This is a genomic window from Lentzea sp. NPDC051838 (genome assembly GCF_040681245.1).
In the GTDB taxonomy this organism is placed as follows: Bacteria; Actinomycetota; Actinomycetes; order Mycobacteriales; family Pseudonocardiaceae; genus Lentzea.
In genome coordinates this window covers 1-115,343 of sequence record NZ_JBFAYI010000013.1, presented here as the reverse complement: position 1 = coordinate 115,343, position 115,343 = coordinate 1, and the positions used below count along the sequence as shown (strand labels likewise).

Here is a 115,343-nt window from a genome sequence, read left to right as displayed (position 1 = left end):
CGCCCCGGTCCTCGAAGAGCTTCGCCAGCACGCGGTGCGTGATGGTGGCGCCGACCTGGGACTTGATGTCGTCACCGACGATCGGCACACCGGCCGCGCGGAACTTCTCCGCCCACTCCGGGTCCGACGCGATGAAGACCGGCAGCGCGTTGACGAACGCCACACCGGCGTCGATGGCGCACTGGGCGTAGAAGCGGTCCGCTTCCTCGGAGCCCACCGGCAGGTACGAGACGAGCACGTCGGCCTCGGCCTCGCGCAACGCGGCGACCACGTCGACCGGCTCGAAGTCGGACTCCTCGATGGTCTCCCGGTAGAACCGGCCGAGACCGTCGTAGGTGTGCCCGCGCTGCACGACGACGCCCAGCGGCGGCACGTCCGCGATCTTGATCGTGTTGTTCTCGCTGGCCACGCTCGCCTCGGCGAGGTCGACGCCGACCTTCTTCGCGTCGACGTCGAACGCTGCGACGAACTCGACATCGCGCACGTGGTAGTCACCGAACTGCACGTGCATCAGGCCGGGCACGCGGGTGTTCGGATCGGCGTCCGCGTAGTAGTGGACGCCCTGCACCAGCGACGCCGCGCAGTTGCCAACCCCGACGATGGCCACTCGAACGGTGCGGCGGTTTCCGCCCATTGCCGAGTCCTCCTTGATCAACGGTGAGTACTACTCGTCCTGCTCGGACTGTTCGTGCGCGATGAGCTCGTTGAGCCACCGCACCTCGCGCTCCGTGCTTTCCAGGCCCTGCCTGTGCAGCTCACGGGTGTAGCGGTCGATCTGCTCACTCGTGCGCGTGAGCCGCTCGCGGAGTCCTTCCCTGCGTTCCTCGACACACCGCCGGCGGCCTTCCAGGATGCGCATCCTGACGTCGGCCGGCGTGCGTGAGAAGAACGCCAGGTGAACCCCGAACGAGTCGTCGTCCCAGGTCTGCGGACCCGCGTTGGCGAGGAGATCGGCGAACCGTTCCTTACCTTCCGGTGTCAGCTTGTAAACCTTGCGTGCCCTGCGTCCCCAAGAAAGGGCCGACTCCTCCGGCCCCTCCTCCACGATCAGGCCCGCACGTTGGAGTCGCCGCAGTGTTGGGTACAGCGATCCGTAGGAGAACGCGCGAAACGCTCCGAGCAGGTCGTGCAAGCGCTTGCGCAGCTCGTAGCCGTGCATGGGCGCCTCGTGCAGCAGGCCGAGCAGCGCGAACTCGAACACGAGTCACCTCCTCGCACCTGCACCGATAGGTGAGGCGATTATATCGCCGCGATACATCGATGGCCCCTCTCAACTGTGGGATGTGGCACACCGTCATATCGCGTCGGACTTCGCTGCCCTGAACGGCCCATCATCGGAAAGCGGTCGGCACGTACTCTGGTCACGTGTTGACCCAACGGCAGGTGGTGGACTACTCGCTGCAGCGACGTGCGCTGCTGGCGGAGGTCTACTCTGGCCGCACGGGCACCATGGAGGTCTGCGACGCGTCCCCGTACCTGCTGCGAGCTGCGAAGTTCCACGGTACGCAGACGGAAGTGCCTTGCCCTGTGTGCCGCAAGGAACCCCTCACGAACGTGTCTTGGGTCTACGGTGACGAGCTCAAGCACGCGACAGGCTCAGCGCGGACAGCTGAAGAACTCGTGAAGATGGCAACCCTCTTCGACGAGTTCACCGTGTACGTCGTTGAAGTTTGTCGCACATGCAGTTGGAACCACCTGGTGCAGTCATACGTCCTGGGGAAGCGTGGGCTGGAAAAGCCACGCAGGAGGACTGCGGCGGAATGACCCACGGGTGAGACTGCTCCGAATGAAGTACGACCACCGAACCGCGTGCTGAAGTACGCCGGTCTGGGAGGCCTTTTCACGTGAACGACCAGCATGATGACCGGCAGCGCGGAGGCGAGCCGCAATGGCCGACCGGGGACGACCCGGACGGCGGCGGCACGAGGCGCGATGTCCCGAATCAGCCACGACCGGGCACCCCGCCCGGCGGTTTCGCACGCCCTCCCCAGGGTGGCACGCCACCCGGTGGTTTCCCACAGCAGCAGCCACCACGCCGCCCGAACGGACCAGGCGGTCCGCAGGGTGGAGCGCCTGGTGCGCCGGGTGGGCCCCAGGGCGGTCCAGGCCGTCCGCAGGGTGGCCCCGGTGGACCTGGCGGGCGTCCCCCGACGCCTCCCGGTGGCATGCCGATGCAGCCGCCTCCCGGTGGCCGTCGCCCCGGTGGACCCGGCGGCCCGCAGGGTGGCCCCGGCCGTCCCGGTGTACCCCCGCGCAACCCCGGCGAGGAGCGGACCACGCAGCTGCCGCCGGTGAACCGGCCGACGCAGCGCGAGCCCGAGCTGATCACGCACCGCGAGCCCGAGGACGAGTTCCTCATGGCCGGCGGCATCGACGATGACGACGAGTACTACGACGACGAGCCGGAGCTCACCGAAGAGGAGGAGCGTCGTCTGCGCAAGAAGAAGATCTGGAAGCGCGTGCGGATCGGTGCGTTCGTCGCGATCGGTCTGATGATCCTCGGTCCGGTGGTGGCGGTCGCGATCGCGTACCCGCTGCTCGACTGGCCGAAGCCCGAGGAGATCGCGGCCACCCAGAACAAGACGATCACGCTGCAGTACGCCGACGGTCAGGAGATGACCAAGATCACGTCGCCCGGTGAGAACCGGACGATGCTGACCTACGACGAGATCCCCGAGACCGTCAAGCACGCGGTGCTGGCCGCCGAGGACGCGGACTTCTACGAGAACCCCGGCTTCGACGCCAAGGCCATCCTGCGCGCCGCCTGGTTCCAGGTCACGAGCGGTTCCGGTGGTGGTTCCGGTCTGACCCAGCAGTACATCAAGAAGGCGACCGGCAACGAGGACCCGACGCTCTCGCGCAAGTTCACGGAGGTCGTCAAGGCCTTCAAGATGAGCAACGAGTCGGACCACAACACGATCCTCACCGCGTACCTCAACACGGTGTACTTCGGCCGCGGCGCGAACGGCTTCAAGGCCGCGGCGCAGGTGTACTACAAGAAGGAGATGAAGGACCTCACTCCTTCCGAGGCGGCGCTGATCGCGGCCATGATCCAGACGCCCTCCTGGTCCGAGGACAAGGAGCACTCGCAGAAGCAGTGGAAGTACGTCATGGGCCAGATGCTGCAGAAGCACTGGATCGACCAGGCGTACTACGACGCCGAGCAGTGGCCGCAGCCGAAGTCGTTCGCCGAGACGCAGCCGAAGTCTCTCGAAGGCCCGCGCGGCCTGATCGTCGACCAGGTCCAGGAGGCCCTCGAGGCCGAGAAGACCGGTGTCTCGTTCGAGCAGGCGCAGAAGACCGGCGTCACCATCCAGACGACGATCGACCAGAAGATGCAGGGCGCGGCCGAGGAGGCCGTGGACGAGATCATGATCAAGGGTGCGCAGCCGGAGGCGTTGAAGACGTCCCTGACCGCCATCGATCCCTCGACGGGCGCTGTCCGCGCCTACTGGGGTGGTCGTGACGGGCGCGGCTCCTTCGACTACGCGAAGGGCACGCTCCAGGAACCCGGTTCGTCGTTCAAGCCGTTCGACCTGGTCGCGGCACTGCAGAACGGCAAGGGCCTCGGCACCGTGTACGACGGCTCGTCGCCCCGCAAGTTCCCCGGTGTCTCGGTGCCGATCCGCAACTCCGGTAACGACAACTCCTGTGGCAAGGAGTGTCCGGTCCGCACGGCGATGATCAAGTCGTTGAACACCGTGTTCTACGACATGGTCGTGAACGACATCGGCGTCCCGAAGACCGTGAAGGCCGCGCATCAGGCGGGCATCCCGGACGAGGTCAACATCGGCAACGGCCCGAAGAAGCTGCTGGTCGGTGAGGACGGCGGTACCCCGAACGGTGGTATCGCCCTCGGTGGTGACCAGGCGGTGGTCCGCCCGTTCGACATGGCCTCGGCGTACGCGACGTTCGCCGCACGCGGTGTCTACCGCGCGCCGTTCTTCATCCTGAAGATCACCGGCCCCGACGGTGGCGTGCTCTACCAGCACGCGGACCAGCCGATCTCGGCGTTCGACCCGGACCAGACGAAGAGCCAGGACATCGCCGACAACGTCACCGACGTGCTGAAGGAGATCCCCAAGGCCTCCGCTGGGACCACGTGCGCGGGCGGCCGCGAGTGCGCCGGCAAGACCGGTACGCACGAACTGGCCGAGAGCGCCGGTCAGGGTGTGGGCCTCAACTCGAAGGCGTGGATGGTGGGCTACACGCCGTCCATCTCGGCGTCCGTGTGGGTCGGCCGCAACGAGGGCAACCTGCCCATCCGCGACAAGACCGGCGCCAACATCTTCGGTTCCGGTGTGCCGGGCAGGATCTGGGCGACCTTCATGAACAAGGCGCTGGCCGGCAGCCAGATGGAGAAGTTCCCGAAGGCCAAGCCGCTCAACCAGTACAACCCGCCGTCGAAGTCGGTGGCGCCGTCGTCGAGCCAGCCGACCAACACGCCGGACCGCCCGACCGGTCCGACCGGTCCGACCGGCCCCACCAAGCCGTCGAACCCGGACGACCCGTGCACCGGCTTCCTGTGCCCCGACCCGCCGACGTCGAACACCAAGCCGACGAAGACGACGACGCCCAACCCGGGACCAGGAGACATCCGAAATCCCGGCGGCGGGTAGTACCCGTCCACAGCTGAAGGGCCTGGTGCACTCCGCACCAGGCCCTTTGCTTTGGTCCGGGGATGTTGACCACGGCGAAACGGTCTTGGCCGTAACATCCGCGACGTGCCCAGCAGCCCTGCCGAGCTTCCCGCCGAGGACACCGACTCGCTCACGCACGAGGAGCGGGTGGCGCCCACCTGGACCGAGTCGCTCGCCCGCACCCTGAGCAGACCTTTCGGCGGTCCGCTCGGCGAACACGCGCAGGTCGGCAGGCACTGGTTCTGGACGGCGCTGCGGGTGGTGCTGCTGCTCGCCGTGCTGACGCTGCTGGCCGGGTGGGTGCAGAAGTCGCCGTGCATCCAGCAGTACGTCGACGACAAGGGCCAGGTCCAGCTCGACTGGCGGGGCAGCAAGCAGTTCACCGCGCTCTGCTACTCCGACACCGTGCCGCTCTACACCGCGGAACGGCTCGACCAGCGCGGCTCCTTCCCGTACATCACGTCGTGGAAGGACGACGAGGGCAAGCCGACCGAGCACGTCCGGTACATGGAGTACCCGGTCATCACCGGTGTGTTCATGTGGCTCAACGCGCGGGTGGCGCAGGGGCTGGTGGCGCTCGTTCCCGGCCTGCCGATGACGGTGATCGTGTTCTTCAACGTCACGGCGTTCTGGCTGGCGGTGGCGTGGCTGGTGACGGTGTTCTCCGTCGCGCGCATAGCCCGCAGACGAATGTGGGACGCCGCTCTGGTCGCGGTGTCGCCGCTGGTCATCGTCCACGCGTTCACGAACTTCGACACGATCGCGACGGCGTTCGCCACGGCCGGTCTGCTGGCGTGGGCGCGGAAGAAGCCCGCGCTCGCCGGTGTGCTGATAGGCCTCGGTGGTGCGGCGAAGCTCTACCCGTTGTTCCTGCTCGGGCCGTTGCTGTTGCTGTGCTGGCGTTCTGACCGGTTGAAGGCGGGCCTCACCACCACCGCGTCGGCCATCGGGGCGTGGGCGCTCGTCAACGCGCCGATCGCGTTGAACCCGGCCTCCGCTGTGGGTTGGAAGGAGTTCTTCCGCCTCAACACCGAGCGCAACGCCGACCCGGACACGATCTACAACGTGCTGGTGCAGTGGACCGGGTGGCAGGGCTTCGACCCCGGACTGGCGCAGGGGCAGGCGCCGACCGTGCTCAACACCGTGAGCTCGGTGCTGTTCATCGCCTGTTGTGCCGGCATCGGCTACGTGGCGCTGACCGCACCGACCCGGCCGCGGCTCGCGCAGCTCGGGTTCCTCGTCGTGGCGGCGTTCCTGGTGACGAACAAGGTGTGGAGCCCGCAGTACTCGTTGTGGCTGGTGCCGCTGGCGGTGCTCGCGTTGCCGCGCTGGAAGCTGCTGCTGGCGTGGATGACGATCGACGCGCTGGTGTGGGTGCCGCGGATGTACTTCTACCTCGGCACCGACAACAAGGGTCTGCCGATCGACTGGTTCCTCGGCGCGGTGCTGCTGCGGGACGCGGCCGTCATCGGGCTGTGCGTGGTGATCCTGAAGGAGATCTACCGGCCGGAGCGCGACGTCGTGCGGATCTCCGGCGACTTCGACCCGTTGGCCGGTGTCATGGAGGAGAGTCCGGACCGGCGGATCGTCAGGCCCTCACGACACGAGCCGGCGCATCGAATGCACGATCGTCCTCTGTCACGTCACGAGACCTGAGGAACACCACGAACAGCGCGACCAGCAACGCGGCCCGGCCCCACACGCCGATCATGACGGCCTGCGCCGACCAGCTGTCGTAGATCCCGGCGGGCTGCCCGAACTCGATCGCCCAGAACCAGCGGAAGATCCCGATGCCCATGAACAGGTCGACCACGTAGTACGAGAGCGCCCACATCAGCGGCACCCGGATCAGCACGAGGAACGGCACCAGCCAGATCGTGTACTGCGGCGAGTGGACCTTGTGCAGCAGCATGAAGCCGCACAGCATCGCGCCGGAGACCTGGATCCACGGGTAGGTGCCCTCACGCCGGAACCGCAGCCAGCCGTAGCCCGCCGCGATCACGAACGAGAGCACGATCAGGATCGGTGAGAGCACGCCGACCAGCGACTGCATCGGGTCGTCGCCCATGAACGGCCGCAGGCCCCAGTACCAGATCGAGTTCGTCGTGATGTCGACCCGGCGCAGCTGCTGGAACTCGAACGAGGCGAGCCAGCCCTCGTAGCCCGCGACCGCGAACGGCAGGTTGACCAGCACGACCGTGACGATCGAGGCCAGCGCGACCCTCACCGCACCCGCGATGTCGACCTTCTTGCCGGCGGGCATCTCCTGGCCGCGCCAGCCACCCGTGGCGACGAAGAGCATCAGCGGCAGCACGAAGGCCGCCGGGTAGACCTTGAACGCGAACCCGAGACCGAGCAGGACCGACGCGACCGTCGCCCGTTCGACCAGCGGCCGGTTCCAGCGGTGCACCACGTAGACCGCGGCCACCGAGCACAGCGCGACCGGCAGGTCCCAGTTGTGGAACGCGTACAGGATCAGCGGTGGCCCGATCGCCCACAGCAGGGCGCGCCAGCGGGCCAGTTTGCCCAGCAGCCAGCCGGTGAGCAGGCCGAACGGCATCAGCAGCAGCGAGGAGTAGAGCAGGTACTCGGCGTCGTTGTGGGCGAAGATCGCGCCCGCCCAGATGAGCAGGCCCGACAGCACCGGGTACTCGACGGAGCCGCCGACGAGGATGCCCTTGTCGTTGATGCCGCCGTCGACGTACGGGAAGACGTGCCGGTCGATGTCGCGCCCGATCCAGAGGTGCTGGATGTCGGAGTAGCAGACCTCTTCCTTGTTGCGCTCGTCGTAGTCGGGCTGCGTGCGGCCCCACTGGTCGAACGCCGGACCGGTGCAGCGGTCCTTGTTGATGAAGCCCAGCAGCAGCGTGAGCCCGCACAGCAGCACGAGGACGACCGCGGCGGGGCGGCCGAAGTGGGTCACGAACCGCCCGCGCTCAGGCGGCGCGCTCACCACCTCGTGCACCGCGTCACCGGCCGGCGCGGTCGCGGAGGAACGCGATGTCGTCGGCCTGGCCCTCGTCGGGCGTCTCGACCACGACGGGGCAGCCGGCGGTGGCGACGACGGCTACCAGCTGGTCGGCGTCGATGGTGCCGGTCTTGATGTTGTCGTGCCGGTCGCGCGAGGAGCCGAACTCGTCGCGCGAGCTGTTGAGGTGCACGAGGTCGATGCGGCCGGTGATCGCCTTGACCCGCTCGACGATGCCGACGAGGTCCTCACCCGCGGCGAACGCGTGGCAGGTGTCGAGGCAGAAGCCCTGGCCGAACTCGCCGACCGCGTCCCAGAGGCGCTTGAGGTTGTCGAACGAGCGGGCCATGGCGCCGTCGCCGCCCGCGGTGTTCTCGATCAGGATCGGGACCGCGAAGCCGCCCTCGGCGACCTGGCGCTCGAAGAACTTGCGCCAGTTCGCGAAGCCGTCGGCCGGGTCCTCGCCCTTGGTGACGTGCCCGCCGTGCACGATCAGGCCCTTCGCGCCCACGGTCGCGGCGGCCTCGGCGTGCTGCAGCACGTTCTTGCGGCTCGGAATCCGGATCTTGTTGTTCAGCGACGCGATGTTGATCATGTACGGCGCGTGGATGAACACGTCCAGATCGGAGGCGAGCAGCGCTTCCGTCTGCGGATGAGGTTTGGGCTTCTTCCAACCCTGGGGATCCGACAGGAAGAACTGGACGACCTCGGCGCCGCGTTCGGCGGCGGCACCGACCGGGTCGTCGTCGCGAACATGTGCCCCGATGCGCATGAGCAGGAGGGTAGTCGGAGGCCATAACGCGACCGCAGCGGCCGCCGATAGGAGTAATTGCGAAAACTGGGGGTGGCCCGCGTCACGAGCAGGACATACGGTCGTTACTACTAGAGAGTAGGAAAGGGGTTGGCATGCGACTGCTGAGCGTCACCGCCGCGACGCTTCTGGCGTTGGCCTCCGCCACCGTGGGCATGACTCCGGCCACGGCAGCGGATCCCATCGTCGTGGGCAGTTGCGCCACATCGGTGCAGGGCGCGCCAGGCACCCCCGTCTCGCTCAGTCCCGCGGCCGTCACCCAGCCCATCACCGACCTGATCAGGGCGATCCCGCTGCTCGGGCCGCCGCTCGCGGACCCGTTCAAGCAGGCGTTCGCGCAGGGCAAACCGATTCCGATCGGCGCGGTCCAGGCCGGTACGCAGACCATCTCCGGCGCCACGATCGCCAACGCCGTGGTGGCCGAGCTCTACAAGATCCCGCTGCTCGGGCCGATCATCGGGACCCTCGACAAGACCGTGCGGTCCGCGCTGACCAGCGGCTGCCAGGTCGTCGTGACGGGCGTGAACCAGGTCGCCGCTCCCGTCCAGGACGGTGCCAAGGCCGTCGCGGACGCGTCGCAGCAGGCCGTCCAGCTGCCCGGTCAGCCGAAGCCGCCAGTGGGTCAGCCACAGCCGCAGCCGGGCACTCAGCCGGGTCAGCCCGGTGTGAATCCGGGCACACCTGGCGCCACGCCGGGCGCGCCCAGCAACCGCGACTTCTCGCTCTACTCGCTCGGCGGGAACTTCGGCCGCGTGCCGCTGTTCACCTACGGCTCGCTGCCGTTCGCGATGCCCGGCCTCTACTCGCCGTCGCCCGGCGTGCGCTACGGCTCGCAGGTTCCCCGTGCCTCCAACGGAAACGGCGTGGACGGCGACGAGGTGCTGGCCGCCGGTCGCGCCACGGCACTGCCCAGGCTCGGCGGTCCCGGCGGCGTCGGCGTCCCGGTGCTGGTCGCGGTGCTGATGCTGGCCTGCGTGACGGGCGCGCTGGTGCGGACCTGGGTGCTTCGGCGCACCCCTGCGTAGTCGCCGGACGCGCTCTGTTAACCTTTTTCAGTTGCTGACGCGACGACCCTCCTGCCACGGAAAGCCCGTGGCCGCGAGTCCACAGGAGGTGAGTGGTCCTCATGCGTCATTACGAAGTGATGGTCATCCTCGACCCCAGCCTTGACGAGCGCACGATCGCGCCGTCTCTCGACACGTTCCTCAACGTCATCCGCACCACGGGCGGCAACGTTGAGAAGGTCGAGGTGTGGGGCAAGCGCCGGCTGAGCTTTGAGATCAACAAGAACACCGAGGGTATCTACGCGGTGCTCGACCTGACCTCGACTCCCGACGCGGTGAAGGAACTGGACCGCCAGCTCGGTCTGCAGGAGACGGTGCTCCGGACGAAGGTCCTGCGCCGCGAGCCCGCCAAGTCGGCCGTCAAGGCCTGACGAACCTCGATTAGGGGAGCTCCCAAGCCATGGCTGGTGAGACGACGATCACGGTGGTCGGAAACCTGACCGCTGACCCTGAACTCCGCTTCACCCAGAGCGGTGCCGCGGTGGCCTCCTTCACGGTGGCCTCCACGCCCCGCACCTTCGACCGCCAGTCCGGCGAGTGGAAGGACGGCGAAGCGCTGTTCCTGCGGTGCAACGTGTGGCGGCAGGTCGCCGAGAACGTGGCCGAGTCGCTCACCCGCGGTTCGCGAGTGCTCGTCACCGGACGACTGCGCCAGCGTTCCTTCGAGACGAAGGAAGGCGAGAAGCGCACGGTGGTGGAGCTGGAGGTCGACGAGATCGGCCCCTCTCTGCGCTACGCGACCGCGAAGGTCAACAAGGTGAGCCGTGGAGACGGCGGCGGTGGCGGCGGCTTCGGCGGCGGCGGCGGTCAGCAGTCTCGCGGCGGTGGCGGTGGCGCTCCGGCAGACGACCCGTGGGGTTCCGCCCCGCCGGCCGGCTCCGGCGGCTTTGCCGACGAGCCCCCCTTCTAGACCGAACTGCACCGGTCACCCAGTACTTCATTCACTGCGTATCCAGGAGTTAGAGACACATGGCCAAGCCGCCTGTGCGCAAGCCCAAGAAGAAGGTCTGCGCCTTCTGCAAGGACAAGAGCGCGTCCCTGATCGACTACAAGGACACGACGCTCCTCCGCAAGTTCATCTCCGACCGCGGCAAGATCCGTGCCCGCCGCGTCACCGGCAACTGCTCGCAGCACCAGCGCGACGTCGCTGTGGCCGTGAAGAACGCCCGTGAGATGGCCCTGCTGCCCTACACCTCGACCGCCCGCTAAGAGAAGGGAACATTCGCGATGAAGCTCATCCTCACCGCTGACGTTTCCGGCCTTGGCGCGCCCGGCGACATCGTCGAGGTCAAGGACGGCTACGGCCGCAACTACCTGCTCCCGCGCGGCTTCGCGATCGTCGCGACCCGCGGTGCGCAGAAGCAGATCCAGGTCATCCAGCGTGCGCAGGACACCCGCCGCGTGCGCGACCTGGACCACGCCAAGGAGCTCAAGGCCAAGCTCGAGGGCCTGGGCGGCGTGACGCTGACCGCGAAGGCCGCGGCCGGCTCCAACAAGCTGTTCGGCTCGATCACGACCGGCGACGTCGCCGCGGCCGTGAAGAAGGCCACCGGCGGTCTTGTCCTGGACAAGCGCGCCATCGAGCTGCCGGGTCACATCAAGACCACGGGCAAGCACTCGATCACGGTTCGCCTCCACCCCGAGGTGACCATCGCTCTCCCGCTGGTCGTTACCGCCGGCGAGTAGTAGCGAAGCTCCCCCGCGTTCGGTTAGCCCGACGCGAGTGCAGCTCGCAACTCGAACCGCGTGACGTGACCTCCTCGGGGGCACTTCACGCTGGTTGCGATTGCTGAAGCGCCGCCCTCCCGGAATGCTCCAGGAGGGTGGCGCTTTCGCTCGTTCGGACCAGCGCCCGCCCTGTCCACGTCCTGTGGATAAACAGTGCGTTCAGGCGCCTCGCGACACGCCGAAGAGGGTGTTTTTCGCGACACGCCGAGGGTGTGGCGCACAACTTTTTCCACAACTTGTTCACAGCCTCTGAGCTGCGGTTACTTCTGTCACCCCACCGGTTGTCAACAGGTTGTCCCCAGCGCTCCCACCCCTGTGAGCAACCATCCACAGGTTGTCCCCCAGTTGTCCACAGGACGATCCACACGCTGGTTTGCTTGCTCCGGACGGGTCCCTCTAGCGTCGCGTCACGGGCGATGACCATCGCACAGCGTGGCCGCCCGAAATTGTCGGTGCAGCGCTGTACAACTAGGGGAACGCACCGGCTCTCGACTCTTCGCAGGGGTGATTTGGCAGTGGCGCTGGTGGACGACCGGGGTATGGCGGAACCCGGATTCGAGCGTCAGCCGCCACAGGACCTCGCCGCCGAGCAGTCCGTGCTGGGCGGCATGCTGCTGTCCAAGGACGCCATCGCGGACGTCATCGAGGCGCTCGCGCCGAACGACTTCTACCGCCCGGCGCACCAGGCGATCTACGACTGCATCCTCGACCTCTACGGCCGCGGTGAGCCCGCCGACCCGATCACCATCTCCGCCGAGCTCGAACGGCGCGGCGAGCTGCTGCGCGTGGGTGGCGCGCCGTACCTGCACACGTTGATCGCGACGGTGCCGACGGCAGCGAACGCCGGCTACTACGCCGAGATCGTGGCCGAGAAGGCCGTGCTGCGGAGGCTGGTCGAGGCCGGCACGCGCATCGTGCAGCTCGGGTACAACGGTGCCGAGGGCGCGGACGTCGACGAGGTGGTCGACCGCGCGCAGGCGGCGATCTACGAGGTCACCGACCGCCGCACCACAGAGGACTACGTGGCGCTGGAGGACCTGCTCCAGCCGACGATGGACGAGATCGACGCGATCGCGTCGCGCGGCGGCATCTCGCAGGGCATCCCGACGGGCTTCGCCGACCTCGACGAGCTGACGAACGGCCTGCACGGCGGCCAGATGATCATCGTCGCCGCCCGCCCCGGTGTCGGCAAGGCGCTCGCCCTCGACACCCCGCTGCCCACCCCGTCCGGCTGGACCACGATGGGTTCGGTCGCGCCGGGCGACTTCCTGATCGGCGCCGACGGCCGCCCGACTCGCGTGGTCGCCGCGACCGAGGTGATGACGGGCCGCCCGTGCTTCGAGGTCGAGTTCTCCGACGGCGCGGTGATCGTGGCCGACGCGGAGCACCAGTGGCTCACGGAGTCGTGCAGCGAGACCGGTGGCTTCTGGGCCATCCGCACGACGGCGCAGCTGTTCCAGAAGATCGGCCTGTGCCGCGTGTTCGTGCGCATGTCGGCCGCCTGGGAGCTGCCCGCCGCCTCGTTGCCGCTCTCGCCCACCGCGCTCGGCAAGTTCCTGTCCGGCCTGGGCGACCTGGAGCTGACGGACGAAGAGCTGCGCGTGGCCAAGGACCTCGACGTGGCGGACGACCCGCACATCCCCGCCGCGTACCTGCGGGCCTCGCGCAAGCAGCGCGAGGAACTGCTCGCGGCGCTGCAGATCGACGGCAGGTTCGCGCGCCTGCGTCGTGACGTCGACGAGCTGATCGCCGGCCTGGGCCGCCACGACCAGGTGGAGATCGTCGCGGTGCGCCCGGTCGCGTCCGTGCCGGTGCGGTGCGTGGAGGTCGACAACCACGACCACCTGTACCTCGCGGGCGAGACGATGATCCCGACCCACAACTCGACGCTGGGCCTCGACTTCGCCAGGTCCGCGTCCATCAAACACGGCCTGACCAGCGCCATCTTCAGTCTGGAAATGAGCCGCACCGAGATCGTGATGCGCATGCTCTCCGCCGAGGCCCGCATCCGCCTCGGCGACATGCGCGGTGGCCGCATGAGCGACGACGACTGGACCCGCCTCGCCCGCCGGATGAGCGAGATCAGCGAGGCGCCGCTGTTCGTCGACGACAGCCCGAACCTCACGATGATGGAGATCCGCGCCAAGGCCCGTCGCCTCAAGCAGCGGCACGACCTGCGGCTGGTGGTCGTCGACTACCTCCAGCTGATGAGCTCCGGCAAGAAGTCCGAGTCCCGCCAGCAGGAAGTCTCGGAGTTCTCGCGAAACCTGAAGCTGATCGCCAAGGAGCTCCACGTCCCGGTCATCGCGATCTCCCAGCTGAACCGCGGCCCGGAACAGCGCACCGACAAGAAGCCGATGCTGTCCGACCTCCGTGAGTCCGGCTCGCTCGAGCAGGACGCCGACATGGTCATCATGATCAACCGTCCGGACGCCTGGGAACGCGACGACCCCCGCGCGGGCGAGGCCGACCTGATCATCGCCAAGCACCGTGCCGGCCCGACCGCCACCATCACCGTGGCGCACCAGCTGCACTACAGCCGCTTCACGGACCTGGCCCAGGCCTGATCCGGAACGTCTGAGCGGTGGTCGCGGACGTGCGCGGCCGCGACCTGCGAGGCTGAACGCGTGATGCGTGCAGGCGTCGTGGTCACCGCGCAGCCGGGTGTGGAAGACCTCGCTGTGCGGGCCGAAGAGCTTGGCCTGCACAGCTTCTGGGTTTACGACACCCCGATGGTCCACGGCGATCCGTTCGTCGCCCTTGCGCTGTGCGCGAAGGCCACCCGCCGGATCAAGCTCGGCATCGGCGTGACCTCTCCTGGGCTGCGCTCGGCACCCGCCACCGCGAGCGCGTTGACCAGCTTGAACGCGCTGGCACCTGGCCGGATCATCTGCGGTGTCGGCACCGGGAACACCGCCCGGCGCACCCTGGGCCTGCGGCCGAACTCGGTCGCCACGCTCGAGAAGTTCGTCGAAGCGCTGCAGGACCTGTGTGCCGGGCGTTCGACCGAGTACAGGGGTCGCGACATCCGGTTCCTGCACACCGGGTCGTACGTGAACACCGCGGACCCGATCGAGTTCGTCGTGGCCGCGCTCGGTCCGAAAGCCGCCGCTGTCGCCGGCCGTCGCGGCACCGGTCTGATCTCGTTCGGCTTGCTGGACCCGAACGCCTGGCAGGCGCTCCACCAAGGCGGCGACTCCTACCTGGTCACCGCGCTGCACGTGCTCGACGACGGCTCGGATCCCCACGGCGACGCGGCCAGGGACGCGACCGGCCATCTCGTCCTGTCGTTGCTGGCTTTCGCCGCCGACGAGCCCGCCTTCGCCGACCGACTGGGGCCGGAGGAACGAGAGGTGGTGCAGCGGTTCCTCGACCGGCGTGGCACCACCGCGACCTCGCCGGACCGGTACACCAAGATCTATCCCGGCTACCTCGGCCGCATCGCACCGCAGGACCGGGACCTGGTCGTGCCCTCGCTGATGAACGCGCTCGCGCTCGTCGGCACCCGCGACGACCTCCGCGCCCGCATCGCCACGCTGGAACAGGCCGGGGTGGGCGAGCTCCTCGTTCAACCGGTGGTCGATCCGCACGTCGAAATGGCCCGGTTCGCCACACTGCTCGCATGCGACTGACCGTTCTCGGCACCTGCGGCGCCTATCCGGAACCGGGCAGGGCCTGCAGCGGTTTCGCCGTCGAAGACCAGGGATACCGGGTGGCCCTCGATCTCGGCTACGGCACGCTGCCTCGGCTGCTCGACCTCTGGCCGGAGGGCCCGGATGCTGTGGTGATCACCCACGAGCACCCCGATCACTGCGCTGACCTGCACGGTTTGTTCCGCATGCGGTGCTACGGGAAGGGCGCCAGGCTGCCGTTGTACTGCCCGCCGGGTGTGCTCGACCGGCTGCAGGGTCTCGAACCCGAGGTGCCGCTGGGGAAGGTCTTCGACGTGCACGCGCTGCCGGGTGAGTGGGAGGTCGGCCCGTTCCGGCTGACCGGTCTCGACCTGCCGCACTTCGTCCCGAACGCGGGTGTGCGCCTGGAGTCGAAACGCGTTCTCGCCTACACCGGGGACACGGGTCCGTCCGAAGCGCTGGCGACGCTGGGCCGGGACGCGGATCTCTTCATCGTCGAGGCGACCGACCGGCCGGGAGACACCTCGGGCCTGTTGATGACGTCCGAAGCGGCTGGTTCGTGGGCGCGGGAAGCCGGTGCGCGGCGCCTGATGCTGACCCACTTCTGGCCGGGCAACGACCGCTTCGCCGCGGTGGCCGCGGCTCGCGAGCAGTTCTCCGGAGAGATCTTCGCCGCGTCCGAGGGTGATGTTCACGTATTCGGCTGACGCTCTTCGGCGCGGCAATGCTGGTCAACAGGCGTGACCTCGGATAAACACGATTCGTGCTGCACGACCCAGTCACGGGCCTGCCCGGCCACGCACTGCTGCTCGACCGCCTGGAGCAGTCGCTGATCCGCGCCAGGACCCGAGGCACTCTCGTCACGCTCGTCCTGATCACCGCGCCGGACTCGCTGCTCGACGCTGCTCGCGTCCTGCGGGCCGGCTTGCGGCCGGACTTCACGGTCGCCCGGTATCGCGACACGGTGCTGGCCGTTCTCGCCGAGCACGACTTCGGCGACGGGTCCCCGATCTCGGCGCTGATCAGGCAGCTGGTCGGGGATGTTCCGCAGATCCACTGGGTGACGAGCGACGGCGACACCGAGCCGGACGACATCCTCTCCACCGCCGAACAGCACTGAGCCCCGGCGACACCGTCGTGTCGCCGGGGCTCAGCTTCTTACCGGAGGAGGGTGTTACAACTTTCGGGTGTTACAGCGAGCCGGTCAGCGTCTGGAAGACGTTGGCCGGGTCGATCATGGCGAGCGCCGGGGCGTTCACCGGGAGCTGCGGGAGGGCACGCTCACCAGCGGCCGGAACCAGGCCCTGGGTCGGGTTCAGGTTGACACCCGAGAGCGAGGCCGGGCCGTCGAGCGGCAGCGCGGGCAGCGAACGCTCGGTCGGCAGCGCGGGCAGCTGCACCGGAACCGGCAGGGCCGGCGCGGTGAAGGGCAGCGACGGCACGGACGGCAGCGAACGCTCGGCAGCCGGAACGCCGGCGGGGAGCAGACCCTTCGCGGCCTCCAGCACCTGGCCCAGGGGCAGGCCCTGGACGTTCGGCGTGATGCCGGCGGTGCCACCGTTCAGCGGGACGTTCGAGCGCTCGGTCGGCAGCGAGGGCAGCTCACCGACGGCGGGCAGCTGCGGGGTGGGCAGCTGGCCGGCCATGGCCTGCAGGCCTTCCGGGCTGGGCAGCGCGTTCACCGGCAGCTTGTCGATGCCGTGGAACGCCGGAACCTCGTCCGCCTTCATCAGGCTGTCGACGCCCTTGGGGAGCTCGAGGCCCTTGAGCTGGGTGGCACGCAGCGTGCCGCCCTGCTGCTCGCCGGTCTCCTGCACGTCCTCGTTGGCACCGGCGGTGGTCGCCTGGCCGAGAACCTCGATCGGCACGTAGATGACGGCAGCCGCGGCCTCGACCGGGACAGTCATCTCGCGGGCGGTCAGCGGGCCGCTGCCGTCCGTCTCCATGAGGCCGCCGGCCTTGGTGAACGACGTCTCGTCGGTCGCCGTGGAGGCGTTGCCCGCAGCCGCGACCGCGTCCGCGAACACCGCGGCAGCGGCGTTGGCGGGGACGTGGATCAGGTTGCCGGACACCGAAGCGTCCTGCGCCTGCGACTGGCTGTCGCCACCGGCCACCACGTTGGTGTCGCTGACGGCGTCGGAGTTGGTGATGCCCGCCGCGGCAACGGTGTTGCCGGGGAGCAGCGGCGACACGGCCGGCTGCGCGCCGATCAGGTTGCCGGACACCGAGCCCTTGTTGCCGCTGCTGGCGACGTCGCCGCCGGCCACGGAGTCGAGGTCGTTCGTGGTGAACGAGTCGACGTTGCTGCCGCCGCCGACCGACCAGCCGAGCACCTGCGTGCCGGTGGCGACCGGAGCCGAGACGACGTTGCCCGCGATGGAGCCCGCGTCACCGTTGGTGTGAGCGTCGCCGCCCGCGGCCATGTCGGTGGCGTTGTCACCGGTGGTCTTGTTGTTGCCGACCAGGGTGGCACCGTCGGCGAAGACCTGGGCCGGCGTCGAGGTCGGAGCCTGGACGATGTTGCCGGAGACCGAGCTCTTCTTGCCCCACGCCTTGGGGTCGTCGCCCGCCTTGACCGAGGTGTCGTTGGACGACTCGGAGGTGGTGTTGCCGACGAGGCCCGCGGTGACCGCGAAGACCTGCGGCGCGACGGCGGTGGGCGCGGTGACGATGTTGCTCGACACCGTGCCGTTGTCGTCGACCGTGTTCGGCTGACCGCTGGAGCGAACCTCCTTGGTCTCGTCCGCCGAGCCGGAGGCCTGGCCGCCGAGCGCGCCGGCGATGCCGTAGACCTCGGCCGGAGCCGCGACGGGCGCCTGCACCAGGTTGCCGGCGACGACCGAGTCGTTGCCGATGGTGCCCTGGTAGCCCGAGGTGGTCGACTTGACGTCGTTCTCGCAGGTACCGGCGGCCTGGCCACCGAGGGTGCCACCGATGCCGCACGCGTCCACGGCCGAGGCCGGGGCAGCGTCGACGAGGTTGCCGGACAGAACCGACTTCTCACCCGTGGTGAAGACCGGGCCACCGGCGTTCGAGGTCGCCTGGTTCGAGTGGTCGGTCAGCGCGTTGCCGACGAGCGAGCCGGCGTTGCCACCAGCGGCGACGGGCAGCGAGATCGGCGCACCGGCGATGTTGCCGGAAGCCGTGGAGCTGTGACCGCTGGTGTTCTTCTGGCCACCGGCGTTCGAGTCGTTCGTCGTGGCGCTCGTCGCGGACGAGTTGCCACCCACGGCGGCGGAGTTGTCGTCCACCGTGATCGGGCCGGCGAGCGCGGGCTCGACGATGTTGCCGGCGAGCGTGGCGGGGTCGCCGTTGGTGATCGTCTTGCCACCGGCGTAGGCGGCACCGGACTGCGTCGAGTCGGTGGAGGCGTTGCCCGCACCGGCGGCCGCGTTGCCGTTGACCTCGGCCAGCGGGGCCAGCGGGATCGGCACGGCGTTGCCGGAGATCGAGCTGGCCTTGCCGCTCGTCGTGGTGTCGCCCTCGGAGGAGGCGAACGTGTCGGCGACCGAGTTGGCCTCGGCGATGCCCGCCGCGCCCACGCCGTTGCCGGTGATCTGAACCGGGGTCGCACCCTGCTCGGCAACCACGTTGCCGGAGATGGCGCCCTTGTCACCGTTGGTGGTGATGTCGCCGCCGGTGGTGGACACCTGCTCGGCGGTCGTGTTGGTGGTGGCGTTGCCACCCGCCGCGATGGCGTTACCGGTCAGCTGGACCGGCAGCACGTGGTTGACGGCGACGACGTTGCCGGCCAGAGCCTGGCCCGCGCCGTCCGTGACGATGGTGCCGTCGCGGTGCGTGCTCTGCTGGCAGTCGCCGGTCGCCTCGGTGTTCGCGAGGACCGCGATCGCGTTGCCGCAGATGTTGATCGGAACGTCAACGTGCGCCTGGACCGTGTTGCCGCGCACCAACCCCTGGAGGGCGGTGCCCTGCAGGCGCTCGCCTGCCTGGCGGATCAGCGGGTTCGCGACGGGCGAGGCCGTGCGGGTGGGCACCGCGCTGGTGACGCGGTCCGTGCTGATCGTGCGGTCAACCTTGGGGACCGTGATGTCCTTGACCGGCGTGGCCAGCTTGTTCTGGTCAGCCTTCAGCGGGACAGCGGCCGCGACGTCGACAGCGGGGGGCGCTGCGTCCGGGTCGACGTTCTCCTGGGCAGAAGCGATGCCCGTACCGAGCATCAGCAAACCACCAGTGACAAACGCGGTCTGAAGTCCGCGCTTTGCCCAGGTCTGCATTGGGTCTCCTTTTTGAAAGTCCCCTGGATTCAGGGGGGTTCACGGGGGTGGGGTCGAAGCGCGCAGGGAAAGGCGCGCCATCACCGGGGGAGTCGCACGCGGTGATCGACCTGTAGGAGCGCAAGAAAAAAGCGCGACGGTCGACCTACCGGACAGCCGGGGGGAGAGGGCTGCCGCGGACCGCGCGCTGAAATCAGTCTGGGTTGATACCGGGCTGCTTGCCCGGCGTCACGGTGACCTCGTCGGTGGACGGCAGCAGAGCGCGCGTCACCGAGGTGCCGTGGGCGTTGTCAGACGCAGCGAGAGCAGCGATGGTGCCGCCCTTCGCAGAGCCAGAACCGTCGTTGCACGAAGAGCACTGCACCGGCGCGGGGGCCGGGACGGGCAGCTTCGGGAACGGGGTGCTGGGCAGGGACGGGAGCTGCTGGGAGGGCACAACGAAGTCGTTGTGCTGCAACAGTTCCGTCCACAAAGCACCGGACGGGCCGGTGTACTGCGGTGCCGCCGGGGCAGGTTCGCCCTCGGCGACGGCCGGAGTCTCCGGGAAGACCACGTCCAGGGACCGCGCGGTGGCGGGAGCCTGGGTCTGGCCGATCCTGGAGACCTGCGGCAGGATCTGCTCGGCGATCTGCTCGACCGCCTTGGAGACCTGCACGTCCGGCAGAGCCGCACGAGCCTTCTGCTGCTCGGTGCGAAGCGTTTCGTCGAGCTTGTCGACGGCCTTGGCAGCGGGGACGACGACTGGCAGCTTCTCGTCCGCGTGGACGATCTTGCTGACGACGTCGAACTGCTGCACGTCCTCCGCCGCGTTCGCGGACGACGTGGTGAGCGCCCAGGCGACGGCCGTGCCCGCGATCGCCCCACCGACGGCGAGCAGCGCTCGGGTGGCGAACCGGCGGATGCCGTTCGCTCCCGTCTTCGCTCGCATGTCAGCGGACAACGCAGGAAACCTCGCTACTCGGTGGCGCTCAAGGGATTCGCCGACGATCAAGTGATCAAGTCGACGTCGGCGACTCTGCCAGTCCCACTGCCCCGAATGCACGCTCAGAGCGCTCGGTTAACTACATCGTGTGAACGACGACGCGTAACGCCGGTCCAAGATCAAACTCGTTTCAGCACCCGAGCCGCACCCGCCGCCGCGGTCGACGCCAGCACCCAGCCCACGGCGACCAAAGTCCCCGAGATCCACTGGGAAGCGCCCGTGAACTGCCACTTCCCGTCGTGACCGAAGTCGATGATGGGCAGCAGCAGGTCGAGCGACAGGAGCCAGGCGTTCCACACCGGGTCCTCGTCCTTGTTGAGCTTGACCATCGGGTGCCAGTGGAACCAGAGCGCGCCGCCCAGCCAGAACACGCCGAGCCAGCAGATCGCGAGCCACGGGCGGTAGCCGTAGCCGACCGTCCACCGCTGCACCGCGCCCCAGACCCGGCCCGCGCGACCGAGCTCGGAGTAGCGCCGCCGTTGCTTCTCCAGCTGGACCTTCTGCGCGAGCTCCTCCTCGCCTCCCTGCTGGTAGACGGCGGCGAGCTGCTCGTACGGTCCGGGTGCGAAGTCCGGCTGCACCTTGAGCAGCCACTTCAGCCGGGTCTCCACCGGCACGTCCGGGTCCGCGGTGATGCCGGCGAACTCGAAGTCGTCGACGGCCACGCCACCCTCGGCGTCCCACAAGCCGGGGCCGTCGGTGACCGAGACGGCCTTGAGCCTGCTCAGCACGACCTTGCCCTTGGGTTGCTGGCCTTCGGGGATGTGCAGGCGGAACTGGTGCACGGTGAGGCCGTAGGCGTTGAGCGCGATGTCCGCCGCGGTCGAGCCGAGGTGCGAGTCGCTGAACGTCGCCATCTTGCCGACCTCGCCCAGCCGCAGCCGCACGCCGCCGACCGCGGTGAACCCGCGGCTGCACAGCAGGTCCTTGCCGATCGTGATGGCGCGGGCGTCGAGCGACGGCTTCTGCGTGCCGTTGGGGCGCAGGCGCGGCAACGTCAGCTCGGCGCCGGACATGTCGAGGGTGGAGCCGATGTTCGCGTTCTGCAGGCGGATCGAACCCTTGGCCCTCAGCTCGCGCAGGAAGAGCGTGCCGCCTATCTCCAGGCGGTCGGCGAACAGGACGTCGATGCCCGGCCCGTGCAACGACACCCCGGACATGCTGGCGCTGCCCATGATGTGCGCGTTCGACAGCCGCACCTGGCCGTAGGTCTGCAACGGTGGTGTGCGCGTGCCGCCGTTGTTCGCGGCGCTGCGGGCCTCGACATCGCCTTTGACCTGCAGGCCGTCGGCGTGAATCGCCACCGGGATGCGGTTGGTGACGTCACCGGCGAGCTCCTCGGCGACCTCGCGTGGTCCGATCACCGCGCCCGAGAGTCGCAGGTAGCCGCCGACGCTCGCGTTCGGCAGCCGGACCGTGCCGGTGGAGGTGAAGCCGTTGTCGAGCTCGACGTTGCCCTCGACCTTGATGCGGTCGGCCACGAGCGTCGCCGCTTCGTCGGCCAGGCCGTGCGGCAGGACGAGCACCTGGTTGTCGACGCGGTGGGTGGAGTGCAGGCGGGCGCCGGTGAACTCGAGGTTGCCGCCGACCCGTGCGCCGTCGAGCAGCACCCGGCCGTCCGCGGTGAACCGGCCGCCCTCGGCGTTGCAGAAGACGTTGCCCGCGACGACTATCCCGGACGCCTCCAGCGCGTCCCGGCCCGTGTTGATCAGCCGCGCGCCGCCCAGGTGGACGCTGCCGCCGATCGCCGCGCCTCGGAGTCGCACCTCGCCGTTGGCCCGCATCGCGATGGCCTGGACGGATCCGCTGACCCGCAGCCGCGCGCCGAGGAACGCGTGCTCGCTGTTGGAACGGAGAACCGATCCGGCGAGTCGCAGCGTGCCGTCGACCGCCGCGTCGGTGAGGTCGACGATGCCGGTGCAGGTGAAGCCGGCTTCGAGGACCAGATCGCTGAAGACCCTGAGGTTGCGGCCCTGGAAGCCGGGGACGCGGGTTCCTCTGAGCCTGAGGCCGATCAGCCGGGCCATCCGGAGGTCGAGCGACTCCTCGAACGTGCAGTGGGTGAGGTCGATGACACGCGTGACTCTGGTGCCCTCGAGCTCGAACTTGCCGGTGACCCGCGCGTTTCGCAGCCGCAGTGCGGGCAATCCCTTGCGCGGCACGCGGTACATACCGGTCAGCAACCCGGTGAGCACCTCGCCGCGCACGCTCTGCCCGGTCAGGTCGATCTCGGTGCCGCCCGCGTAGGCCCCGGCGACCTGGCGTTCGACGTCGGTCAAGTCTTCCGGCTTGATCACTCTCGTCCTCCCCTGACGAACGGATCATCCCTATCAGGTTCCGGGTTTGCCAGGGTCCGAACAGTTAACGTGAGGCCTGTGAGCGCAAACGAGACGGAGATCAGCGGTCGCGTTCCTCTGCTGCTGCGAGTCAGTGCGGCGCTGAGCTGGCGGTTCGTGGTTGTGGTGGCCGCGTTGTACGTGGTCGCGTACGTGCTGGGCTTCCTCGCCTCGATCGTGATCCCCGTCGCAATCGCGCTGCTGCTCGCCGCACTGCTGTCCCCCGGCGTGACGAAGCTCGTCGAGTGGCGGGTGCCGCGCGGCGTGGCCACGGCGCTGATGATGATCATCGGCATCGGCGCGCTCGGCGGCGTCCTGACGTTCGTGATCAGCGAGTTCTCCCGCGGCCTGCCCGAACTGCAGACGCAGGTGTCGGCGTCGCTGGACACCATTCAGAAGTGGTTGAAGGACGGGCCCGCCCACCTGTCGGACGCGCAGCTGCAGAACTACCTCAACGAGATCGTGAAGACGATCAAGGAGAACCAGGCGGAGATCACGTCCGGTGCGCTGACGACCGCGGCGACCCTCGGCGAGGTGCTGACCGGGCTGCTGCTCGCGCTGTTCACCCTGATCTTCTTCTTGCACGACGGAGACGGCATCTGGCGGTTCGTGACCCGCGCGGTGCCTCGTGACGTGCGCGCACGTGTGGACGTGGCCGGGCGTCGCGGGTTCGGCTCTCTCGTTTCTTATGTGCGCGCGACGACAGCGGTCGCGATCGTCGACGCCGTGGGTGTCGGCATCGGGTTGGCGATCATCGGCGTGCCTCTTGTGGTGCCGTTGTCCGCGTTGGTGTTCCTCGGCGCGTTCATCCCCATCGTCGGTGCGGTGTTCACGGGCTCCGTGGCCGTCTTGATCGCGCTGGTGACCAACGGGCCGATCGCCGCTCTCGTGGTGTTGGCCGTGCTCATCGGCGTGATGCAGCTGGAGTCGCACGTGCTGCAGCCGTTGTTGTTGGGTCGCGCGGTGAAGCTGCACCCGTTGGCGGTCGTGATCGCGATCGCCGGTGGGTTGGTCGTGGGTGGGATCGCGGGGGCTCTGCTGGCGGTGCCGTTGCTGGCGGTGCTGAACTCCGGGATCCGGTCGCTGGTGTCGGACGCCGACGCCGAGGAGGACCCGTCGCAGGTCGACGTGCTGGATCCGCAGGACACGGCGCCGAAGGACGACAAGAGCGAGCGGGTCAAAGAGCTCTAGGCCATCGAGACCAGGTTGCGGCCGTACGCCTTCGCTGCCAACAGTGCCGCGTCGGCCGCCACCAGCAGGTCCGGCAGCTCGTAGCCGAACCTCGTCGTGGTCGCGACCCCGATCGACACGGTGAGGCCGCGCAACTCGTGCGGTTTGCCGTCGGTGGCCATGGTCGGCACCCGCAACGCCGCTACCGCCTTGCGGACGCGTTCGGCGACCGACTCCGCTTCGTTGGGTGAAGCTTCGGGGAGCAGCACCACGAACTCCTCACCACCGAACCGGCCGACGAGATCGCCACGACGAACGGTGCCGCGCAGCAGCAAGGAGATGGCGGCGAGGGCGGCGTCTCCGGCGAGGTGGCCTACCTCGTCGTTGACCTTCTTGAAGTGGTCGAGGTCGAGCAGCATCACGGCCATCGGGCGGGTGCGGCCGGAGCCCTTGGTGAGTTCGTAGCGGGCGCGGCTGTCCCAGTGCACGGCGTTGGCGAGGCCCGTCTTGGCGTCGCGCTGGGCCGAGCGACGCCACTGCGGGAGTTGGGCGGCGCGTTCCAGCAGCGCGAGGGGTGGGCCGGCGATCAGGGCGTGGATGGCGTTCGACTCGGCCACGCAGCCCATCAGGCCGCCGATGGAGACCGCGACGATGCCGAGGACCGCGTCGATCGGTTCGCCGACGTTCTCCTCGAAGGTGGCGGTGGGGCGGCGCAGTTTCAGGCCGGCCGCGATCAAAGCGGCTCGCAGGGTGAGGAGGACTACGGCGCCGAAGACCATGACCGGGAGGCTGGCGTGCGGGTTGGACCAGCCGAGCAGGTAGCGGGTGGCGAACACCGCGAGCGAAGTGGCGCTCAGGGTGAACAGCCAGCGGTGCGTCTCCGGGCGCTGGGCCAGCAGGCAGTGCAGGGCCGGGCCGAACAGGAGGAGCACCAGGAGGTTCGGGGGCAGGGCGAGGATGCCGGCCGTCAGATAGGAGAGGTGCGCTGCCCACGGGTTGCGCTCGGTCTCGCCGAGGCGGTGGCTGTAGATCGAGCTGCCGATGATCACCGCGCCCGCTGTGCCCGCGATGGCGGCGAACCGGCCGATCTCGGAGGGTGACGGCGTCGGCGTCGAGACGATGACGTAGGTGACGAGGACCAGTGCGGCCGTGTCGATGAAAATCCAGTAGGAGAGCGCCGACCGCCGCAGTGTCCACACCGGCCAGTCGCGCACCTGTATGCCCTCCCCACCTGAACCCGGAGAGCGTCGCACATTCCTCCGTTCGGCAGAAGACGGCCACCTGGGGGTTAGCCAGCGCACGTTCACGCGGCAGGATGGTGTCCGAAAGGAGCACAGAGTGCCCAAACTGCCTGCCGAACGTGTGACGAAGGCGATCGAGGACCCGGCCACCCCGCTGTGGCGCGGGACGATCGCGCTACGCATAGTCACATTCCTCTTCGCGGCGGCGAACGTGATCGCGAACCAATCCGGTTACATCCGGCCGGAGCTGGCGTGGATCACGCTCGGGGTGATGGCGCTGTGGTCCGTGTTCACCAGTCGCGCGTACAGCACGCCGTGGGGCAGGCGCTGGCCTTTGGTGCTGATCGACCTGGCGCTGACGTGCGGGCTCATGTCGCTGTCGCCGCTGATCATGTCCGACCACCAGCTGCTGACCCTGAACGTGCCGCTGATCACCACGATCTGGGCGTGCGTTCCCGCGGTCGCGCTGGGCGCGCTCGGCGGTCCGGTGGCGGGGTTCGCCGGCGGGCTGACCGTCGGCCTCTTCACCTACCTGTCCAAGGGTGTGCCGAGCCTCGACCTGCTGCGCGACGTCGTCTTGCTGGCCGGCGCGGGCATGGTCGTCGGCATGGCGTCCGCGACGGCACGGCGTTCGGCGGTGCTGCTCGCGCAGGCGTTGCGCGCGGAAGCGGCCACGGCGGAACGGGAACGCCTCGCGCGCTCGATCCACGACAGCGTCCTGCAGGTGCTCGCCCGCGTGCGCAAGCGTGGGCTCGAAGTCGGTGGTGAGGCAGCGGAACTGGCGAAGCTCGCCGGTGAGCAGGAGGTGGCGTTGCGGAACCTGGTGGCCGCCGCGCCGACCGACTCCACAGTGGACGGAGAGATCGACCTCAGGCCCGGTTTGCAGTTACTGGCCACACCTCGCATCCAGGTGTCGACGCCCGCCACCCAGGTGATGTTCGCGGCCGGAGCGGCAGGAGAACTGCACTCGCTCGTTCGCGAGGCACTGTCCAACGTGGACAAGCACGCGGGTGATGACGCGCGGGCGTGGGTGCTGCTGGAAGACCTCGGGGAAGAAATCGTGTTGAGTGTCCGGGACGATGGTCCTGGCATCCCGGAAGGCCGGATCGCGACGGCGGCCCGGGAAGGCAGGATGGGGATCGAGAAGTCGATCAAAGGCCGAGTGGAATCGCTGGGCGGCACGCTGGAGCTCCAGACCGGGCCGGGGGAGGGCACGGAATGGGAGGTTCGGGTGTTCAGGAAGGGGGCGGCAAGGTGACGGTCTCGGTGATGGTCGTGGACGACCACCCGATGTGGCGCGAGGGCGTGGCACGCGACCTGCAGGAGCGGGGCTTCGACATCGTGGCGACCGCGGGCGACGCGGCCTCGGCCGTGCGCATCGCGAAAGCCGTGCGCCCCAACGTGGTGCTCATGGACCTCAACCTCGGCGAGCTCTCCGGCGTCGACGCGACCCTGATGATCACCAGCGAGCTGCCGGACACGCGCGTGCTGGTGCTGTCCGCGTCCGGCGAGCACGACGACGTGCTGCAAGCCGTGAAAGCCGGTGCGTCCGGCTACCTGGTGAAGTCCGCGTCGTCCGAGGAACTGGTCGACGCCGTCTCGCGCACCGCCGCCGGAGACGCCGTGTTCACCGCGGGTCTGGCCGGCCTGGTGCTGGGCGAGTACCGGCGGATGGCCGCGGCTCCGGACGACTCGGAGGACAAGCCGCAGCTCACCGACCGGGAGACCGAGGTCCTCCGGCTGGTGGCCAAGGGACTCACCGCCCGCCAGATCGCCAACCGCCTGGTGATCTCCCACCGCACGGTCGAGAACCACGTCCAGTCGACTTTGCGGAAACTTCAACTGCACAACCGGGTGGAGCTGGCGCGTTATGCCATCGAGCACGGTCTCGACGCCGAACCGGAGGCAGAGAAATGACAGACCCGAGAGACTTACGCGTGTCCGACCCCGAACGTGAGCACGTGGTCAGCCTGCTGAACAAGGCAGTCGGCCGGGGCATGATCACGCTCGACGAGTTCACGACGCGGACGGACACCGCCCTGGCCGCAGTAACGCGCGCCGACCTGAACGCGGTCCTGGTCGACCTGCCCGGCATGGTCAACAACGAGCTGGCCCACGCGCGGACCGAGCTGAAGAACACGATGGGCACGACGACCCGCAAGGGCCACTGGGTCGTGCCGCGCGAGCTCGTCATCCGCAACACCCTCGGCTCAACCAACCTCGACTTCACCGCGGCCGACGTGCCGCCGGTCGTCGACGTCGACCTGGACGTGTCGCTGGGCTCGGTGAAGCTCCTGCTGCCTCCGGGTTCGTCGGTGAACATCGACGCCGTGGAGATCACCGCCGGCGAGCTGAAGGACAAGGTCCACAACTCGGTCGGCAACCCCCACTTCCAGGTGCGCGGGCACGTGCGCGGCGGGTCGGTGCTGATCAAGCGGAAGCGCTGATCTGCGGCTCGCCGGGACAACGCGCAGGATCGGGGCATGCGGTGTCTCGTGACCGGCGCGACCGGGTACCTCGGCGGACGGCTCGTGCCTCGGCTGCTCGCGGCCGGGCATCAGGTGCGCTGCCTGGTGCGGTCGCCGGAGAAGCTGCGGGACGTGCCGTGGGCCTCTGACGTCGAGATAGTCCGCGGTGACGTGCTCGGCGACCTCTCCGAGGCCATGCGCGACATCGAGGTCGTGCACTACCTCGTGCACTCGTTGCACTCGAAGGACTTCGCGGACGCTGACCGGAAGGCCGCCGAGAACACCGCGGCGGCCGCCGGGCGCGCTGGCGTGCGCCGGATCGTCTACCTGGGCGGACTGCACCCGGAGCACACCGAGCTGTCTCCTCACCTGGCCTCTCGCAAGGAGGTCGGTGAGGTGTTCCTGCGTTCGGAGACACCCGCGGTGGTGCTCCAGGCCGCGGTGATCATCGGGTCCGGGTCGGCGTCGTTCGAGATGCTTCGGTACCTGACCGAACGGCTGCCGGTCATGGTCACGCCCCGGTGGGTGCACAACCGGATCCAGCCGATCGCGGTGAGGGACGTGCTCCGGTACCTGGTGGACGCGACGACGCTGGACGCGAACCGGACGTTCGACATCGGTGGACCGGACGTGCTGACGTACCTGGAGATGATGCTGCGGTACGCCCAGGTGGCGGGGCTGCCGAAGCGCCGCGTGCTGCCCGTGCCGGTGTTGACGCCGGGCCTGTCCTCGCACTGGGTCAACGTCGTCACGCCCGTTCCGCGGTCGATCGCGAGGCCGTTGATCGAGTCGCTGGTGCACGAGGTGGTGTGCCGCGAGAACGACATCCAGGCCCTGCTCCCCGGCGACAACATCGGCTACGACAAGGCCGTCGAGCTGGCGTTGACCAAGATCCGCGACGCCGACGTGGAGACGCGCTGGTCAGGAGCTTCGACACCGGGTGCGCCCAGTGAGCCGCTGCCGAGCGACCCCGACTGGTCCGGTGGTTCGGTCTACACGGACGACCGCGAACGCCACACGCGAGCCACTCCCGAACGGCTCTGGGAGGTCGTCGAGGGCATCGGTGGCGAACGCGGCTGGTACTCGTTTCCGCTGGCCTGGGCCATCAGAGGGTGGATGGATCGGCTCGTCGGCGGGGTGGGCCTGCGCCGAGGACGCAGGGATCCGCACCGGTTGAACGTCGGCGAGGCCCTCGACTGGTGGCGGGTCGAGGAGGTCGAACGGGGCAGGCTGCTGCGGCTGCGGGCCGAGATGAAGGTGCCGGGCCAAGCGTGGCTGGAGCTTCGAGTGGCGGACGGTGGGCCAGGCGGGTCCACTTACCGCCAACGCGCCGTGTTCGTGCCCAAAGGGCTCGCCGGGCACCTCTACTGGGCGGTCGTCTGGCCGTTTCACGGCGTCGTGTTCGGCGGCATGGTGCGCAACATCGCCAATGAAGCTGAGCTGCACAAGAACTTCAGAAAGTCCTGATGGACTGCACAAGCAGCAAAGGGTGAGACTTCCCGCATGAAGGCTCTCGTCAAGGTCGCCGCTGGGCCTGGCCTGGAACTGACCGACGTCCCCGACCCGACACCGGGTCCCACAGATGTGCTGGTCAAGGTGCTCAGGACCGGCATCTGCGGCACCGATCTGCACATCGACTCGTGGGACGACTGGGCTGCCGCCAACATCAAGGCGCCGCTCACGCTCGGGCACGAGTTCGTCGGCGAGGTCGTCGAAGTCGGCAACAGCGTCACCGGCGTGAAAGTCGGCGACCTGGTCAGCGGCGAGGGCCACCTCGTGTGCGGGACCTGCCGCAACTGCAAGGCCGGACGCCGCCACCTCTGCGCCAACACGCGCGGTCTCGGCGTGCACTCCAACGGCGCGTTCGCGCAGTACGTCGTGCTGCCCGAGCAGAACGCGTGGGTGCACCGGACGCCGGTCGACCTGGACGTGGCCGCGATCTTCGACCCGTTCGGCAACGCCGTGCACACCGCGTTGAGCTTCCCCGTCATCGGCGAGGACGTGATCATCACCGGTGCCGGCCCGATCGGGATCATGGCCGCCGCGGTGGCCAAGCACGCGGGCGCGCGCAACGTCGTGATCACCGACGTGTCCGAGCACCGGCTGGACCTGGCCCGCAAGGTCGGCGTCGACCTCGCGGTGAACGTCGCCGAGAAGACCATCGAGCAGGCGCAGGCCGAGCTCGGCATGGCAGAGGGCTTCGACGTCGGCATGGAGATGTCCGGCAAGCCGTCGGCGTTGCAGAGCATGATCGCGAACATGGCGCACGGCGGTCGCATCGCGATGCTGGGGCTGCCCGCGGAGGAGTTCTCCGTCAACTGGAGCAGCGTCGTGCTGAAGATGCTGCACATCAAGGGGATCTACGGCCGCGAGATGTTCGAGACCTGGTACTCGATGACCGTGCTGCTGCAGCGCGGCCTCGACCTCGCGCCGGTCATCACGCACCGGTACGACCACACGCAGCACGCGGAGGCGTTTGCCACCGCGCGCGAAGGCAAGTGCGGCAAGGTCATCCTCGACTGGACGGGAGCCTGATGTACGGCGAGCTGAAGAACGACCTCCTCAAGACGATCGAGGAGATCAGGGAGGCCGGGCTCTACAAGTCCGAACGCGTCATCGCCACCCCGCAGAACGCCGCCGTCCGGGTCGGCCAGGGTGACGAGGTCCTGAACTTCTGCGCCAACAACTACCTCGGGCTCGCCGACCACCCGAAGCTCATCGAGGCCGCCAAGAGCGCTCTCGACGAGTGGGGCTTCGGCATGGCGTCGGTGCGGTTCATCTGCGGCACCCAGGAGCCGCACAAGGAACTGGAGCGCAAGCTCAGCGAGTTCCTCGGCACCGAGGACACGATCCTCTACAGCTCGTGCTTCGACGCGAACGGCGGTCTGTTCGAGACGCTGCTCGGCGCCGAGGACGCGATCATCTCGGACGAGCTGAACCACGCGTCGATCATCGACGGCGTGCGGCTCTCCAAGGCGAAGCGCTTCCGGTACAAGAACCGCGACATGGACGACCTGGAGCGCCAGCTCAAGGACTCGGCCGACGCGCGCTACCGGCTGATCGCAACCGACGGCGTGTTCTCGATGGACGGCTACCTCGCGCCGCTCGACGAGATCTGCGACCTGGCCGAGCGGTACAACGCGCTGGTCATGGTCGACGACTCGCACGCGGTCGGCTTCACCGGACCGACGGGCCGCGGCACCCCGGAGCTCTTCGGCGTGCAGGACCGGGTCGACATCGTCACCGGCACGCTCGGCAAGGCGCTCGGCGGTGCGTCCGGCGGTTACACGTCCGGCCGGAAAGAGATCGTCGAACTGCTGCGCCAGCGTTCGCGGCCGTACCTGTTCTCGAACTCGCTCGCGCCGTCGATCACGGCAGCCGCGATCGCCACGCTGGACATGCTGTCGAGCTCGTCCGACCTGCTCACCCAGCTCAGGGAGAACACCGAGCTGTTCCGCCGCCGGATGACCGAGGAGGGCTTCGACCTGCTCCCCGGCGAGCACGCGATCATCCCGGTGATGATCGGCGACGCGGCCGAGGCGGCGCGCCTGGCGGATCTGCTGCTGGAACAGGGCATCTACGTGATCGGCTTCTCGTACCCGGTGGTGCCGCACGGCAAGGCCCGCATCCGCACGCAGATGTCGGCCGCGCACACCACGGAGGACGTGAACCGGGCGGTCGACGCGTTCGTCGCCGCACGCGCCAAGATGTGACACGCGCCACACAACGGTAAGAATCCGCACGTTCGGCGCACTTCCCCGTGAAGAGGGAGGGGCGGTCGTGGAGGACTTCTGCGCGGTCTACCGGGAGTGCTATCCCCGTGTGCTCGCCTACGTGGCGAGCCACGCGGGCAAGCAACTCGCGGAGGACATCACCAGCGAGACGTTCACGATCGCCTGGCGCAAGCTCGGCCAGATGCCGTCGAACGCACTGCCGTGGCTGCTCGGCATAGCCCGCAACTTGGTACGCGAGGCTCATCGGCAAGCACGGCACGACGAGCTCGTGGACAGTCCCGCCGACGACGACTTCGCGGTCGTCGAACTGCGGGAAGCTCTCCACAGCCTGTCCGCGGCTGACCAGGAAGTGCTGACGCTGATCGCGTGGCACGGCCTCACGTCAGCCGAAGCAGCCCAGGTCCTCGGGTGCTCGACGGCCACGTTCTTCGTGCGCCTGCATCGCGCCCGACGAAGACTGCGCTCCGCTCTCTCGACTCCGGCCTTCGAGCGTGCGAGGTAGTCATGGACCTGATGAAGGATCTCGCCAGGACCCGTCCGTCCACACCGGACGTCGATCCCGAGCGGATGGAACGCGACCTCGCCCGGATCGTCTCGCTGCCCCGATCTAGCCATCACCGCGAATGGACGGGCGCACCGTCGTTCCGGCGACTCGTGCCGTTCGTGGTGGCGGCCCTGGTCATGGCGCTGGCGATCGTCGTGGTGCCGTCCGACCGCCCGGAGGAGCTGGCGACCACGCCGGTCCGGTGGCAGGTGGTGACGCGGAAGACCGAGCTGATGGTGGTCGGTGACGCGGCGAACCCCTACGTGCTGCGGTACAGCTTCGTCACCGACAGGTGGCTCTCGAGGGACGGCCAGACCACGGTCAGGCAGGGAGGGGGCGGGGTCGCACCGTTCTCCGACGCCGACATCGTGAAGTGGGAAGCCGCGGGCAAGCCGGGCAGGGCTCGTCAGGTCGGCGGCAACCACGACGTGCGCATCGGTCCGGTGGCGGCGGCCGTGACGAAGACCCACGACGCGGACTTCGCGATCTCCGGCGACGACCGGATCCGGTTCGACGCGCTCAGAGAGCTGCCGACAGACCAGATCCCGCTGTGGAACGCGCTGAGCGCGATGATCTCCGGGTTCGACCGCCTGCCTCAGAACGAGGACCGGTACCGACTGGCGTTGCTGGCGATGGACGTGCTGGCCATGAACACGACCCCTGAGCAGCAGCTCGCAGCGTGGCGGGTGCTCGGCGGACTCTTCATCCGGAACATGGAGAAGATCACGCTGCCGAACGGCCGCGAGGGGCTCTCCGGAGTGGTGCCGACGCCGAAGCGGTTCCAGTTCACGAACGTCGAGACGCAGCTGATCGTCGACCCGAAGACCTACGAACCACTGATGATCAAGGACGTCATCACCGCACCTCAGCACGGACTCGCCGCGGGCACCGCGATCTCGTCGACCGAGTTCCTCTCCCTCGGGCCGGCCACCGGCGAACCGCACATCCCGGACGGCGTCGTCGTGAACGGGGAAGTGGAATCCCCCATCATGGAGCGGTGATCGACCCACGACGGCTCCGCGTGCTGCGCGCGTTGGCTGACCACGGCACCGTGACGGCGGCTGCTGCTGCACTGCACCTCACGCCGTCCGCGGTGTCGCAGCAGCTGGCGGCGTTGGAGTCGGAGGCCGGGCACCCGTTGCTGCTGCGCAAGGGACGCCGGGTCTCGCTGACTCCCGCCGGTGAGCTGCTCGTCGCGCACGCCCATGCCGTTGCGGCAGAACTGGAACGCGCACAGGCCACTTTGGACGCTCTGACCACCGGATCTTCCGGACGGGTCGCGGTCGCGGCCTTCGCGTCGGCGATCACCCAGGTGGTGGCGCCCGCGCTCAAAGCGTTGAAGGAACGGTCGATCGAGCTCTCGGTGCGCGATGCCGAGGGGCACGAGAGCGTGCGGCTGCTGCTCGACGGCGAGATCGACGTGGCGATCACCGAGGAGCACCGGTCGACCGACCGCTTCACGTCGTTCCCGCTCTACACCGAGCCTTTCGACGTGGTGCTGCCGCCAGGACATCCCCTGCAGGGACCGGTGGACCTCGCCGCGCTGGCCGACGAGGACTGGGTCGTGACGCTGCCCGGCAACCCGCTGCGGGACGTCGTCGAGATGGCGTGCGCGCAGGCCGGGTTCGCACCGCGGATCCGGCACACGTCAGACGACTTCCGCGCGATCGAGGCGCTGGTGGCGGCCGGCGGCGGCGTGGCGCTGGCACCGAGGAACGCCGTGGGTGGAGTCCGGGTGGCAGGCGTGGCGCCGACGCGGCAGGCGGTCGCGGGTGTGGCACCTATGCGGCGAGTGGTGGCGGCCGTCCGGAAAGGCTCCGAGGACCACCCGTTGATCCGGGCGGTCCTCGACGAGCTGCGGACTAGTGCGGTGCCCTAGCGGCGAGCTTCGCGGTCGCCGGGTCGGCCGCGGCCAGCGCGCCACGGGCCGCGAGCTGGCAGATGTCCATGCTGGACGTCGCGAGCTTCGCGCCGACATCCGCGAGAGCCGTGTGGTTCATCGAGAGCGACGTGACGCCCATGCCGATGAGCACGCACGCGAGCAACGGGTCGGCCGCCGCCTCGCCACACACGCCGATCGGCTTGCCTGCCGCGGTCGCTGCCTCGCCCACCTGCGCGATCAGGCGCAGCAACGCCGGCTGCCACGGGTCGTTCAGCGCGGCGACGCCACCGAGCTGACGGTCGGCGGCGAAGACGTACTGCGCGAGGTCGTTGGTGCCGATGGAGATGAAGTCGACGACCTGCAGGATCTCGCGGGCGGACAACGCGGCCGACGGAACCTCGACCATCACGCCGGCGCGGGAAATCCCCGCCTGACGAGCACGGGCGACGAACCACGAGGCCTCGGCGGCGGTGGCGACCATCGGAGCCATGACCGAGACGTCCGCGCCGGAGGAGGCAGCGGCCGCGGCGATGGCTTCGAGCTGGCGGTCCAGCACGTCCGGACGGTCGAAGGCCACACGCAGACCGCGGACGCCGAGGGCCGGGTTGGGCTCCGGGTCCGGGTTCAGAAACGCCAGCGGCTTGTCCGCGCCCGCGTCGAGGGTGCGCACCACAACGGGTTTGCCCTTAAACGGCGCCAGCACAGCCTCATAGGCAGCAGTCTGCTCAGCAACGGTCGGCTCCTCCGCGGCGTCGAGGAAGCAGAACTCCGTGCGGAACAGGCCGACGCCCTCCGCACCGGCGGCGGCAGCGGCAGCGGCGTCCGCAGGGGAACCGACGTTGCCGAGCACCTTCACGCGGTGGCCGTCCTTCAGCACACCGACGCCGTTCCACGTCGCCTTCTTGCCGCCGCCGGCGGTGCGGACCTTGCCGTCCGACTCGCGCACCTGGCCGGTGTCGCCGTCGACCTCCAGAGCGGGAACGTCCAGGGCCAGCACGCCACGGCACGCGACGACGGCCGGAATGCCGAGGGACCGCGCCAGAATCGCGGTGTGCGAGGTGGGACCGCCCTCCTCGGTGACCAGGGCGAGCACCTTCGACGGGTCGAGACCCGCGGTGTCGGCGGGCGCCAGATCACGCGCTACCAGCACGGACGGCGAGGTCAGGTCCGGTACGCCGGGCGCGGGCAGGCCCAGCAGCTCGGCCACCACCCGGTCGCGGACGTCCTGGACGTCGCGGGCGCGTTCGGCCATGTAGCCACCGGCGGCCTGGAGTGCCGAGATGAACTTCGCGGCGGCCTGGTGCACCGCGCGGGCGGCGGGCAGCGCTTCGTCGACGACCAGCTTCTCGGCCGACTTGATGAGCGACGGGTCGCCGGCCATCGCCGCCGTCGTCTCCAGCACGGCACGCGCCTCGCCCTCGACGGTCTTCGCGCGCTCCATCAGGCGCTGCGCCACGACCTCGGTCGCCGGACGGATCCGGGAGGCTTCTTCTTTTGTATCCGCAGGTCGCGGTCCCAGCGGAGGTTCCGGCAGGGCCTCAGCGACCCTGACCACGGGGCCGGAAGCCCGGCCGCTGCTGACACCGACACCGCTCAGCCGCGCGCTCGACATGGTCTAGACCATACCCTTCCACTGGGAACCGAGGACAGCTCAGTGTGACTAACTCAGCGGCGGAACGCGGAACGCGGCTGAGCTGGTCGTCGTGGCGTAACGCAGAAGTGCGTCTCCATCGACCATCCGATACATCGTGTTCACAAACGTCTCCAGCTCGCGCTGGTACGAGATGAAGAGCAGACCCTCGGCGTAGTTGTAGGAGCGCCGCAGCATCAGACCCGCGCCCGCCATCAGCGGATGCGCTCGCCGGACATGCGCGTCGGCCGGGATCACGTACTCGCCGTCCGGGGTCTTTGCCGACAAGTCGACCTCCTCGCCACCGGACAACGGCACCGCGTCGTGCTTGCGTCGCCCGAACACCCGCTCCTGGTCGGCGACGGGCAACGCCTCGAACGCCGCGAAGTCGAGCTTGATCCGGCGCACGACCGCGATCGTCGACCCGTCCGGCAGCCAGACCTCGCGCTCGAACTCGTCAGCAGTCTTCGGCACGACGATGCCATCCTTGAAACCCAACCCGTTCGTGCGATCGGAGTTGCAAAACCCCTGCTCACGCCACCGCAACGAGCCGGCAGGCCGCAACCGCCCGGCCGCGTCGCGCACGGCCTCGGGATCGTCCCCGCAGATCTGCAGGAACAACGAACCGCCAAGCTCCCGCGGCCGCACCGCGTCACCGGGGAACTCCGGCAACCCGCCGATCCCGTGCCCCCACGTCACCGTCACCGACGAGCTGACCTGCGCAGACGGGGGAACGTCGGCGTCCCACACCGAGATGTCGGCGTGCGGCTGCGCAGGCGTGGCGATGCCCGGCTGCCGTTCAGGCGAGCCGCATCCGCCGAGTAGCCCAAGAGCAGCAGCGCCGTACAGCAGACGGCGGCGTGAGAGTTGGCCCACAGGGGCAGTGTGACAGTAGGCCGAACGGCGCAGTACGGTGACCGGCTGTGCGCGCTCCGTACACCCTCACAGCACTGCTGCTGGTCGCCGGATGCTCGTCGGCGGCATCACCGAAGCTCGGCCCCGAGATCACCGTCCCGGCCCAGCTGAGCACCATCCAGGCCGCCGTGGACGCGGCGCGGGAAGGCGCGACCATCGTCGTGTCGCCCGGCGTCTACAAGGAGTCCGTGCAGGTCAGGACCAAGGGCCTGACGATCAGGGGCACCCAGCGCGGCAGCGTGATCATCGACGGCGAGGTCAAGCGCGCCAACGGGTTCGTGGTCACCGCACCGGACGTGTCGATCCAGAACCTGACCGTCCGCAACCACACGCTGAACGGCGTGCTCGTCACCGGCCTGAACGAGAACGGCGGGATGGGTCGCGGCAGCAACGGCTACACCAAGCTGGACACCCAGAAGTTCCCGCCGTTGCAGGGCTTCCGCGTCTCGTACGTGACGGCGAGCAACAACGCGCTGTACGGCATCTACGCGTTCGACGCCCAGCACGGAGTGATCGAGCAGAGCTACGCGAGCGGCAGCGCGGACTCCGGTTTCTACGTCGGCCAGTGCAAGCCGTGCGACATCGTCGTGCGCGGCAACGTCGCCGAACGCAACGCCGTCGGCTACGAGGGCACGAACGCGTCCGGCCAGATGTACGTGCTGGGCAACAGGTTCAGCGGCAACCGCGTCGGCATGACGTCGAACTCCGACTACCAGGAGGCGTTCGTGCCGCAGGAGGACGCCGCGTTCGTCGGCAACCTGATCTCGGACAACTCCGAGGCGCTTTCACCAGCGCAGGCCGACGGCGCGTTCGGGCTCGGTTTCGGCATCGCGGGCGGCACTCGAAACCTGGTGGCGCGCAACCTCATCACCGGCAACCCCGGCACCGGCGTCGCGCTGGGGTCCAGCGAGGACCTGCCGCCGCTGGACAACTTGTTCCAGGGCAACGTGATCACCCGCAACGGCCAGGACGTCCTGTACGCGGCCTCGAAACGCGCGCCCGGCAGGAACAACTGCTTCGACCGCGAACGCTGCTACGAAGGCGTGGGCGACCCGCTGCCGAAGCCGTCCGCACCGCGCGGAATCCCGTTCAACCAGGTCGCGGCACCACCGCTGCAGCCGGACATGCCCAAGGACCCGTTGCCGGACAAGGCACCGAACGTCGAGAAGTACGGCGTGCCGACCGAGGACCTGTTCTCCGACCGCGCGGCGGTGCGGTCGTGAAGAAAGCCCTGGCTCTGCTGCTGGTCCTGACCGCGTGCGGCTCGACGCCCGACCCGCGCCCGCTCTCGATCCCCGAGGCGGAACGGCTGGCGCTGGTCCGGTTCTCCAACTACACCACCGGAGTCAGTGCGTTCACCGCGTCCGTGCCGTCGCCCGGCGGCAAGCTCGTGCTGGACGGCCGCGTCGACTTCGTGAACCACCTCGGCGCAGCGAGCATGCGCACGGACGGCCGTGACGACGAGTTCTCCAAGGGCGTCCTGCAGTGGAACCTCGGCCGGATGGCGTTCGCCGCGGGCACCGAGCGGGTCGACTGGCAGGTCCGCGATCTGCGGGAACGCGGTTCGGAGCTCGACGGCGCGCTGCGGTTGCTGGTGAACCTCGGCTCGGACCGGCCGGAGAACTCCCAGCTGCTGCTGCAGAGCTCGGCGCGCTGGCTGCGGTCGGACCAGATCGGCGACACGGCCGTCGACGTCTTCGAAGGCCCGAAGCAGAAGGACGCGGCGGAGGCCAGGCTCCGGTACTGGCTCGACGCCGACGGCAAGCTCCGCAGGCTGGAGGCCAAGCTGGGCAGCCAGGAGGAGCTCGCCGTCTTCGACTTCACCGGGTCGAAAGAACCCGTGAAGGTCATCCCGCCACTAGCGAGCTGACCTCGGCGGCCGTGGGGTAGGACGGCTGCGCACCGGCCTTCGTGACGGACAGCGCGGCCACCTTCACCGCGTACTCGGCGGCGACGACGACCCGGTCGCCCTCGGCCAGCCGCGCGGAGAAGGCACCGGCGAAGGCGTCGCCGGCACCGGTCGTGTCGACGACCTTGTCGACCTTGACGCCGGGAATCTCCTTCACGCCGGCAGGAAGAACCACGGCCACACCGCGTTCGCCGAGCGTGACGATCGCCGTGTGCGGGCCGAGCCGGAGCAGGTGGCGCCAGTCGTCCACGAGCTGCGCGGCCTCGTGCTCGTTCACGATCAACGTCGTGAGCTGCCCCAAGGTCTCGGCAGGCAGTTCGGCGACCGGCGACAGGTTCAGCACGGTCTTGACGCCTGCCTTCGAGGCCGCGTCGATCGCGTGGATCACCGTCGGGAGCGGCACTTCCAGCGAACACGTCAACACCTGGGCGCCGTCGAACGACAGAGCGTCCACATCGGACTCGACGACGTCGGCGTTGGCACCGGGGGAAACGACGATGGAGTTCTCGCCGTCCGGAGTCACCGTGATGTACGCGATTCCGGTGGGCCGCGCGGACGTCTTCACCAGCGCGGTGTCGACACCCGAGTCTTCGAGCGACGAGCGCAGCAGCGCGCCATACCCGTCGCCACCAAGGGCACCGATGAGCGCAACGGAAGCACCGACGCGAGCCGCGGCGACGGCGGTGTTCGCGCCCTTGCCACCGGGCAGCACGACGGTGTCACCGCCGAGCGCGGTCTCACCGCCGCCGGGCCGCCTGCCGACCTCGACCACGAGGTCGGCGTTGGCGGACCCGAGAACAAGCAGAGGCTTCGTCACTTCAGGAACTCTGCCACGTTCTGCTTCGTGATGACCTTCACCTCGACGTCCACGACCTGCTGAACGGGCTCGCCCTTGGCGGCCTTGACCGCCTGCTCGACCGACTTCGAGCCGAGCAGCTTGGGCTGCTGCGCGATGGTCGCGACCATGGTGCCGTCCTGGATCGCCTTGAGGCCGTCCGGCGTGCCGTCGAAGCCGACGACCATGACGTCCTTGCCGGCACGGGCGCCGAGAGCCTTGATCGCACCGAGCGCCATCTCGTCGTTCTCGGCGAAGATGCCCTTGAGAGCGGGGTGGCCCTGCAGCAGGTTCGTGGTCTCGTTGAGGCCCTTGGCGCGGTCGAAGTCCGCGACGGCGGTGGCCGCGACCTTGATGTTGCCGCTGTTCAGACCCTGCTCGAAGCCCTGGCCGCGGTCACGCGACGCCGACGCGCCCGGGATGCCCTTGAGGTGCGCGACCTCGCCGGACGTGGAGCGGCCGAGCTCGATGGCCGCGAGGCTGCCACCGGAGACGTTGTTCGAGGCGACCTCGGCGGCGACCTTGCCGTCGACCGCGCGGTCCACCGAGATCAGCGGGATGTTCGCCGTCTCGGCGGCCTTGGCGGCCGGTGCGGACTGCTTGGAGTCGACCGGGTTGATGATGATCGCCTTGACGCCCTGGGTCACCAGCGTCTGCACCTGGTTGACCTGGTTCGTGGCGTCGTTCTGCGCGTCGACCACGATGAGCTTGGCGCCGAGCTGGTCGGCCATCTCCTGCGCACCCTGCTGCAGCTGCACGAAGAACGGGTTGTTCAAAGTGGACACCGCGAGGCCGATCGTGATGCCGCTTCCTCCGGACGCCCCTGTACCGCTGCACCCGGTCGCCAGCAGAGCAGCGGCACCGAGCGTCAGCGCGATCCGTCGGGTCACCTTCATTGGTGTGTTCCTTACCTGTTCCGGGATTTCTCAGCGACGGCGAAGTGAGTCGAGCAATGCGGCGAGAGCGATCACCACACCGATGACGACCTGCTGCCAGAACGGCGGCACTTGCAGCAGGTTGAGGCCGTTGCGCAGGACGGCGAGCACAAGTGCGCCGACCAACGTCCCGGTGGCGCGGCCAACGCCACCGGACAACGACGCACCGCCGATGACAACCGCGGCGATGGCGTCGAGCTCGTAGCCGACCGCTGCCTGCGGACCGGCGGACCCGAGCCGTCCGGCGAGCACGAGGCCCGCGGCGGCGGCGAACAGGCCACTGAGTGCGTAGATCCAGAGCTTCTGCTTGCGGACGTCGATCCCGCTGAGCTTGGCCGCTTCCTCGTTGCCGCCGATCGCGTACATGCGACGGCCGAGGTTGGTGCGGGTCAGGATCAGGCCGGTGACGCCGAAGAACGCGAGCATCAGCAGCAACGGCAGCGGAACCATCGGCGCGAGGTTCGAGCCGAGGAACGTGACCAGCGCGTCGGTCTCGTGCGGCTGGCCTTCGGAGAACACCAGCGTCAGACCGCGGGCGACGCTCAGCATGGCCAGCGTGGCGATGAACGGCGGCAGCTTGCCGTAGCTGACCAACGCGCCGTTCACGAGTCCGCACAACGCACCGACGACGAGGCCGATCGGTCCGGCGGTGAGCGCGCCGACCATCGCGGCCAACGCGGCGATGCTGCCCACTGAAAGGTCAATACCGCCCGCGACCACCACGAACGTCATGCCGAACGCCATGATCGCGATGACCGCGGCCTGCACGCCGACGTTGAGGAGGTTCTGCGCGTTGAGGAACGCCGGCTGCAGGATCGCGATGACCAGAGCGAGGATCAGCAGCCCTGCGAGGGCGCCGTTCTCGCTCGCGTACTTGCGAATGCTGATCGTGGTCATGCCGAAATCTCCTGCACGGCGAGTGCCATCACCTGGTCTTGGGTCGCGCCCTTGGGCAGCTCACCGGCCACTCGGCCGTGGGCCATCACGACGACGCGGTCGCTCATCCCGATCACCTCGGGCAGGTCGCTGGACACGAGCAGCACGGCCCGGCCCTGCGCGGTCATCCGGTTGATCAGCTCGTAGATCTCGACCTTGGCGCCGACGTCGACGCCGCGCGTGGGCTCGTCGAGGATCAGCACCTTCGGGTCGGCCAGCAGCCATTTCCCGATGACGACCTTCTGCTGGTTGCCGCCCGAGAGCTCCTTCACGGGCTGCTCGACGCGGCCCTTGATCCGGAGCTTGCCCGCGATGTCGTGCAGGCGTTGGGAGTCGCGGTTCTCCAGCGTGGCCAGCTCCAGGTTCTCGCCGACCGTCGCGGTCAGCACGAGGCCCTGGCCCTTGCGGTCCTCCGGCACGAGGCCGAGACCTGCCTTGATCGCGGCCTGGACGTTCCCGCGCGGCAACGGTTTCCCGTCGACCTCGACCGTGCCGTGGTCGTAGCCGTCGACGCCGAACGCCGCTCGCGCGACTTCCGTTCGTCCCGCGCCGACCAGACCGGCGATGCCGACGACCTCGCCCGCGTGGACCTCGATGGTGATGTCGCTGAACAGGCCGCGCTTGGTGAGGTTGCTGATCCGGAGGAGCGGCTGGCCCGGACGCTGCTGTGCGCGCGGGTACTGCTCCTCGATCGGACGGCCGACCATAAGCTCGATCATGTGCTGAGTCGTTGCCCTAGGCCCGAGGACGCCCACGCTGCGGCCGTCGCGCAGGACCGTGATCCGGTCGGCGATGCGCTGGATCTCGTCGAGGTGGTGGGTGATGAAGACGAGCCCGACGCCGTTGCGCCTGAGCTGGGCCATGATCTGGAGTAGCCGGTCGGTCTCGGTCTCCGTGAGCACCGCGGTCGGCTCGTCGAGGATCAGGACGCCGGCGTTCTTGTCGAGCGCGCGGGCGATCTCGATCATCTGCTGCTGAGCGATGCCGAGGTCCTTGACCTTGGCGTTCGGGTCGACGGTCAGCCCGACCCGCTCGAGCAGCTTCGGTGCCCTGCGGCGCATCTCGGCGCGGTCGACGAACCCGTACCTGCGCGGCAACCGGTTCAGGAACAGGTTCTCCGCCACGCTCAGCTCGGGAACGAGCGCGAGCTCCTGGTGGATGACGGCGAGACTGGCTTTGCCCTCGATGGTTCCCGCGTCATGGCTGTGGATGCCCGCGAGCACTTTGACCAAAGTGGACTTGCCGGCACCGTTCTCGCCCAGCAGGACGTGCACCTCGCCCGCGTTGATGTCGAGGTCGACGCCGTCCAACGCCTTGGTCGCGCCGAACTGCTTCGTAATGCCACGGGCCGTGATCAGCGTCTTCACAGCTCGGCCTCCCCGCACGAGCCGCGCAGCACGAGCTTCGCGGTGAGGCGGACGTCGTCGGGCTGCTGGCCGTTGATCAGCGCGAGCAGGCTGCGGGCGGCGGCACGGCCCATCTGCACGGTCGGCTGTGCGATGACCGTGATCGGCGGGTCGAGCAGCGGGAACCACGGCTGGTCGTCGAACACCGCGATGGCGATGTCGTGCGGAATCTGCAGGCCGCGGGCCCTGATCTCGCCCAACGCGCCGAGGCCCATCAGGTTGTCCATCACGACCAGCGCGGTGGCGCCGTCGTCGATCAGCTTCGCGGCGGCCTGGCTGCCGCTCTCCTGCCGGAAGTCGCCGTGCACGACGCTGGCGACACCCCCGAGGGCGGCGGTGAGCACGGCCGTTCGTTCTCTTCCAGTGGAGGTGTCCGGCGGTCCCGCGATCACACCGATGCGGGAGTGGCCGGCGCCGACGAGCCGCCGGGCGAGCGAGGTCAGTGCCTCACTGCCGTCGGCGCGGACGACGGGGCATGTGGCGCCCCTGACCGTCCGGTCGAGCAGGACGAGCGGTACGCCGCCTGCGCTCACTTCGCGGACCAAGCTCGGGTCGTCGGTCGCGGGGCACAGCAGGAGGCCGTCCACCCGGCGGTCGAGCAGGGTGCGCACGTAGGTCGCTTCCTGCTCGGCGCTCTCGTCGGCGTTCCCGATCACGACGCAGTAGCCGTGTGACCGGGCTTCGTCCTCGACCGCTCGGGCGATCTCGGCGAAGAACGGGTTCAGCAGATCGCTGATGACCAGACCGAGGGTCTGGGTGCTGGTGGTCCTGAGGGATCGCGCCAGGGCGTTGGGCCGGTAGCCGAGCTCCTCGATCGCCGCGAGCACGCGCTCACGGGTCTCCGGGGTCGGTGCGGCATGGCCGTTGAGCACGCGCGACACGGTCGCCGTGGAGACGCCTGCGTGTTGCGCAACGTCCTTCATGGTCGTCACGGCGCAGTAGTTAATCGATTACACATGTATCTAGTCAAGCCGGATGAGTAGGTGTACGGATGTCACTTGGCGTGTCCTGCCTCACCATGATCACATGGACGGACAGGATCGCCTCGGGGACGAGCAGCGCCTCGCGCTGGAGCTCGCTGCCATCGGGCAACGGCTGGTGACGATCAGCTCTGAGCTTCGCTCGAGCTCGGTGGCGACCGCGGCGACCGCCGTGGCCGAGGCGGTGGCACCGCCTGCCCCGATGCCGGTCCAGGCTCCGCCACCTCAGCAGATGCCGGTGCAGGGTGGGGCGCCGCAGCCTCCGAACCCGTGGTCGCAGGCCGCCTCCACCCAGCTGCCGCCTCCTCCGCAGTTCCCTCCGCCTCCGCAGCAGCAGTGGATGCAGCCCCCACCACCTCCGCAGGTGCCGTGGCAGCCGCCCCAGCCGCGCGAGACGTTGTTCGAGAAACTCGGCAAGGACGGCGCGGGCTCGAAGCTGCTGGCCTGGGTCGGTGGCGCGATCACCGTGCTCGGGTTCGTGCTGCTGCTGATCCTCGCCATCCAGCGCGGCTGGCTCGGCCCGATGCCGCGCGTCATCGGCGGCGCGGTGTTCAGCGGCGCGTTGATCGGCATCGGCATGTGGCTGCACCGCAACCCGGCCGGGCGCACCGGGGCGTTCGCCTTGGCCGCCACCGGTTTCGCGGGCCTCTACCTCGACGTCATCGCCGCCACGAGCCTGTACGAGTTCCTGCCTCCCGGCGTGGGTCTCGTCGTCGGACTCGGTGTCGCGGCCTCCGGTGTCGTGCTCGCTCTGCGGTGGGACTCGCAAACGCTCGCGGTCGGTGTCGTCGCAGCGTGTGCCATCTGCTCGCCGATCTTGACCGACGGCTTCACGGTGATGCTGGTCGCGTTCCTGCTGGTGCTGAAGATGGCCAGCACGCCGGTCCAGATCCAGCGCAACTGGCCCGGTCTCGCGATCGCCGGTGGCTTCCCGCCGCTCATCGCCTCGCTGCTCGCGACCGCCAACGCCATCCCCGCCGACTTCGAGTGGACCGTCGTCGGCGTCGCCGGGGCCACGACCGTCGTCGGCATCCTGGTCGCGCTGCTGACCATCCGGAAGCGTCCGGACGACATCGTCGCGGTCGCGCTGATCGCCGGCTCGGCGCTGCCCGCGATGTTCGCGACCACGCTGCTCGACGACCCGGCCAACTCGATCCTCGCCGGTGCCGTCGCCGCGGTGCTGCTGGCGATCTGGATGGTGCCCGACCTGCCGCGCGGCTTCACCACGGCGGCCGGCGCGACCGGCATGCTCGCGTTGTTCCAGACGACGGTGATCGCTCTGGACGGCAACGTGCGAACGGCGATCGTGCTGGCCGAGGCGGTGCTGCTGGCGTTCCTCGCGGCGCGCCTGAACAAGAAGAGCGCTCTGGTCGGGTCGATCGTGTTCGGTGCCGTCGGGTTCCTGATGGCGATCGGGGACGCCGTGCCGCTGACGTGGCTGATCGAGGAACCCCGCTACGTCGTCGTCACCTCGGGCGACTACGCGGCGGGCCTGGTCACGGCGCTGGTGCTCGGCATCTACGCGGCCGTCGCGCCGTGGGCGGCCCTGAAGATGCAGGTGCTGCGTCAGCCGGCCCGCCACCCGTTCCCGTGGATCCTCGCCGGGCTCGTGCTGCTCTACGGCGCGGCGGGTGCGGTGCTGTGCGCGGCGCTGCTGGTGTCGCCGGACGAGAGCGGGTTCCTCTTCGGACACTCGGTCGTCACCGTGTCGTGGACCGTGGCTGCGTTGTTCTTGCTGGTCAAGGGCATCAACAACAAGGCGCTGCGGATCTCCGGCCTGATCCTGGTCGGCGCGGCGGTGCTCAAGCTGGTGCTGTTCGACCTGGCCGCGCTCGACGGCGTGGCGCGCGTGCTGGCGTTCCTCGGTGCCGGTCTGGTGCTGCTCACCGCCGGCACCCGTTACGCCAAACTGGTGGCCTCCGTGAAAAATCCGGATTCATATGAATCCAAACCAGCTGCTCCGCCGTCCTACTGAGTGACGACCGTGCCCGCACCGCCGTCGCGGGCACGGTCGTACTACAACCAGGCAAAGATTTCCCTCGACAGGGTGACGGAAGTAGATCGAAAGCACCCGGAAGTGGTCCCATCGGGCGTATGGCAAAGCCACGCCTCGTGGCCGCGGTTCTAGCGCTCTCAGCGGCTTTCGCGGCGATGGGTGTTCACCAAGGGCACGAGTACACGACCACCAGTTCCGCATCGGTGTCGCCGCGTGCGTTCGTGGTGGGCAAGACAGGTCTCGTGCAGGTCGTCGACACCAGAAGCGGCGCAGTGCTCGCGCGTGCGGACACCGGCGGCCGCGCGACGGGTGTCGCGGTGTCCCCGGACGGCCAGCGCCTCTACGTGATCAACGGCTGGACCGGCGCGATCACCGTGGTCGACCCGTTCACCGGCGCCGTCCTCGACCGGATCTTCACCCAGGTCCAGCTCTCGCACGCGGCGATGCGCCCGGACGGCCAGCGGCTCTACGTCTCGGCCAGCGGCGGCGTCGCGGTGGTCGACCCGCAGAACTTCCGGCTGGTCGCGGCGGTGAAGGTCAACGGGCAGCCGGAGGGCCTCGCGGTCCACCCGAACAACAAGATCCTCTACGTGGCCAACGCGCAGGACGGCACGGTCGGCATCGTCGACACCGCCACCGCGTTCCAGACCTCGGCGGTCCAGGTCGGCGGCCTGCCCCAGTTCCTGGCGCTCTCGCCGGACGGCAAACGCCTCTACGTGAGCAGCATGCGGCTCGGGCAGAAGACGCCCGGCACGCTGTCGGTGATCGACACGACCACGAACGAGGTCGTCGGTTCGCTTCCCGTCGGCAGGGGAGCGGGCAGCATCGCCGTCACCCCGGACGGCGCCACGGTCTACCTCGCGCTGCCGAAGGAAGGCTCGGTCGCCGTCGTCGACGCGGCCACGATGACGTTGCGCTCGCGGTTGCCGATCGACACGCAGGGCGTCGCCATCGCGCCGGGAGACCCGAGGGTCTTCTTCGCGACCGGCGCGACGACGACGGTGCTCGACAGCTCGAACGCGGTGCTGGCCACGTACCGGATGAAGTCGGGCGAGCTGCAGGAGACGAGGCCGCGCCAGTTCGACGCGGCCATGATCGCCTTCGCTTCCGGTCAGCCGACGCCGACGGGCTCGCGGATCTCGTCGTCCCAGTCGTCGAAGTCGTCGACCGGCTCGTCGTGAAGCGCGAGGCGTTCCTGGATCTTCTTGAGCGGACCGGGTGACCACCACGCGGCGTTGCCCAGCAGCTTGAGCACGGCCGGCACCAGCAGCATCCGGACCACGGTGGCGTCGAGTGCCAGCGCGAGGATCATGCCGACGCCGACGAACCGCATCATCGCGACCTGCGAGAACGCGAACGCGCCGGTGACGACGATCAGCAGCAGTGCCGCCGAGGTGATCACCCGGCCGGTCTTGGCGAGGCCCGTGCTCACCGCCTCCTCGGTCGTCGCGCCCTGACCGCGGGCCTCGACCATCCTGCTGAGCAGGAAGACCTCGTAGTCCGTGGACAGGCCGAAGACGATCGCGGCCATCAGCACGACGATGCCGGACTCGAGCGGGCCCGGCGTGACACCGAGCAGGTCGGCGCCGTGGCCCTCCTGGAAGATCCACACCAGCACGCCGAACGTGGCGGACAGCGACAGCGCGCTCATCACGACGGCCTTGATCGGCAGCACGACCGAGCCGAACGCGAGGAACATCAGAATCAGCGTCGCGCCGACCAGCAGCCCGATCATCAACGGCAGGCCGTCCGCGATGGCGTCGAGCGAGTCGCTGACCTTGGCGGTGTTGCCGCCGACCAGCACCTCGGCGCCGGCCGGCTTCTCGAGTGCGCGAACGTCCTTCAGGGCCTGCTTCGACTCGCTGCTCAGCGCGTCGTGCTCCAGCCCTGCAGCCGCGACCGTGACGCCCTTGTCCGCGCCCATCGGCCGGACCTCGCCGACGCCTTGGACGTCCTTGACCTTGGCCAAGTAGTCGTTGACAGCGGCCTGGTCACCGCCCTTGACGACGATCTTGAAACCGGTGTTGGAGAGCGCTGAGAAGTTCTGGTTGATCGTCTCGGTGGCGACGCGGACGACGTTGCCCTCGGGCAGGACCTTCTCGGTGACCTGGCCGAACTGGACGTTCAGGAACGGCGCGCCGAGTGCCGCGAGCACGGCGATCAGCGGGATCGCGAACAGCAGCGGCCGCTTCATGACCTTGCCGCTCAGGCTGCGCCAGCCGCGTTCGCTCGGCTCCTTCTTGCGCCACGGCATGGCGAGCTTGTCGACCCGGTGGCCGAGCACGCCGAGCAACGCGGGCAGCAGCGTCAGCGACACCAGCGCGGCGATCGCGACCGACGACATGCCGCCGTACGCGAGGGACTTCAGGAAGCCGTGCGGGAAGATCAGCAACCCGGCCAGTGCGATGACCAGCAGCGTTGCGGAGAACATGACGGTACGGCCTGCTGACGCGACCGTGCGGCCGACCGCCTGCTCGGTGGTGCGTCCTTGTGCGAGCTCCTCGCGGAACCGGCCGACCATGAACAGGCCGTAGTCGATCGCCATGCCGAGGCCGAGCAGCGACGCGACGTTGACGGCGAACGAGTTGACCTCGGTGAAGATCGCGATGCCGTGCAGCACGCCGAGCGCGCCCATGATCGCGAGGCCACCGACGACGACGGGGAGTGACGCCGCGACCAGGCCACCGAAGATGATCACCAGCAGCAACAGGACCAGCGGCAGCGAGAACATCTCCGCGCGCGTCAGGTCTTCCTGCGACATGTCGTTGATGGCCTTCTGGGTGGGCACGAGCCCACCGACCTGCTGGCTGAAGCCGTCGATGCCGAGCTGCTTCTCGATGTCCGCGAACTGCTTGATCTGCTCGTTCGAGTCACCGCTGGTGAGCGTGATGACGACCAGCGCCTGCTTCTTGTCGTCCGACGGCACCGGCCCGTTGGCCTTGAGCACGTCCTTGCTGGGGAAGCCGCTGATGTGGTCGGCGATCTTCTTCAGCTCGAGCGGGTTGGTGAAATCGCCGGAGTAAATGACGATCACGTCACCGTTCTGCCGCCCGAACGCCTCCTCGGCTACCTTGTCGGCCCGCGCCGCCTCGCTGGAAGGAGCCTCGTAACCACCCTGGCTGAGCTTGTCGAACACGCCCAAGCCCCACACGCCGCCGAGCACAGCGAGCAGTACGGTCGCGATCAACACCACCCACCGGCGGCGATAGGCGATAGATCCCCACTTGGCGAACATGGACGACGGCCTCCTGGGTTACCGTTCTGTGAATCCCGTGAACTCTTGTAAACACCGTTCACTGAAACCGTACGGGGCCGTGGACGGGGTCTACAACCCGATGGAGTGACATATGACCGAGGCCACTCGCCGAGAACGACTCCGCGCAGAAACCGAGCGTGAGATTCGGCAGGCGGCCCGCGCCCTTTTGGTGGAACGCGGCCGCGACGCAGTGACCCTGCGTGCGATCGCACGCGAGCTGGGCATCACCGCGCCCGCCTTGTACCGCTACTACGACTCCCACGACGCGCTATTGCGTCAGCTCTGCGACGACATCTGCGCGGACATGGCCGCGGCCCTGTACGCGGACCTGTCGCTCGAGACCGGACACGTGGGATGCAAGGTCAGGGCGGTGTGCCGAGCCTTCCGCCGCTGGGCCCTGGCACACCCGCAGGAGTTCGCGCTGGTGTTCGCCTCACCCCGAGACCCGCTGGGCGCCGACCAGTTCGGCTCGGTGTTCCTGCAGCTGGCCGGGCAGCTGATCGCCTCGAACCTGGTCGCCACCCACGCGGACGACGACGTGCCCGAGGTGCTGCACGAGGACCTGGTTCGTTTCCAACAGGTTCTGGTGGACGCGGTGTCCGAGCACGGCGTCTCGATCGGCGAGGACATCCTCAACCTGGGCAAGATCTACCACGTCGTGCAGTCGTGGGTGCGGCTGTACGGGCACGTGGCGCTGGAGGTGTTCGGGCGGTTCCCGTTCGCGGTGAGCAACCCGGAGCCGATGTTCGACAGCATGCTGGACCAGATGCTCACGGACATCGGCTTCAGTGATGACTCCTAGAAGCAAGAGCTGGGTTTGCCTGCAAGTCGGCCTTCGGCTGACTTGCAGGCAAACCCAGGACGACAACGTCAGCTGACGTTCTCGCGCACGAAGTCACGCACGTACTCGCGGAACGTGCGTGGCGGGCGGCCGAGCAGCGTGGTCATCACCTCGACCTCGGCCGGGTTCGTCGGGAACGGCGCGGCGCTCAGCAGCTCGAAGCTGCTGATCCAGTCCGCGAGCTTCTGCCCCGACAGCCTCTTCGCGAACGCCTTGCGCCACTCTGGGTCGTCACCGGTGTAGCGAACCTCGCGCCCGAGCTCCTCACCCCAGATCCGCGCCGACTCCACACCGTTCAACGACTCGGGGCCGACGAGCTGGTACGCGCCGGCCGCGAAACCGCTGTCGGTGAGCGCGTTCGTCAGCACCTCGGCCGCGTCCCGGATGTCGACCCGGTTGACGCCCTCGGGATGCAGGGGCGTCGGGAACGTCCCGGCGAGGATGTCCTCCAGGAACACCTCGTCGTTCTGGTCGAAGTTCATCAGGCTGACCATGGCCGGCTTGGTGTCGGTGCCAGCCAGGAACGCCGCCAGCTTCAGCTTGCCGACGTAGGCGGGAATCGCCTGGAACGCCGCCTCGCGCGCGGCCGGGTCCTCGATGTGGAAGCCGCCGAAGACCAGCCGAGCCCCGGCCCGTTCGACCTCCTGGCCGAACGTCGTGGCGATCTCGATCTCGTTCGTCTCGTGCGGTGACACGTAGAACGCCGAGTCGACACCTTTGACGGCGCTGCGCACGGCGTCGCGGTCGGCCAGGTCGCCCTGCACGACCTCGACGGTGTCAGGCAGGTTCGCCCGTTCCTTGTCGCGCACCAACGCGCGCACGTCCACCCCTCGGCTCAACGCCTCCTTCAGCACCAGGCCACCCACGGTTCCGGTGGCTCCGATGATCAGTGCCTTGGTCATGTTCCCCTCCGTTGACTTTAAGTCAATGACTGCTAATCAACGAATACTCCTTCGCTGACTCGCAGTCAACGAGTGCTAGCGTTGGGGCATGACCCGAGCCGCCACCGCCGCAGCCACTCGCGAAAAAGTGCTGGTAGCGGCACGTGAGCTGTTCATCACGTCTCCGTACGACGAGGTGAAGGCAGCGGACATCGCACGGGCAGCCGGCGTCGCGCACGGGTTGGTGTTCCACCACTTCGGCAGCAAGCAGGGCCTCTACCAGGAGGTCGTGTGCTCCATCGGGCGCGAGATGCTGGACCTGCACGTCAGCGACCCGGCAGTGCCGTTGGGGAAGCGCGTCCGCCAGTCGCACGCGGCACATCTGGCCTACCTGGCGGCGCACCGGGACCTGGCGTTGAACCTGGTGCTGCGGCCGTGGGGTGCGGAGGAGCCGTTCGACCAGGTGCGGGACGACGGCAACCGGAGCCTGTGCGAGAACCTGGGCCTGGACTTCGAGCGTCCGGCGGTGAGGGCCGTGCTGCGGATGTACACGACAGCGGCCGATCAGCTGGCGCGCGACTATCTGCTGGGCGAGCACCCGTTCGACCAGGACGTGGTCGTGGAGATGCTCATGACTGTGCTCGCCGGAGCGTTGCGGGCGGCACGGATGGCCGACCCGTCGCTCGATGTGGAGCAGGTGTTGAAAGAGCTCGCGGAATGACTATCGGATGAAAAAGTCTTCGTAGCCGAATGACGTCGAACCGCTCTGCCGAACTGTCACGATGAGTTCCATCGCACCCTTTGCGATGCCCTCTGGAACGGTGAACGACACTTGAAATCGTCCGTCTTGATCTGCTTGGCCTTGCCCGAGCTCAAGTGTGTCGTCGTAGATGGTGACTTTTTCCGTCGCAGTTGAGGTACCGACTGTTCGCGTCACGTTGGAGGTCGTTGTCGAGGTCTCTCCGTCGTTGGTGTAGACGGAGATCACTGCAAACCTTTCGGCGCCTTTTCCGCTGAGGACGACTCGAGTGCCCGGTGGGCCGTTGTCCGGCGAGAGTGAAACGGAGATTCCAGCCGCGTTGTAGAGGGCGACCAGCGACGCCACGAGTGAAGCCACCCCGATGAGGGCACCGACGAGGGTCCACACCTTGGACGAACGGACCTGCTCCCGAACCGTTGGCTGGCGGTCCTTGAACTCGATCTTGGTTTCACCCAGGTGGTGAACGGTCCGCTCCTCCAAGCCCCCGACGTCCGGGAGCCCCTCGGTGAGAAGCTGAACCACCACGGACTGACCAGGATTGAGCAGGTCTGGACCGAGCCGGAGCTCCGCCCCCGACACCGAGTGCTCGAAGCCGGCTCCCGCACCGGGCGTGACGACGATCTTCGGCACTGCCTTGATCGGAACACCTAGGTCGATCACAGCGGGCCGCGACTTGTCGAACTGAGAGGACATGACGGCGTGACTGCCGGTGTTCTCAACGGAGATCGTCACCAGATAGGGATCCTTCAGATCCTCGCCCTGATATCTGACCTCGATGTCCTTCGTACTCCCGGAATCTCCGGACAGCAATGACACGGGAGGCAGGACGAAGTAGGTGAGCCTCCGCTTCGGCGGAAAAACCGCCTTTCGGGCGTAGTACACACCGATACCCGTCACCGAAATTCCCACAACGGCCACCAGCAATGTGACCAGGTTGAATCCGATTCCACCGCTGAAGAAGCCCACGCCGCAGCCTCCGATGCCGCCATCAGCCGTCAGGCATCACGTCGCTTGGCGTGGAGAATCTGTTACCGGGCGAAAAAGCAGGGGCTGGCGCTGTCCCTGAGACAGCGCCAGCCCGACAGAACTACAGAACTACGTTCACCAGGCGGCCGGGCACCACGATCACCTTGCGCGGCTCACCACCGGCGACCAGCTCGGCGATCTTCTCCTCGGCCAGTGCCGCCGCCTTGATCTCGTCCTGCGAGGCAGAAGCGGAGACGACGACCCGCGAGCGGACCTTGCCGTTGACCTGGATCGGGTACTCGACCGTGTCCTCGACCAGGTACTGCTCGTCGGCGGCCGGGAACGGGCCGTGCGCCAGCGTGCCGTCGTGACCCAGGCGGGTCCACAGTTCCTCGGCCACGTGCGGGGCCTGCGGGGCCAGCATCAGGACCAGCGGCTCGGCCAGCGTCCGGGGGGTGCCGCCGGAGTAGTGCTTGGTGACGTAGTTGTTCAGCTCGATCAGCTTCGCGCCCGCCGTGTTGTATCGCAGGTTGGCGTAGTCGTCGTGCACGCCCGCGATCGTCTTGTGCAGCAGGCGCAGGGCTTCCACCGAAGGTTCCTCGGAGGTGACGCGCAGAGAGCCGTCGGTCTCGTCCACCAGGTTGCGCCACAGACGCTGCAGGAACCGTTGTGCGCCAACGACGTCCTTGGTCGCCCACGGGCGGGAGACGTCCATCGGGCCCATCGACATCTCGTAGAACCGGAAGGTGTCGGCGCCGTACTTCTCGCACATCTCGTCCGGCGTGACGACGTTGTTCAGGCTCTTGCCCATCTTGCCGTACTCGCGGTTGACCTCCTGGCCGTTGTGGAAGAACTTGCCGTTCTCCTCCACGACCTCGGCCGCGGGCACGTAGATGCCACGCTCGTCGGTGTACGCGTACGCCTGGATGTAGCCCTGGTTGAACAGGCGGCGGTACGGCTCGTCGCCGGTCAGGTGGCCCAGGTCGAACAGGACCTTCTGCCAGAAGCGCGAGTACAGCAGGTGCAGCACCGCGTGCTCGACGCCGCCGATGTACAGGTCGACGCCGCCGGGGTCGGTCGGGCCGTGCTCGGCCGTGCGCGGGCCCAGCCAGTACTTCTCGTTCTCCGGGTTGACGAACCGCTCGGTCTCGACCGGGTCGACGTAGCGCAGCTGGTACCAGCACGAACCCGCCCAGTTGGGCATGGTGTTCGTGTCGCGGCGGTAGGTCTTCACACCGTCGCCCAGGTCCAGTTCGACCGTCGTCCACTCACCGGCGCGCGACAGCGGCGGCGACGGCTCGGTGTCCGCGTCCTCCGGGTCGAACGTGCGCGGCGAGTAGTCGTCGACGTCCGGCAGCTCGATCGGCAGCATCGACTCGGGCAGCGCGATGGCGGTGCCGGCCTCGTCGTAGACGACAGGGAACGGCTCGCCCCAGTAGCGCTGACGGCTGAACAGCCAGTCGCGCAGCTTGAACTGGACGGTGCCGTGGCCGTGGCCGTTCTCCTCCAGCCACCCGATGATCGTCTTCTTGGCGTCGTCGATAGCCATGCCGTCCAAGAAGCCGGAGTTCACGGCAGGTCCGTCGCCGGTGTAGGCGTCGCCCTCGAAGCCTTCCGACGGCTGGACCGTGCGGATGATCGGCAGCTCGAACTTCGTGGCGAAGTCCCAGTCGCGCTGGTCCTGGCCCGGGACGGCCATGATCGCGCCGGTGCCGTAGCCCATCAGCACGTAGTCGGCGATGTAGACGGGGATTTCCTTGCCGTTCACCGGGTTCGTGGCGTACGCCCCGATGAAGACGCCGGTCTTCTCCTTGTTCTCCTGACGGTCCAGTTCGGACTTCAGGGACGCCGCGCGCCGGTACGCGGCGATGTCTGCCACGCGATCGGGCGTCGCAATCTGGTCCACCAGCTCGTGTTCCGGTGCCAGGACCATGTAGGTCGCGCCGAACAGCGTGTCCGGACGGGTCGTGAAGACCTCAATGTTCTCGTCTCCCACCGCAAATCGGACTCGGGCACCGTGCGAGCGCCCGATCCAGTTGCGCTGCATGGCTTTGACCTTGTCCGGCCAGTCCAGCCGGTCCAGGTCGTCGATCAGCCGGTCCGAGTACGCGGTGATGCGCATCATCCACTGGCGCAGGTTTTTCCTGAACACGGGGAAGTTGCCACGCTCACTGCGACCGTCCGCGGTGACCTCTTCGTTCGCCAAGACAGTACCCAGTCCGGGACACCAGTTGACGGGCGCCTCCGACAAGTAGGCCAGGCGGAATTCGCCCAAGATCCTTTGCTGGTCGGCAAAAGACAGCTCAGACCACTTGCGACCGTCGTCGATCAAGCGCTCGCCGGACTCGAACTGCGAGATCAACTCGGCGATCGGACGGGCCTTGCGCGCGTCGACGTCGTACCAGGAGTTGAAGATCTGCAGGAAGATCCACTGGGTCCACTTGTAGTACTCGGGGTCGATCGTCGAGATGCGGCGCCGCTCGTCGTGGCCCAGCCCCAGCCTGCGGATCTGGCGCAGGTACGTGTTGATGTTCTCTTCGGTGGTCTTGCGCGGGTGCTGACCGGTCTTGACCGCGTACTGCTCAGCGGGCAGGCCGAACGCGTCGAAGCCCATGGTGTGCAGGACGTTGCGGCCGTTCATGCGGTGGTAGCGCGCGAAGACGTCCGTGCCGATGAAGCCCAGCGGGTGGCCGACGTGCAGGCCCGCGCCGCTCGGGTACGGGAACATGTCCTGCACGAACAGCTTGTCGTTCGGGACGTCGCCCTTGAGCGCACCGACGGGGTTGGGCGCGTAGTAGGTGCCGTGCTGCTCCCAGTACCGCTGCCACCGCTCCTCGATCTGGTTCGCCAGGTCGGCGGTGTAGCGGTAGGCGGGAATCTCCGCCGCGTCCGTGCTCATCTCAACGTCCCTCTCACGTCTGTTCCTGCCCCTGACATGACGAAACCCCCAGCCCAGAGAGGGCATGGGGGCTGCCGCGCCGACCGTCTTGCGATCAGGTCTGCGCGGCTAGATAAGGAGCAGGCGGGCCGTGCTCATGTCGTCAACGGTATCAGCGCACCGCAAGCGCGATGAACTGGGTGACCTGGCTCGCGGAGAAGTTGTCGTCCGAGACCAGCCACAACGTGCCGTCCAGGCCCCAGGCCATGCCACCGACCGTCGTACCGCCCACGACCAGGCCTTTCGGCACGACGTGCTCGGCGAGGTAGCGGACCGGGGGCCTCGTGCGCCTACGCGGGAGTCGCACACAGACCGAGCAGCACGGGGACGAGCAGAAGTCGTCTGAGCATGGCGCACAGCACACCTGACCGGGGTGACTGCCAGGTGAACCGAGGATTCGCCTTACCCTCATGGGGTGAACATCGTGCTGTCGGTCGTCCTGGGTGTGCTCGGCGTCGCTCTCGGCGCGGTCGGTCTGCTGGGTCTGCAGGGCAAGCTGCGGCGCAACCGCTACGTCGGCGTGCGCACGGCGGCGGCTGTGCGCGACGAGGAGACGTTCGCGCTGGCCAACCGGGTCGCCGGTGTTCCGAACGTGGCGGCCGGTGTCGTGGCGATCGTGTCCGGCGCGATGGCGTTCGTCATGGCCGACCTGGCCGTCACCGCTGGGATCATCGGACTGATCGGCGCCCTTGCGATCGCCTTTGCCGGTGGCGTTGTGGGCAGCCGGGCGGCGGCGCTCGTGCCGGAGCCGGTCAAGCCCAAGGGCTGCGGTGGCTGCGCCTGCGGTGGCGGCGGTTGCTCGCCGCTCGCCGGCCTGTAAGGCCGGATGTTTCACGTGAACCCGACGTTTCACGTGATTGACGTCCTCCCCAGGGTCAACTCCGGGGGATTCCAACCAGTGGTGGTCGGTGCGGTACCGCCTCACGGTTTCTCGCTGGTTCCTGCTTCGTAGACCGGGCAACCCCGAGGTCTCCACAGGCTGACACGGACAGCCCGTCCGCCAGTACGTTCTTGGCCGCGTTCACGTCCGCGTTGACCTGGTATCCGCAGGTGGTGCACAGAAAGACCGCTTGGCTCTTGCGGCTTTTCGGGTCCACAGCGCGGCACGCAGAGCAACGTTGCGACGTGTACGCGGCAGGTACTTTCACGATGCGGCAACCCGTGTAACGGGCCACGTTGAGCAGGGCCAACTCCAACTGGTGCCAACCCTTGCTGAGGATGAATCTGTTCAACCCGGCTTTCTGCGCCACCCGCACACCCGGTTCAGCAAGAGACCCCCTGGCCGACCGAGTCATGTTGCGGATCTTCAAGTCTTCAAGCACAACCGTGCAGTGGCTGGTGGCGATCCGGTTGGCGGTCCAGGACACGAAGTCGCGACGACGGTCACGCTCCTGACGCTTGATCCGGTTCATCCCGACGATGGTCTTCTTCCAGTTCGCCGAACCGCGCGTCCGTCGGGCAAGACGCTTCTGCAGCTTCAGGTAGCGCTGGCGTTCACCAGGAGTCTGAACTTCCCGGTTGCGCATCGTCCCGTCAGAGCATGCGACCGCCACTGTCACACCGCGGTCCACTCCCAAAGCCTCAGAGCTGACGTGCTGCGTCGGCGTGATCCGGCCATCGTCGACGAGAAACGACACGAACCAGGCCTGACCATCTCGGGACACCGTGACTGACCGGACGTGGCCATCGAGCGGGCGGGACCAGCGAAAACGCACCCACCCGAACTTCGGCAGTTTTACCTGGCCCCACTTCTTCCCGAGCCGCTGGACGGTGACCTGTTTCGGGTCCGGGAACCTGAACGACGGCGACCACCGCGACTTCGACCGCCACCTGATCCGCTTCGTGCCGCGCTCGCGGCACGCCCGATCGAGGTCCATGAGGGTCTGCTGCAATACATGCGACGGAGCGGCTTTGAGCCACTCGTGCTCGTTTTTGGCGTCCGCGAGTTCGCCTGCCTGCTGCCGATAGTTGATCCACGCGCCGCGACGGCAGTACTCCCGCCGCTGCTCCAGAGCGGTGTTCCACACTGATCGGCAGACGTCGCCAATGGTCTGAGCGAACTCGGCCTGCTCAGGAGCAAAGGCGAGCCGGTACTTCCGTCCGGTCAGCATCGTGGAATTCCCGCTATCAGTTCTCGCGGACGTCCTTGGGATAGGTGGACAGCAGCGCCAGCGGCATGCCCTGGCGGCGCAGCACCCGTCCCCACAGGTCGACGTTCGCGCCGACCAGCACGTCGTCGGCGAGTCCTGTCACGACGATCCAGTCGCCGCGCTCGATCTCACCCGCGAGCTGACCCTCGCCCCAGCCCGAGTACCCGGCGAACACCCGCAGGCCGCGCACCAGCGGCATGAGGTCGTCGGGCTCGGCGTCGAGGTCGATCAGCGCGACCGGGCCCTGCACTCCGACCAGGCCCTCCACAGCGGACGGGTCGGTGCCCGCTTTCAGGGCCGCCAGGCACAGCGCCGTCTTCTGCTCGACCGGGCCGCCGATGTAGATGCACTGCGGCTTCGTCACGTGCGAACCCCACGGCGGCAACACGTCGTGCACTGCCACCTCGGACGGGCGGTTCAGCACGACGCCGAGGGTCCCCTCGGGACGTTGGTCGATGATGTAGACGACGGTGCGTGTGAAGTTCGGGTCGTTCAGGCTCGGAGCGGCAACCAAGAGGGAGCCTGGCTCGACTTCGGCATCGGGACGCACGTCACCATGAAATCACCCGTGATCGCCGGAACAACTCAGGGCCGCGCCCCGTTAGACTCAGGTGTCGGATGTCTTTGTGTCCCCCGGGCTCAACAGACAACCGCCTTCGCGGAATACCGTACGGCTGGAGCCGCGTAGTGCACCGCGCCGTGAGGCGACCTGGCATCCGATCCAGGGGAGCCGGACCGAGAGGTCCGGCTTTCGTGGTTTTCACCGGGGCAGGCCTAGAGTGCAACGGTGACAACGCTTGCGGTGGAGAAGCACCACTGGGGATCACGCCGTTTCCTCGGCATCCCCGAGTACCGCAGGCTCCTCGCCACCCGCCTCACGTCCCAGTGGGGTGACGGACTCTTCCAGGCCGGGCTCGCCGGCGCTGTGCTCTTCAACCCGGAACGTCAGGCCGATCCCGCGGCCATCGCGGCCGGGTTCGCCGTGCTCCTGCTGCCGTACTCGGTCATCGGGCCGTTCGCGGGCGCGTTGCTCGACCGGTGGGACCGCAAGAAGGTCATCGTCGTGGCGAACGTCTCACGCGCGGCGTTCGTCCTCTTCACCGCTCTGGCTGTCGGCGCGGGTCTGAGCGGGCTGCCGCTCTACATCTCTGCCCTCGTGGTCATGGGCATCGGCCGGTTCGTCGGCTCAGGCCTAAGTGCATCCCTCCCTCACGTCGTCGACGAGGACCACCTCGTCGAAGCGAACGCGCTGGCCACGACCGCGGGCGCGATCACCGCTGTCTTCGGTGCGGCCTGTGCGATCGGCTTCCGCACGCTGCTGGGCGCCGGTGACGGCGGTTCCGGCTGGACCACCAGCATCGCGATGATCGGCATGCTGGCCAGCGCGTTCATCGCCAGCAGGTTCAAGACCGGGGTGCTCGGGCCGGACGAGGTCGACGAGCCGCCCAACGCGTTCAAGGCCGTCGCACGAGGTCTGGTGGACGGCGCGAAGGCCACCTGGCACACCCCGAGCGTCCGGGCTGGACTCGCCGCTCTGCTCGCGCACCGGGCCGCGTTCGGCGTGAGCCTCATGGTCACGCTGTTGCTGATGCGCTACAGCCTCGAAGACGTCGGCATCCTCAAGGCGGGCATCGGCGGGCTGGGCGAGGTCGCTGTCGCGGGCGGGGCGGGCATTCTGCTGGCCGGCGTGCTCACCGACCGGATCGTCGACAGGTTCGGCGTGAAGACCACGATCTGCGGTGCGTTGCTGCTGACGGCGGCCGCGCAGATCGGGCTCGGGCTGCCGATGACGCTGCCGACCATCCTCGCGGCCGGGTTCGTGGTCATCTTCGCCGGTCAGATCGTCAAGCTGTGCGTGGACACCGCGGTGCAGCACGACGTCGGCGACGAGGTGCGCGGAAGGGTCTTCGCCCTCTACGACACGCTCTTCAACGTCGCGCAGGTCACCGCGGTGTCCATCACGGCGGCGGTGGTCCCCCTCGACGGGCGCTCGCCCGGTCTCCTGATCACCGCCGCCGGCCTCTACCTGGTCGGCCTGGCCGCCTACCTGTGCCTGCTACCGCGGAAACGGCAGGTGCAGCATCCCGGCCTCGTGCGCGAAAACGACGGCACCAACCCGATCGGGTAGGTCCAGCCGCCGCAGGATCTCGGCCACCTCTGCGGCCACCTCCTGCTGCCCGATGCCGAGCACCCGCGCGATCTCGTGATCGGCGTGACCACGTGCGAGACAGCGCAGCACGGCCCGTTGGCCGTCGGTCAGCACTTCCAGGTCGTGTACCGCAGGACCTGCGGAAAGTCCCCAAGTGAACATCTGCATCACCCCCATGAGCAGTACCCATGGTGCCGCCCCGCGCTGTCAGTTCGCTAACGCGGGGATTTCATGCGCTCACTATGAGTCACACGGATGGCGGAGTGATGCCTTGTTCGCGCGCCCAGTCGAGCAACGCGGCCTCGGCCTCGTCGCGCTCCAACGGCCCCCGGTCGAGCCGGAGCTCCTTGAGGTACTTCCACGCCTCGCCGACCTGTCGGCCCGGCGGCAGCCCGAGCAGCTTCATGATCTCGTTGCCGTCGAGGTCCGGCCGCACGCGCGCGAGGTCTTCCTCCGCCGCGATGCGCGCGATGCGTTCCTCGAGAGAGTCGTACGTCCGCTTGAGCAGGTTGGCCTTGCGCTTGTTGCGGGTCGTGCAGTCGGCACGGACGAGCTTGTGCAGGCGCGTCAGCAGGTCGCCGGCGTCCGTCACGTACCGGCGCACGGCCGAGTCGGTCCACTCGCCGTTGCCGTAGCCGTGGAACCTCAGGTGCAGGTAGACGAGCTTGGCGACGTCCTCGGTGATCTCCTTCGAGTACCGCAACGCCCGCAAGCGCTTGCGGACCATCTTCGCGCCCACGACCTCGTGGTGGTGGAACGAGACACCGCCCCCGGCCTCGAACTTCCTGGTCGCCGGTTTGCCGATGTCGTGCAGCAGCGCGGCGATCCTCAGCACCAGATCGGGTGATTGATCAACATCTTCAAGATCAATTGCCTGTTCCAGCACAACCAGGGAGTGGTGGAAGACGTCCTTGTGTTGATGGTGTTCGTCGATTTCCAGCTTCATGGCCGTGAGCTCGGGCAACACGATGTCGGCCAGCCCGGTCTCGACCATGAGCTCGATGCCGCGGCGCGGGTGCGCGCCGCACAGGAGCTTCGAGAGCTCCACCTGCACTCGCTCCGGCGTGATGCGGGCGATTTCGCCTGCCATCGAGCGCATCGCCTCGACCACCCGAGGCGCGGCGGTGAAGCCGAGCTGGGAGACGAACCGCGCGGCGCGCAGCATGCGCAACGGGTCGTCGCCGAACGACTCCTGCGGGGTCGCCGGCGTGTCCAGCACTCCGTCACGGGCAGCGGCAAGGCCTCCGGTCGGGTCCACGAACTCAGCCGCCACGACGTCGAACGCCATGGCGTTGACCGTGAAGTCGCGCCGGACCAGGTCGCCGTCGATCGTGTCGCCGAAGGTCACCTCGGGGTTGCGGGTCACGCCGTCGTAGACGTCCGCGCGGAAGGTCGTGATCTCGATGATCTCGCCCTTCTTCGAGGCACCGACCGTGCCGAAGGCGATGCCGGTGTCCCATTGGGCGTCGGCCCAGCCGCTGAGCAGCTTCTGGATCTCCGCGGGACGCGCGTCGGTGGTGAAGTCGAAGTCGTTCGTCGGGCGCCCCAGCACGGCGTCGCGCACACTGCCACCTACGAGGTAGAGGCGCTTGCCCTCGGCTGCGAACCGCTGGGCGAGTTCAGCGACGACTGGTGTGATGGCGGGCTGTTCCACCACCGCATTCTGCTGGAGCGATCGAGACACGAGAAACCAGCGTACTTAAGGTTCGTAAGTACGATCGGCCGTATGCCCCCGTCAGCCGCACGTTCCGGAGGAGGTCCCAAGCCGGGCCGCCGGAAGAGGCGACGGGGCCGGAGGCTGAAGACCGTCGACGAGACGTCGGCGGGTGGCCTGGTGCTCGACGGCGAGCAACGGGCCGCGGTGATCGGCAGACTTGACCGGCGGGGCCGGTTGCTGTGGTCTTTGCCGAAGGGTCACATCGAGGCCGGCGAGACCGCGGAACAGACCGCGGTGCGCGAGGTCGCCGAGGAGACCGGTATTCATAGCAGGGTGCTTCGCCCGTTGGGGTCGATCGACTACTGGTTCGTCGCTGACGACCGCCGGGTGCACAAGACGGTTCACCACTTCCTCCTCGAAGCGCTGGGGGGAGAGCTTTCCGACGAAGACGTGGAGGTCACCGAGGTGGCGTGGGTGCCACTCGGCGAGCTGGACGAGCGACTCGCGTATGCCGATGAGCGCCGTCTGGTCCGCCGAGCCGCCGAACTGCTCGCCGACCGCTGCCGGAACGGGGCGGAGTCGGCGTGAGCGTGAGGAAGCTCGTCTGCACAGCCGCCGTCGCCGCGTTCCTGGTGACAGCCACGCCGTTCGCAAGCGCGGTGGAGCAGTCACAACCGGATCAGACCGACGCGCTGCCGTTCCTTCCCGACGGTCCCCAGGTGTGGGCGACCAGAACGCTCGCCGCCCAGCCGGGCCAGCCGAACCCGCAGTTCCTGCGGCTCGACATCGCCCAGCTCACCCCCCGGTTCGTCACGAGCGACTCGCCGGGCACGGTCAAGATCACCGGCAAGATCGTCAACGTCGGCGACCGCAAGGTGTCGGACATCGTGCTGCGCCTGGAGCGCGGCGAGTCGCTCGACACCGAGGACGACCTGCGCAAGTCGCTGCGGGAGCCCGCGGCCGCGGAGTTCGTCCAGCCGAACTTCACCAAGGTCGTCGACGTTCTCGAGGTCGGCCAGCAGAAGGACTTCACGCTCGAGGTTCCGCTGCGCGGGCCGGAGGCGACGTCGCTCGCGATCGAACAGCCGGGCATCTACCCGATCCTCGCCAACATCAACGGCCGTCCGGACTTCGGCGGCCAGGCGCGCCTCGCCGCCCTCTCGACGCTGCTGCCCGTGCTGGGCGTGCCCGGTGGCGAGACCAAGGGCAAGCCAGGCGCGGCCGCCAAGCTCACCGTCCTGTGGCCCATCGCGGACAAGCCGCGGCTGGTCAGGATCGGTGGCGAGGGCGAGTCCGAGCTGGTCGACGACGAGCTCGCGACGTCGCTCACGGCCACCGGGCGCCTGTACGGCCTGCTCCAGGCCTACGAGCAGGCGATCTCGTCCATGAGCACCTCGATGTGCCTGGCCCTCGACCCGGACCTGCTGCGCACGATCCAGGCCATGAGCACCGGCTACAAGGTCCGCGGCGGCGGTGAGGGCCGGGGCGAGGCCGAGGCCAAGCTGTGGCTCGACCGCCTCAAGCTCGCCGTCACCGGCCGCTGCGTCGTCGCGCTGCCGTACGCCGACGCCGACCTCGTGGCGCTGAACAGGGCGAAGCTCACGAACATGCGCACGCTCGCGCTCAACGACGGCCCGAAGCTGATCCAGCAGATCCTCGGCGTGCAGCCGCTGCCGGACTTCGTGTGGCCCGAGGACGGCGTGCTCGACCAGTCGACGTTCGACGAGCTGGTCACCCCGCAGCCCGACCAGAAGTACGCGGGCATGAAGTCGGTCCTGCTCGACCCGACGGGCCTGGCCGACGCGCCGGGCACCGGTCCGGTCGGCATCGGCGGCAAGAACCCCGTGACCGCGGTGAAGATCGACTCGATGGTCTCGGACGCGCTGCAGGGCAGTGCCTCGCGGCCGCGCACGCTGTCCGGTGTCACCACGCCGGTCGAGAGCCAGCCGGTGTCCGTGCAGAACGCGCTGTCCGTGCTGGTGTTCCGCGCCGGCTGGCAGGGCGACGGCCGCAACGTGCTGGTCACGCCGCCGCGCCGGTGGAACGCGCCGCTCACGGAGATGACCGAGTTCCTCAGCGCCGCCCAGAAGCTGCTCGGCAGCGGGTACGCGACCCAGACCGGGCTCGCGGAGCTGACCACGGCCACGCCCGCGGTGACGACGGCCAAGATCACCTATCCGCCCGAGGCCGGTGCGCGCGAGATCTCCGCGACCATCTCCGACTCGGTTACCAGGCAGAGCACCGAGCTGGGCGGCCTGGTCGCGTCCATGCAGCAGGAGGACAGGGAGCACGCCGCCCCCGCCGAGCTCGCCGACCCGCTGTGGCTCGGACTGCTGCGCGCCATGTCCGGCGCGTGGCGGCAGAACGAGGAGGGCGCGCGGTCCGCCGCGTACATCAGCCAGGGCGAGCTGAACTCGTTGACCGGCATGGTCGGCGTGACGCCGCCCGCGAGCCCGATCCTGCTCGGCTCCGGTGACAGCCCCATCCCCGTCACCATCACGAACAAGCTCGACGTCCGCGTGACCGTGCGGATCGTCCTCGCCGACACCCCCGGAATCCGCAAGCTCGACCTCGCTGACCAGGTGCTTCCCGCCCGTGGTGAGCGCGTCGTGCGGGTGCCGGTCGAGGTGCTGCGGTCCGGCCGGTTCCCGGTCAACGTCCGGCTGACCACTCCCGAGGGCGTCGCTCTCGGTGACACTGTCAAGCTGGAGGTGTCGTCGTCCGCCTACGGCACCATCACGGTGATCGTCACCGTGATCGCCGCGATCGCGCTCGTCCTGCTCTCCGGACGACGCATCTACAAGCGGGTCCGTGCTCGCAACGGCGAGAACGGCGACGCACCGTCCATCGAGAACGTCACACCGGAGAAGTCGAGCGCGTGAGCGAGACAGCCACGACCACCGAGCCAGAGCAGCAGAAGCAAGCACCGTCGGTCGCCAGGGCCAGCGGTTCGATGGCGATCGCGACGATCGTCAGCCGAGCCACGGGCCTGCTGTCGAAGGTGCTGCTGATCGCCGCACTGGGTGCAGAGCAGCTCAACACGTCGTACCAGGCGGCGACCACGCTGCCGACGATGATCAACGAGCTGCTGCTGGGTGGCGTGCTGACCAGCGTCGCGATCCCGCTGCTGGTTCGTGCCGAGAAAGAGGACGGCGACGGCGGTGAGTCGTACGCCCAGTGGTTGATCAGCATGGGCACGCTGATCCTCGGCATCGGCACCGTCATCGCGGTCGCCTGTGCGCCGCTGCTCACCGACCTCTTCATCGCGGACTCGCCGAAGGCGAACCCGGCACTGGTCACCGCGTTCGCGTACCTGGTGCTGCCGGGCATCGTCTTCTACGGCTTGACCGCACTGCTCAGCGCGGTGCTCAACGCGCGGCACGTGTTCGGACTGCCCACCTGGGCTCCGGTGCTGAACAACGTCGTCGTGATCCTCGTGCTGGTCGTCTACTGGATGATGCCGGGCGAGATCACGCTCAACCCGGTGCACATGACCGAGCCGAAACTGCTGGTGCTCGGCATCGGCACCGCGCTCGGCGTCGCGATCCAGGCCGCGGTCCTGTTCCCCGCGCTCAAGAGGACCGGGTTCCGCTTCAAGTGGCGGTTCGGCTGGGACTCCCGGCTGTCGGAGTTCGGCGGTCTGGCCTTCTGGGTGCTCCTGTACGTGGGTCTCGGGTTCGCCAGCATGACCGTGCTGACGAACGTGGCGACCCACTCCGACACGGCGCTGGTGGCGTTCAACTACCAATGGCTGATCGCGCAGGTCCCGTACGGCGTTCTCGGCGTTTCGCTGCTCACGGCGCTGATGCCGAAGATGAGCCGGTCGGCCGCGCACGGCGACAACGACCAGATCGTGCGCGATCTGCTGTTCGGCAACCGGATGTCCTCGGTGCTGCTGATGCCGTTCAGCGTGCTGATGACGGTGTCCGGTGTCGCCATCGGTGTCGCGGCCTTCGGTTTCGGCAGGTCCGGCGTCAGCGGCGGTACGGGCATCGGTGTCGCGCTGGCGCTCTCGGCGTTCGGCCTCGTGCCGTACGCGATCACGTTGCTGCAGCTGCGGGTCTTCTACGCGATGAAGGACGCCCGCACGCCCACGTACATCCAGGGCCTGATGGTGGCGGCTCGCATCGGCCTCCTCTACTTCTTCCTCGCGGTGTCCGAGCCCGAGCAGCTCGCTGTCGGCGTGTCGCTCGCGATGTCGCTCAGCTTCGTCTTCGGCGCGATCGTCGGTCAGGTGTGGCTGCGGGTCCGCCTCGGACGGCTGCGCACCGGCTTCACCATCTGGACCGTCTGCCTGACCGTGGTCGCGTCCGCGCTCGCCTTCGCGGTGGCCAAGAGCGTGAACTGGCTCGTTCAGAACATGCTCGGGCTCTCGAACGTGGTTGTAGCCAGTTGGGTCGAGGTCGTTGTGGTGACGTTGATCGGTTTGCCACTCGCGTTCGGCCTTCTGGCGGCATTCCGGGTACCCGAGATGAAGCCGGCCATCGACAAGATCAACCGTTTGGTGCGGCGACGGTGACGCCGATCCGTGAGGGTCGTCCCGTACCCTCGTGCCTGTGAGTAGCGGAGTTAGCGCCGCCCTGGTCCCAGGTGGCGTCATCGGCAACGGCCGGTACCGGCTGCTCGCGAAGTCCGGAGCGGACGACAGGTCCCGTGCCGAGCTGTGGCGCGCGAGGGACGGTCAGCTCAACCGGGACGTCGCGCTGACCGTGCTGCTGGGCGATCTGGCGGACAACGACGCGGCCGCACGTGCCCGCCGGACGGTCGAACGCGCGATGCACGCGGCGTCGTTCACGCACCCCGGTGTCTCCAGGGTCATCGACGTGCTCACGCCGGGCACCGGCATCCGTCCGGACGAAGGCATCCTCGGCATGGTCATCGCCGAGTGGACCCAGGGCACCGACCTGATGGACCTGATCGCGGAGGGCCCGCTGCCGGCGGGCGCCGCGACCCGCTTGCTCGAGCCGCTGGGCGCCGCCATCGAGGGCGCGCACCACGCCGGCCTCGTGCTGGGCGCCGACCACCCGCAGCGCATTCGGGTCACCTCGGACGGCCGCCTGCGCCTCGCGTTCCCCGGTCCGCGGCCGGACGCGATCGCGCGCGACGACGTCAAGGGCCTGGGCGCGATCCTGTACCTGCTGCTCACCGGCCGCTGGGCGCTGCCGGGCGGTCCGAGCAACGTGCCGGTCGCGCCGACGGGCCCGGACGGCTCGGTCGTGGCACCGAACGCGTTGCACCCGTACCTGCCGCACGAGCTGTCGTCCGTCGCGGTGCGGTCGCTGGAGGACACGTCGGTCGGCGGCATCCGCACGTCGGCGGCGATCCTGCAGGTCCTCGACCAGATCGCGGCCGAAGAGGCAGAGACCTCGCTGATCCGGGCCGTCGCGCCCCGTGAGGACGATGACGACGAGCAGGTCGTCTGGACGACGCAGCGGCCGAGGCAGGACAAGCAGCAGAAGAAGAAGCTGTGGATCAGCGTCGGCGTGCTCGCGCTCGCCACGCTGACCGTGATCGTGTGGCTGAGCGTGCAGATCGTCGGCTTCTTCAGCGACGAGCCCTCGCGCGGCGGCGGCCCGACCGTGGTGATCAACCAGCCCGGGTCGAACGGCCAGACCGCGCCCGCCGCGCCACCGGCCGGACCTGTGCAGCCGGGCCGGATCGGCGTCTATGACGTGACGAACCAGCCGGACAACGCGAACCAGGCGAGCCGGGCGGTCGACAACAACGCGAACACGTTCTGGCGGACCGACAACTACTTCCAGCCGTTCCCGACGCTGAAGCCGGGCATCGGCCTGATGGCGTCGTTCGCGGAGCCGGTGCGGCTGGCGTCGATCACGATCACTTCGCCCAGCAAGGGCACGCACGTCGAGATCCGCGCGGCGTCCTCGCTGGACGCACCGCTGGAGGAGACCAAGCGGATCGGGGTCGCGGACCTGTCGGACGGGCAGACGCAGATCCAGCTCAACGAACACGAGCCGACCGCGCACGTGCTGATCTGGATCACCACGCTGACGAACACCGGTGGCGGCAAGAACCAGTCCGAGATCCGCGAGATCCTGTACACGCGAGCCCAGTAGAACTACCTCCGCACTGTGGGTAGCCCTGTCCGGGTGATCTGTGATCACGCTCGCTAAAGTGCTGCCCGTGACCGCCGCAGCCAGCTCGGACGCCGATCTCATCTCGGCCCACGCCGCAGGTGACCCCTACGCGTTCTCGGAGCTGGTGAAACGGCACCGCGACCGGATGTGGGCGGTGGCGTTGCGCACGCTGCGCGACCCGGAGGAAGCCGCGGACGCGCTGCAGGAGGCGTTCATCTCGGCCTTCCGCGCTGCCTCGTCGTTTCGCGCGGAGTCACAGGTCACCACCTGGCTTCACCGGATCGTGGTGAACGCGTGCCTCGACCGGATGAGACGACGACAAACAAGACCGACAGTGCCCTTGCCCGAGGCCGGTCCCGGCGAGCCCGTCGCGCCCCGTGACGCGATGAGCGACCGCGAGACCAGCCTCATGGTGCAGGAAGCGCTGATGGAGCTGCCGGAGGAGCAGCGGGCGCCCATCGTGCTCGTGGACGTCGAGGGCTACTCCGTTGCCGAAACGGCGCAGCTCCTCGGCATCGCGGAAGGCACGGTCAAGAGCAGGTGTGCGCGGGGTCGCGCCAAGCTCGCCAAAGTTCTCGGGCACCTCAGGAACCGAATCGCAGATGCGAACGTCCCAGCTGACGGTGTGAATGTGCAAGAGCAACGTCAGTGGGAGGGCCGATGACCGGCATGGAGCGCGTGCCGATGGGTCCGCCGTGGTCGCTAGACCTCATCGCGGACCTGCACGCGGGCGTGCTGCCCCCTGAGGTCGCCGCACAGCTGCGTCCGAGGGTGGAGGCCGACGCCGAGGCCCGCGAGATCCTGCAGGCCCTGGACGCGACGCTGGAGGACCTGGCGTCGTTGCCGCCCATCCCCATGCCCGACCACGTGGCGGCGCGGATCGACGCGGCGCTGGCGGCGGAAGCCCGGCCGGGCATCGCGCCGGTCGTGTCGCTGAACGACGCCCGCAAGCGCCGCAACCGCAGGCTCGGCCTGGGTGGCGCGGGCGTGCTGGTCGCGGCCGCCGCGGCGTTCGGCATCGTCCTGGCCGTGCAGCCGGGCGCGCAGAGCCCGTCGAACGACAACGCCGCGCAGCCCAAGCCGACGACGTCCGCTCCCGCGAACTCGCAGCCGGATCTGCTGGTCGACCCGGACAATCTGGGCGCCGCGGTCGGTGACGTGCTCAAAGCGCAGAACTACGGCCCGCTGGAGACCCCTGACCGGCTGGCCGACTGCCTGCGCGGCGGTGGCATCAAGGGTGACTCCAAGCCTCTCGGCATCAGTCCGATCGACCTCAAGGGCAGGGGAGAAGCCGTGATGGCGATCCTCCCCGGCGGCGCCGCACCGGGCCAGCTCAGGCTCGTCGTGCTGGATCCGAAGACCTGCGGACCGGACAAGCCGGAGGGTGTGCTGGCGAACACCACCATCGGCGCGAGGTAGTCGCGAGAGTCACGGAATTAGCTGCACCTACGATCCGTTGAGCCAGTCAGACGACGAGATCGAGGAGTTGCAGAGCCGTGAGCGTGCGCAACGTGATCATCATTGGATCGGGACCGGCGGGCTACACCGCGGCGGTCTACGCGGCACGCGCGCAGCTGGAGCCCCTGGTCTTCGAGGGTTCGCAGTACGGCGGCGCCCTGATGACGACGACCGAGGTGGAGAACTACCCCGGCTTCCGCGAGGGCATCATGGGCCCCGAGCTCATGGAGCAGATGCGCGAGCAGGCGCAGCGCTTCGGCGCCGAGCTGCGGGCGGAGGACGTCGAGTCGGTCGAGCTGACCGGTGAGATCAAGAAGGTCGTCGCCAACGGCGTCGAGTACGAGGCCAAGGCCGTCATCCTCGCGATGGGTGCCGCCGCCCGTTACCTGAACATCCCCGGTGAGCAGGAGCTGCTCGGCCGCGGTGTGTCCGCCTGTGCGACGTGCGACGGCTTCTTCTTCCGCGACCACGACATCGCGGTCGTCGGTGGCGGTGACACGGCGATGGAGGAGGCGACGTTCCTGACGCGCTTCGCCAAGTCGGTCACGGTCATCCACCGCCGTGAGGAGTTCCGCGCCTCGAAGGTCATGCTGGAGCGCGCCCGCGCCAACGACAAGATCAAGTGGCAGCTGAACACCCAGGTCACCGACGTGCTGGGCGACGGCACCGTGTCCTCGATCAAGGTCAAGGACACGCAGACCGGCGCCGAGTCCGAGCTGCCCGTCACCGGTTTCTTCCTCGCGATCGGCCACGACCCGCGTTCGGCGCTGGTCAAGGGCCAGGTCGACCTGGACGAGGAGGGCTACGTCCTGACCAAGGACAAGTCGTCCTACACGAACCTGGACGGCGTGTTCGCCGCAGGCGACCTCGTCGACCACGAGTACCGCCAGGCCATCACCGCGGCCGGCTCCGGTTGCAGCGCTGCGATCGACGCGGAACGGTGGCTCGCCGAGCGCGGCGAAGCCCACGCGGAGATCGCCGCTGAGGCCGTCGGTGGCGGCTACGGCAAGAGCAACTGAAGTTTCTTCGAGTTCTAGGAGAGAACATGGCAGGCGCCACCGTCACGGTGACCGACAAGTCGTTCGCGGACGACGTGCTGACCAGCGAGAAGCCCGTGCTGGTCGACTTCTGGGCGACCTGGTGCGGCCCGTGCAAGATGGTTGCGCCGGTGCTGGAGGAGATCGCCGCGGAGCACGGCGAGAAGCTCACCGTCGCCAAGGTCGACATCGACGCGAACCCGGCGATCGCCCGTGACTACCAGATCATGTCCGTGCCGACGCTGATCCTGTTCCAGGGCGGCCGTCCGGTGAAGCAGATCGTCGGCGCGAAGCCCAAGGCCGCGCTGCTGAACGACCTGTCGGACGTCCTGGCCTGACCAAAAAAGTTGCAAGGGCTAAGAAGTCCTTTGCAACGCGCAACGTGACCCGCCCGTCTATCGATAAGACGGGCGGGTCACGCTTGTTCGGTACCGGGAACGTGATCTCGGTGCGACTGTGAGTAGCCCTGCATCGATCACTCTGCGGAGCAGGGCACAATAAGGGCTTCCCAACTGACGCGCCGACCAAGATTCGGCGCCCTAGTCGAGCGAGGGTGCATGCAGCTGCTCCGCCGCGGGGACGTCGGAAGTGATGTTGCCGAGATCCGGTCGACCCTGACCAGGCTCGGAATGCTTCCGCCTACCGACCCCCAGGCGCCGCCGGTGTTCGACCAGCAGGTCGAGCACGCCGTGCGCGCGTTTCAGCAGCAGCGGGGGCTGATCATCGACGGCATCGTCGGCCCGGCGACCTACCGCGCGCTGCGCGACGCCACGTTCTCACTCGGCGACCGCCCGCTCGCGTATCTGATGTCGCAGCCGACGACCGGCGACGACGTGCTGATGCTGCAGGAACGCCTGCTGGAGCTGGGCTACGACGCCGGTCGTGCGAACGGCGTGTTCGGCCAGCAGACAGAGCAGGCGCTGAAGAACTTCCAGCGCGACTACGGCCTGATCGTGGACGGCATGTGCGGTCCCGACACCGTGCGCGCGCTGCGCCAGCTGCAGCCGAAGGTCCGCGGCGGCCGTCCGCAGCTGCTGCGCGAGCAGGAACGGCTGCGCGGCGCCGGTTCCCGGCTGTCGGGCAAGAGGATCGTCATCGACCCCGGTCACGGCGGCCAGGACCGCGGCGTGGTCGTGGACGGCGTGTCCGAGGCCGACCTGATGCTGGACCTGGCCAGGCGCCTCGAAGGCAAGATGGCCGCCACCGGCATGGAGGCGCTGCTCACGCGCGGACCGGCGAACTGCCCGGACGAGGCGGAGCGCGCCCGGTTCGCGAACGAGGCCGGCGCCGACCTGATCCTGTCGCTGCACGCCGACGGCAACTCGTCGCCGCACGCCCAGGGCGTGGCGACGTTCCACTACGGCACGGGCAACGGCACGTCGTCGACCGTGGGTGAGGCCCTGGCCGGGTTCATCCAGCGCGAGGTCGCCGCCCGCACGTCGATGCGGAACTGCGGCTCGCACCCGAAGACGTGGGACCTGCTGCGGCTCACCCGCTGCACGGCCGTCCGCGTCGAGGTGGGCTACCTGACGAATGCCGAGGACCGCGCGCGGCTCGCCACGCCCGGTTTCCGCGACATCGTGGCCGAGGGCATCCTCGTGGCCGTGAAGCGTCTCTACCTGCTCGGCAAGGACGACCAGCCGACGGGCACGTTCACGTTCAACGACCTGCTGCGCTACGAGATGTCGAAGAGCTGAGTTCGCGCAAAAAGGCCCCCTCCGCGTGGAGGGGGCCTTTTTGCTGCTCAGACGGGACGGAAGCTCGGTTCCGCTGTCGAGACCGTGACGCTGTTGAGGAGGCGTTCGAGGGCTGCCTCGACGTCTTCCTTCCAGGTGATGGAGCTGCGGAGCTCCATGCGCAACCGGGGCCAGCGCGGGTGCGGCCGCACGGTCTTGAAACCGACGCTCGTGAGGAACTCGGCGGGCGTGACGCAACTCGGCTCTTCGTCGTCCGGGCGCATGTCGCCGAACGCCTCGATGGCCTTCACGCCACGACGCGTCAGATCCTTCGCCACGGCCTGAACGAGCACGCGCGCGAGTCCTCCCCCTCGGAACTCGGGAAGTACGTCCAGCGACGTCATGAGGACCGCGTCCGGGCTCACCGGGGACGTGGGGAAGGCGGCACTGCGCGGAACGGCGGCAGGCGGTGCGTAGAACACCGAACCAGCGGGAATGCCGTCGCAGTAGATGAGGCGGCCGCACGAGCCCCATTCGAGCAGGACGCTGGACACCCAGGCTTCCTTCTCGAACTCCGTGTCGCCGTATTCCTCGGCTTGTTCACGCAGGTGAGGGGCAAGTTCCCAGAAGACGCACGTCCTGCTGTGCTTGGAGAGATGCTCCAGGTTGTCCAGCGTGACGCCCACAACGCGTCGCGACACCCCGACCTCCACCCCTGAGTACGCACAGTAGACCCGTACGAGGGTAGGCGAATGTGACGGAACCGGGAAGGTACGTGCCCTGAACGGGACGACGGTTACACTCGCTCGGGACATTTCCCATACAGGAGTCCCACATGACTGTGCCCGGACAGCCCGCCAAGCAGGGCCCCAGAAGCCTCGACCCCCACCTCCGCCGCTACGCAGCGCGCACGGCAGGGATGACGGCATCGGAGATCCGGGCACTTTTCGCAGTCGCGTCCCGTCCGGAGGTCGTGTCGCTGGCCGGCGGCATGCCCCACCTCGCGGCTCTTCCGCTGGACTCGCTGTCCGAGGAGATCGGTCAGCTCGTGGCGTCCGAGGGCCTCGTGGCGCTGCAGTACGGCTCGGCGCACGGTGTTCCGCTGCTGCGCGAGCAGATCTGCGACGTGATGGCTCTCGAAGGCATCAACGGCCACCCGGACGACGTGGTGGTGACCGTCGGCTCGCAGATGGGTCTCGACATGGTCACCCGGATCTTCTGCGATCCCGGTGACGTGGTGATCGCCGAGGGGCCTTCTTATGTCGGCGCTCTCGGGTCGTTCACGGCGTACCAGGCGAAGGTCGTCCACGTGGCGATGGACGCCGACGGGCTCGTGCCGTCGTTGCTGCGAGAGGCCCTGGAGGCTTGTCGCAGGGCTGGGCAGCGGGTCAAGTTCCTCTACACGATCCCGAACTTCCACAACCCGGCCGGCGTGACGCTGGCGGTGTCGCGGCGGGCCGAGATCCTGGAGATCTGCCGCTCGTACGGCGTGCTGGTCGTGGAGGACAACCCGTACGGGCTGCTGGGCTTCGACGGTCAGACGTACCCGGCGCTGCGGTCCATGGACCCGGACAACGTCGTGTACCTGGGGTCGTTCTCGAAGACTTTCGCCGCCGGCCTGCGGGTCGGCTGGGTGCTGGCGCCGCACGCGGTCCGCGAGAAGCTGGTGCTGGCGGCCGAGTCCGCCACGCTGTGCCCGCCGACGCTGAACCAGATGATCGTGTCCCGGTACCTCTCGACCCAGGACTGGAAGGGTCAGATCAAGACGTACCGGGAGGCGTACCGGGAGCGCCGGGACGCGGCGGTGTCGGCTCTCGAGCAGCACATGCCGCAAGGTTCCACGTGGAACATTCCCGATGGCGGTTTCTACGTCTGGGTGACGGTGCCCGAGGGCATCGACACGAAGGCGATGCTGCCCCGTGCCGTGACGGCCCGCGTGGCCTACGCGTCGGGCACCGGTTTCTACGCCGACGGCTTCGGCTCTCGCCAGCTGCGGATCTCGTACTGCTACCCGACGCCGGAACGCATCCGGGAAGGCGTCCGCCGCCTGGCGAACGTCATCGAGGAAGAGATGCAGCTGCACGCGACGTTCGGGGCGACACCGGGCCGTCAGCTGTCCGGTCCGCAGACCCCGTCGCCCGACACCGCCTGATCCTTGGAGTTTTGCTGTGGCTGACCGCATGGTCGCTGTGCTGTCCGGTGGGCTCTCCCACGAACGCGAGGTCTCGATCCGCTCTGGTCGTCGGTTGTCGGCTGCCCTGCGGTCGGTGGGCGTGACGGTGGAGGAGTGGGACGCCGACTCGTCGTTGCTGACGCGCCTGCGTTCCTCGCGCCCGGACGCCGTCGTCGTCGCGCTGCACGGTGGCGAGGGCGAGAACGGGTCGGTGCAGGCGATCCTCGAGATGTTCGGTGTGCCGTACGTCGGCACCGACTCGCGGGCGTGCCGTCGCGCGTGGGACAAGCCGACCGCGAAGGCCGAGCTGGCTCGCGCCGGGCTGATGACGCCGGAGTGGGTCGTCCTGCCGCACGCGACGTTCCGCGAGCTGGGTGCGACGCCGGTTCTGGACGCGATGGTCTCGACGTTGGGGCTGCCGTTGATGCTGAAGCCGGACCAGGGCGGTTCGGCTCTCGGCGCCCAGGTGGTGCGGGACGCCGCCGAGCTGCCGGCCGCGATGGTCGGGTGCCTGGCGTACGGCGACACGGTGCTGGCCGAGCAGTTCATCTCCGGCGTGGAGGTGGCGGTGACGGTCGTGGACGGCGCGGACGGTCCCACCGCGCTGCCCGCGGTCGAGATCGTGCCGGAGAGCGGTGTGTACGACTACACCGCTCGGTACACGGCGGGGCTGACCGACTTCCACGCTCCTGCTCGGTTGGACGCCGCTGCGGCCAAGGCGGTCGGCGAGCTCGCGGTCGCGGCGCACCGGTTGCTCGGGCTGCGGGACGTGTCGCGGACGGACGCGGTGGTGGCCGAGGACGGCACGGTCTACTTCCTCGAAGTGAACGTGTCGCCGGGGCTGACGGAGACGTCTTTGTTGCCGATGGCGGTCGAGGCGGCAGGGCAGTCGTTGGGCGAGATCTACGCCGGGTTGATCGAGCGGGCAGTCGCTCGCTGAGTTTCTCTTTCTGAGGGCGCGGCACTGTGCAAGTGCCGCGCCTTTCGTTTGCCCGCGAAAAGTCGGCGCTGCCAAGGTCGTTTCCGAAGAGGGCTGGAGAGAGGGGACAACTTGCGCATCGTCACGTTGGTCGCCGCCGCGGTCATGACTGTCGGCTTTGCGACGCCGGCGCTCGCGACCGATCAGGTCGACTGCTCGGTGGCCGGCTCGGTGAAGATCCACTGGACCGACAACTCCGGAACGCCTCGGACCAACTGCTACAGCAACGTCGGTCAGCTCGAGGTGAGTCTGCCGCGCACGTCGAGCGTGGAGGCCGGCAACAACTTCGGCTGGGTCGACCGCACGGGTCCCGGCGGCGCGGGCGAGCGTCTCGCGTTCGGGCCCGGCCAGACCGTTCAGGTTGGCGGTTTCACGATCGTCAGCGTCCGCATTACGTGATCTACAAATAGGTGACGCCCCGTAGTCGTTGCGACTGCGGGGCGTCATCGTCACCGTGACATAAGGCCCGTGGGTGATCCTATGGGCCTACTCCGATGTCCGAATTGTCGCTTCTGGGCTCATCAGTCCGATGATCCTTTCAAGATCGTCAACTGACCCGAACTCGACCACGATTCGGCCTTTTCGCTGCCCGAGTTCGACCTTGACGCGGGTGTCGAAGTTGTCGGAGAGGCGCTCGGCGAGCTCCTGCAGACCGGGCGCGTGCATCTGCTTGCGCGGGGCGGCCTTCTCCTTCTTCGGCTTCTCGTTCTTGGCGAGCGTCACCGCTTCCTCGGTCGCGCGGACCGACATGCCCTCGGCAACGATCTTGGCCGCGAGGTCTTCCTGCGCGCCCGCGTCGTCCAGACCGAGCAGCGCCCGCGCGTGACCCGCGCTCAGCACACCCGCCGCCACCCGTCGCTGGACGGGGAGGGGGAGCTTGAGAAGGCGGATCGTGTTCGTGACGACGGGGCGGCTGCGGCCGATGCGGTCCGCGAGCTCCTCGTGCGTGACGCCGAACTCCTCGAGCAGCTGCTGGTACGCCGCCGCCTCTTCGAGCGGGTTGAGCTGGACGCGGTGGATGTTCTCCAGCAACGCGTCGCGCAGCATCACGTCGTCGGCGGTCTGCCGCACGATCGCCGGGATCGTCTTGAGCCCGGCCTGCTGCGTGGCACGCCACCGGCGCTCGCCCATGACGAGCTCGTAGGTGTCCTGCGTCAGCTCCCGCACGACGATCGGCTGCATGAGCCCGAACTCCTTGATGGAGAACGACAGCTCGTCGATCGCGTCCTGGTCGAACACCTGGCGCGGCTGCTTCGGGTTGGTCTTGATCGCGGTGACCGCGACCTCTCGGTAGACCGCCCCGGCGACCTCGCCCACCGGTTGGGCTTTCGCCGCTGCCCCGTTGCCGGCCGCGGCGGGCCGGATGGTGCTGGGCGCACCGGGCGGAGGACCCTGCGGGATCAAAGCGGCCAGGCCGCGCCCGAGTCCGCCCTTGCGCTGCTCCGTCATGCGCCCTCCTCCTTGGCCCCGCGGATCGCGATCTCCTTGGCGGCGTCGAGGTAGCTCATCGACCCGCGCGAGCCCGGGTCGTACGTCAACACCGTCTGACCGAATCCTGGCGCCTCGGAGACCTTCACGCTGCGCGGAATCACCGTCTTGAGGGCGACGTCGCCGAAGTGGCCGCGCACCTCGCTCGTCACCTGGTCGGCGAGCTTGGTGCGCCCGTCGTACATCGTGAGGAGGATCGTGGAGATGCCGAGGTCGGGGTTGAGGTGCTGCTGCACGAGCTCGATGTTGCGCAGCAGCTGGCTCAGACCTTCCAGCGCGTAGTACTCGCACTGGATCGGGATGAGCACCTCCTGCGCCGCGACCATCGCGTTGACGGTCAGCAGACCGAGGCTCGGCGGGCAGTCGATGAAGACGTAGTCGGGGTTGATCGCGTCGAGCGCCTCCGGGCTCAGCGCTTCCTTCAGCCGCGACTCGCGCGCCACCATCGAGACGAGCTCGATCTCGGCACCGGCGAGGTCGATCGTCGCCGGCACGCAGTAGAGGTTTGGGGAGGTCGGGCTGACCTGAGCCGCCTCGGCGATCGAGATCTCGCCGATGAGCACCTCGTAGACGGACGGCGTGCCGCTGCGGTGCTCGACCGCCAGCGCGGTGCTGGCGTTGCCCTGCGGGTCGAGGTCGATCACGAGCGTCTTGAGCCCGTGGATGGCGAGAGCGGCGGCGAGGTTCACCGTGCTCGTCGTCTTGCCGACGCCACCCTTCTGGTTGGCGACCGTGATCACCCGCCGGTGAGTCGGCCGGGGGAGCAGTGACTCGTCGGGGTGCAGCACGCTTGCCGCACGAGCCGCCTCTTCTGCAATCGGGGTCCACACCACGGCGCTGTCATCTCCGTTGTTGGTCGGCTTGGCTTTGGCTTTGGGGGGCTCGGTTTCACGTGGAACATCGGCTGCCTGAAACTCCGGGTACACGCTCACCGATCCCTCCTCGTCTGGCGCTCGACGATCAGCACCGTCGTAGGCACCTCAAGTACGTCCGCTCCCACGACGACGACCGTTCCGTTGACGCCCCCCAGGCGTTCAACCGCAGCCCCGTCGCGATCCAGCTCTTCCTGCGCGCGCTCGCCCTTGAGCGCCACCATCCGCCCGCTACCCTTGAGGAGCGGAAGGCACCACTTCGCCAGCTTCTCCAGAGGAGCCACAGCCCTGGCCGTCACCGCGTCACAGTTCAGCAGCTGCTTGCGGATCGGCCCCTCCTCCGCCCGACCCCTGAGGACCGTGACGTTGTCGAGCTGGAGAAGCTCCTTCATTTCCTCGAGCCAGGCAATCCTTCTCGCCATCGGCTCCAGAAGCGTGATCCTCAGATCCGGCCGCGCGATCGCCAGCGGCACACCCGGCAGCCCCGCTCCCGAGCCTACGTCGACAACGCGCTCGTTCTGGTTGAACAGCTCCTCGATCACCGCCGAGTTGAGCACGTGGCGATCCCAAATCTTGTCGACCTCGCGAGGCCCGATGAGCCCTCGCTCGACGCCGTGCTCGGTGAGGAGCCGGACGAACTCGGCGGCACGGTCAACGTGCTCACCGAAGACGAGCTTCGCGTTGTCGGGCAATTCCCCGGCCATGTTCTCCGTCCGTGCACGTTTCACGTGAAACCACGCGGCGGCTGCAACGTCCGGCGGCCGGTGGAAAAGCTGGCGAATGCCAGGGGACCATCATGACGGATCGACCGTGCGCTCCGCCAAATCCTGAGCGCTGTTTCACGTGAAACTTGGGGGAAAGTTGCTTCCAACCATCTTCACCGTCACTCATCCCGGTCCAGGCGCGGTTTCGACGATGGGTCACCCGGCCGGCGGGGACCTTCTGGAGGGCAAGCTGCGCGGGCTGCGGTCGCTTGGAGTCGACGTGCTCGTGTCAGCTCAGACTCCCGCCGAACGCGTCGAGTGCGATCTCGTCGACGAGCCGCGCGTTGCCTCGGCTTGTGGACTCCAGTTCGTCAGCTTCCCGATTGAGGATCGGACGGTGCCGTCGGTGTCCGACGCTGTCGCTTGTGTTCGGCCGCTGCATGCGCTGTATCGGGAGGGGGCGCATGTGGTGTTCCACTGTTGGGCCGGGATTGGGCGGTCGTCGTTGTTGGCCGGGTTGTTGTTGGGGATGGACGGCGTGCCGCCTGGGGAGGCTTGGAGGTTGATCTCGGAGGCTCTGGGGTTTGCGGTGCCGGATACGCGGGAGCAGGAGGAGTGGTTGTCTGCGTGGTGGGGGGATCGGGAGCGTTGGTTTCACGTGGAACAGTGATGCGCTCTTGGGGGGCGTGGCGTGCGGGTCGGCTTGCTCTGGCTGGTTGCGTTCCAGCGGGGTGGTCGCCTGCCGGGCGTTCTCTCACCTTGCGTGGGTGGGCACGCGGGTCTGGACGAGCTTTGGTTCCGTCATCGCCGCTTCGCGACGATCGCGATCGGGCTTGACTTCGGGGCCCTTGCGAGGCGCTCTGTCGGACGGAAAAGGGCGGATGCTTCGCACCCGCCCGATCCGCGAAACGGTAGCACCTCGCACCCAAAGTCAAGCCCGATCGCTTTGCAGCGTGGGCACGTCTCGTCGTTAGCTGGCGGTCATCACCGGCTTGCCGCGTTGCGATGCTCTCGTTCGGGCTCGCTTCGCGTCGCCCACAGCTGGGGGTCTCGGCTTCGCCGTCGCCTCGTTGTTCGCCCGCTCTCGGCTCGGCTTCGCCATCGCCGCTTGCCTTCGGCATCGCGGGGAGTTGACCCGGTGGATGGCGCTGGCCCACCGCCATCTCTAAGCGCCATGTCTGCCTATCCGTCACACAGTCGCCGATGAGAGCTGGGTACCCGCCGAGTTGCCCTCTTCCATTGCGGCCGCTCCTTCTGCCGCCGCTCGTCCGCTACGACGGCCGGTCGTTCACGACGGGCCGTTGTTCGCCACGCGGCCGAACCCCTGGGTCCTACCGCTCACGCTCTCGCCTACCGTTTGCGCCTTTGCTCGCCGCTCGCCCTCCCGTCCGCTCGACCTCAGATCTCGCGCGCTCGATCCCTACCTCCCGCCCATCCCTAGCTCCCGTCCCGTCCCTGCCTCGCGTCCGTCCCTGCCTCGCGTCCGTCCCTGCCTCGCGTCCGTCCCTGCCTCGCGTCCGTCCCTGCCTCGCGTCCGTCCCTGCCTCGCGTCCGTCTCCGGCTTCCTTCCATCCCCGGCTTCCCTCCGTCCCTGGCTCCCGCCCACCCCCGGCTTCCCTCTATCCGTGGCGCGGTCAGTCCCTGGCACGCTCCATCTCTGGCCCGCTTCCGCCGCTCCATCCACCCGCCACAAGATCCCGAGGGCCCTACCGACGCCCCGCTGTATCGACATGTCGCCAACGCCCGAACACCCGTAGCCACCGCGCACCGAGACCCCGATCCCACGTCGTGCTCCCTTGGGCGGAACAGCAAACGGCCCCTGACTCCGGGGGAGTCAGGGGCCGCTCGAACGAGGAAGCGTCAGGGCTTCGGGAAGATGATTACCCGACGCTGCGGCTCTTCGCCTTCGCTCTCGCTGTGCACGCCCGCGAGCGAGGCGACGGCGTCGTGGACGACCTTGCGCTCGAACGGGGTCATCGGGTGCAGGCGGGCGCGTTCGCCGGAAGCCAGCACCTTCTCGGCGGTGGAGCGGCCGAGCTCTGCGAGCTCGGCGCGGCGGCCTGCTCGCCACTGGGCGATGTCGAGCATGAGGCGGGAGCGGACGCCGGTTTCCTGCTGCACGGCCAGGCGGGTGAGTTCCTGGAGTGATTCGAGGACGTTGCCGCGGGGGCCGACCAGCTTCGAAAGGTCTTCGCCGCCGTCGATGCTGATGACCGCGCGGCCGCCTTCCACGTCCAGGTCGATGTCGCCGTCGTAGTCGAGCAGGTCGAGCAGGCGCTCGAGGTAGTCGCCGGCGATGTCGCCTTCCTGGACGAGCAGGTCCTCGGTCTTGCTCTGCGACTGCGGCTCAGTCTCGGTCTCGGTCTCGGTCGAGGTGTCAGCCTCGGCCTCGGCCGGCGACGACGCCTCCACGTCGTCGGTCGCCTGCAAGGTCTCCGACACGATGTCTCCTCTCCGGGGCAGAAGCCCGAAATCAGCGGCGCTTCTTGTTGCCCGGCTTCTTGCTGGTGGATCGGCCTGAGATCAGGCCGGGAATCTCGGTGTTGGAGCTGCCGTTCGCGTCGGTCGACTTCGACGGGCCGCTCGGGCCCGCGGTCGGCATGCGCTTGGCGCCGTTCGCGCCTGCGGTGGGCTTGGCTCCTGGGGCGGGCTTCTTCGGGTTGACCGGCTTGGCGCCCGGCTTCGGGGCGAGGGCCTGCCGCGTCTCCACCGCGGTGGCCTTCTTCTCCTCTTCCTCGGAGTCGATGCGCTTGTAGACGATGTGCTGCTGGCCGAGGGTCCAGGCGTTGTTGGACAGCCAGTACAGCAGGATCGCGACGGGGAAGAAGAAGCCACCGACGAGGACGCCCAGCGGGAAGATGTAGAGCGTCAGCTTGTTCATGATCGCCGTCTGGGGGTTGTCCAGGGCGGCCTGGTTCTGGCGGGCGACCGAGTGGCGGGCCGTGAAGTGGGTCGCGATGGACGCCACGATCATCAGCGGCACGGACACCAGGATCACGTTCGTGCGGTCGGTGGCGAACTGCGCGAGCTGCTCGGCCGGCATCGTGATGAACGTGGAGAGGTTCGCGCCGAAGAGCTTGGCGTTGACGAACGACTCGACGCCCTTCGCGTCGAAGAAGTAGACCTCGCCCCAGCCGGGCTTGAACGAGCGCAGCACGTGGAACAGACCGATGAACACCGGGATCTGCACCAGCATCGGCAGGCAGCCGCCGAGCGGGTTCACGCCGTGCTCGGACTGGAGCTTCTGCATCTCCTGGGCCTGGCGCTGGCGGTCGTTCGGGTACTTCTTCTTGATCTTCTGCATCTCCGGGGCGAACTCCTGCATTCGCCGCATGGACCGCACCTGGCCGACGAACGGCTTGAACAGGATGGCGCGGAGGGTGAAGACCAGGAAGATGACGGAGAGCGCCCAGGCGAACCCGCTCGACTCACCGAAGACGTGGCCGAAGACCCAGTGCCAACACCACAAGATGAAGGACACCGGGTAGTAGATGAAGTTGAGCACGGAGCTACTCCTCGGTGGATACGTCGGGGACCTGCCGCCTCGGCGGAACGGGGTCCAGGCCTCCAGGGTGCCAGGGTCCGCAGCGCAGCAACCGGCGGATGGTCAGCCAGGTTCCCCGCAACGCACCGTGGACGGTCAGGGCTTCCACCGCGTACGCGCTGCAGCTCGGGTAGAAGCGACAGGTCGGCGGCAGCAGGGGTGAGATGAACTTCCGGTAGAAGTGCACCGGCAGCAGGGCGACCTTCGCGGGCAACGTGGTCATCGCAGCACCTTGCGCAGAGCGGAGGAGAAGTCGGCAGCGAGCTCGGCACTCGACGCCGCTGCTGCCGGGGCCAACGCTCGCACGACCACGAGAGTTCCCGGCGGCATGTCGGCCAACGAGGGACGAACAACGTGCCGCAACCGCCGGTACACGCGGTGGCGGACCACCGAGTTGCCAACTGCCTTGCTCACGACGAAGCCCACCTTGGACGAATCCAAGGTGGGCACGTCAGGCGTCAAGGCGTGGACGACCAACCGGGGTCGTCCGGCGCGGCGGCCTCGGCGGACCACCAGGCCGAAGTCCTGGCTGCGGGTGAGCCGGGCGGCCGGTGGAAGCACGACGACGCTGCGCTAACCAGCCGCTGTCAGGCGGACAGCGTGGCACGGCCCTTGCTGCGGCGCGCGGCCAGAATGGCGCGGCCGGCGCGGGTCCGCATGCGCAGCCGGAAGCCGTGCGTCTTCGCGCGGCGGCGGTTGTTGGGCTGGAAGGTGCGCTTACCCTTGCTCACGGTCGGTCTCCCGGTGCTTCACTGCTGACAAAGCCTTGTGGTTGTCCCCGACGGCAGTGGACGTAGGCGCGCGAAAGGCGCCCGTCGCAAGCGGGAGACTCGTACGAGGGTACGCACGCCCGGGTGCAGCGACCAAATCGGGGTGGCCGACGCCACGTCTTGTGAGGCGTGCCGGGCCTTGTTACCGTTCTTCCCTCGCGCATGCCGGAGCTGGCGAGGGAGCCGCCACCGTACCGGCAACACAACGCACCGTTTAGTGCACAGTTGTGGATAACTCTGTGGATGCCTCTATTCTCCGTGTCCACATGTGGAGTCTTGTGGGCTCCGGTGGAGGGGAGGGGAGCGCGGAGGTGTCTAGCCAGCAGGTCGACCTTGGTCTCGTGTGGGCCGAGGTGGTGCAGGAGCTCGCCACGAGCCACCTGTCCCCTCAGCAACGCGCGTGGATGAGGGTCACCCGTCCGATCGGTCTTCTGGACGGGACCGCCCTGCTCGCGGCTCCGAGCGACTTCGCGAAAGAGGCGATCGAACGCGCACTGCGCGACCCGATCACCGCCGCCCTGTCCCGCAGGCTCGGCCGCACTGTCTCCCTCGCGGTGAAGGTCGACTCGCCGGAGCCGGTGAGCCCGCCGACCACGCCCATCCCGGTGCAGGCCGTCCAGCCCGTGCCGCCTCTTCCCAACGGCGACACGCCCGGCTCCGTGATCACGGACGACGCGGTCGCGACCGTTGCTACAAACGCTGACACAGCAACGGAAAGCTCGGACTCCGACGAGGTCGACGAAGCCGGCGACGCGCTCGCCGCCGTCACCGAGATCTGGCCCACGTTCAACACCGCGAACACCGGCGGTGGCGCGACGCCCAACGGCGGTACCCCGTTCACGCGGCCCGCCAACCCGTCGCCCTCGCAGACGCGACTGAACGAGAAGTACAACTTCGACACGTTCGTCATCGGCGCCTCGAACCGGTTCGCGCACGCCGCCGCGGTCGCGGTGGCCGAGGCTCCCGCCCGGGCGTACAACCCGCTCTTCATCTGGGGCGAGAGCGGCCTCGGCAAGACGCACCTGCTGCACGCCGTCGGGCACTACGCCCAGCGCCTGTTCCCCGGCATGCGCGTGCGCTACGTGTCGACCGAGGAGTTCACCAACGACTTCATCAACTCGCTGCGCGACGACCGCAAGGTCGCCTTCCAGCGCCGCTACCGGGACATCGACGTTCTTCTCGTCGACGACATCCAGTTCCTGGAGGGCAAGGAAGGTACGCAGGAGGAGTTCTTCCACACGTTCAACACGCTCCACAACACGAACAAGCAGATCGTGGTGTCGAGCGACCGGCCGCCCAAGCGGCTGGAGACGCTGGAAGACCGCCTGCGCACGCGGTTCGAGTGGGGTCTGATCACGGACATCCAGCCGCCCGAGCTCGAGACCCGGATCGCGATCCTCCGCAAGAAGGCGGCGCAGGACCGGCTCGCGGCCCCGGCCGAGGTGCTGGAGTTCATCGCCGCGCGCATAGAGCGGAACATCCGCGAACTGGAAGGCGCGCTCATCCGCGTCACGGCGTTCGCGTCGCTCAACCGTCAGCCGGTCGACGTCCAGCTCGCCGAGATCGTGCTGCGCGACCTGATCCCCGACTCGCACGCTCCGGAGATCACCGCGCCGACGATCATGGCGGTCACCGCGGAGTTCTTCGGCGTCACGATCGACGACCTCTGCGGCCCGGGTAAGACGAAGGCGCTCGCGCAGGCGCGGCAGATCTCCATGTACCTGTGCCGCGAGCTGACGGATCTGTCGCTGCCGAAGATCGGTCAGACGTTCGGCGGCCGCGACCACACGACCGTCATGCACGCGGACAAGAAGATCCGCAAGGAGATGGCCGAGCGCCGCCGGATCTACGACCAGGTCCAGGAGCTGACGTCGCGGATCAAGCAGCGCGCCCGCCACGCTCCCTGATTCCAACCTGGGTACGACGAGGGGTCCTCCACCGCGGAGGGCCCCTTCTTTTTGTTCGCTTACAAGGAGACCCGTACGGCGCGTACAGCCGCACGAGCCGTACGCGCGCGCTCGAACCCGGGTGGAATCGAGGGGTGCTCGGCCACGGAGAGGGGCTTACTGTTTGCGCACCGCACTCGAAGGGGTGGGGACAACTAGAAAAACTTGTGGCCCCGGCCACGATCTGGCCACAGAAGCCTGTTGAACACCCGGGTACAACTGCGCCGCACCCGGGGACGCACCCGGGGACAACTGTGGACGATCTGTGGATCGAGAGCTGTGCACAACCGGCTGTCCCCGGGTGCGCCGATCTGTCCCCGGGTGCCATCCCCCCTTAGTCCACATGGTGGGTGACACCTTGACCAGCAGGTTTAAGGCCTGTCCCCAGTATCCACAACGCCTACTGTTACTGCTGTTGATCTCTTCTAGGAAGAACTTCAAAAGCAAAACAGCGGGGGACAGCTCCTGGGGATCGGTGCCCGAACCCCGAAGTGACGAGAAGGGCCAGGACGCTCTACGGTGGATGCTCCGCCCTCGGAGTCGAGGTACCGACGCCGAGAGACGAGGCTCCCCAACCCCCACTGTGGCTCGTTGCTGTGGTTGGGCTTGTCGACTGTCGAGGAAAGGACGCCTCATGAAGATCCGCGTCGAACGCGACGGCCTCGCCGACGCTGTCGCCTGGGTCGCTCGCAGCCTTCCGTCCCGTCCGCCGGTTCCCGTGCTGGGCGGCGTGCTGCTCGACGCGGAGTCGGACGAGTCGCTGACGGTCTCGGGATTCGACTACGAGGTCTCGGCTCAGGTCGGTGTCCCGGCGACGATCGCCGACGGCGGCCGCGCGCTGGTCTCCGGGCGTCTGCTCGCGGACATCACCAAGGCGCTCCCGAACCACCCGGTCGAGATCGCGGTCGACGGCGCTCGCATGATGATCAGCTGCGGCAGCGCCAGGTTCAGCCTCCCGACGATGCCGGTCGAGGACTACCCCGCGCTGCCGTCGATGCCTCAGCTCATCGGCGAGCTTCCCGGCGAGGTCTTCGGCGAGGCCGTCGGTCAGGTCGCGGTCGCGGCCGGCAAGGACGACACGCTCCCGATGCTCACCGGTGTGCGCGTCGAGATCGGCGACGGCAAGCTGACCCTCGTCGCCACCGACCGCTTCCGCCTCGCGATGCGCGAGTTCCCGTGGGAGCCGGACGCTTCCCTCGGCGAGGTCGCGGTTCTGGTCCCGGCCCGCACGCTCGGCGACGCGGCCAAGACGCTCGGCTCGTCCGGTGGCAAGGTCGAGATGTCGCTCGCGGCGAACGACGGACTGCTCGGTCTGTCCGGTTCCGGCAAGCGCACGACGACCCGCCTGCTCGACGCGGACTTCCCGAAGTACCGGCAGCTGCTGCCGACCGAGCACTCGGCCGCCGCGATCATCGAGGTCGACACGCTCGTCCAGGCGATCAAGCGCGTGTCGCTCGTCGCCGAGCGCGGCACCCAGGTCCGGCTCGAGTTCGTGGACGGCGGCCTGCGCCTGTCCGCCGGTGGCGACGACGAGGGTTCGGCCGAGGAAGAGCTTCCGGTCGAGTACACCGGCGACGCGGTCACGATCGCGTTCAACCCCGGGTACCTCCTCGACGGCCTCGGAGCGGTTCGCACGCCCCGTGTCCACTTGTCCTTCACCACACCCAGCCGCCCGGCACTGCTCAAGCCGGTGGACGAGGATGGGAACGTGGCGCCGGGTTACCTGTACCTCCTGATGCCCGTTCGCCTGCCCGGCTAAAACCTCTTACCGGGTAACGAGAAACGTTTAGGGGAGAACACCGTGCAGCTCGGACTCGTCGGCCTCGGCAAGATGGGTTTCAACATGCGCGAGCGGGTGCGTCGAGCCGGTCACGAGGTGATCGGCTACGACCGCAACCCGGAGGTCAGCGACTCGGAGTCGTTGGCGGACATGGTGTCCAAGCTCGAGGCGCCGCGCGTGGTGTGGGTGATGGTGCCCGCCGGCGAGATCACCCGTAACACGGTGAAGGAGCTGTCCGAGCTGCTGTCGCCCGGCGACCTCGTGGTCGACGGCGGCAACTCCAAGTTCACCGACGACCGGATCCACGCGGACCTGTTGGCGGAGAAGGAGATCGGCTACCTCGACTGCGGCGTGTCCGGTGGCGTGTGGGGTCTGGACAACGGCTACGCGCTGATGGTCGGTGGCGACGCCGCGCACGTCGAGCAGGCGATGCCGATCTTCGACGCGCTCCGTCCGGAGGGTCCGCGCGAGGAAGGCTTCGCGCACGCGGGCAAGGTCGGCGCCGGTCACTACTCGAAGATGGTGCACAACGGCATCGAGTACGGCCTGATGCAGGCGTACGCCGAGGGCTTCGAGCTGCTCGACAAGACCGACGTCGTGGACAACGTCCCCGCGGTGATCTCGGCCTGGCAGCGCGGCACCGTCGTGCGGTCGTGGCTGCTCGACCTGTTGGTGCGCGCGCTGGAGTCGGACCCCGAGCTCGACGACCTGCGCGGGTACGTCGAGGACTCGGGCGAGGGCCGGTGGACCGTCGAGGAGGGCATCAACAACGCGGTGCCGCTCCCCGTCATCTCCGCGGCGCTGTTCGCGCGGTTCCAGTCGCGGCAGGAGGACTCGCCCGCGATGCGCGCGGTCGCCGCGCTGCGCAACCAGTTCGGTGGCCACTCCGTTCAGAAGGCATAAGTGCACGTCAGACATCTCCAGGTCAGCGACTTCCGCTCGTGGGAGCTCGCGGACCTGGAGCTCGAGCCCGGAGTGTCGGTGCTCGTCGGGCGCAACGGTCAGGGCAAGACGAACCTGGTCGAGGCGATCGGGTACGTGGCGACGCTGGGTTCGCACCGCGTCGCCACGGACGCACCACTGATCCGGCACGGTGCTCAGCGCGCCGTCGTGCGGGCGGCCGTGGTCAACGACGACCGCGAGCTGCTCGTGGAGCTCGAGATCACCGCGGGCAAGGCGAACCGGGCTCGGATCAACCGCGGTCCGGTGCCCCGTCCGCGCGATGTGCTCGGGATTCTGCGCACCGTGTTGTTCGCACCGGAGGACCTCTCTCTTGTGCGCGGCGATCCGGGCGACCGGCGCCGGTTCCTCGACGAGATGCTGGTGTTGCGCGCGCCGAGGTACGCGGGCGTTCGCAGCGACTACGACCGTGTCCTCAAGCAGCGCAGCGCGTTGTTGAAGACGGTGAAGCATTCACGGTCGGCGGACCTCTCGACGCTCGACGTCTGGGACGGGCATCTCGCCAAGCACGGCGCGGAGCTCCTGGCCGCGCGGCTGAAGCTGGTCCGCGACATGGCGGACCACGTGACCAACGCGTACGCGGAGGTCGCTCCGGAGTCACGCCCGGCGCTCATCTCCTACAGGTCGAGCGTCGGCGACCTTCCGGAAGACAGGGAGAGCATCGAGGACCTGTTGCTGGCCGAGCTCGACCGGGTGCGCCGGCAGGAGATCGAACGAGGGGTGTGCCTCGTCGGCCCGCACCGCGACGATCTCGATCTGACGCTCGGTGAGCTCCCCGCGAAGGGCTACGCCAGTCACGGAGAGTCATGGTCGTTCGCGCTCGCTCTGAGGCTCGGCGGGTACGAGTTGATGCGTGTCGACGGCATCGAACCGGTGCTCGTGCTGGACGATGTGTTCGCGGAGCTCGACCGCGGCCGGCGGCAGCAGCTGGCGAAGGTCGCGGCCGCCGCCGAGCAGGTCCTGATCACCGCCGCGGTGGCGGAGGACGTGCCGGACGAGCTGAGCGGTGCCCGGTTCGAGGTCGGTGGCGGGGAGGTCCGGCGTGTCTAACTCAGATCCCCAAGATGTAGCTCGATCGGGTGTGTCCGCCCACACATCTGGGGACAAGTCTGTGGATGGTGTGGATAACTCCGTCACAAATCCGGACTTGTCCACAGGTTCATTCACACCTGAGGGTGAGCCACTGAAGGGTTCTGACCTCGCGCGGGCTGCTCTGGAGGCCGCGAAGGCGAGTGCGAAGGCCCGCGGCCGCACCCCCGGCAGCAAGTCGAAGGGCCGTCCGGTCGGTCGCCGGCGCCGTCGCTGGTCGGGTCCCGGACCGGACGACCGCGACCCCCAGATGATCGGCAGGATCGCGTCGCGGATCGCCGCCGACCGGGGCTGGGTCGAGCAACTTCAGGGTGGCCAGGTCTTCGGCCGTTGGGCAAAATTGGTAGGTGAGGACGTCGCCGAGCACGCGAAACCGATCGCTCTCAGTGACGGGGAACTGACGGTCCAGGCGTCGTCGACGGCGTGGGCCACTCAGCTGCGCCTGCTGCAGCGCGATCTGCTCAAGAGGATTGCCGCGGGAGTCGGTCACGGCGTCGTCAAACGGCTCAAGATCAAGGGACCGGACGCTCCCAACTGGCGACACGGCCCCAGGCACGTTCCTGGGCGCGGTCCGCGTGACACCTACGGGTGAGGTCCTGTCAAGGGCTCAGCGGCGATTCTGTGGCTCAATGAGCGTTCACCTGCGGATTTGAACCCCCGTTTCAGCCGTCCTGACCCGTCTTGCGCCTCACGAGGCGCTCTGTGACTGAATCAAAGGTGTCCTTGCCCCCTTTCTGTCGGGGTGGCCCGGTAGAATCACAGGGAGCGTCACCCATCATCGTGCGGGCGATGCCTGCATCAGCGAGGAGACCCCAGGCCCGTGTCAGCTAAGAAGAATGAGTACGGCGCGTCCTCGATCACCGTCCTCGAAGGTCTTGAGGCAGTGCGCAAGAGGCCGGGCATGTACATCGGCTCGACCGGCGAGCGCGGTCTGCACCACCTGGTCCAGGAGGTTGTGGACAACTCGGTCGACGAGGCGATGGCCGGCTTCGCGACGACGGTCGACGTCACCCTGCTGGCCAACGGCGGTGTCCGGGTCATCGACGACGGTCGTGGCATCCCGACCGACATCCACCCGGTCGAGGGCATCCCGACCGTCGAGGTCGTCATGACCAAGCTGCACGCGGGCGGCAAGTTCGACAGCGACTCCTACGCGGTGTCCGGCGGTCTGCACGGCGTCGGCATCTCGGTGGTCAACGCGCTGTCCACGGCCGTCGATCTCGAGATCAGGCACAAGGGCTTCAACTGGACCCAGCGCTACGAGAACTCGAAGCCGGCGCCGCTGGAGAAGGGCGCGCCGACGTCCGAGACCGGCACCAGCGTCACGTTCTGGGCCGACCCGGAGATCTTCGAGACCACCGAGTACAACGTCGAGACGATCGCACGCCGCCTGCAGGAGATGGCGTTCCTCAACAAGGGGATCACGATCATCCTGCGCGACGAGCGGGTCTCGCCGGAGGACGAGGAGGCCGACGCCGAGGGCCACAAGGCCGCGGTGAAGGAGCGCGTCTTCCACTACCCCGGTGGTCTGGAGGACTTCGTCCGCCACATCAACCACACCCGCGACGCCGTGCACCAGAAGGTCATCGGCTTCGAGGCGCAGGGTGAGGACCTCCAGGTCGAGGTCGCGATGCAGTGGAACACCGGCTACACCGCGTCGGTCTACACGTTCGCGAACACGATCAACACGCACGAGGGCGGCACGCACGAAGAGGGCTTCCGCGCCGCGTTGACGCGTGTCGTCAACGAGTACGCGCGCGAGAAGAAGCTGCTCAAGGAGAAGGACGCCAACCTCACCGGTGACGACATCCGCGAGGGTCTCGCCGCGATCATCTCGGTGAAGCTGAAGGAACCGCAGTTCGAGGGCCAGACGAAGACCAAGCTGGGCAACAGCGAGGCCAAGTCGTTCGTGCAGAAGTCGACGAACGAGCACCTGGCCGACTGGTTCGAGCGGCACCCCAACGAGGCGAAGACGATCGTCACCAAGTCGGTGTCGTCGGCGCAGGCCCGCATCGCCGCTCGCAAGGCCCGCGAACTGGTGCGCCGCAAGGGTGCGCTGGACATCGGCGGCCTGCCGGGCAAGCTCAAGGACTGCCGTTCGACCGAGCCGGAGCGTTGCGAGCTCTACATCGTCGAGGGTGACTCGGCAGGCGGCTCGGCCAAGGAAGGCCGCGACTCGATGTACCAGGCGATCCTGCCGATCCGCGGCAAGATCATCAACGTCGAGAAGGCCCGCATCGACCGCGTCCTCAAGAACACCGAGGTCCAGTCGCTCATCACCGCGCTCGGCACCGGCATCCACGACGAGTTCGACCTGTCGAAGCTGCGCTACCACAAGATCGTGCTGATGGCCGACGCCGACGTCGACGGCCAGCACATCCGCACGCTGCTGCTCACGCTGCTGTTCCGCTTCATGCAGCCGCTCATCGAGCACAACCACGTCTACCTCGCGCAGCCGCCGCTCTACAAGATCAAGTGGCAGCGCACCGAGCCGGAGTACTGCTACTCCGACCGGGAGAAGGACGCCATGATCAGGGACGGTCTGGCGGCCGGCAAGCGTCTCGGCAAGGACGACAACATCCAGCGGTACAAGGGTCTCGGCGAGATGAACGCCGAGGAGCTGTGGGAGACCACGATGGACCCGGCGAACCGGATCCTGCGCCAGGTCACCATGGACGACGCGGCCACCGCCGACGAGCTGTTCAGCGTGCTCATGGGCGAGGACGTCGAGGCACGGCGCTCGTTCATCACCCGCAACGCCAAGAGCATCAAGTTCCTGGACATCTGAGTCCGGTTCTTGTTCTTCGGCACCCTGGCGTTTCTGGCGAGTAAGGAAAGAGAACAGTGACCGAGACGACTCTGCCCCCGGACCACGACCGCATCGAGCCGGTCGAGATCCAGCAGGAGATGCAGAACTCGTACATCAACTACGCGATGTCCGTGATCGTCGGACGCGCGTTGCCGGACGTTCGCGACGGGCTCAAGCCCGTGCACGTCCGGGTGCTGTACTCGATGTTCGACTCCGGTTTCCGCCCCGACCGCGGCTACAACAAGTGCGCGCGCGTCGTCGGCGACGTGATGGGCAACTACCACCCCCACGGTGACTCGGCGATCTACGACGCGTTGGTGCGTCTCGCCCAGCCGTGGGCGCTGCGCTACCCGTTGATCGACGGCCAGGGCAACTTCGGCTCCGTCGGCAACGACCCCGCCGCCGCCATGCGGTACACGGAATGCCGGCTCTCCCCGTTGGCCATGCACATGCTGCAGGACATCGAGGAAGACACCGTCGAGTTCCGCGACAACTACGACGGTCGCATCCAGGAGCCGACGGTTCTCCCGTCGCGCATCCCGAACCTGCTGATCAACGGCAGCTCCGGCATCGCGGTCGGCATGGCGACCAACATCCCGCCGCACAACCTCCGCGAGGTCGCGGAAGGTGTCGTCTGGGCGCTGGACAACCACGAGGCCTCCGACGAGGAGACCCTCGAGGCGATGATCGCCAGGATCAAGGGTCCGGACTTCCCGACGTACGGCCAGATCCTCGGCACGTCCGGCATCGAGGACGCGTACCGCACCGGTCGCGGCTCGGTCCGGATGCGCGCGGTCATCGAGGTGGACGAGGACTCCAAGGGCCGCACGATCCTGGTCGTCACCGAGCTGCCGTACCAGGTGAACCCCGACAACCTGGTCGAGAACATCGCCGGTCTGGTGCGCGACGGCAAGCTGACCGGCATCGCGAACATCGCGGACGAGTCCAACCGCCGCATCGGCATGCGCATCGTCTTCACCCTGAAGCGCGACGCGGTGGCGAAGGTCGTGCTGAACAACCTCTACAAGCACACCCAGCTGCAGTACTCGTTCGGCGTCAACATGCTGGCGCTGGTCGACGGCGTGCCGCGCACGCTGCGGATCGACCAGATGATCCGCCACTACGTGAAGCACCAGATCGAGGTCATCGTCCGGCGCACGAAGTTCCGGTTGCGCAAGGCCGAAGAGCGCGCGCACATCTTGCGCGGCTTGGTGAAGGCGCTCGACCACCTCGACGAGGTGATCGCGTTGATCCGCCGGTCCGAGACGCCGGACATCGCGCGCACGGGCCTGATGGAGCTCCTCGCCGTCGACGAGATCCAGGCCAACGCGATCCTGGAGATGCAGCTCCGCCGCCTGGCCGCCCTGGAGCGCCAGAAGATCATCGACCAGTTGGCCGAGATCGAGCTGGAGATCGCGGACCTCAAGGACATCCTCGAAAAGCCGGAGCGGCAGCGCAAGATCGTGCGCGACGAGCTCACGGCGATCGTGGACAAGTTCGGCGACGACCGCCGGACGAAGATCATCCCGTTCGACGGCGACGTGTCCATGGAGGACCTGATCGCGGTCGAGGACGTGGTCGTCACGATCACCCGCACCGGCTACGCGAAGCGCACCAAGACCGACCTCTACCGGGCGCAGAAGCGCGGCGGCAAGGGCGTGCAGGGCGCTCAGCTCAAGCAGGACGACATCGTCGCCCACTTCTTCGTGTGCTCGACGCACGACTGGATCCTGTTCTTCACGAACAAGGGCCGCGTGTACCGCACGAAGGCGTACGAGCTGCCCGAGGCGAACCGCAACGCGCGTGGTCAGCACGTCGCGAACCTCCTGGCGTTTCAGCCGGAGGAGGAGATCGCGCAGGTCATCCAGATCAAGAACTACGAGGTCTCGCCGTACCTCGTGCTCGCCACCCGCAAGGGCCTGGTCAAGAAGTCGAAGCTCTCCGACTTCGATTCCAACCGATCGGGTGGTCTTATCGGCATCAACCTGCGCGAGGACGACGAACTGGTCGGCGCGGTGCTGTGCTCGGCCGACGACGACCTGCTGATGGTGTCCGCCGACGGCCAGTCGATCCGCTTCCACGCGACCGACGACGTGCTGCGCCCGATGGGTCGTGCCACGTCAGGCGTCCAGGGCATGCGCTTCAACGCCGACGACGAGCTGCTGTCGGTCGGTGTCGTGCAGGAAGGCCTGTTCGTTTTGGTCGCGACGGACGGTGGGTACTCGAAGCGAACGCCGATCGAGGACTACCCGGTCCAGGGCCGCGGCGGCAAGGGTGTGCTGACGATTCAGCACGACCGCCGACGTGGCAGGCTGGTCGGAGCGCTCATCGTCGACGTCGACGACGAGCTCTACGCCATCACCTCGAGCGGCGGGGTCATCAGGACCCGAGCCGAGCAGGTGCGCAAGGCTGGACGGCAGACGAAGGGGGTGCGGCTGATGAACCTCGGCGAAAGCACCACTTTGATCGCTGTCGCACGCAACGCGGACGAGCCCAGCGACGTCACTAACGGTGAGACGTCTGCCGCGGAGGACTCTGTTGTGGACTCTGGCGCCGACCAGGCAGCCACCCCCACCGACTCGGCCGAGTAGTCGGACTTTGCTAGCGAGAGGCTAAGGACAGCTCGTGACTCCACCCGAGAACCGCGAAGGTCGGGACGCGGACAAGACCGCGGTGATCACCAAGCCGACTCCCCAGAAAGCTGCGGAGAAGGCGGACTCGGCCGCGCCGGCGGCCTCCGGTTCCTCGGGTGGGAACGCGCAGGACAAGACCAAGCCTGTGTCGGCGGAGAAGGCGGCGGAAGCCACCAAGCCCGTCGCGGCTCCCGAGGCTCCCGCTGCCGTGGAACAGAAGACCGTCGCGCTTGAAACGCCCGCACCGGCCGCGACGCCTGCTCCGGCTCCCGCCGCGACTCCGGCCCCGACGCCCGCGCCTGCTCCGGCTCCGGTTGCGACGCCCGCGCCTGCTCCGGCAGCGCCCGCCGCCACGCCGGCACCGGCTCCCGCACCCGCCGCCGAGCCGGTCGTTCCGGTGGCCGCGGTCGTCGAGGAGCCGGTCGTGGTCGCCGCACCGCCGCCCTGGCAGCGCGTGACGAACGACACGGAAGCAGCTCAAGACGCGACCCAGGCGTACGTGGCCCCGGCCGCGCCGCCCGTCCCGTCCGCGGCTGAGTCCGCGCCGGCCTTCCCGATGACCGACCCGGACACCGTCAAGGTGCAGAAGCCCGTGGTCACGGGCTCGGCCGTGCCGGTGGGCCTGGGCAGCAGCCGCACGTCGGTGAACATGGGCGCCGGCGCTCGTCCTGCCGCCGCCACCCCGTCGGCCCGCCGCCCCGGCCGCGGCCCGCGTCGCGCCTCGCTGCAGGTGAAGCGCGTCGACCCGTGGTCGGTGCTCAAGCTCGCCCTGGTGCTGGGCGTCGCGTTGTTCTTCGTCTGGCTCGTGGCGGTCGGCGTGCTCTACGGCGTGCTGCACGGCATGGGTGTCTGGGACAAGATCAACAGCACCGCGAACGACCTCCTCCAGGCCAACGAGCCGGGCGAGCCGCTGATCAGCGCCGGCCGCGTGTTCGGCGTCTCGGCGATCATCGGCGCGGTCAACATCGTGCTGTTCACGGCGCTCGCGACCGTGGGCGCGTTCGTCTACAACGTGTCCGCGGATCTGGCCGGTGGCTTGGAGTTGACGCTCTCCGAGCGTGAGTGACCCCCGATTTGGGGCGGCGAAGGACGATCCTGTAAGGTTCTCCTCGTCGCCCCAAGGGGTGACAGTTGATCGAGGGCCTATAGCTCAGGCGGTTAGAGCGCTTCACTGATAATGAAGAGGTCGGAGGTTCAAGTCCTCCTAGGCCCACTCGATTCGAACTCTCTCGAATCATCATCGTTTCTGTCTGGAACTGAGGTTTCAGAGCCCCGGCTGAAGACCTGAAAAGCCTGTAGGCTGGTCCGGTAGGTCGGGGCATAACAGTCTTTGGAGGGGTTCAGAGTGGCTAAGAAGATCATCGCACTCGTCGTGGTTGCCGGTGCGGTCCTGTTCTTCGTGAAGCGCAGCCGTTCGGCCAAGGCCGACGCGGACCTGTGGCGCGAGGCCACCGCTCCCACCGACTGATCCTGCGGGGCGCTGGTCGCCCCGGCTTGGGGACGTAGCTCAATTGGCAGAGCACCGCCTTTGCAAGGCGGGGGTTAGGGGTTCGATTCCCCTCGTCTCCATTCGTTCCTCGGGCCGAGGAGTGTCTGCGAAAAGCGCAGACCTCCTCGGCCCGAAGTGTTTTCTGGGGGCCGAGCCCCCAGACCCCACGCCGGGGGCAAGCCCCCGGACCCCCAGCCCGCTCGGCGCTTCCCCTCATCGCGGGTCAGGTTTTGAGGTGCCGGAGCCCTGTTCGCCGCCGTCGCGAACAGGGCTCCGGTGTTTCTTGCGTCAGGCGTTGGCGAGCGACTTCTTCGATGCCTTGCGAAGCGCGTCGATGCTCCACGCGCCAGCACCCGTGAACGCCAGCAGCAGGAATGCCCACGAGTAGACGGCGGCGAGCTCGCCGCCGTTCTGGATGGGCAGCAGGCCGCGTGGCTGGTGCACGACGAAGTAGGCGTAGGCCATGGCGCCGGAGCTGAGCAGTGCGGCCCAGCGCGTCCACAGGCCGATCAGGATGAGGCCGCCACCGATGAGCTCGATGAGACTCATCGGACCACCCGGCCAGGACAGCAGGTCGGTTCCCTTCATCAGCTTCTGCACCCCGTGGATCACGAAGAAGAGGCCGATGACGATGCGGAAGAGCGCGAGGGCGTGCTCTCGTCGGTGCTCGAGGAACTCCATGGGCAGGGTCCTTCCGTGTCGCGGGGCAGAGGCAGGGCACAAAAGGTATGGACCAATTTCAGTGTGCCGGTAATGCGCCGCGGAGCATCTGGTTGACTGTTGCCCCTATGAAACGAGCACTGTTGCTGCCCCTGCTCGGCGTTCTCGCCGCGTGCGGCACCGATGTCGTCCAGAGCAACCCCGTGCCGGCACCCCAGACCACACAGGTCACCACCACGACCAGCGCGGCTCCGACAGTGCCGCCCGCGCCCCAGCCCGCGGCGGACGGCACGTGCCCCTACCTGGCGACGGCCTTCGTGGCCGAGGCGAACGGTCAGCGCGTGCCCAAGGTGAAACTGTCAACGGATCAGCCGCACCCGGCGTGCTTCTTCTACGCCAACGCGACCGAGATCCAGCTGACCGTGCGCGTGTACGTGGGCGACGAGCGGATCGCCAAGAAGATCGTGAACGAGGCGGCGCCGGACGGTTCACAGCCCGCGAGTTCGCCCGCCGGGTGGACCGGAGGGTACGTGAGCAACGACAGCGGCGTCGTCTACGCCGTGGCGAAGAACGACGCCGCTGTGGTCGTGACGAGCAACCAGAAGCAGTCGATCAAGGCTCGTCGCATCGCGGAGACCGCGATCACGAACCTGAAGCTCTGACTACTTCACAGGTTCTTTCGGCGTGGGCACCTGCCCGTTGAGGACGGGCTCCGGCAACGGGGCCTGCTCCTCGTCGTCCTGCAGGTGGATCTCCTCCGGCCTGCGCGTCAACGCGATGTAGCCGGCCACCGCGGCCGCGAGCAGCAGACCCATCACCCACGGCCAGCGGCGGCGCTTCGGTGCGCCGGCACCCATGCTCGCCGCGGCCTTGCGGATCTCCTTGGCGCGCGACTTGGCGTCCTTGCGCGCGTGCTTGGCGGCCTTTCGAACTTCCTTGCGCACTTCTTCGGCCTTGCTCATGAGATCGGCGCGCGTCTTCGCGCTCTTCTTCGCGAGGCGCTTGCGGGAGCGGCGGGTCTGCTTCTCCCAGTCCTCCGCCTTCCCCATGAGCGTGTCGGCCCGCTCCACGAGCGCGCCGCGCACCTGGTCCGTCGTGATGCCGCGCTCCGCGAGCTTGACCTCAGCGGCGTGACCAGCGCGAACGACACCCTGACGCGCGGCCTTCAGACCGGTGCCGACAGCCTTGCCAACGGACTCGCCGGCGCGGGTCATGACGTCCACCTCGTCCATCCTGTGCTCCACCCGTTTGTCGTCCGGTTATGTCTTTGAGTACCCATCGTGCCCCTTTCTGAACATCACCGCCGTAGATGGCACGATGGGGTGGTGGCTGACAGCAACGAATCCTTCGTCGGGACCAAGGTGACGGCGACCCTGCACACCACGCAGGGCGACATCCGCATCAACCTTCTCCCCGACCACGCCCCCAAGACGGTGGCGAACTTCGTCGGGCTCGCCGAGGGCACGAAGAACTACACCGAGGCGAATGCCAAGGGTGAGAACTCGGGCCCGTTCTACGACGGCACCCTGTTCCACCGCGTCATCGCCGGCTTCATGCTCCAGACCGGCGACCCGACCGGCACCGGCCGCGGTGGCCCCGGCTACCGCTTCGCGGACGAGTTCCACTCGGAACTGCAGTTCAACAAGCCGTACATCCTCGCGATGGCGAACGCCGGGCCCAACACCAACGGCTCGCAGTTCTTCGTCACTGTGGCGCCGACGACGTGGCTGAACTTCAAGCACACGATCTTCGGTGAGGTCGCGGACCAGGAGTCGCGCGACGTCGTCGACGCGATCGGCAACACCACGACCGGTGCGGGCGACCGTCCGGTCAACGACATCAAGATCGAGCGGATCACGATCGAACGCGCGTGAGCAACGCACCCGTGCCACCGGACGGGCCGATCGGAGCGGAGCCGGAAACCCCGGTCTGCGCACGTCATTCCGATCGGCCCACCCGGCTGCGCTGTACCAGGTGCGACCGTCCGGCGTGCCCGGACTGTCTGCGCGACGCCTCGGTCGGCATGCAGTGCGTGGACTGCGTGAAGGACGGTGCTCGTTCGGTGCGCCAGACCCGCACGTCGGCGGGCGCGGTGCTCTCGAACCGCGGGCCGATCGTCACGCAGGTGATGATCGCGCTCAACGTCCTCGCCTACGTGGTCACGGTCGTGCAGTCCGGCAGCCCGATGAACAACTCCCGCGCGGGACTGTTCACCGCCACGTCGCTGTTCCCCGAGGCCGTGGCCAACGGCGAGTGGTGGCGGATCGTCACGTCGGGCTTCATGCACTTCGGCCTGATCCACCTCGCGCTCAACATGGCCGCGCTCTTCGTGGTGGGGCCCATCGTCGAGCAGGAGCTGGGCAAGCTGCGGTACACCGCCGTGTACTTCCTGTCGTTGCTCGGCGGCAGTGCGGCGGCGTTCTACTTCGGCACCGTCTGCCAGCAGCTCGCCGGTGCGTCCGGCGCGGTGTTCGGCCTGATGGGTGCGCTGCTGATCGTGTTCAAGCGGCAGAAGCGGGACATCTCGACGATCGTCGTGGTCGTCGGCATCAACCTGGTGTCGAACCTCTTCACCAACGCCTCGCTGCTCGGGCACCTCGGCGGGTTCGTGATCGGCGGGCTGCTGACGCTCGCGATGGTGCGTGCGCCCCGGCAGGGCCGCAACCTCTACCAAATCGGTGCCGTGGTGGCCGCCCTGGTGTTGCTGGGCGTCATGTTCGCTCTGCGCGCGGCTCAGCTCGACACCGACGCGGAGGTCATCCTCGAGATCGCGAGGACCTGCCGGTGAATTAAGGGCGCAGTGCGTGCAGGACGCCTGCGACTTCTTCCGGATCGGCGCCGAGGTCCAGTTTCGTGAGCACCACGAGACGGTCGTCGGCGTCGAGTTCCAATGTCTGCTGTTCCCTGCCGAGCCGGCGGGTGGTCTGCAGCTTGACCTTCACCTCGTGCCACGGCAGGTGCGTGGTGTTGGCGAACCCGCGCACGGCGAGGCCGTCGACGTCCGCGGAGAGCCGCGGCCTGGCGATCGTCGCGAACGCCGCGAGGTACGTGACCAGCAGCGTTGCCAGTCCGACGAGAAGACGGCCCGCGTTGTCGCTCGTGATGATCGTGGCGAACGCGAGCAGGAGGGCGAGCACCCACGCGCCGGCGACGACCGGGGCGGGAGTGGACCAGGTGCGAGTCACACCGTCGAGTGTCCCGCATTGAATGTGGACAGCTGAACGTCTTCGCATGAGGGAAAACTCGCGCTTGTGCATTTTCTCGCAAAGTTGTCCACAGGACTTGTCCCCAATGGGGATGACTTACAGCCGTGTGCTTCGGTGACGCTCGGATGAACCAGGTGAACCTGGAGATGACAAAGGTCGGCCCGGACGTGTGACGTCCGGGCCGACCTCGACGAACAGTGAGCAGCCGCAGGCTGCGAGTGGCTGGTGCGCTCTAGCGCCAGCGCATCGTCATCAGCAGGCCGATGATCATCAGCGCGAAGCCGATGGCGAAGTTCCACGCGCCCAGCTCGAGCATGAACGGGATCTTCTCGGCCGCGATGTAGTTGACGACCAGCCATGCGAGGCCCAGCAGCATGAAGCCGAGCATGATGACGACGTAGACCGGGTGAGACGGTCCCGCTGCCTTGACCTTGACCGGCGTGCGGCGGTCAGTCGGTGCGGTGTAGGCCGCCTTCTTCCGGACCTTGGACTTGGGCATGCTGTCCTCGCCTGACGTGGATATCCCTCAGTGACGCAAGTTTACGTGCACTACTCGGGGAACACGTTAACGTAGCGGAGGTGGTCAGCGAACCACCTGGCAGACGCAGTTGTTTTCAGTTCACAGTCCGCGCGGAGGTACTCACGTGAACTCGGGACCGCCGCAGCCGCCTCCTAGGCGTCCTGCACCCCGTCGTGACGACCTGCATCACGTGCGGGCCACCCCGTCGCCACGCCCGTTGCCTCCGCCGGAGGCGACCCAGTTCACCAGCGCTTTCTCCGGCAGCCTGCCGCCGTCCGGTGCTCCACCGCGCCGCCCTGGCCCGCCTCAGGGACCGCCTCCCGCAGGCCCGACGCCGCCTCCAGGAACACCGCCGCGCGGAATGCCGCCACAAGGCGCGCCAATGCAGGGCCAGCCCCCACGCGCAATGCCACCGCGTCGTCCCCGCCCGGTCGATCCGCCCACCGAGGTGATCCCGCGCGTCGAGGACGATTACGACGACGAGTACTACGACGAAGACGACGACTACTACGGCGACGAGCCGGAGGCCAAGCCCGAACTGCCGCCGGAGAGCTTCGCGCGCAAAGCCGTCCGCGGTGTTGGCGAAGGCCTCATCACGATGGGCCTGGTCGTGCTGCTGTTCGTCGTCTACGAGGTCTACGTGACGGACCTGCTCTCCGCGGAGAAGCAGGCAGACGCCACCGCCGCGCTCGACTCCGAGTGGAGCTCGAACGTCGTGGCGCCGCCCCCGTCCGACCCGAACCGCCAGAACAAGGTGTCGCTGGTCGAGGGCAAGGCCTTCGCGAAGATGTACATCCCGGTCTTCGGCAACGACTGGAAGTTCTCGGTCGTCGAGGGCACCACCGACAAGCACCTCGAGATCGGCCCCGGCCACTACAAGGACACCGCGCAGCCGGGCGAGGCCGGCAACTTCGCCATCGCCGGCCACCGCGTCGGCAAGGGCGCGCCGTTCAACGACCTCGACCTGCTCCAGTCCTGCAACGCCATCGTCGTGCAGACCCAGACCCAGTGGTTCGTCTACCGGGTGCTCCCGATGAGCAGCGAGGTCGCCGGCTGGGCTGCCAACGCTCGCTCGAAGGAAGCGGCCTGCACCGGCGTCGCCCCGCTGTCCACCACGCTCGGCGACGCCTACGCCAAGACCGTGGGCCAGGAGATCGTGGTGCCGACCCAGGGCGAGGTCATCGCCCCGATCCCGCACCAGGTGAACACCACCGTCCCGGCCGACAAGCAGGCCCGCCTGCTCACCCTGACGACCTGCCACCCCCGGTTCTCCGACAAGCAGCGCCTGATCGTGCACGCCATCGAGACCAAGAGCTACCCGGTGGCCGACGGCTTCGTGCCGCCAGAGATGACGGAGGGCTGATGTACGGCTGGATCTGGCGGCACCTGCCGGGCCCGCTGTATCTGCGGATCGTCGAGGCCGTCGTGCTGACCGCGGGCATCATCGCGCTGCTGATGTTCGTCGTGTTCCCGTGGGCGGAGCCGAAGCTGCCGTTCAACAACGTCACCACGCAGTGAGCTGCTCGTCCGCGAGTCGCACGTACTCGCGGACGTAGCGGAAGTACGGCTCCGGATTCGTGTCGAACAGCGCGAACGCGACGTAGATGTCGTCTGCGTCCTCACTCATCCTGATGTTGATGCGCCAGGTGGCGTCGGTCCACTCGGACGGCGGCCGCCCGTCCAGGATTTTGCGGGCGGCTTCGCGGCCGATGAACCAGTCGGCTTCTTCCTCGGTCATCAGCGTGCTGCCGAGCTCGACCAGCACCTGCTTCACCAGCGCGGTGGCGTCGCCCGTTGCCAGACGGGTCGGCGATTCTCCCGCGAGCTCGCGCAGTGCGGGGGTGTCGACGCCCGCGACCAGCAGGTCGCACGCGAGCCACACCGCCTGGTCGGGCTCGACCGCGTGGTCGGCGAGGGCCACGTTGAGTCGCAGCACCATGTCGGTCAGTTCGGGGCTCACGGGACAAGTGTCCGTGCGAGAGCGATCGAATAAGTGAAGCCGCCACCGTGCCCACACACGTTGGCGGCTTCATCAGGGAACGGCGTCAGCCGTTCGAGATCGTGGTCATCTCCTCGCGCGAGACGACCTTCACGCGCTCACGTCCCTGCGCGGCACCCAACGCAGCTTCGTGCAGGTCGAGCCGGCCCCAGCCCTCGTTGGTCACGAACGGCACGCCGCGCTGCGAGAGGAACTCGACCACCGAGTCCGGGGCGGGCGACGTGCAGCGGGGGAGCGACGCGGCGTCGTCCAGCAGGCTGGTGATGGTCTCCAGCGCGTCGCCCTTGGTGTGGCCGATGAGGCCGATCGGGCCGCGCTTGATCCAGCCGGTGGTGTAGACGCCGGGGATCGGCACCTCGTCCAGGTCCAGCACGCGGCCGGCGAGGTGCGGGATGGTGCCCGAGACGTGGTCGAACGGGATGTCGGCCAGGTGCGTCGAGAGGTAGCCGACGGCGCGGTAGACGGCCTGGACGTCCCAGTCGGTGAAGACGCCGGTGCCTCGGACGTTGCCGTCGCCGGTCAGCTCCTGGGTTTCGGTGCGCAGGCCTGCGACACGGTCGGAACCGAGCACCTCGACCGGCGCTTCCAGGAAGTGCAGGTGCAGGCGGCGCGGGCGGGAGCCGACGTCGCGGATCGCCCATTCCTGCAGGGTCTTCACGATCATGGAGACCTGCTTGTCCGAACGGATCGCGGCCATCGACGCCTCGTCGAACTCGATGCCCTCGGCGTGGACGATCACCTCGACGTTCGGCGAGTGGTCGAGCTCGCGGAGCTCCATCGGCGTGAACTTCGCCTGGGCAGGGCCGCGGCGGCCGAACACGTGCACGTCGGTGACCGGCGAACCGGCCAAGCCCTCGTAGACGTTCTGGGGAATCTCGGTCACCAGCAGCTCGTCCGCGGTCTTCGCCAGGATGCGCGCCACGTCCAGAGCCACGTTGCCGACGCCGAGTACCGCGACGGACCGTGCTTCGAGCGGCCAGGTGCGGGGGACGTCCGGGTGGCCGTCGTACCAGGACACGAAGTCCGCGGCGCCGTAGCTGCCGGGCAGGTCGATGCCGGGGATGTCGAGCGGGCGGTCACAAGAAGCACCCGTCGAGAAGATGACCGCGTCGTAGAACGAGCGCAGGTCGTCGAGCTTGATGTCGACGCCGTACTCGACGTTGCCGAAGAAGCGGACGGACGGTTTGTCGAGCACCTTCTGCAACGCGCCCACGATCCCCTTGATGCGGGGGTGGTCGGGCGCGACGCCGTAGCGGACGAGGCCGTAGGGCGCCGGCAGCTTCTCGAAGAGGTCGATCTGCACGTCGACGTCGGACTTGGTCAGGATGTCGGCCGCGTACACACCGGCAGGGCCGGCACCGACTACGGCGACGCGCAAGGAACTCATGACACCTATTTTAGGGTAGCCTTACCTCTGTCCAGACGAGAGCTAACTCACTCGACTCGACCGACTAGGCTTCGTGCATGCGCGTGCTCGTGGTCGACAACTACGACAGCTTCGTCTACAACCTCGTCCAGTACCTCGCCCAGCTCGGGGCCGAGTGCGTCGTGCGGCGCAACGACGAGGTGGACCTCGACGAGATCAAGAACGTCGACGGCGTGCTCGTGAGCCCCGGCCCCGGTACGCCGGAGCGCGCGGGTTCCAGCATCGACGTCATCAAGACGTGTGCCGACACCGGTAAGCCGGTCTTCGGCGTGTGCCTCGGCCATCAGGCCATCGGCGTGGTGTGGGGCGGCACGGTCGACCGCGCGCCAGAACTCCTGCACGGCAAGACGAGCATCGTCTTCCACGAGGGCAAGGGTGTGCTCGACGGCGTTCCGAAGCCGTTCATCGCCACGCGCTACCACTCGCTGACGGTGCTGCCGGAGACGATCCCCGCGGAGTTCGAGGTCACCGGCAAGACCGAGACCGGCATCGTGATGGCCATGCGCCACAAGGAACTTCCGGTCGAGGGTGTGCAGTTCCACCCCGAGTCGGTGCTGACCGACGGCGGCCACCGGATGCTCGCCAACTGGCTCAGGGTCTGCGGCTTCGAGGTTCCGGAGGCGACGGTCGCGCAGCTCGAGAACGGCATGCGCACGCTCGCCGCGGCTGCTCGCCAGTAAGCGGTACCAAGCAAAAGGGGCGGCTTCCGCACGGAAGCCGCCCCTTGCGCTTTCCACTGCTTAAGTGGTCACGATCCCGAACTTGCCCACGACGATCGTCACCGTGGCGCCCTTGGTGATCGCCTGACCCTTGCCGGGGTTCTGCGAGATCACGGACTTGTCCTGGGACGGGTTGCTGACCTGCTGCTGGTCGACGTTGAGGTTGCCGTTCCAGCCCAGCGACTTCAGCTTGTCCCCCGCCTGCTTCTCGGTCAGGCCGGTCAGGTCGGGCATCTCGATCTGGTTGCCGCGCGAGACGTCCAGCGTGATGATCGTGTCCTTGGCCGCCTTGCTGTTGCCGGCCGGGTTCTGCGCGACGACCTGACCCTCCGGCTTCGCGCTGTCTACCTGGCGCACGTTGACCTTGAAGCCCGAGCCCTGCAGCGTCTGACGGGCGTCGTCCTCGTCATCTCCCACGACGTTCGGCACGTTCTGCTTCTCCGGTGCCTTGCCGAGCTGGAAGTTGATCGTGCCGCCCTTCTTCAGCTTCAGGCCGGCCTCCGGGTTCTGCGTCGCCACCTTGCCCTGCAGCTTGGTGTCGTCGACCTCGATCGACTCGGAGGCCTGAACGAGCTTGAAGCCCTCCTTGTCGGCGATCGCCTGAGCCTCCTGGGGCGTCTTGCCCTTGAGGTCCGGCACGGTCGCCTCGCCGGGCGGCTGGCCGACGTAGATCGTGACCTGCGTGCCCTTGGCCACCTGCGTGCCGTCCGGCGGGTCGTTGCGGACGACCTTGTTGATCTGGTCCGACGTGCACGGGGCCGCCGCGCCGTTCGCACCCGGCTCGCAGGCGAGGTCCTGCAGCTGCGGCACGAGGCCGGCCTTCGTGACCAGCTCCTTGGCCTCCAACGGGCTGCGGCCGGTGAGCGACGGAACCGAGACCTTGTCGTTGGTCGTGCTGCCGGTGTTCATGATGTTGTTGGTGATCCACGCGGCGAGGCCGAGCACGGCCACGCACAGGATCACCACCAACGTGATCATGATGGCCTTCTTGCGCTTGGCGCGCCGCTCTTCTTCCTCGTCGGCGATCGGGTCGTAGTCGTCGTCCGGCTCCGACTTCAACGCCGCGGGACGGTGCCTGCCGCCGCCGGACATCACCTGCGTGCGAGGGGTGCGCGCCTGCTCGTTCATCACGGCGGTGCGATCCTCGGCCGTCATCACGGCCGGCGCGGACGGACGCTGACCCGAGAGCACGCGCACCAGGTCCGCACGCATCTCGGCGGCCGACTGGTAGCGGTTCGCCGGGCCCTTGGACATCGCCTTCAGCACGATCGCGTCGAGCTGCGGCGACACCTTCGGGTTCAGCTGCGACGGCGCCTTCGGGTCCTCCCGCACGTGCTGGTACGCGACCGCGACGGGGGAGTCACCGGTGAACGGCGGCTCGCCGGTCAGCAGCTCGAACAGCACACAACCGGCCGCGTAGACGTCGGAACGGGCGTCGACGGACTCACCGCGCGCCTGCTCCGGCGAGAGGTACTGGGCGGTGCCGATCACCGCGGCGGTCTGGGTGACCGCGGCCTGGCCGTCGTGTATCGCACGGGCGATGCCGAAGTCCATCACCTTCACGGCGCCGGACTTCGTGATCATCACGTTCGCGGGCTTCACGTCGCGGTGGACGATGCCGTGCCGGTGGCTGAAGTCGAGCGCGGCCGAGACGTCGGCCATGACCTCCATCGCGCGCTTGCCCGACAGCGGGCCCTGCGTCTTCACGATGTCGCGCAGCGTCCGGCCGTCGACGAACTCCATGACGATGTACGGCAGCGGGCCGTACTCGGTCTGCGTCTCGCCGGTGTCGTAGACGGCGACGATGGCCGGGTGGTTCAGGGCGGCCGAGTTCTGCGCCTCGCGCCGGAAGCGTTCCTGGAACTGGGTGTCGCGGGCGAGGTCAGCGCGCAGCACCTTGATCGCCACGTCTCTGCCGAGACGGACGTCCCGCCCCTTGTGGACCTCGGACATGCCGCCGTAGCCGAGGGTCTCACCCAGTTCGTAGCGGTTTGAGAGCAGTCGCGGAGTGCTCATCGGTGCTTCGTCCCGCTCCTCGTCGACGGTGTTCCCAACTCGGTTCTGGTCTTGCTCATGGCGCGCACGTCACCTTCACCTGCGAGCCGGCCGCCACCGCGCCTGTCGGCGCTATGGCGGTGACCCGGCACTTCTTCAGGTCGCCCGGCGCTGTGCCCTGCGGGCTCTGCACCCTGGGCTCCAAGCCGTGGTCGATCAGGTCTGTCCTGACCTCTTCGCCGGAACGACCGATGTAGTCGTCCTCGTCGAGCTGCTTCAGCGCGTTGCCCGGAATCCGATCTGCGGAGTCGTTCGGGGTCACTGAGCTGGAGGTCGTTGTTCGGCCACCTTGCCCGTTGCCGTCGTTCGGCTTCACGACGAACTTCCACAGGACGACCACGCCGAGCACCAGCAGCACGGTCACCAGGAAAGCGACCATAACCCAGACCACGGTCCGGTTTCTCCCCGGTGGTGGCTGCATCGGTGCGAAGGTTCCGGTCTGGTGCGCCGGTTGCATCGCGGGATGGGTTCCGGGACGTCCCGGTCCTGTCGGATGGTGCTGCATCTGCGGCGGAACCGGCAGCGGCTGCGACACCTGGGGAGGTGGCGGAGGCGGCGGAACCACCATCTGCGGAGGTACCTGGGGAGCCATCTGCGGTGGCACGTTCTGGGGCACCGGCACCATCTGCGGCATCGTGAACCCGGACGGCGTCGGCAGCGGCTGACCCACCCGCACCGCGCTCACGGCGGCGGCGAACTCGCCACCCGTCCGGTAGCGCTGCCGCGGGTCCTTCACCAGCGTCGCCTCGATCAGCGCCCGCGCACCCGGCGGCACGTCCGGCGGCAACGGCGGCGCGATGTCGCGGATGTGCATCATCGCGACGGTCACCGCGTTGTCCGACAGGAACGGCCGGTGTCCCGCAAGGCATTCGTAGCCACACACTGCCAACGAGTAAACGTCGCTCGCCGGTTCGGCCTCTCCGCCAAGAGCCTGCTCTGGCGCGATGTAGTGCGCGGTTCCCATGACCATGCCGGACCGCGTCACGGGTGCCGCGTCCACGGCCTTCGCGATGCCGAAGTCGGTGATCTTCACCTTCCCCGACGGCGTGACCATGATGTTGCCCGGCTTCACGTCCCGGTGCACGAGCCCGCGTTCGTGGGCGGCCTGCAACGCGTTTCCGGTCTGCTCCAGCAGATCGAGCGTCACCTCGGCGGTCAGCCGGCCGCGCGAGATGATCGTCGCGAGCGGTTCGCCCTCGACGAGCTCCATCACGAGGTACGCCGTGTCCTCCGGTCCGTCGGTGACGGACGCGGTCTCGCCGTAGTCGTGCACCGACGCGATGCCGGGGTGGTTGAGCGACGCCGTCATCCGCGCCTCGGTGCGGAAGCGGTGCAGGAACTCGGGATCGCCGGAGAGCTCGGCCTTGAGGACCTTCACGGCCACTCGCCGGTCGAGCCGCTCGTCGGCGCCTTCCCAGACCTCGCCCATGCCACCGACCGCGATCCGCCTGGTGAGGCGGTAGCGGTCGGCGAGGAGCTGGCCCGTGGTGAGCATCAGCGACCCGCCAGGTACGCGTTCATCACGGCGCGCCCGATCGGTGCGGCGACCTTGCCGCCGGTGGCACCCAGACCGCGGTCGCCACCGTTCTCCACGATCACCGCGATCGCGATCTCCGGCTTCTGCGCCGGCGCGAAGGCGATGTACCAGGCGTGCGGCGGCTGGGTCTGCTGCTGGGTACCACCGACCTCGGCGGTACCGGTCTTCGACGCCACCTGGATGTTCGACAGACGGCCCTCGCCGCCGGTGTTGATCTCCGACTGGATCATCATGTCGCGCAGCACGGCCGCGTTCGCCGAGCTCATCGCGGTGTTGATCTCGTCGGGCTTGGTCTCGTCGATCGGCTTCAGGTCCGGACCCAGCGCCTTCGACACCAGGTACGGGTGCATCCGCTTGCCGCCGTTGGCGATCGTCGCCGCGACCATCGCGTTCTGCAGCGGCGTCACGCGGACGTCGCGCTGGCCGATGCCGCTCTGGTACAGCGCAGCCTCGTCCGGGATCGCGCCCAGGGTCGACGTCTCGACCGCCAGCGGCACGTTGAGGTCGTTGTCGTTGAAGCCGAACTTGTCCGACTGCGCGTTCAGCTTCGACTTGCCGACCTGCGCCGCCATCTCGCCGAACGCCGTGTTGCACGACTTCGCGAGCGCGGTCTCCATCGACACCGTGTCACCGGGGCCGCAGGGGATTCCGTTGAAGTTCGGGAACGCCGCGGAGGCCGTGCCGGGCAGGATGATCGAGCCCTTGGACGTGTACTGGCTGTCCTTGTTCTTGCCGTCGGCGAGCGCGGCGGCCGCGACGATGACCTTGTACGTCGAGCCGGGCGGGTAGAGCCCCTGCGTCGCGCGGTTGATCAGCGGGTTGCCGTTGTCCTTGGCGGTCAGCTCTTTCCAGGCCGCCTGCTGCTCTTCACCGTCGTGGCTCGCGAGCCGGTTCGGGTCGTAGGACGGCGTGCTCACCATCGCGAGGATCTCGCCGGTGCTCGGCTTCATCGCGACGACGGAGCCGGTGAAGCCCTTCGAGGTCAGCTGGTCGTAGGCGACCTGCTGCACCTTCGAGTCGAGCGTGAGCTGGACGTTGCCGCCCACCGGGTCGCGGCCGGTGATCAACGCGGAGACGCGGCGGGCGAACAGCCGGTCGTCCGAGCCGTTGAGCAGGTCGTTCTCGGCGCGCTCCATGCCCGACGTGCCGTAGGTGACGGACAGGTAGCCGGTCACCTGGGCGTACGCGGGACCCGCGGTGTAGGTGCGCAGGTACCGGAGACGGTCCGTCGTCTCCTTGACGTCCGCGATCACCGTGCCGTCCGCGACCGTGATCAGACCGCGCTTGCGGGCGTACTCGTCGAGCAGCACGCGCTTGTTGTACGGGTTCTTGCGCCACTCGTCGGCGTTGATCACCTGGACCCAGGTCGCATTGCCCAGGAGCAGCACGATCATCACCATCATTGCCATGCCGACACGGCGGAGCGGTGTGTTCATTTGGGACGCTCCACCATCACAGTGTGCTGGTCGGCGATAGCCGGTTGTTGCGGTTTCGGCTTGGGAGCCCTCTGCGGGGCCCTCGCCGCGGCAGAAATTCGCAGTAGCAACGCGACCAGGATGTAGTTCGCGAGCAGTGACGAACCGCCGTAGGACAGGAACGGTGCGGTGATACCCGTCATCGGGATCAGCTTGGTGACACCGCCGATGATGATGAACACCTGGAAGCAGAGCGCGAACGCGAGACCGCCGCCCAGCAGTTTGCCGAAGCTGTCGCGCACCGAGATGGCGCCGCGCAGGCCGCGCAGCGCGAGGACCATGTAGATCAGGATGACCGCGGCGAGGCCGACGAACCCGAGCTCCTCGCCGATCACGGCGGTGATGAAGTCGGTGTTCGCCTCGGGGATCATCTCCGGCCGGCCGGCGCCGAGCCCGGCACCACCGATGCCGCCGGTCGCGAGCCCGAAGAGCGACTGCGAGATCTGGTACCCGCCGCCGAGGATGTCGTAGCGGCCGATCGGGTCCTGCCAGTTGGCCACGCGCTGCTGGACGTGCGTGAAGAGCTTCCACGCGATGACCGCGCCACCGGAGAACAGGCCGATGCCGAGCACGACCCACGCCGCGCGTTCGGTGGCGACGTAGAGCAGCACCAGCACGATGCCGAAGAACAGCAGCGAGGAGCCGAGGTCCTTCTGCAGCACCATGACCGCGACCGCGACGCCCCAGGCCGCGAACAGCGGGCCGAGGTCACGCGCGCGGGGCAGGTCCATGCCGAGGAACCGGCGGCCCGCCGTCGTGAAGAGGTCCCGCTTCGACACCAGGAACGCGGCGAAGAAGACCATCAGCAGAACCTTGGCGAACTCACCCGGCTGGATCGACAGCGGGCCGATGCGCAGCCAGATCTTCGCGCCGTTGATCTCCGGCGCGATGAAGCCGGGCAGCACACCGGGCAGCATCAGGGCGACCAGCCCGACGAGGCCGAACGTGTAGCCGAACCGCGCCAGCGTGCGGTGGTCGGAGAGGAACTTCAGCGTCGCCGCGAACAGCAGCAACCCGATTCCGGTCCAGATGACCTGCTTGAACGCCACCGGGTCCCACACCGAGCCGTCCGGGAACGGGACGCCTTCGAGCGCGAGGTCGATCCGGTGGATGACCACCAGACCGAGGCCGTTGAGCAACGCGACGCACGGCAGGATCGCCGGGTCGGCGTAGGGCGCCCACCTGCGCACGGCGAGGTGGGCACAGGCGAAGAGCCCGAGGTACGCGAGACCGAGCCAGAGAATCCTCAGGCTGAGCGACCGCTCCTGGTTGAGTTCGACCAGGATCAGCGCCAGCGTCACGATTCCCGCCGCGAACGCGAGCATCACCAGCTCGGTGCCGCGCCGAGTCGGCGCTCGCAGTCCCGGCGACGTGCTCGTCGCCACCGACGCGCCTGGTGAACCTTCCCCGACGGGGACGGACGAGCCCATCAACTACGGACCCTCCCGGCATTCCACGCCGACCTTCTGCCCGGTCGGGGTGGGCGACGGCTCGGTGACCCCGGTGTCCGGGTTCGGCGAACCGTTCGCCGGCGGGGTGCTCGTGCCCGACGTGCTGCTCGGCGGCGTGGTCGTCGTCGTAGTGCTCGACGTCGACGACGTGTCCTTGCACAACGGCAGCAGGTGCTCCGTGCGCAGCAACCGCACGGCAGCGCGCGCGCCGTCGATCCCGTTGTCGCTGCGGATGCCCGCGGTGATGGTCTTGCGACCACCTTCCTGCAGGTCCTTCAGCGTGATCGGGGTGCAGCCCGTCGATCCGGGCGGACACGAGTCCTCGACCTTGGACGACAGCTTGAAGCCGAGAACGGTGCCGTTGAGACCGCGGAAGATCGCGACCTGGCCGTCCTCGGTGGCGCCGACGTAGTACTGGGTGTTGAGCCACAGCTTGCCGCCGACCGCGACGACACCGGTCAGCAGGAGCAGCACGAAGATGATCACGAACGCCTTGATGGCGTTGCGCTTCTTGCGCTTCGGGTCCTGTGGCGGTGGCGGCGGTGCCTCCATGCGCTGCGGCATCGGCGGGCGCTGCTGCGTGAGCGCGCTCGCACGGGACGCGGGGGAGTCGGCGGGAGTGTTGTGCTCCTCGCTGCCGTCCCCGGCCGCGCCACCGACGATCGGGTAGTCGTCGCCGAAGTCGACGTCCTCGACGTCCGCCACGATCACCGTGACGTTGTCGGGGCCGCCGCCCTTGAGCGCGAGCTCGATCATCCGGTCCGCGCAGGCCTGCGGGTCGGGGATGCGGATCGCCTCGTCGAGCGTCTCCAGGCTCACCACACCGGACAGGCCGTCCGAGCAGAGCAGGAACCGGTCACCGGACCGGGCTTCCCGCACGGTGAGGCTGGGCTCGAAGTCGTGGCCGGTCAGCGCGCGCAGCAGCAACGAGCGCTGCGGGTGCGTGGCGGCCTCGTCCGGCGTGATCCGGCCCTCGTCGATCAACGACTGGACGAACGTGTCGTCGTGCGTGATCTGCGCGAACATGCCCTCTCGGAGCAGGTACGCGCGCGAGTCGCCGATGTGCACGAGCCCGAGGCGGTTGCCCGCGAACAGGATGGCCGTGAGCGTGGTGCCCATGCCCTCCAGGTCCGGGTCGCTCGTCACGAGCTCGGAGATGGCGCCGTTGCCGGCCGCGACCGCGTCGCGGAGCTTGCCGAGGAGGTCGTCGCCCGGCTCGTCGTCGTCGACGTGGGCCAGCGAGGCGATGACCACCTTGCTCGCGACTTCACCGGCGGCATGTCCACCCATGCCGTCGGCGACTGCGAGCAGGCGGGGGCCCGCGTACACGGAGTCCTGGTTGTTGGAACGAACCAGGCCCCTGTCGCTGCGGGCCGCGTATCGAAGAACCAAGGTCATGAGCGCAGCTCGATCACCGTTTTGCCAATGCGGATCGGGGTGCCGAGAGGTACTCGCAGGGGAGCGGTGACCTTGGCTCGGTCTAGGTAGGTGCCGTTCGTGGAACCGAGGTCCTCCACGTACCAGTCGGTACCGCGCATGGACAGCCTCGCGTGCCTGGTCGACGCGAAGTCGTCGTCCAGGACGAGAGTGGAGTCGTCAGCGCGGCCGATCAGGATCGGCCTGCCGTCGAGCGAGATGCGGGTGCCGGTCAGCGCCCCGTGGGTGACCACGAGTTGCCGAGGCGCCTTGCTTCCCCTCGCCGACTTCTCGGACCTCCGGAATCCGGGCAGACCTGACGCCCGGAGCCCTGAGGCTGCGTAGAGATCAGAGCGGACCACACGTAGGGCGGCCAGCACAAAGAGCCAGAGGAGCACGAGAAAGCCCGCTCTGGTCAGCTGCATCACCAGCTCTGGCACCGGTTGTAACCGCTCCTGCCTTGAGTTGCTTACCGACGCCCGTGTCGACCACTAGCCAGCGGTGCGGAAGACCAGTGACGAGTGGCCGATGCGGACGACGTCGCCCTCCGCGAGCTGCCAAGTCTGCACTGGCGTGCCGTTCACCGTGGTGCCGTTGGTCGAACCGAGATCAGCGAGCATCGCATTCTGCCCGTCCCACGAAATTTCCAGGTGCCGCCTGGAGACTCCGGTGTCCGGGAGGCGGAAGTCGGCTTCCTGCCCACGTCCTACGACGTTTCCACCCTGCTTGAGGTTGTACGTCCGGTTGGATCCGTCGTCGAGGTGCAGCGTCGCGTTCAGCTGGCGGTTGGCACCCTGGGTGGCCGGAGGCGCGTATCCGCCCTGGTTGTAGCCCTGGTCGTAGCCGCCCTGCTGGCCGTAGCCCTGCTGCTGGCCGTAACCCTGGTCATAACCGCCGCCCTGCTGGCCGTAACCCTGGTCGTAGCCGCCGCCCTGCTGCTGCCCGTACCCCTGGTCGTAGCCCTGCTGGCCGTAACCCTGCTGCTGGCCGTAGCCCTGGTCGTAGCCGCCGCCGCCTTGCTGGCCGCCGCCGTAACCCTGGTCGTAGCCCTGCTGCTGGCCATAACCCTGGTCATAGCCCTGCTGGCCGCCGCCGTAGCCGCCGCCCTGCTGGCCGTAGCCCTGGTCGTAGCCCTGTTGCTGGCCGTAGCCCTGGTCGTAACCCTGCTGGCCATAACCCTGCTGCTGGCCGTAGCCCTGCTGCTGCTGGTCGTAGCCCTGCTGGCCGTAGCCGCCCTGACCATAAGGGTCCTGGGCGGGCTGGCCCTGTCCTTGTCCGTAGCCGGGTGGCTGGCTCATGGGTCGGTCTCCTGCGGTGCGAGGTTGTGCTGACCGTCGGCTGCCCGCTTTCACGTCGGGGTCGACGGACGAGCTGGTTCGGAACTGTCCGGTGTGCAGCGCCTCGGAGCGCTCCAGGGAGACTACGACGTCACCATAGGTATCCCATCCGGACTCGGCCAGGTGCTCCCGCAGGCCCTCTGCGAGTAGCTGGGTGATGCGTAGTTCATCCTGCTCATCGCCCGCAAGACGTTCGTGGTCCTGCGGTCCGAGTAGCACGGTGAAGTGGTTGGGGGCTAGCAGTCTGCCACCCGCGAGTTCGCGGATGTTGCTGTCACCCTCCCGTTGCAGCGCCTGTGCCACCTCTTGGGGCACCACGTTGCCGCCGAACACGCGCGCGAAGGTGTTGCCGACCAGACCCTCGAGCTTGCGTTCGAAACGTTGCAGGCCCACGTCGACTCCTTCCACTCGGTCGGGCTCCTGTACCGATCGTATCCGGGTACGACCAGGCCTACAGGGGGCGATTAGGAACCTGGTTTGGACGCGTGCTAGTGTTCCCAACGTCTCCAGGGGCAAGTGGCGGAATGGCAGACGCGCACGGTTCAGGTCCGTGTGTCCGAAAGGACGTGGGGGTTCAACTCCCCCCTTGCCCATCGAAAGACAGATGGAACCCCTCTCGCGGAATCGCGAGGGGGGTTCTTTCGTTGATCGGCAGTATCGGATTCCTTGATCCAACAGGTGATGTCTGTCACTCGTTCGGGGGTCGGCATGTGGGCGATAGGCGCACCGGATTTCGGCGCACAGCTCGAACTCGTGGAGCTTGCGGAGCCTGAAGCGGGCCCGAACGAGTTGAAGGTGCGGTTGTTCGCGGCGAGTGTGAACCCGTTCGACCGCAAAGTTCTGAACGGGATGCTTCGCGGTTCTGCCGAGCACGTGTTCCCGTTGGTTCCCGGAACTGATGGTGCGGGTGAGGTAGTTGGTTCCGGAGAGAGGATTTTCGGCACCTTCTTCCACCATCCCGTCGGTCGCGGAACGTACGCCGAGTACGTCACAGTTCCGGCCGGGAACGCGTTGGCGCCGTTGCCGGAAGACCTCGATCCCGCAGTTGCCGCCGCATTGCCGACCGCGGGTATGACAGCACTTCAGTTGGTCGAACGGCTGGGATCCGCGGAATCCGTCCTGATCATCGGACCCCACGGCGGTGTCGGGTCGTTCGCCGTGCAGATCGCGCGGGCGGCCGGCAAGCGGGTCATCCCGATCGAACGTGGCGACTCCCTCGTCGAAGCCGACGCGCTGATCGACCTCGTGAGCACCGACCGTTCGACGTTCGAGTCGAACGCGCGCTACGCGCCGTTGGCCTTCAACACCAACTACGTCTCCGCGGACAAGGCGCAGAACTTCGGCATGAAGGGGTCGCGCGAAACGCTCGTCCGGCTCGCGTCGATGGTGCAGGCGGGAGACCTTTCGGTGCCGATCGCCCGCCGCCTGCCGTTGCGCGATGCCGGCGATGTTTTCGCAGGTCACGGGCCCGGCAAGACCGTGATCATCATGTAGGTGGTCGTTCTGGCGCGGTGAACGGTCGACGGACGGTGACCGGCGCCGCTCACCGCCGTTTTGTCGCCACGCGTGGTGGACCCACTCTGAGCAGGTCTTTTCGTGCGTCCATCCGGATTAACGTCACCCAGACGGCAGCACCGTAGGACCGAACTCCCCGCGCCACTCTTCGACCGGTCACCGACCGGTCGGCGCCGTCGATCGCAACAGGCTCCGCGACCTGGAGAAGGGCCGCGCGCTTACTGCTAAGCCTTATGCAGAGCACGAGTCGAATCGCGGCGGATCGCCCGCCGCGGGTGACGAGGAGGCACTGGCGTGAGCAGCACCCCAGCAAGGATCGCGGCGCTCGGCAGCGCGCAGGGACTGTCGACCACCGCGCTCCCCGTTCCGGAACTGCCAGGCTCTGTCGAGGAGCTGGCAGCCGCCGCGGCGATCCGACTCGGCTGGCACGGCGTCGTCCTCCCCGAGATGGTCCTGATGGGCCGCAAGGTCGTCGTCGTGGCCGAACTGCTCGCCGACGCCCACGCCGAGCGCGTGTGCGTGGGTGCGGGCCCCGAGGCCGACAAGACCACCGTCTCCACGTGGGTGTGGCCGGAGATGGAAGGCCGCGTCCCGCCGGCCGCCGTCCGCATCGTCGGCGTCCTGGCCGTCGCCCGCCACTGGAGGACCGCTCTGGCCTCCGCCGTCCCCTTCTCCCGCTACGGCAACGCCGCAGTGGTCCTGCCCGAGTCGGTCGCCTTCTCGCACGACTACCTGTCGAACTGCCTGCCCCGCGTCCGCCGCTACGGCGTCTCGGTGCTGCTGGCCGACGACGACAAGGACCTCTCGGTCGACGTCTCCGGTCGCCAGGAGAACGTGCCCGCCGAGGACACCGCCATCACGCGCTGGGTCAACGAGCTGGTCTACGAGCAGGTGCTCGCCACCGCTTCCTGATCTACCGTCGGGGCCATGCGAGTAGTCATTGCCGGCGGACACGGGCAGATCGCGCTGCTTCTCGAGCAGCTGCTGGCCACCCGTGGAGACGCGGTCACCGCACTGGTCCGAAACCCTGATCATTTCGCTGATGTGTCCGACGCCGGAGCTGTTCCGGTGTTGTGCGACCTGGAGTCCGCGGACGTGGACTCGGTCGCGGAGTATTTGAACGGTGCTGATGCCGCTGTGTTCGCGGCCGGTGCTGGGGCGGGGTCTGGTTCCGCCCGCAAGGACACCGTGGACTTCGGAGCCGCCGCGCTCTTCGCTTCTGCTGCTGAGGTGGCTGGGGTGCGGCGGTTCGTTCAGGTTTCCACGGTTGGGATTGAGGCTGCTGACTCGCCGTCCGTGGATCCGGAGTTCGCGGTTTACCTCAAGGCGAAGAAGCTTGCCGAGGAGGATCTTCGGTCGCGTGATCTCGATTGGACGATCTTGCGGCCTGGGCCGTTGGTCAACGACCCGCCTACTGGGTTGGTGACTGTTGCCGCGCCTCGGTTGCCTCGGGCTTCGGTTACTCGGGCTGATGTCGCGGCTGTGTTGGCGGAGTTGCTCGACGCGCCGGCGACTGTTGGCAAGACGTTGGAGCTGACGAACGGTGAGACGCCTGTTAGTGAGGCGGTTCGGGCTGTTCTCTGATCTTGTCGGACCTGCTGAGTAGGTTGAGTTGTAGGGGTTCTCCTGGCGGGGGGACGCCTGCGGCAGCGTGGGTCCGTAGCGTTCCCCAGTTGCTTAGGGCGGGTCCTGTTCCGTACGCGTTCCTTGCGGGTGGTCGCCTTGCGATGGGCGCGTTCCTGTTGCGTGCTTCCCCTTGGGAGCTCTGCCCCAAACCCCGCCAATCTGATCAGGGGGCCAGCGCCGTCTGCGGGTTGATGGCACGCCTGTTGGTTTGGGCGGCTTGCTGTTTCGTAGGTGGTGCGGTCCGGCGGGCCCCGTCACGAGTCGCACCGGAGCGAGCCACAGCCGAGGGGTTGGGTCAAGTCGACGAAAAGCGTGTCGACT

106 protein-coding genes, 3 tRNA genes and 1 pseudogene (1 of these 110 running past the window's edge) are annotated in these 115,343 nt (G+C 68.1%); 64 read left to right on the top strand and 46 right to left on the bottom strand.

Annotation, left to right across the window (positions count from 1 at the left end; translation table 11 throughout):
- Together AB0M24_RS26410 and AB0M24_RS26405 are read right to left on the bottom strand one after the other, a co-directional pair.
- Positions 1-634, bottom strand: the 5' portion of a protein-coding gene (locus AB0M24_RS26410; RefSeq protein WP_363773123.1) for an inositol-3-phosphate synthase. 449 nt of this gene lie to the left of the window's left edge; the window shows 634 of its 1,083 coding nt (coding positions 1-634); it begins with the start codon at positions 632-634; its stop codon lies off the left edge, out of view.
- Between the two features lie 30 nt (positions 635-664).
- The gene (locus AB0M24_RS26405; protein ID WP_045312832.1) at positions 665-1,201 is read right to left on the bottom strand and encodes a PadR family transcriptional regulator; all 537 of its coding nucleotides are present in this window, start codon (positions 1,199-1,201) and stop codon (positions 665-667) included.
- Between the two features lie 164 nt (positions 1,202-1,365).
- On the opposite strand from AB0M24_RS26405, the gene AB0M24_RS26400 reads away from it, so the two are divergent.
- From AB0M24_RS26400 to AB0M24_RS26390, 3 genes are all read left to right on the top strand, one after another.
- The gene (locus AB0M24_RS26400) at positions 1,366-1,764 is read left to right on the top strand and encodes a DUF5318 domain-containing protein (RefSeq protein WP_355565761.1); all 399 of its coding nucleotides are present in this window, start codon (positions 1,366-1,368) and stop codon (positions 1,762-1,764) included.
- A 401-nt stretch (positions 1,765-2,165) separates the two neighbouring features.
- Positions 2,166-4,619 carry a transglycosylase domain-containing protein gene (locus tag AB0M24_RS26395; protein WP_363773118.1) on the top strand — a complete coding sequence of 818 codons (2,454 nt, stop codon included), beginning with the start codon at positions 2,166-2,168 and terminating at the stop codon, positions 4,617-4,619.
- A gap of 105 nt (positions 4,620-4,724) precedes the next feature.
- Positions 4,725-6,296 (top strand): glycosyltransferase 87 family protein, encoded by a 1,572-nt coding sequence (locus AB0M24_RS26390; RefSeq protein ID WP_363773115.1) that lies wholly within the window; start codon positions 4,725-4,727, stop codon positions 6,294-6,296.
- Here AB0M24_RS26390 and AB0M24_RS26385 read toward each other — a convergent pair.
- Both AB0M24_RS26385 and AB0M24_RS26380 read right to left on the bottom strand, forming a co-directional pair.
- Entirely contained in the window at positions 6,229-7,563 is a 1,335-nt protein-coding gene (locus AB0M24_RS26385) for a hypothetical protein (protein ID WP_363773435.1), read from the bottom strand. The two genes, AB0M24_RS26390 and AB0M24_RS26385, sit on opposite strands and share 68 nt — an antisense overlap.
- A gap of 46 nt (positions 7,564-7,609) precedes the next feature.
- A complete protein-coding gene (locus AB0M24_RS26380) occupies positions 7,610-8,380 on the bottom strand; it encodes a deoxyribonuclease IV (RefSeq protein ID WP_363773112.1) in 771 nt (256 codons plus the stop codon).
- A 134-nt stretch (positions 8,381-8,514) separates the two neighbouring features.
- On the opposite strand from AB0M24_RS26380, the gene AB0M24_RS26375 reads away from it, so the two are divergent.
- From AB0M24_RS26375 to AB0M24_RS26335, 9 genes are all read left to right on the top strand, one after another.
- Complete coding sequence (locus tag AB0M24_RS26375) at positions 8,515-9,444, top strand: hypothetical protein (protein ID WP_363773109.1); 930 nt, start codon at positions 8,515-8,517, stop codon at positions 9,442-9,444.
- Positions 9,445-9,545: 101 nt separating this feature from the next.
- Positions 9,546-9,854, top strand: a complete 309-nt coding sequence (rpsF, locus tag AB0M24_RS26370; RefSeq protein ID WP_081901884.1) for a 30S ribosomal protein S6 — start codon at positions 9,546-9,548, stop codon at positions 9,852-9,854.
- Positions 9,855-9,883: 29 nt separating this feature from the next.
- Positions 9,884-10,393 carry a single-stranded DNA-binding protein gene (locus tag AB0M24_RS26365; protein WP_045312844.1) on the top strand — a complete coding sequence of 170 codons (510 nt, stop codon included), beginning with the start codon at positions 9,884-9,886 and terminating at the stop codon, positions 10,391-10,393.
- Between the two features lie 59 nt (positions 10,394-10,452).
- Complete coding sequence (gene rpsR, locus AB0M24_RS26360) at positions 10,453-10,692, top strand: 30S ribosomal protein S18 (protein ID WP_030480165.1); 240 nt, start codon at positions 10,453-10,455, stop codon at positions 10,690-10,692.
- 18 nt (positions 10,693-10,710) lie between these two features.
- Positions 10,711-11,169 (top strand): 50S ribosomal protein L9, encoded by a 459-nt coding sequence (rplI, locus tag AB0M24_RS26355; protein ID WP_363773103.1) that lies wholly within the window; start codon positions 10,711-10,713, stop codon positions 11,167-11,169.
- 458 nt (positions 11,170-11,627) lie between these two features.
- A complete protein-coding gene (dnaB, locus tag AB0M24_RS26350; RefSeq protein ID WP_363773100.1) occupies positions 11,628-13,778 on the top strand; it encodes a replicative DNA helicase in 2,151 nt (716 codons plus the stop codon).
- 63 nt (positions 13,779-13,841) lie between these two features.
- The gene (locus tag AB0M24_RS26345) at positions 13,842-14,843 is read left to right on the top strand and encodes an LLM class flavin-dependent oxidoreductase (protein WP_363773432.1); all 1,002 of its coding nucleotides are present in this window, start codon (positions 13,842-13,844) and stop codon (positions 14,841-14,843) included.
- On the top strand, positions 14,834-15,550 hold the full coding sequence (locus AB0M24_RS26340; RefSeq protein WP_363773097.1) for an MBL fold metallo-hydrolase: 717 nt from the start codon (positions 14,834-14,836) through the stop codon (positions 15,548-15,550). Before AB0M24_RS26345 ends, AB0M24_RS26340 begins: the two co-directional genes overlap by 10 nt.
- A 56-nt stretch (positions 15,551-15,606) precedes the next feature.
- A complete protein-coding gene (locus tag AB0M24_RS26335; protein WP_363773094.1) occupies positions 15,607-15,963 on the top strand; it encodes a hypothetical protein in 357 nt (118 codons plus the stop codon).
- Positions 15,964-16,033: 70 nt separating this feature from the next.
- On the opposite strand, the gene AB0M24_RS26330 is transcribed toward AB0M24_RS26335, so the two are convergent.
- The 3 genes from AB0M24_RS26330 to AB0M24_RS26320 all read right to left on the bottom strand — a co-directional run bounded on the left by AB0M24_RS26330 (position 16,034) and on the right by AB0M24_RS26320 (position 22,357).
- The gene (locus tag AB0M24_RS26330) at positions 16,034-19,078 is read right to left on the bottom strand and encodes a chaplin family protein (RefSeq protein WP_363773091.1); all 3,045 of its coding nucleotides are present in this window, start codon (positions 19,076-19,078) and stop codon (positions 16,034-16,036) included.
- A 193-nt stretch (positions 19,079-19,271) separates the two neighbouring features.
- Positions 19,272-20,006: a hypothetical protein gene (locus AB0M24_RS26325; RefSeq protein WP_363773089.1), complete on the bottom strand. Its 735-nt coding sequence runs from the start codon at positions 20,004-20,006 to the stop codon at positions 19,272-19,274.
- Positions 20,007-20,179: 173 nt separating this feature from the next.
- Complete coding sequence (locus tag AB0M24_RS26320; RefSeq protein ID WP_363773086.1) at positions 20,180-22,357, bottom strand: hypothetical protein; 2,178 nt, start codon at positions 22,355-22,357, stop codon at positions 20,180-20,182.
- A gap of 78 nt (positions 22,358-22,435) precedes the next feature.
- Here AB0M24_RS26320 and AB0M24_RS26315 point away from each other — a divergent pair, with 78 nt between their 5' ends.
- The gene (locus AB0M24_RS26315; RefSeq protein ID WP_363773083.1) at positions 22,436-23,587 is read left to right on the top strand and encodes an AI-2E family transporter; all 1,152 of its coding nucleotides are present in this window, start codon (positions 22,436-22,438) and stop codon (positions 23,585-23,587) included.
- Here AB0M24_RS26315 and AB0M24_RS26310 read toward each other — a convergent pair.
- Complete coding sequence (locus AB0M24_RS26310) at positions 23,584-24,780, bottom strand: diguanylate cyclase (RefSeq protein ID WP_363773080.1); 1,197 nt, start codon at positions 24,778-24,780, stop codon at positions 23,584-23,586. The genes AB0M24_RS26315 and AB0M24_RS26310 overlap by 4 nt on opposite strands.
- 124 nt (positions 24,781-24,904) lie before the next feature.
- On the opposite strand from AB0M24_RS26310, the gene AB0M24_RS26305 reads away from it, so the two are divergent.
- The 9 genes from AB0M24_RS26305 (at position 24,905) to AB0M24_RS26265 (ending at position 33,432) form a co-directional block, all read left to right on the top strand.
- Positions 24,905-26,065, top strand: a complete 1,161-nt coding sequence (locus AB0M24_RS26305) for a DUF5931 domain-containing protein (RefSeq protein WP_363773077.1) — start codon at positions 24,905-24,907, stop codon at positions 26,063-26,065.
- Between the two features lie 11 nt (positions 26,066-26,076).
- Positions 26,077-26,724: a response regulator transcription factor gene (locus tag AB0M24_RS26300; RefSeq protein WP_363773429.1), complete on the top strand. Its 648-nt coding sequence runs from the start codon at positions 26,077-26,079 to the stop codon at positions 26,722-26,724.
- A gap of 20 nt (positions 26,725-26,744) precedes the next feature.
- Positions 26,745-27,254, top strand: a complete 510-nt coding sequence (locus AB0M24_RS26295) for a DUF1707 domain-containing protein (RefSeq protein ID WP_363773074.1) — start codon at positions 26,745-26,747, stop codon at positions 27,252-27,254.
- A 36-nt stretch (positions 27,255-27,290) separates the two neighbouring features.
- Positions 27,291-28,742 (top strand): SDR family oxidoreductase, encoded by a 1,452-nt coding sequence (locus AB0M24_RS26290; protein WP_363773071.1) that lies wholly within the window; start codon positions 27,291-27,293, stop codon positions 28,740-28,742.
- A gap of 36 nt (positions 28,743-28,778) precedes the next feature.
- The gene (tdh, locus tag AB0M24_RS26285) at positions 28,779-29,810 is read left to right on the top strand and encodes an L-threonine 3-dehydrogenase (protein WP_363773068.1); all 1,032 of its coding nucleotides are present in this window, start codon (positions 28,779-28,781) and stop codon (positions 29,808-29,810) included.
- Complete coding sequence (locus AB0M24_RS26280; protein ID WP_363773065.1) at positions 29,810-30,988, top strand: glycine C-acetyltransferase; 1,179 nt, start codon at positions 29,810-29,812, stop codon at positions 30,986-30,988. The genes tdh and AB0M24_RS26280 overlap by 1 nt, the downstream gene beginning before the upstream one ends.
- Positions 30,989-31,055: 67 nt before the next feature.
- The gene (locus AB0M24_RS26275; RefSeq protein ID WP_363773062.1) at positions 31,056-31,511 is read left to right on the top strand and encodes a sigma-70 family RNA polymerase sigma factor; all 456 of its coding nucleotides are present in this window, start codon (positions 31,056-31,058) and stop codon (positions 31,509-31,511) included.
- Between the two features lie 2 nt (positions 31,512-31,513).
- Entirely contained in the window at positions 31,514-32,554 is a 1,041-nt protein-coding gene (locus AB0M24_RS26270; protein WP_363773059.1) for a hypothetical protein, read from the top strand.
- Positions 32,551-33,432, top strand: a complete 882-nt coding sequence (locus AB0M24_RS26265) for a LysR family transcriptional regulator (RefSeq protein ID WP_363773057.1) — start codon at positions 32,551-32,553, stop codon at positions 33,430-33,432. The genes AB0M24_RS26270 and AB0M24_RS26265 overlap by 4 nt, the downstream gene beginning before the upstream one ends.
- Here AB0M24_RS26265 and ptsP read toward each other — a convergent pair.
- Together ptsP and AB0M24_RS26255 are read right to left on the bottom strand one after the other, a co-directional pair.
- Entirely contained in the window at positions 33,416-35,047 is a 1,632-nt protein-coding gene (gene ptsP / locus AB0M24_RS26260) for a phosphoenolpyruvate--protein phosphotransferase (RefSeq protein WP_363773054.1), read from the bottom strand. The two genes, AB0M24_RS26265 and ptsP, sit on opposite strands and share 17 nt — an antisense overlap.
- A 48-nt stretch (positions 35,048-35,095) precedes the next feature.
- On the bottom strand, positions 35,096-35,941 hold the full coding sequence (locus AB0M24_RS26255) for a Dyp-type peroxidase (RefSeq protein ID WP_363773051.1): 846 nt from the start codon (positions 35,939-35,941) through the stop codon (positions 35,096-35,098).
- Between the two features lie 47 nt (positions 35,942-35,988).
- On the opposite strand from AB0M24_RS26255, the gene AB0M24_RS26250 reads away from it, so the two are divergent.
- Both AB0M24_RS26250 and AB0M24_RS26245 read left to right on the top strand, forming a co-directional pair.
- Complete coding sequence (locus tag AB0M24_RS26250; RefSeq protein WP_363773048.1) at positions 35,989-37,203, top strand: right-handed parallel beta-helix repeat-containing protein; 1,215 nt, start codon at positions 35,989-35,991, stop codon at positions 37,201-37,203.
- Positions 37,200-37,850, top strand: coding sequence for a hypothetical protein (locus tag AB0M24_RS26245; protein ID WP_363773045.1), 651 nt, complete (start codon positions 37,200-37,202; stop codon positions 37,848-37,850). The genes AB0M24_RS26250 and AB0M24_RS26245 overlap by 4 nt, the downstream gene beginning before the upstream one ends.
- Here the strand turns inward: AB0M24_RS26245 and AB0M24_RS26240 are convergent.
- From AB0M24_RS26240 to AB0M24_RS26220, 5 genes are read right to left on the bottom strand one after another with little or no spacing between them, the layout of a single operon-like run.
- Positions 37,828-38,706, bottom strand: a complete 879-nt coding sequence (locus AB0M24_RS26240) for a ribokinase (RefSeq protein WP_363773042.1) — start codon at positions 38,704-38,706, stop codon at positions 37,828-37,830. The two genes, AB0M24_RS26245 and AB0M24_RS26240, sit on opposite strands and share 23 nt — an antisense overlap.
- Complete coding sequence (locus AB0M24_RS26235) at positions 38,703-39,620, bottom strand: substrate-binding domain-containing protein (RefSeq protein WP_363773039.1); 918 nt, start codon at positions 39,618-39,620, stop codon at positions 38,703-38,705. Before AB0M24_RS26235 ends, AB0M24_RS26240 begins: the two co-directional genes overlap by 4 nt.
- A gap of 30 nt (positions 39,621-39,650) precedes the next feature.
- Positions 39,651-40,556, bottom strand: coding sequence for an ABC transporter permease (locus tag AB0M24_RS26230; protein WP_363773036.1), 906 nt, complete (start codon positions 40,554-40,556; stop codon positions 39,651-39,653).
- Positions 40,553-41,962, bottom strand: coding sequence for a sugar ABC transporter ATP-binding protein (locus AB0M24_RS26225; RefSeq protein ID WP_363773033.1), 1,410 nt, complete (start codon positions 41,960-41,962; stop codon positions 40,553-40,555). Before AB0M24_RS26225 ends, AB0M24_RS26230 begins: the two co-directional genes overlap by 4 nt.
- A complete protein-coding gene (locus tag AB0M24_RS26220; RefSeq protein WP_363773030.1) occupies positions 41,959-42,924 on the bottom strand; it encodes a LacI family DNA-binding transcriptional regulator in 966 nt (321 codons plus the stop codon). The genes AB0M24_RS26225 and AB0M24_RS26220 overlap by 4 nt, the downstream gene beginning before the upstream one ends.
- Positions 42,925-43,027: 103 nt before the next feature.
- On the opposite strand from AB0M24_RS26220, the gene AB0M24_RS26215 reads away from it, so the two are divergent.
- Both AB0M24_RS26215 and AB0M24_RS26210 read left to right on the top strand, forming a co-directional pair.
- A complete protein-coding gene (locus tag AB0M24_RS26215) occupies positions 43,028-44,956 on the top strand; it encodes a DUF2339 domain-containing protein (RefSeq protein ID WP_363773027.1) in 1,929 nt (642 codons plus the stop codon).
- Positions 44,957-45,075: 119 nt separating this feature from the next.
- On the top strand, positions 45,076-46,158 hold the full coding sequence (locus AB0M24_RS26210; RefSeq protein ID WP_363773024.1) for a hypothetical protein: 1,083 nt from the start codon (positions 45,076-45,078) through the stop codon (positions 46,156-46,158).
- Here AB0M24_RS26210 and AB0M24_RS26205 read toward each other — a convergent pair.
- The gene (locus tag AB0M24_RS26205) at positions 46,089-48,212 is read right to left on the bottom strand and encodes an MMPL family transporter (protein WP_363773021.1); all 2,124 of its coding nucleotides are present in this window, start codon (positions 48,210-48,212) and stop codon (positions 46,089-46,091) included. The two genes, AB0M24_RS26210 and AB0M24_RS26205, sit on opposite strands and share 70 nt — an antisense overlap.
- A gap of 112 nt (positions 48,213-48,324) precedes the next feature.
- Between AB0M24_RS26205 and AB0M24_RS26200 the strand changes: the two genes are divergently transcribed.
- Positions 48,325-49,035, top strand: coding sequence for a TetR/AcrR family transcriptional regulator (locus tag AB0M24_RS26200; RefSeq protein WP_363773018.1), 711 nt, complete (start codon positions 48,325-48,327; stop codon positions 49,033-49,035).
- A gap of 68 nt (positions 49,036-49,103) precedes the next feature.
- Here AB0M24_RS26200 and AB0M24_RS26195 read toward each other — a convergent pair whose 3' ends face one another.
- Positions 49,104-49,976 carry an NmrA family NAD(P)-binding protein gene (locus AB0M24_RS26195; RefSeq protein ID WP_363773015.1) on the bottom strand — a complete coding sequence of 291 codons (873 nt, stop codon included), beginning with the start codon at positions 49,974-49,976 and terminating at the stop codon, positions 49,104-49,106.
- Positions 49,977-50,064: 88 nt separating this feature from the next.
- On the opposite strand from AB0M24_RS26195, the gene AB0M24_RS26190 reads away from it, so the two are divergent.
- Positions 50,065-50,676, top strand: a complete 612-nt coding sequence (locus tag AB0M24_RS26190; RefSeq protein WP_363773012.1) for a helix-turn-helix domain-containing protein — start codon at positions 50,065-50,067, stop codon at positions 50,674-50,676.
- On the opposite strand, the gene AB0M24_RS26185 is transcribed toward AB0M24_RS26190, so the two are convergent.
- From AB0M24_RS26185 to AB0M24_RS26175, 3 genes are all read right to left on the bottom strand, one after another.
- Positions 50,677-51,681 (bottom strand): hypothetical protein, encoded by a 1,005-nt coding sequence (locus tag AB0M24_RS26185; protein WP_363773010.1) that lies wholly within the window; start codon positions 51,679-51,681, stop codon positions 50,677-50,679.
- A gap of 121 nt (positions 51,682-51,802) precedes the next feature.
- On the bottom strand, positions 51,803-54,580 hold the full coding sequence (gene leuS, locus AB0M24_RS26180) for a leucine--tRNA ligase (protein WP_363773007.1): 2,778 nt from the start codon (positions 54,578-54,580) through the stop codon (positions 51,803-51,805).
- Positions 54,581-54,731: 151 nt separating this feature from the next.
- Positions 54,732-54,926 carry a hypothetical protein gene (locus AB0M24_RS26175; protein ID WP_363773004.1) on the bottom strand — a complete coding sequence of 65 codons (195 nt, stop codon included), beginning with the start codon at positions 54,924-54,926 and terminating at the stop codon, positions 54,732-54,734.
- Positions 54,927-55,034: 108 nt separating this feature from the next.
- On the opposite strand from AB0M24_RS26175, the gene AB0M24_RS26170 reads away from it, so the two are divergent.
- The gene (locus tag AB0M24_RS26170) at positions 55,035-55,439 is read left to right on the top strand and encodes an SdpI family protein (protein WP_363773001.1); all 405 of its coding nucleotides are present in this window, start codon (positions 55,035-55,037) and stop codon (positions 55,437-55,439) included.
- A 55-nt stretch (positions 55,440-55,494) separates the two neighbouring features.
- On the opposite strand, the gene AB0M24_RS26165 is transcribed toward AB0M24_RS26170, so the two are convergent.
- Both AB0M24_RS26165 and AB0M24_RS26160 read right to left on the bottom strand, forming a co-directional pair.
- Positions 55,495-56,730: a transposase gene (locus tag AB0M24_RS26165; RefSeq protein ID WP_363772998.1), complete on the bottom strand. Its 1,236-nt coding sequence runs from the start codon at positions 56,728-56,730 to the stop codon at positions 55,495-55,497.
- Positions 56,731-56,746: 16 nt separating this feature from the next.
- Complete coding sequence (locus AB0M24_RS26160) at positions 56,747-57,319, bottom strand: YqgE/AlgH family protein (protein ID WP_363772995.1); 573 nt, start codon at positions 57,317-57,319, stop codon at positions 56,747-56,749.
- 237 nt (positions 57,320-57,556) lie between these two features.
- On the opposite strand from AB0M24_RS26160, the gene AB0M24_RS26155 reads away from it, so the two are divergent.
- The gene (locus tag AB0M24_RS26155) at positions 57,557-58,897 is read left to right on the top strand and encodes an MFS transporter (RefSeq protein ID WP_363772992.1); all 1,341 of its coding nucleotides are present in this window, start codon (positions 57,557-57,559) and stop codon (positions 58,895-58,897) included.
- Here AB0M24_RS26155 and AB0M24_RS26150 read toward each other — a convergent pair.
- Both AB0M24_RS26150 and AB0M24_RS26145 read right to left on the bottom strand, forming a co-directional pair.
- Positions 58,826-59,080: a LuxR C-terminal-related transcriptional regulator gene (locus tag AB0M24_RS26150; protein WP_363772989.1), complete on the bottom strand. Its 255-nt coding sequence runs from the start codon at positions 59,078-59,080 to the stop codon at positions 58,826-58,828. The two genes, AB0M24_RS26155 and AB0M24_RS26150, sit on opposite strands and share 72 nt — an antisense overlap.
- A gap of 85 nt (positions 59,081-59,165) precedes the next feature.
- Positions 59,166-60,602: a CCA tRNA nucleotidyltransferase gene (locus AB0M24_RS26145; RefSeq protein WP_363772986.1), complete on the bottom strand. Its 1,437-nt coding sequence runs from the start codon at positions 60,600-60,602 to the stop codon at positions 59,166-59,168.
- Positions 60,603-60,644: 42 nt separating this feature from the next.
- Between AB0M24_RS26145 and AB0M24_RS26140 the strand changes: the two genes are divergently transcribed.
- From AB0M24_RS26140 to AB0M24_RS26100, 9 genes are all read left to right on the top strand, one after another.
- Positions 60,645-61,163, top strand: a complete 519-nt coding sequence (locus AB0M24_RS26140; protein WP_109630078.1) for an NUDIX hydrolase — start codon at positions 60,645-60,647, stop codon at positions 61,161-61,163.
- Positions 61,160-63,457 (top strand): DUF6049 family protein, encoded by a 2,298-nt coding sequence (locus AB0M24_RS26135; RefSeq protein WP_363772982.1) that lies wholly within the window; start codon positions 61,160-61,162, stop codon positions 63,455-63,457. The genes AB0M24_RS26140 and AB0M24_RS26135 overlap by 4 nt, the downstream gene beginning before the upstream one ends.
- Complete coding sequence (murJ, locus tag AB0M24_RS26130; RefSeq protein ID WP_363772979.1) at positions 63,454-65,094, top strand: murein biosynthesis integral membrane protein MurJ; 1,641 nt, start codon at positions 63,454-63,456, stop codon at positions 65,092-65,094. The genes AB0M24_RS26135 and murJ overlap by 4 nt, the downstream gene beginning before the upstream one ends.
- Positions 65,095-65,131: 37 nt before the next feature.
- The gene (locus AB0M24_RS26125) at positions 65,132-66,652 is read left to right on the top strand and encodes a protein kinase family protein (protein ID WP_363772976.1); all 1,521 of its coding nucleotides are present in this window, start codon (positions 65,132-65,134) and stop codon (positions 66,650-66,652) included.
- A gap of 67 nt (positions 66,653-66,719) precedes the next feature.
- Positions 66,720-67,337, top strand: coding sequence for an RNA polymerase sigma factor SigM (sigM, locus tag AB0M24_RS26120; RefSeq protein ID WP_363772973.1), 618 nt, complete (start codon positions 66,720-66,722; stop codon positions 67,335-67,337).
- Complete coding sequence (locus AB0M24_RS26115) at positions 67,334-68,092, top strand: hypothetical protein (protein ID WP_363772970.1); 759 nt, start codon at positions 67,334-67,336, stop codon at positions 68,090-68,092. Before sigM ends, AB0M24_RS26115 begins: the two co-directional genes overlap by 4 nt.
- Before the next feature lie 77 nt (positions 68,093-68,169).
- On the top strand, positions 68,170-69,150 hold the full coding sequence (trxB, locus tag AB0M24_RS26110; RefSeq protein WP_363772967.1) for a thioredoxin-disulfide reductase: 981 nt from the start codon (positions 68,170-68,172) through the stop codon (positions 69,148-69,150).
- 26 nt (positions 69,151-69,176) lie between these two features.
- A complete protein-coding gene (gene trxA / locus AB0M24_RS26105) occupies positions 69,177-69,506 on the top strand; it encodes a thioredoxin (RefSeq protein WP_363772964.1) in 330 nt (109 codons plus the stop codon).
- A gap of 219 nt (positions 69,507-69,725) precedes the next feature.
- Positions 69,726-70,865 (top strand): N-acetylmuramoyl-L-alanine amidase, encoded by a 1,140-nt coding sequence (locus AB0M24_RS26100; RefSeq protein WP_363772961.1) that lies wholly within the window; start codon positions 69,726-69,728, stop codon positions 70,863-70,865.
- A 47-nt stretch (positions 70,866-70,912) separates the two neighbouring features.
- Here the strand turns inward: AB0M24_RS26100 and AB0M24_RS26095 are convergent, their stop codons facing one another.
- Positions 70,913-71,545 carry a GNAT family N-acetyltransferase gene (locus AB0M24_RS26095; protein WP_363772958.1) on the bottom strand — a complete coding sequence of 211 codons (633 nt, stop codon included), beginning with the start codon at positions 71,543-71,545 and terminating at the stop codon, positions 70,913-70,915.
- 134 nt (positions 71,546-71,679) lie between these two features.
- Here AB0M24_RS26095 and AB0M24_RS26090 point away from each other — a divergent pair, with 134 nt between their 5' ends.
- The 3 genes from AB0M24_RS26090 (at position 71,680) to AB0M24_RS26080 (ending at position 74,395) form a co-directional block, all read left to right on the top strand.
- Positions 71,680-72,996, top strand: coding sequence for a PLP-dependent aminotransferase family protein (locus tag AB0M24_RS26090; protein WP_363772955.1), 1,317 nt, complete (start codon positions 71,680-71,682; stop codon positions 72,994-72,996).
- A 16-nt stretch (positions 72,997-73,012) separates the two neighbouring features.
- Positions 73,013-73,957: a D-alanine--D-alanine ligase gene (locus AB0M24_RS26085; protein ID WP_363772952.1), complete on the top strand. Its 945-nt coding sequence runs from the start codon at positions 73,013-73,015 to the stop codon at positions 73,955-73,957.
- Between the two features lie 111 nt (positions 73,958-74,068).
- Complete coding sequence (locus tag AB0M24_RS26080) at positions 74,069-74,395, top strand: hypothetical protein (RefSeq protein ID WP_363772949.1); 327 nt, start codon at positions 74,069-74,071, stop codon at positions 74,393-74,395.
- An 87-nt stretch (positions 74,396-74,482) separates the two neighbouring features.
- Here AB0M24_RS26080 and AB0M24_RS26075 read toward each other — a convergent pair whose 3' ends face one another.
- From AB0M24_RS26075 to rsmG, 3 genes are all read right to left on the bottom strand, one after another.
- Entirely contained in the window at positions 74,483-75,445 is a 963-nt protein-coding gene (locus AB0M24_RS26075) for a ParB/RepB/Spo0J family partition protein (protein WP_363772946.1), read from the bottom strand.
- Complete coding sequence (locus AB0M24_RS26070) at positions 75,442-76,317, bottom strand: ParA family protein (protein ID WP_363773426.1); 876 nt, start codon at positions 76,315-76,317, stop codon at positions 75,442-75,444. The genes AB0M24_RS26075 and AB0M24_RS26070 overlap by 4 nt, the downstream gene beginning before the upstream one ends.
- Before the next feature lie 95 nt (positions 76,318-76,412).
- A complete protein-coding gene (gene rsmG / locus AB0M24_RS26065) occupies positions 76,413-77,060 on the bottom strand; it encodes a 16S rRNA (guanine(527)-N(7))-methyltransferase RsmG (protein WP_363773423.1) in 648 nt (215 codons plus the stop codon).
- Between the two features lie 139 nt (positions 77,061-77,199).
- Between rsmG and AB0M24_RS26060 the strand changes: the two genes are divergently transcribed.
- Positions 77,200-77,730 carry a hypothetical protein gene (locus AB0M24_RS26060; RefSeq protein ID WP_363772943.1) on the top strand — a complete coding sequence of 177 codons (531 nt, stop codon included), beginning with the start codon at positions 77,200-77,202 and terminating at the stop codon, positions 77,728-77,730.
- A 1,190-nt stretch (positions 77,731-78,920) separates the two neighbouring features.
- Here AB0M24_RS26060 and AB0M24_RS26055 read toward each other — a convergent pair.
- From AB0M24_RS26055 to rpmH, 5 genes are read right to left on the bottom strand one after another with little or no spacing between them, the layout of a single operon-like run.
- Entirely contained in the window at positions 78,921-79,502 is a 582-nt protein-coding gene (locus tag AB0M24_RS26055; RefSeq protein ID WP_363772940.1) for a R3H domain-containing nucleic acid-binding protein, read from the bottom strand.
- Between the two features lie 31 nt (positions 79,503-79,533).
- Positions 79,534-80,565 carry a membrane protein insertase YidC gene (gene yidC, locus AB0M24_RS26050; RefSeq protein ID WP_363772937.1) on the bottom strand — a complete coding sequence of 344 codons (1,032 nt, stop codon included), beginning with the start codon at positions 80,563-80,565 and terminating at the stop codon, positions 79,534-79,536.
- 4 nt (positions 80,566-80,569) lie between these two features.
- Positions 80,570-80,827, bottom strand: coding sequence for a membrane protein insertion efficiency factor YidD (gene yidD, locus AB0M24_RS26045; protein ID WP_030480223.1), 258 nt, complete (start codon positions 80,825-80,827; stop codon positions 80,570-80,572).
- On the bottom strand, positions 80,824-81,165 hold the full coding sequence (rnpA, locus tag AB0M24_RS26040) for a ribonuclease P protein component (RefSeq protein ID WP_363772933.1): 342 nt from the start codon (positions 81,163-81,165) through the stop codon (positions 80,824-80,826). The genes yidD and rnpA overlap by 4 nt, the downstream gene beginning before the upstream one ends.
- A 26-nt stretch (positions 81,166-81,191) precedes the next feature.
- Positions 81,192-81,335, bottom strand: a complete 144-nt coding sequence (gene rpmH / locus AB0M24_RS26035) for a 50S ribosomal protein L34 (RefSeq protein ID WP_030465619.1) — start codon at positions 81,333-81,335, stop codon at positions 81,192-81,194.
- A 350-nt stretch (positions 81,336-81,685) separates the two neighbouring features.
- On the opposite strand from rpmH, the gene dnaA reads away from it, so the two are divergent.
- The 11 genes and pseudogenes from dnaA (at position 81,686) to AB0M24_RS25980 (ending at position 94,160) form a co-directional block, all read left to right on the top strand.
- Entirely contained in the window at positions 81,686-83,281 is a 1,596-nt protein-coding gene (dnaA, locus tag AB0M24_RS26030) for a chromosomal replication initiator protein DnaA (RefSeq protein WP_363772929.1), read from the top strand.
- A 673-nt stretch (positions 83,282-83,954) separates the two neighbouring features.
- Positions 83,955-85,079: a DNA polymerase III subunit beta gene (gene dnaN, locus AB0M24_RS26025; RefSeq protein WP_363772926.1), complete on the top strand. Its 1,125-nt coding sequence runs from the start codon at positions 83,955-83,957 to the stop codon at positions 85,077-85,079.
- Between the two features lie 42 nt (positions 85,080-85,121).
- Positions 85,122-86,003, top strand: coding sequence for a phosphogluconate dehydrogenase (NAD(+)-dependent, decarboxylating) (gene gnd, locus AB0M24_RS26020; RefSeq protein ID WP_363772923.1), 882 nt, complete (start codon positions 85,122-85,124; stop codon positions 86,001-86,003).
- Positions 86,004-87,110, top strand: coding sequence for a DNA replication/repair protein RecF (gene recF / locus AB0M24_RS26015; protein ID WP_363772920.1), 1,107 nt, complete (start codon positions 86,004-86,006; stop codon positions 87,108-87,110).
- Positions 87,111-87,207: 97 nt separating this feature from the next.
- Positions 87,208-87,741, top strand: a complete 534-nt coding sequence (locus tag AB0M24_RS26010) for a DciA family protein (protein ID WP_363772917.1) — start codon at positions 87,208-87,210, stop codon at positions 87,739-87,741.
- A gap of 228 nt (positions 87,742-87,969) precedes the next feature.
- The gene (gyrB, locus tag AB0M24_RS26005) at positions 87,970-89,937 is read left to right on the top strand and encodes a DNA topoisomerase (ATP-hydrolyzing) subunit B (RefSeq protein ID WP_363772914.1); all 1,968 of its coding nucleotides are present in this window, start codon (positions 87,970-87,972) and stop codon (positions 89,935-89,937) included.
- 56 nt (positions 89,938-89,993) lie between these two features.
- Positions 89,994-92,549, top strand: a complete 2,556-nt coding sequence (gyrA, locus tag AB0M24_RS26000) for a DNA gyrase subunit A (RefSeq protein ID WP_363772911.1) — start codon at positions 89,994-89,996, stop codon at positions 92,547-92,549.
- A 439-nt stretch (positions 92,550-92,988) separates the two neighbouring features.
- Positions 92,989-93,657 carry a DUF3566 domain-containing protein gene (locus tag AB0M24_RS25995; protein ID WP_363773420.1) on the top strand — a complete coding sequence of 223 codons (669 nt, stop codon included), beginning with the start codon at positions 92,989-92,991 and terminating at the stop codon, positions 93,655-93,657.
- Positions 93,658-93,730: 73 nt separating this feature from the next.
- A tRNA-Ile gene (locus AB0M24_RS25990) sits at positions 93,731-93,804 on the top strand.
- A 132-nt stretch (positions 93,805-93,936) separates the two neighbouring features.
- A pseudogene (locus AB0M24_RS25985) lies at positions 93,937-94,056 on the top strand (DLW-39 family protein); the annotation flags it as partial.
- Between the two features lie 31 nt (positions 94,057-94,087).
- A tRNA-Ala gene (locus tag AB0M24_RS25980) sits at positions 94,088-94,160 on the top strand.
- Between the two features lie 208 nt (positions 94,161-94,368).
- Here the strand turns inward: AB0M24_RS25980 and AB0M24_RS25975 are convergent.
- Positions 94,369-94,761: a DoxX family protein gene (locus tag AB0M24_RS25975; RefSeq protein WP_363772908.1), complete on the bottom strand. Its 393-nt coding sequence runs from the start codon at positions 94,759-94,761 to the stop codon at positions 94,369-94,371.
- A gap of 107 nt (positions 94,762-94,868) precedes the next feature.
- Between AB0M24_RS25975 and AB0M24_RS25970 the strand changes: the two genes are divergently transcribed.
- Positions 94,869-95,402, top strand: coding sequence for a DUF2020 domain-containing protein (locus AB0M24_RS25970; RefSeq protein ID WP_363772905.1), 534 nt, complete (start codon positions 94,869-94,871; stop codon positions 95,400-95,402).
- On the opposite strand, the gene AB0M24_RS25965 is transcribed toward AB0M24_RS25970, so the two are convergent.
- On the bottom strand, positions 95,403-95,972 hold the full coding sequence (locus AB0M24_RS25965; protein ID WP_363772902.1) for a hypothetical protein: 570 nt from the start codon (positions 95,970-95,972) through the stop codon (positions 95,403-95,405).
- 93 nt (positions 95,973-96,065) lie between these two features.
- On the opposite strand from AB0M24_RS25965, the gene AB0M24_RS25960 reads away from it, so the two are divergent.
- Complete coding sequence (locus AB0M24_RS25960; RefSeq protein ID WP_363772899.1) at positions 96,066-96,614, top strand: peptidylprolyl isomerase; 549 nt, start codon at positions 96,066-96,068, stop codon at positions 96,612-96,614.
- Positions 96,611-97,528, top strand: coding sequence for a rhomboid family intramembrane serine protease (locus tag AB0M24_RS25955; RefSeq protein ID WP_363772896.1), 918 nt, complete (start codon positions 96,611-96,613; stop codon positions 97,526-97,528). The genes AB0M24_RS25960 and AB0M24_RS25955 overlap by 4 nt, the downstream gene beginning before the upstream one ends.
- A gap of 1 nt (position 97,529) precedes the next feature.
- Here AB0M24_RS25955 and AB0M24_RS25950 read toward each other — a convergent pair whose 3' ends face one another.
- Both AB0M24_RS25950 and crgA read right to left on the bottom strand, forming a co-directional pair.
- Entirely contained in the window at positions 97,530-97,925 is a 396-nt protein-coding gene (locus AB0M24_RS25950; protein ID WP_363772893.1) for a PH domain-containing protein, read from the bottom strand.
- 253 nt (positions 97,926-98,178) lie between these two features.
- Positions 98,179-98,445: a cell division protein CrgA gene (gene crgA, locus AB0M24_RS25945; protein WP_363772890.1), complete on the bottom strand. Its 267-nt coding sequence runs from the start codon at positions 98,443-98,445 to the stop codon at positions 98,179-98,181.
- Between the two features lie 427 nt (positions 98,446-98,872).
- Between crgA and AB0M24_RS25940 the strand changes: the two genes are divergently transcribed.
- Both AB0M24_RS25940 and AB0M24_RS25935 read left to right on the top strand, forming a co-directional pair.
- A complete protein-coding gene (locus AB0M24_RS25940) occupies positions 98,873-99,829 on the top strand; it encodes a class E sortase (RefSeq protein WP_363772887.1) in 957 nt (318 codons plus the stop codon).
- Entirely contained in the window at positions 99,829-99,984 is a 156-nt protein-coding gene (locus AB0M24_RS25935) for a hypothetical protein (RefSeq protein WP_363772884.1), read from the top strand. The genes AB0M24_RS25940 and AB0M24_RS25935 overlap by 1 nt, the downstream gene beginning before the upstream one ends.
- Here the strand turns inward: AB0M24_RS25935 and AB0M24_RS25930 are convergent.
- Positions 99,971-100,426 carry a hypothetical protein gene (locus AB0M24_RS25930; protein WP_363772881.1) on the bottom strand — a complete coding sequence of 152 codons (456 nt, stop codon included), beginning with the start codon at positions 100,424-100,426 and terminating at the stop codon, positions 99,971-99,973. The two genes, AB0M24_RS25935 and AB0M24_RS25930, sit on opposite strands and share 14 nt — an antisense overlap.
- 85 nt (positions 100,427-100,511) lie before the next feature.
- On the bottom strand, positions 100,512-101,852 hold the full coding sequence (locus AB0M24_RS25925) for an FAD-dependent oxidoreductase (RefSeq protein WP_363772878.1): 1,341 nt from the start codon (positions 101,850-101,852) through the stop codon (positions 100,512-100,514).
- Between the two features lie 77 nt (positions 101,853-101,929).
- Between AB0M24_RS25925 and AB0M24_RS25920 the strand changes: the two genes are divergently transcribed.
- Positions 101,930-102,571, top strand: coding sequence for an aminodeoxychorismate/anthranilate synthase component II (locus tag AB0M24_RS25920; RefSeq protein ID WP_363772875.1), 642 nt, complete (start codon positions 101,930-101,932; stop codon positions 102,569-102,571).
- Between the two features lie 60 nt (positions 102,572-102,631).
- Here the strand turns inward: AB0M24_RS25920 and pknB are convergent, their stop codons facing one another.
- From pknB to AB0M24_RS25885, 7 genes are read right to left on the bottom strand one after another with little or no spacing between them, the layout of a single operon-like run.
- Positions 102,632-104,626, bottom strand: a complete 1,995-nt coding sequence (gene pknB, locus AB0M24_RS25915; protein ID WP_363772872.1) for a Stk1 family PASTA domain-containing Ser/Thr kinase — start codon at positions 104,624-104,626, stop codon at positions 102,632-102,634.
- A gap of 55 nt (positions 104,627-104,681) precedes the next feature.
- On the bottom strand, positions 104,682-106,160 hold the full coding sequence (locus AB0M24_RS25910) for a serine/threonine-protein kinase (RefSeq protein WP_363772869.1): 1,479 nt from the start codon (positions 106,158-106,160) through the stop codon (positions 104,682-104,684).
- The gene (locus tag AB0M24_RS25905) at positions 106,160-107,638 is read right to left on the bottom strand and encodes a penicillin-binding protein 2 (protein ID WP_363772866.1); all 1,479 of its coding nucleotides are present in this window, start codon (positions 107,636-107,638) and stop codon (positions 106,160-106,162) included. The genes AB0M24_RS25910 and AB0M24_RS25905 overlap by 1 nt, the downstream gene beginning before the upstream one ends.
- Positions 107,635-109,107, bottom strand: a complete 1,473-nt coding sequence (locus tag AB0M24_RS25900) for an FtsW/RodA/SpoVE family cell cycle protein (RefSeq protein ID WP_363772863.1) — start codon at positions 109,105-109,107, stop codon at positions 107,635-107,637. The genes AB0M24_RS25905 and AB0M24_RS25900 overlap by 4 nt, the downstream gene beginning before the upstream one ends.
- A gap of 3 nt (positions 109,108-109,110) precedes the next feature.
- Complete coding sequence (locus AB0M24_RS25895; RefSeq protein WP_363772860.1) at positions 109,111-110,526, bottom strand: PP2C family serine/threonine-protein phosphatase; 1,416 nt, start codon at positions 110,524-110,526, stop codon at positions 109,111-109,113.
- Entirely contained in the window at positions 110,523-110,984 is a 462-nt protein-coding gene (locus AB0M24_RS25890; RefSeq protein ID WP_030465595.1) for an FHA domain-containing protein, read from the bottom strand. The genes AB0M24_RS25895 and AB0M24_RS25890 overlap by 4 nt, the downstream gene beginning before the upstream one ends.
- A 51-nt stretch (positions 110,985-111,035) precedes the next feature.
- Positions 111,036-112,274, bottom strand: a complete 1,239-nt coding sequence (locus AB0M24_RS25885) for a DUF3662 and FHA domain-containing protein (RefSeq protein ID WP_363772856.1) — start codon at positions 112,272-112,274, stop codon at positions 111,036-111,038.
- A gap of 117 nt (positions 112,275-112,391) precedes the next feature.
- Between AB0M24_RS25885 and AB0M24_RS25880 the strand changes: the two genes are divergently transcribed.
- The 4 genes from AB0M24_RS25880 to AB0M24_RS25865 all read left to right on the top strand — a co-directional run bounded on the left by AB0M24_RS25880 (position 112,392) and on the right by AB0M24_RS25865 (position 114,980).
- A tRNA-Leu gene (locus AB0M24_RS25880) sits at positions 112,392-112,474 on the top strand.
- Positions 112,475-112,562: 88 nt separating this feature from the next.
- Positions 112,563-113,375: an NADP-dependent oxidoreductase gene (locus AB0M24_RS25875; protein ID WP_363772853.1), complete on the top strand. Its 813-nt coding sequence runs from the start codon at positions 112,563-112,565 to the stop codon at positions 113,373-113,375.
- 315 nt (positions 113,376-113,690) lie between these two features.
- Positions 113,691-114,308 (top strand): hypothetical protein, encoded by a 618-nt coding sequence (locus AB0M24_RS25870; protein ID WP_363772850.1) that lies wholly within the window; start codon positions 113,691-113,693, stop codon positions 114,306-114,308.
- 15 nt (positions 114,309-114,323) lie between these two features.
- On the top strand, positions 114,324-114,980 hold the full coding sequence (locus AB0M24_RS25865; RefSeq protein WP_363772847.1) for an NAD(P)H-binding protein: 657 nt from the start codon (positions 114,324-114,326) through the stop codon (positions 114,978-114,980).
- Positions 114,981-115,343: the final 363 nt, after the last annotated feature.

Coding starts and splice junctions, on each gene's coding strand:
- AB0M24_RS26340 (WP_363773097.1), top strand. CDS start 14,834: ATGCGACTGACCGTTCTCGGCACCTGCGGCGCCTATCCGGAACCGGGC.
- AB0M24_RS25875 (WP_363772853.1), top strand. CDS start 112,563: ATGTCTGTCACTCGTTCGGGGGTCGGCATGTGGGCGATAGGCGCACCG.
- AB0M24_RS25940 (WP_363772887.1), top strand. CDS start 98,873: ATGCCACCGCGTCGTCCCCGCCCGGTCGATCCGCCCACCGAGGTGATC.
- AB0M24_RS26140 (WP_109630078.1), top strand. CDS start 60,645: ATGCCCCCGTCAGCCGCACGTTCCGGAGGAGGTCCCAAGCCGGGCCGC.
- AB0M24_RS26190 (WP_363773012.1), top strand. CDS start 50,065: ATGACCCGAGCCGCCACCGCCGCAGCCACTCGCGAAAAAGTGCTGGTA.
- AB0M24_RS25910 (WP_363772869.1), bottom strand. CDS start 106,160: ATGCTCACCACGGGCCAGCTCCTCGCCGACCGCTACCGCCTCACCAGG.
- AB0M24_RS26280 (WP_363773065.1), top strand. CDS start 29,810: ATGTACGGCGAGCTGAAGAACGACCTCCTCAAGACGATCGAGGAGATC.
- AB0M24_RS26150 (WP_363772989.1), bottom strand. CDS start 59,080: ATGTTCACTTGGGGACTTTCCGCAGGTCCTGCGGTACACGACCTGGAA.
- AB0M24_RS26100 (WP_363772961.1), top strand. CDS start 69,726: ATGCAGCTGCTCCGCCGCGGGGACGTCGGAAGTGATGTTGCCGAGATC.
- yidD (WP_030480223.1), bottom strand. CDS start 80,827: ATGACCACGTTGCCCGCGAAGGTCGCCCTGCTGCCGGTGCACTTCTAC.
- AB0M24_RS26395 (WP_363773118.1), top strand. CDS start 2,166: ATGCCGATGCAGCCGCCTCCCGGTGGCCGTCGCCCCGGTGGACCCGGC.
- dnaB (WP_363773100.1), top strand. CDS start 11,628: ATGACCATCGCACAGCGTGGCCGCCCGAAATTGTCGGTGCAGCGCTGT.
- AB0M24_RS25865 (WP_363772847.1), top strand. CDS start 114,324: ATGCGAGTAGTCATTGCCGGCGGACACGGGCAGATCGCGCTGCTTCTC.
- AB0M24_RS25935 (WP_363772884.1), top strand. CDS start 99,829: ATGTACGGCTGGATCTGGCGGCACCTGCCGGGCCCGCTGTATCTGCGG.
- dnaN (WP_363772926.1), top strand. CDS start 83,955: ATGAAGATCCGCGTCGAACGCGACGGCCTCGCCGACGCTGTCGCCTGG.
- rplI (WP_363773103.1), top strand. CDS start 10,711: ATGAAGCTCATCCTCACCGCTGACGTTTCCGGCCTTGGCGCGCCCGGC.
- AB0M24_RS26115 (WP_363772970.1), top strand. CDS start 67,334: ATGACCGGCATGGAGCGCGTGCCGATGGGTCCGCCGTGGTCGCTAGAC.
- AB0M24_RS25970 (WP_363772905.1), top strand. CDS start 94,869: ATGAAACGAGCACTGTTGCTGCCCCTGCTCGGCGTTCTCGCCGCGTGC.
- AB0M24_RS26380 (WP_363773112.1), bottom strand. CDS start 8,380: ATGCGCATCGGGGCACATGTTCGCGACGACGACCCGGTCGGTGCCGCC.
- AB0M24_RS26215 (WP_363773027.1), top strand. CDS start 43,028: ATGGACGGACAGGATCGCCTCGGGGACGAGCAGCGCCTCGCGCTGGAG.
- AB0M24_RS26230 (WP_363773036.1), bottom strand. CDS start 40,556: ATGACCACGATCAGCATTCGCAAGTACGCGAGCGAGAACGGCGCCCTC.
- leuS (WP_363773007.1), bottom strand. CDS start 54,580: ATGAGCACGGACGCGGCGGAGATTCCCGCCTACCGCTACACCGCCGAC.
- AB0M24_RS26365 (WP_045312844.1), top strand. CDS start 9,884: ATGGCTGGTGAGACGACGATCACGGTGGTCGGAAACCTGACCGCTGAC.
- AB0M24_RS25975 (WP_363772908.1), bottom strand. CDS start 94,761: ATGGAGTTCCTCGAGCACCGACGAGAGCACGCCCTCGCGCTCTTCCGC.
- AB0M24_RS26205 (WP_363773021.1), bottom strand. CDS start 48,212: ATGTTCGCCAAGTGGGGATCTATCGCCTATCGCCGCCGGTGGGTGGTG.
- AB0M24_RS26375 (WP_363773109.1), top strand. CDS start 8,515: ATGCGACTGCTGAGCGTCACCGCCGCGACGCTTCTGGCGTTGGCCTCC.
- AB0M24_RS26220 (WP_363773030.1), bottom strand. CDS start 42,924: ATGAAGGACGTTGCGCAACACGCAGGCGTCTCCACGGCGACCGTGTCG.
- AB0M24_RS25900 (WP_363772863.1), bottom strand. CDS start 109,107: ATGGGCTCGTCCGTCCCCGTCGGGGAAGGTTCACCAGGCGCGTCGGTG.
- pknB (WP_363772872.1), bottom strand. CDS start 104,626: ATGAGCACTCCGCGACTGCTCTCAAACCGCTACGAACTGGGTGAGACC.
- AB0M24_RS26290 (WP_363773071.1), top strand. CDS start 27,291: ATGCGGTGTCTCGTGACCGGCGCGACCGGGTACCTCGGCGGACGGCTC.
- AB0M24_RS26325 (WP_363773089.1), bottom strand. CDS start 20,006: ATGCGAGCGAAGACGGGAGCGAACGGCATCCGCCGGTTCGCCACCCGA.
- AB0M24_RS26300 (WP_363773429.1), top strand. CDS start 26,077: ATGGTCGTGGACGACCACCCGATGTGGCGCGAGGGCGTGGCACGCGAC.
- AB0M24_RS26165 (WP_363772998.1), bottom strand. CDS start 56,730: ATGCTGACCGGACGGAAGTACCGGCTCGCCTTTGCTCCTGAGCAGGCC.
- AB0M24_RS25965 (WP_363772902.1), bottom strand. CDS start 95,972: ATGGACGAGGTGGACGTCATGACCCGCGCCGGCGAGTCCGTTGGCAAG.
- AB0M24_RS25925 (WP_363772878.1), bottom strand. CDS start 101,852: ATGAGTTCCTTGCGCGTCGCCGTAGTCGGTGCCGGCCCTGCCGGTGTG.
- rpsF (WP_081901884.1), top strand. CDS start 9,546: ATGCGTCATTACGAAGTGATGGTCATCCTCGACCCCAGCCTTGACGAG.
- tdh (WP_363773068.1), top strand. CDS start 28,779: ATGAAGGCTCTCGTCAAGGTCGCCGCTGGGCCTGGCCTGGAACTGACC.
- AB0M24_RS26200 (WP_363773018.1), top strand. CDS start 48,325: ATGACCGAGGCCACTCGCCGAGAACGACTCCGCGCAGAAACCGAGCGT.
- AB0M24_RS26075 (WP_363772946.1), bottom strand. CDS start 75,445: ATGACGGAGCAGCGCAAGGGCGGACTCGGGCGCGGCCTGGCCGCTTTG.
- AB0M24_RS26235 (WP_363773039.1), bottom strand. CDS start 39,620: ATGAAGGTGACCCGACGGATCGCGCTGACGCTCGGTGCCGCTGCTCTG.
- ptsP (WP_363773054.1), bottom strand. CDS start 35,047: ATGTCGAGCGCGCGGCTGAGCGGTGTCGGTGTCAGCAGCGGCCGGGCT.
- trxA (WP_363772964.1), top strand. CDS start 69,177: ATGGCAGGCGCCACCGTCACGGTGACCGACAAGTCGTTCGCGGACGAC.
- AB0M24_RS26345 (WP_363773432.1), top strand. CDS start 13,842: ATGCGTGCAGGCGTCGTGGTCACCGCGCAGCCGGGTGTGGAAGACCTC.
- crgA (WP_363772890.1), bottom strand. CDS start 98,445: ATGCCCAAGTCCAAGGTCCGGAAGAAGGCGGCCTACACCGCACCGACT.
- AB0M24_RS26195 (WP_363773015.1), bottom strand. CDS start 49,976: ATGACCAAGGCACTGATCATCGGAGCCACCGGAACCGTGGGTGGCCTG.
- rpsR (WP_030480165.1), top strand. CDS start 10,453: ATGGCCAAGCCGCCTGTGCGCAAGCCCAAGAAGAAGGTCTGCGCCTTC.
- AB0M24_RS25920 (WP_363772875.1), top strand. CDS start 101,930: ATGCGCGTGCTCGTGGTCGACAACTACGACAGCTTCGTCTACAACCTC.
- AB0M24_RS26330 (WP_363773091.1), bottom strand. CDS start 19,078: ATGCAGACCTGGGCAAAGCGCGGACTTCAGACCGCGTTTGTCACTGGT.
- AB0M24_RS26210 (WP_363773024.1), top strand. CDS start 45,076: ATGGCAAAGCCACGCCTCGTGGCCGCGGTTCTAGCGCTCTCAGCGGCT.
- AB0M24_RS26270 (WP_363773059.1), top strand. CDS start 31,514: ATGGACCTGATGAAGGATCTCGCCAGGACCCGTCCGTCCACACCGGAC.
- AB0M24_RS26090 (WP_363772955.1), top strand. CDS start 71,680: ATGACTGTGCCCGGACAGCCCGCCAAGCAGGGCCCCAGAAGCCTCGAC.
- rsmG (WP_363773423.1), bottom strand. CDS start 77,060: ATGGCCGGGGAATTGCCCGACAACGCGAAGCTCGTCTTCGGTGAGCAC.
- AB0M24_RS25905 (WP_363772866.1), bottom strand. CDS start 107,638: ATGAACACACCGCTCCGCCGTGTCGGCATGGCAATGATGGTGATGATC.
- AB0M24_RS25895 (WP_363772860.1), bottom strand. CDS start 110,526: ATGACCTTGGTTCTTCGATACGCGGCCCGCAGCGACAGGGGCCTGGTT.